The organism is Rhodococcus sp. UFZ-B548, from assembly GCF_903819475.1.
GTDB lineage: Bacteria > Actinomycetota > Actinomycetes > Mycobacteriales > Mycobacteriaceae > Rhodococcus_F > Rhodococcus_F erythropolis.
In genome coordinates, this window is the sequence record NZ_CAIJDS010000030.1 from 1 (window position 1) to 81,472 (window position 81,472).

The window sequence follows — 81,472 nt, forward strand, 5'->3', positions numbered from 1 at the left end:
CTTTACCTGCAGCGATATCTGCTACTGCGCGCTCGATACTGTCGAACCTGGTCACGTGCTCGCACTCCAAAGTCTTGACTTTTAACATCATCGAATACAACAAGTGCATCCGACGGATGCACTGACAACCCTACGACCAATCGGACGGGTCCGATCAGCCTGGTCCTACCGACCGGCAGAGTGAAGCCGCTCGACGTACTTGGCGATCACGTCCACCTCGAGGTTGACCGGCGTACCGACCACAGCGGTTCCGAGCGTCGTCAACTCGAGCGTTGTCGGGATCAGCGAGATCTCGAAGTACTCGAACCCGCGGTCGCCACCCAGCGCGGAGACCGTCAGCGAGACTCCGTCGACAGTGATCGAACCCTTCTCCACCACGTATCGGGAAATGGAGTCCGGCAGTGCGATCCGCACTACCTCCCAGTTCTCGGAAGGCGAGCGGGAAATGACGTGGCCAGTTCCGTCGACGTGCCCTTGAACCAAGTGGCCGCCGAGTCGACTGTTCAGCGCCGCGGCGCGCTCGAGGTTGACGCGAGAGCCGACATCCAACTTCGCCAGGCTCGAGCGGTTCAGCGTTTCCTGCATGACGTCTGCGGTGAACGAACCGTCGGCAAGCACATCGACGACCGTCAGGCACACGCCGTTGACCGCGATCGAATCGCCGTGACCGGCGTCGGAGGTGACCAGTGGCCCGCGCACCGTGAAGCGTGCAGCATCGACCAGTTCTTCCTTGGCGACAATTTCGCCGAGTTCTTCCACAATTCCTGTGAACACGCGCCCTACTCCTCGTTCCCCGGAGCAGAACTCTCCGGAACCAGACTCAACAAAATATCGGGGCCGATCGTTACCGCGGACTCCAAACGGAATCGGTGGGCGTCGGTGATGGTGTGCACTCCGGCATCGACGAGCGCGGAAGCGCCCGCGCCGAGCAGTATCGGAGCGATGTACGCCTCGATGACGTCGACATATCCGGCGGCGAGGAATGCTCCGGCCAGACGGGGCCCACCCTCGAGAAGTACGTCTGTGTACTCCCCCAACGCCTCGACTACTTCGTCGATATTGTCGGTGTTGAGCACCAAAGTCGGTGCGGTGTCATCGAGAACGCTTGCCGTCGAAGGTATTTCACGCTTTCCGACGACGACGCGTACGGGCTGATGCGCCGCGAGCTCACCGGTGGGCTGACGCGCCGTCAGCCACGGATCGTCGGCGAACACGGTGCCGGTGCCGACCACGATCGCATCGATCTGCGCCCGCTGAGCATGCACGCGCGCCCTCGCCTGCGGACCGGTGATCCACTGACTCGTTCCGTCCTCGGCGGCGCTACGTCCGTCCAGACTGGCCGCGTACTTCCACGTGATGTGCGGGCGACCGGTGCGCTGTTTGTGCAGCCAGGCTCGCAGTGGACCAGCTTCCACCTCGGGTGCCCGGAGTCCGGCCGTGACGCTGATTCCAGCGCGCATGAGCGTCGCTGCGCCGCCGGAAGCCTCGGGATTGGGATCACCGACTGCGTAGACGACCGCCGAGACTCCGGCATCGATCAATGCCTGCGAGCAGGGCCCGGTTCGCCCCTGGTGATTGCACGGTTCCAGTGTCACCACGGCCGTACCGCCACGCGCTGCATCGCCGGCCTCGTCGAGAGCCACGACCTCCGCGTGCGGTCCACCGGGCGGTTGCGTCATACCGACGCCAGCGATGGTGCCGTCGGCGGCGAGGATGACAGCGCCGACCGGCGGGTTGGGGCTGGTGAATCCGCGCGCAGAATCCGCTGCGGCCAGCGCGATCTGCATCGCGGCGTCAAGATCAGCCGTCGACGCCTGTCCACCCTTTGCCATCGAGCGGCTCAGACCGACAGCGTCAGGTGCGGCGACGCCGAGGCGGCCTGCGCGCGGAGCTTGCGCACCGCCTCACCGGGATCACTCGCTCCGTACACCGCCGAACCGGCGACGAAGCAGTCGATCCCTGCTTCAGCGGCCTGCTCGATCGTGGAAGCGTTGATGCCGCCGTCGATTTCGACGAGGAGCGTCAGCTCACCCGAGTCGACGAGCTTGCGAACTGCGCGTGCCTTGTCGAGCACCTGAGGCATGAAGGACTGACCACCGAATCCGGGTTCGACGCTCATGATCAAGAGGGTGTCGAAGTCCTTGAGGATTTCCAGGTAGTCGTCGATCGGGGTTCCAGGCTTGATGCTCAGCCCCGCCTTGGCACCAGCTGCACGAATATCGCGGGCAACCGAACGCGGGTCGTCGGTGGCCTCGGCGTGGAACGTGACGTTGTACGCACCGGCCTCGGCGTACGGCGGCGCCCAGCGCTCCGGATTCTCGATCATGAGATGGCAGTCGAGAGGAATGTCCGTCGCCTTCAGCAGACTCTCGACCACCGGCAGACCCAGCGTGAGATTGGGAACAAAATGCGCGTCCATCACGTCGACGTGAAGCCAGTCGGAGCCGGACACGGCAGTCGCTTCATCGGCGAGTCGAGCAAAATCTGCGGACAAAATGGACGGTGCAATCATCGGGGAAGCCACGCCGCCGAGTTTAGCTGTGACTCATCGCCGACCGTGCATGCACATCGGCTGTGCTTCATCGCCGACCGTGCATGCACATCGGAGCCGGTGAAATCCGATCAGTTCTTGACGACGGTGCGGAGCTTTCGCACCTTGGCGGGCGCCTTGATCCGCCACGCATCTTCGAGCATCTCGCCCAACTGCACCTCGTCGATCAGTTCGAGGTGCACGAGGATCGATCCGTGCCCGTGATAGTGATCTGTGGTGAAGAAAGCCGCCTCGCCACTGGCGAGTAGCGCCTCCTTCTCGTCCAGACCGCACATCACGACCAAAGCGCCCTCCGCTTCGGTGCGGAGCCGCGCAAAAGTTTTACCTGCCACCTTGAGTGCCGGGGTGTTGTACGAGGTCGACTCTTCCACGGAGGGAAGAGCCGAACCCAGTACTACAACCTGTTCCCACGTAACCATGTAGGCACCATACGACTACCGATGCCCAGAAGTCATCCGATCAGGCCAGCGGCTTGCGCAAAGCGGCCATGAACATAGCGTCCGTGCCGTGTCGATGCGGCCACAACTGAACCGACGATCCGTCGCCGACGTCCGGGACACCTGGCACCAATTCCTTGGTGTCGAGTTCCACGACGCCATGACGCCGCACCGCATCGGCGACCACTGCCAGCGTTTCCGACAAGTGCGGCGAGCACGTGGAGTACAGCACCACTCCGCCGGGGCGAACCAGTTCGATTGCGGCAGCAAGCAATTCACGCTGCAACTTCACGAGCGGAGCCACATCGGACGGCTGGCGACGCCAACGTGCCTCCGGGCGCCGACGCAGCGCACCCAACCCGGTGCAGGGAGCGTCGACGAGGATGCGGTCGTATCCGGGTTCGAGCCCGGATTCGCGGCCGTCCGCCACGTGTACGTCCACGGGAAGCTCGCGAGTGGTCTTGCGAATCAACTCGGCACGGTGTTCGACCGGCTCGACGGCGTCGAGTCGACCACCTTCGATGCCGGCAAGAGCACCGAGAAGTGCCGCTTTTCCTCCTGGACCTGCACAGAGGTCGAGCCAGCGTCCGGAGTCTTCACCTTCGAGAGGAGCAATGCTGAGGGCGCGGGCAACCAGCTGACTGCCCTCGTCCTGCACTCCCGCCAGGCCTTGGCGGACCGCCTCGAGTTGTCCGGGGTCACCGCCGTCGAGATGCACGGCGTACGGCGAGTACGGCCCGATCTCGCCGCCGGTCACCAGTGCGAGCTCCTCGGCGGAGATCTCACCGGGGCGGGCGACGAGGTGCACGGCGGGGCGGGCGTCGTCGGCGATCAGAACGTCTTCGAGCTCTCCGGCTGCGGCGCCGAGCGAGTCGGCAAATACCTGCGCGATCCACAGGGGATGCGCGTGCTCGAAGGCGAGTCGGCCGACCGGGTCCTTCGGGGCTAGCAGCTCGACCCACTCGTCCTGGGTGCGTTCGGAGACACGGCGCAGGACCGCGTTGACGAATCCTGCTCGGCCCTGGCCGTTTTCGGCGCGGACGAGGTCGACCGAGGTGGCAACAGCAGCGTGCGGTGCGACACGAGTACGCAGCAGTTGGTACGAGCCGAGTCGAAGAACATCGAGCAGGGTTCCGTCGATCTCTTCGATCGGCCGACCCGCTGCGTGGGCGATCACCGCATCCAGGAGGCCCTGAGCACGTGCCGCGCCGTACGCGAGTTCGGTTGCCAGCGCCGCATCGCGTGCGTCGAGTTTGCGGTCGCGCAGGAGCCCTGGCAGAACCAGGTTCGCGTATGCGTCACGTTCACGGACCGCGCGCAGGACGTCGCGCGCAGCCAGTCGCGGCTGATCGAGCCCGGCGGTTGCCGGATCCGGCCGCTTGGCCTGCTTCGGCTTGGTGTTCTTGCCGCCGGTTGCATTCTTGGCTCCGGGACCCTGTGTCCGCCGTGCCGGTCGTCGTGATTCGGTCACTGTGCTCGTACCTCCGCGTCGAGTCGGGCACCGCGTGCCCAGTCCCCTGCCGACATCAATTTCTTGCCCGGGGGCTGAATCTGCCCGAGTCGTACCGCGGTGGTCGCGGTACCGATGTACAGACCATCCTTGCGTACCGAGATCTCACCGACTGCCAGGGTCTCGTCCGTAACGGTGACCGGGCCGACCTTGACTCGAAGATCACCGATCATCGTCCATGCCCCAGGCGCGGGTGTGACTGCTCGGATGTGCCGGTCCACCGTGCGAGCGGGCAATTCCCACCGCACGCGGGCCGCGTCCACAGTCACCTTGGGGGCGTACGAGACGCCGTCGGCAGACTGCGGAACCGCGTTGATCTCTCCGGCCTCCAGGCCGTCGAGTACCGATTCGAGCAGGGCAGCGCCGTTTTCCACCAGACGCCCGAGCAGGTCGCCTGCCGTATCGGTGTCGCGAATCCGCTCGGTCATCACTCCGTACACGGGGCCGGTATCCATGCCGGCTTCCAAACGGAACGCACTGGCGCCCGTCACCTCGTCACCGGCACTGATCGCAGCCTGCACCGGCGCGGCGCCGCGCCACGCCGGAAGCAGCGAGAAATGCAGATTGACCCAACCGTATTTCGGAATGTCGAGGACGTTCTGCGGCAACAGGTTTCCGTAGGCGACGACGGGTGCGCAGTCCGGTTCCAGGCGGGCGAGTTCGGCTGCGAAGTCGGGATCGGACGCCTTGACCGGGGTCAGGACCGGGATGCCGTGCTCGTCGGCAAGCAGACCGATCGGCGAGCGGGTGACTTTGCGACCGCGGCCCGCCACAGCGTCCGGACGCGTGACGACGGCTACCACTTCGTGGTTGGCGGACTCGATGAGACGCCGCAGCGAAGGAACCGCGGGTTCGGGCGTTCCGGCGAACACGACGCGCATGTCAGCTCTCCCGTTTCGTTGGGCTCTTCGGACTCTGATCAGCCGATCGGCCTGTCGAACGCGGTGGACTGCAACTCACGAAAATGCTCCCGGATGTGTCGGTGGGTGGAACTGTCAGTCTAAGGACTGCGGGAGCTACGACCTACCTCGCGCCACACCGAACCACTTTCTCAGCAATTTCTTTGATCAGAACCCTGCAGATTCACCGGTCCTCGGTATTGACTGTCTCTGTCGTCGCCACTCGGCGGAGGCTGATACGGGATACACCGATCACACGGAGGAACTTAGATGGCAGGCATCGACAGTAAGTTCGACAAGGCCTACGCAGGAAAGTCCGTCGAAGAATTGGCGGACGCCCCGGTCGCGGCACTCAACGGCGTAAGCGATTCGGACGCAGAACATTTGAAGGCAGCGTTCAACATCAAGACCGTCCGCGACCTCGGAACGAACAAGTTCTTCCTGTGGGCGCAGGCCACTGCCAAGCTCGCCGAGTAAACATCCCGACCCACGTGATCTCGGTGCTCACGAGTTAGCAGCTCACGAATTTGCAGCTCACGAATTTGCATCGATGACCACTTGCGGAATATCCGTGCCGAGCGGCACCGCGCTGCACGAAGCGTGCCGCTCGGCATCGGGGTCGAGGACCGTCCGGATGACGTCGATCACGTAGGGGTCGTACGGCATGCGGAAGTGGCCGGTCAGGTTCGACGGGCACAGATCCTGGAGGACGATGTTTTCTGCACCGGCGTCGCGGAGCGCGATGTTCGAGGACGGCTGGATCATCTCGTCGACAGTGGACCCGATAGTCGTGTAGCGCACTCCGGGTACGGTGTCGCCGCCGTCGTTGAGGGCGTTCAACGTATCCGACCCCTGCATCTGCTCGCGGACAGCTCGCGAAAAGACATCTTCGACAAAGTCTTCTCCGCCGGGGATCGCACGGACGATGGGAACCAACCCGAACATCACCCCGCCGTAGGTCGGCGAAGCCAAGCCGACCCAATGATCGACGTAGGCGTCGCCGCCCATTTTGTTGACGTAGTACCGCGTCACCGTCGCGCCTTGGGAGTAGCCGATCACGTCGACCTTGTCCGCTCCGGTCGCGGTCAGCACCTGATCGACGAAAGAACCGAATGCGGTCGCACTACCGACTATGTCGCCGACGCCGTAAGTCTCGTGTGCGACGTCCCCGTCTTCGTCTTCGATCGCACCGCCGTAATTGAGGGCGAAGACGCAGTAGCCGTCAGCTGCCAGTGCCGGCGACAGGGCCGCCCAATCCGCGTACGCCTCGGTGTCGGTTCCGTGGGCGAGTACAACCGGTCGGGGATGCGTGGCGGAAGGCTCACAGCCGAAATCGTTCGACCCGGCAGGCGCGGATCCTGGATGAGCATGCGCATATGCCGTGGCAACGGAACGAGTCGCCTGACCCGGACCGATGTCGAGAGGAACGTCCATCGCGTCGGCACTCGCAGACGGGAGCGTCGGTGCGGCAGCCGATATCGCCGGCGGTGCTCCGATCAGCAGCGCCACTGCTACCGAAAATGTCAGTCCCACAGACCGTTTGACGCCAGCCATTGTTCCTGCTCCTGCTCTGATCCTACGAGGGAGCTGACCGTAACACCAGAAACTTCGGGGCGCATACCCTACCGAACAGTAGGTATCCGACGTCTCAATTGCCGCCTTCATCGGCGTCATCACCGGCAAGCACTCGGTAGAGCGACTTGCGCGCCTCGACAAGCACGTCGGCTGCGGCCTTGACCTGCGCTGGTGTGCCTACAGCAGCCACTTGGCCGGCCGCGCCCATCAGCTGGCCGATCAGTTCACGAAGGTCCTGCTCCGGCTCCCCTACGCTGAGACGAACGTCATCCCACGGTGCCCCGAGATCGGCGCGATGCTCCTCGACGTATGCGACGCCTTCCTCGGTCAGCTTGGCGGTCTTGCGGCCGGCAACCTTTTCGATGATGACCAGTCCCTCGTCCTCGAGTTGGGACAGCGCGGGATAAATGGAACCCGGACTCGGCTTCCAGACGCCGCCGCTGCGCTCGACGATCTGCTGAATCAATTCGTAGCCGTGCATCGGCTCTTCCGCGATCAACAACAGAATCGCAGCGCGCACATCTCCACGACGACCTCGTCCGCCACGTCCTCGCCCGCGACCGAACTGAGCGCCCGGACCGAAGCCGGGGCCGGGTCCGCCGTCTGGACCGAAACGCCCCCGCCGATGGCCTCTGCGTGGCATGTCACCGAAGCCCGGCCGCTCGTGCGGTCGACCGCGTCGTCCACCGTCTCGATCGCCGGGACCATCGCCCGGCGCGCCGTCGTCCGTCGGCACCCACATCACAAATGGTGGCCGTTGCTCACGGCCGAAACCGCCGAAGAAACCGCGTCGGCCGAACATCCCCTCGTTCGGGAAACTTGCATCCATCGTCGAACCTCCATCACTATCGTTGATAGTTCGACGATATATCGCCATATCGGGTTGCGCAACATTTTCGCTGCACACAACCAGGCCTTGGAGAACTCGAAAATCAGCCGATGCGGCGTGGGTCGATCTGAATGCGGACCGGACCCGATGACTTCCGCGCACTGCGCGCGGCCCTCGCATGTGCCAGAGCGTCCGCAAGGCCGCGACCGTCCTTGCGTGGAACGCGGACCAGCATTCGCTCCGGCGCGACACCGCTCTCGTCCTCACCGGAATACGGAAGCCTCTCCCCCGCAGGCAATTCCACTGGTCCGAGTAGTACAGCACTTGCCGGCAGATCAGCTGAGTCCACCAACTCCGCAATCGCTGCGGATCCACCGTCGATCGCAGCCATGTGAACGGCCGGAGGAAAGCCGACCTCGTCCCGTTCCTCGAATTGAGACTGTGCGTGCCCCACCGGATCCCATCGGACCAACGCCTGCACCGTCGGGATACCCGAGTCTGCGACAACCACAACTTCACCGCCTTCGGACAGCGGAATCACCATGGCAGCAGCCGACATCCAGCGTCTGAGTGTTTCCTCGGCGGCGCGCAGATCGGGCCGGCCGAGCAGTGCCCAACCGTCGAGCAAGAGCGCGGCGCCGTAGCCGCCGGTCATCACCGGCTCCGCACCCACTGTCGAGACCACCAACGCGGGCCCGTGTGGCAGTTCCTTGACCACATCACCGCCCCCGGACAGAACAACTTTCACACCGGGAAACGCCCGCCCGAGTTCTTCGGCGGTCCGGCCGGCACCGACCACCACCGCGCGCAACGCTTTCGCCCCGCACGCGTGACATCGGTAGGCGGCATCGGCAACCCCGCACCAGCGGCACGCCGGTGTCCCGGCGCCGTCGGGACCTGCCGCAGCGGGAAGAGCCAGTGGGCCGTTGCACCGACGGCACCGTGCCGGGGCACGGCACTTTCCACAGGCCAGGGTCGGTACGTACCCCCGCCGAGGCACCTGCACCAGGACTCCGTTGCCCTCACCCAGAGCGCGCCGGGCGGCCGCGAATGCAATAGCGGGCAAACGAGCCGCTCTGGCTCCCGGATCGCGAGCCAAGGCTTGATCGCTGTCGGCAAGCGCGGTGATCTTGGGTGCGTGAGCACGAACGACGTCCCGCGTAGCGACCAGATCGTGCGCCCATCCCGAGTCGACGAGTACCTGCGATTCTGCCGTACGGGAGAACCCACCGATCACGACGGCGCACCCGGCGACGTAGCCACGCAGGACGGCAACTTCGCGGGCATGTGGATACGGCGACCGCGGCTCGGACAAGTTGTCGTCGCCGTCGTCCCAGACGACGACAAGACCGGTCTCGGGCGTCGGCGCAAAAACAGCACTCCGCGTGCCGACGACGATCCGGGCGGTCCCGCGCAGTGCAGCGAGCCACCTTCGGTATCGCATGGCCGGCCCCAGGCCTGCGGACAGACCCACCACTGCATCCGCTCCGGAGAGTTCGGTACATGCGGCGACGACGCGGTCCAGGTCGCGTTGATCGGGCACAACCAGAATCGCGGATTTACCACTTGCCGCTACAGCCCCGGCCAATTCGGCCAGGCGCAGTGGCCAGTTTTCACCAGGCAACGCCTGCCAGACCGCACGCGGGCTTTTCGACTCGCGAATCGCGGACAGAAAGGCGTCACCGAATCTGTAGAGATGCCAACCATTTTCGATCGGTTCAGGAGCGGACGGCGGCTCGGCGGGCTCCCACGGTTCCGCCTCGACCTTCGCGTGGCGCGGCGGTACCGCCAAACGGAGAACATCGGCGCGGGTTCCGGCATAACGCTCCGCCACACGATCGACGACTTGCGCGATTTCGGCCGTCAGGACCCGCTCGGACGAGATGACGCGTTCGAGCCAGCCGAACTTCCCCTGATGGTCACTGGTGGCCTCGCGCGAGACGATGAAACCGTCCACCAGACGACCAGCGAAGCGGATGCGCACCCGGACTCCGGGCTGCGCATCCGCTTCGAGTTCACGAGGAACGAGGTAGTCGAATTCACGGTCGAGGTGAGCGAGCGGGAGCATCGGCAGCACCCGGGCGACCGGATCGACTTCTGCCGCTACTCTTTCCGCGCCCACCCGCGCCCCGTCTGTACGTCAGTGATCAGAGACCAGCTGCGCTACGCAGCTTGTCGGCACGATCGGTGCTCTCCCACGGGAGGTCGATGTCGGTGCGACCGAAGTGACCGTATGCCGCCGTCTGCGCGTAGATCGGACGCAGCAGGTCGAGGTCGCGGATGATCGCTCCCGGACGCAGGTCGAAGATCTCGGTGATCGCCTTCTGGATCCGTGCCGGATCGGTCTTCTCGGTGCCGAAGGTTTCGACGAAGAGTCCGACCGGAGCTGCCTTGCCGATGGCGTAGGCGACCTGAACCTCGATGCGGTCGGCCAGACCTGCGGCAACAGCGTTCTTGGCCACCCAACGCATGGCGTAGGCAGCGCTTCGGTCGACCTTTGACGGGTCCTTGCCGGAGAACGCGCCGCCGCCGTGGCGAGCCATTCCGCCGTAGGTGTCGACGATGATCTTGCGGCCGGTCAAACCGGCGTCACCCATCGGGCCACCGAGGACGAACTTGCCCGTCGGGTTCACCAGCAGACGAACATCGGAGGTGTCGAGATCGGTGAGGTTCACGTCGGTCAGCACCGAGTGAAGCACCTTCTCGCGAAGATCGGGCGTCAACAGGTTGTCGAGGTCGATGTCAGCGGCATGCTGGGTGGAGATGACCACGGTGTCGAGACGGACAGCCTTGTCACCGTCGTACTCGATGGTGACCTGGGTCTTGCCGTCCGGGCGCAGGTACGGCAGCACGCCGGACTTACGGACCTCGGTCAACCGGCGAGAGAGACGATGAGCCAACGCGATGGGCAGCGGCATCAGTTCCGGCGTGTCGGTGGTGGCGTAGCCGAACATCAGGCCCTGGTCGCCCGCACCCTGACGGTCGATCTCGTCGTCGCTGATTCCGTCGACGCGAGCCTCGTGCGAGTGATCGACACCCTGCGCGATCTCGGGCGACTGAGCGCCGATCGCGACGTTGACGCCACAGGAGTTACCGTCGAAGCCCTTTGCCGAGCTGTCGTAGCCGATCTCGAGGACCGTGTCGCGCACGATCTTCGGAATGTCTGCGTACGCAGTGGTCGTGACCTCGCCGGCTACGTGAACCTGGCCGGTGGTGACCAGAGTTTCGACGGCCACGCGGGCGCGCGGGTCCTGGGTGAGCAGCGCGTCGAGGATCGAGTCGCTGATCGCGTCACAGATCTTGTCCGGGTGCCCCTCGGTGACGGACTCGCTGGTGAATAGCCGACTGCCGGACTTGCTCACAGATCTCCCTCTCGACGACTGAGTTCTTGACTACAGCTTATTGAAGTATCCGAATCACCGTTCGGTGACCGTTTTGTCATGCTTTGTTAGCTGGGGGCTGAGCCGACGATAACGGTTGGACCGCCTGCGCAACACCCTTGTGCTCACCCGATTATCGTGGGGTAACTCTCACCACCGGGCGCGTGTCGCTACTCGGGGAAGAGCTTGACCAGGGCGTCGAGTACTCGACTGGCCATCAAAGCCTTGGATCCGTGCTCGAGCGCGGACTCCGAGCCGTCGGAACCGAGCAGCCAACCGTCGTTGTGATCGACCTCGAACGCCTTGCCCTCGCCGACCGCATTGACCACGAGGAGGTCGCAACCTTTGCGGGCAAGCTTGGAGCGGGCGTAACTGAGAACGTCACCATGGGCGTCACCGGTCTCTGCGGCGAATCCGACGATCACCGTTCGAGCGTCCAGATCGCCGTCACGACGCGCTTCGACGAGACCGGCGAGGATGTCGGCGTTTCTGGTGAGGCTGATCGAGTCGGGTTCGTTTGCGCCCTTCTTGATCTTGCTGCCTTCGACGGTGGTGGGGCGGAAGTCCGCGACAGCTGCAGCCATGACGACTCCGTCGTGTCCCGGTGCGTGCTTCTCCACTGCCAACCGGAGATCTTCGGCCGTCTTGATGTGCACGACGTCGACAGCGGCGGGGTCGGCAAGATCGGCCGTGTAACCGGCGATCAGCGTGACGTGAGCGCCGCGTTGGGCGGCCAGACGGGCGAGCGCGTAGCCCTGTTTGCCGGAGCTGCGATTACCGAGAAAGCGCACCGGATCGAGCGGCTCGCGAGTACCGCCGGCGGTGACCAGAATGCGGCGACCTTCCAGGTCGCGCGGCAACGCGTCCGAGCGCTCGAGGAGCAACGATGCCAACCCGACGATCTCGTCGGGTTCGGGAAGTCGACCGGCCCCGGTGTCTTTTCCGGTCAAACGCCCGGAGGCAGGTTCGATCACGTGGACGCCGCGCGAGCGCAGTGTCGCCACGTTGGACACCGTTGCGGGGTGCTCCCACATCTCGGTGTGCATTGCGGGGGCGAAGACGACCGGACAGCGTGCGGTCAACAAGGTGGCTGTCAACAGGTCGTCTGCGCGGCCCATGACAGCTCGCGCCATCAGATCAGCGGTTGCCGGCGCGATGACAACGAGATCGGCTTCCTGTCCGAGGCGGACATGCGGAACCTGCGGGACGTCGTTGAAGACGCCGGTGTGAACCGGGTTGCCGGAGAGTGCTTCGAACGTGGCGCGGCCGACGAACTCCAGAGCGGATTCGGTCGGAATCACGCGGACGTGATGACCGCTCTCGGTGAAGCTGCGGATGATCGAGCACGCTTTGTACGCGGCGATACCCCCACCGACACCGACGACAATGCGCTTACGTATCGATGTGGGCGCGTCGGACACTCCCCCGACACCCGAACGAGGTTCGGGTGCGGCAGACGTGGTGCTCACTCGCCTTCGGTGTGCTCGAGGAGATCAGCGTGGATTTCACGCAACGCGATGGACAGCGGCTTTTCCTGCAGACCGGGCTCGACCAGAGGTCCGACGTATTCGAGGATGCCGTCACCGAGCTGGTTGTAGTAGTCGTTGATCTGGCGCGCACGCTTGGCCGAGTAGATGACCAGGGCGTACTTGGAAGAGGTGCGTTCGAGCAACTCGTCGATCGGCGGGTTGGTGATGCCGAGCGGGGTGTCGTAGGCAGGCAGAGCGCCCTGACCTGCTGCGGACGCGGCTGAAGTGCTGCTCACTCTTGTGTCTCCTGAATTAGATCTTCATTGAAGAACTAGTTTTATCGATCCGGATATCTGAGAAACGGGGTGGAAATCGGTTCCCGAAGGGTGCGGAATCAGTTCCCAACCAACAAGGATACCAACTCATCGCAAGCACGGCTTACATCCTCGTTCACGATGACCGTGTCGAACTCGTCCTGTGCGGCCAATTCCACTCGGGCCGTCTCGAGTCGGCGTGCCACGACGTCTTCCGTTTCGGTTCCCCGTCCGGTCAGCCGTTGCACCAGAACGTCCCAGCTCGGTGGAGCCATGAACACCAACAGAGCTTCGGGCATCGCCTGGCGGACAGCTCGTGCTCCGGCGAGATCGACCTCGACGAGTACGGGCTTTCCAGCTTCGAGCGCTTCTTCGATCGGAGCTGCGGGGGTGCCGGAGCGCTGTAGACCGCCGTGGATTTCCGCCCATTCGAGAAGTTCACCGGAGTCGATCATCCGTTGAAATTCTTCACGGGAAGTGAATCGGTAGTCTTTGCCGTCCACTTCACCGGGACGGGGATCGCGAGTGGTCGCCGAAACGCTGAAAACGAGTTCAGGCAACCGAGTTCTCAGCTCGCGAACGACGCTGGACTTACCGACAGCCGAAGGGCCGGCCAGTACAACCAGCCGACCCCTCCGCACTGCGGTCTTGCTCTCTGACACTGTTGCGTCAGCAATCATCAGACACTGCCGCGTCAGCAATCATCACTTGTCGGCTCAGGCCTCGAAGTCAAACTTGGTGAGCAGAGCCTTGCGCTGCCGATCACCGAGGCCACGAAGGCGACGGGTCGGTGCAATCTCCAGCTCGGTCATGATCTCCTGAGCCTTGACCTTGCCCACCTTGGGCAGCGCCTCGAGCAGTGCCGAAACCTTCATCTTGCCCAAGATTTCGTTGTCTTCGGCGTCCTTGAGGACCTGCTTGAGGTCGGTGCCGCCACGCTTCAGGCGCTCCTTGAGCTCAGCCCTGGCCTTGCGGGCAGCAGCTGCCTTCTCCAAAGCAGCAGCGCGCTGCTCATCAGTCAACTGGGGAAGGGCCACGGTTCCTCCGTCTCGTCGTGTGCAAATTTTGTCTATTCCGCTGATAACCAGCAGCGATAGCGACCGTACTCACGCCTGGCGCGAATTGCTAACCCACCCCCCCGCGGTCCGATGCAGATCGCGGTGGGTTATGCGCGTCGAATCGATGTCACACATCATCGCCGTTTTCGGCTGGATCGAGACGGATTCGACGCAACACGAACGTGCGTACAGTACCGAAATAGACTGTAACACAAAGCATTTCGATACATCAGATGCGACGTCCCCATGCGTGTCTGCGAAATCGTTACCTGCGGGAATGAACGTGGTCGCCGACACATCCAAAAATTTCGAGCATTTTCGACGCCCATGCGCGTGTCGCGGCCTGTTTTCAGGTCGGCAGCGACGATTTCGGATCGTCGGCATCGACCGTGTCCGGTTCGGTGCGGCTCGCGCCGGGGGTGGCAAGAGCGAGTACTACCGCGAGGCTCGCCCAGAGCAATGAATTCTCCAGGACGAAGCCGACGACCGGGATATCCATGTCCGCGCCGACCCGAGGAAGCCGAAACAGCACGACCGCAGCGGTGAGGCCGATCGCGATCCAGGACCACGCGGGTACCGATCGGGTGTCCTCCCCCACGCCCGACTTGATCGGAACGAGGAGCACACCCACCGCCGGCACCAACCACACGAAGTGGTGGGTCCAGGCAATGGGAGTCACGATTGCCGCCAGCAGAGCAACCACCGTGAAACCGGCAAGATCACCTCGCAGGCGCTGAGCGCGCCGCGTCGCGACAATTCCGAGGACACCCAACACTGCACAGGCGACGAGCCATGCCGGACCCACCAGGCCCTCGGGGAGTAGCCGTAAGGCCATTCCACGCACGGACTGGTTACCGAACACGGACGGGTCACCGACCGCGACGCGCCCCGAGAGTGAGGCGATGTCACCGAAGTAGTCGATCGTCTGTCGCGGGAGAACGGCAAAGCCGAGTGCCGTGGCGCCGAGGAAGCCGGCGAGGCCGCCCGCAACTGCTTTCCAACGCCCGGTGATCACGTAGTAACCGATGTAGACGAGAGGCACCAGTTTGACGGCCCCGGCGATCCCCACCAGCACACCCTCGGGAATCCACCGTGGTCGAGCCAGCACGTCGATCAGGCACAGGAGTGTCAGGAACAAACCGACCTGCCCGTACCCGAGGTGATCGGAGATCGGCGATGCCGCCGTCCACAGGACCAGGAAACCTACGTAGACGACGACGGGCCGCCTACGTGTGAACGGGACTTCGCGATAGCTGAGCACGATGATCGCGGCCAGCATCAGGAGGCTGACGAAACTCCATCCCCACTGGACCGCACCCCAGGAACCCAAGGCGACCGGAACGGCGACGAGCGCAGCGAAGGGCGGATAAGTGAACGGCAGTCTCGCGTTGAACGACTCGTCGTACAGGTTCGAGCCGTCGAAGACGGCTTGACCTGCCGTCCGGTACACGGCGAGATCGTCGCCGTGTACGCCGGTGACGGATTGGAACCCGGTGGCGAGCAGCGCGCACGCCGCGACGAGAAGTCCGATCTGCCACCAACGATTCACCGACGGACGGTACCACCGGGTTCCACCGCTCGAACGAGCCTCGAGGTCACTCACGGATCAGTGCGCCAATGCGGCTTCGATCTCGTCTCGGTCACGCATTGCTGCCTCCCGAAGTGCCGATACCGAAGGACCATGCTTGAGCACCCCACGGGAAGTGTTCGGCAGCAGGAGCTCGGTCGATCCCGCGAAGATGTCTGCGAGATCCGCTGCCGTCGCACCCTGCGCGCCGAGCCCCGGAGCGAGAATCGGGCCGTTGAACTGCGACAGGTCCAGACCGTGGTCCCGAGTTGCACCGACCACCAGTCCGACGGTGTCGCGTCCGTCGGCGTTCGCGTCGACCGCAGCGTTGACGATCGACTGAGCCACGCTCACACCGTCGGCCGACGACTGTTGAAGTACGCCGCCTTCCGGATTGGAGGTTCGTGCCAGCACGAAGATCCCGCGTGCGTTCTGCCTTGCCAGTTCGAGTGTCGGAGCCAACGCCCCGAATCCCAGGTACGGCGAAACGGTGACCGAGTCGGAGGCCAACGGCGAATCACCCAACCAGGCTTGCGCGTACGCGTCCATCGTCGAACCGATGTCACCGCGCTTGGCGTCCGCGACGACAAGCGTTCCAGCATCGCGAAGAACCGAGATGGTCCGCTCCAACACGGCGAAGCCGGCGCTTCCGTACGCCTCGAAGAACGCAACCTGAGGTTTGACGAGTCCAACCTCACCGGTGAAGGCCTCGACGCAGATCTCGGCGAAAGTCTCCAGACCTTCGGCGGTACGTGGCAGTCCCCACGCGTCGAGAAGCGCGGGATGCGGGTCGATACCGACGCACAGCCGCCCCCGGTCCGCGATCGCGGACCGGAGACGATGCCCCCAACTGTGACTCACGACTGCTGTGCCGGCTGACGAAGACCTGCGTGCAGTTCCTGCAGGGAGTGAACCCCGATGTCGCCGCGGATGGCCGCTTCGATGCCCTGCACGGCGGCCGAGGCGCCCTGGACCGTCGTGATGCACGGGATGTTCGACGCGACTGCTGCGCTTCGGATCTCGTAGCCGTCGACACGCGGACCGTTGTTGCCGTACGGGGTGTTGATGACCATGGCGACCTCGCCGCTGCGGATCTGGTCGACGATGGTCTCGGCACCGGCCGGAACATCCTCACCCGACTGCTTGTACACCTGCTTGCACTCGATACCGTTGCGCCGCAACACATCTGCGGTTCCTTCGGTGGCAAGGATGGTGAATCCGAGATCTGCCAGGCGCTTGACCGGGAAGATCAGCGAACGCTTGTCCTTGTTGGCGACCGAGACGAACACCGCGCCTGTGGTGGGCAACGACCCGTAGGCGGCCGTCTGCGACTTGGCGAAAGCCGTACCGAAGTCGAAGTCGATTCCCATGACTTCACCGGTGGACTTCATTTCCGGGCTGAGCAAGGTATCCACGCCGGTACCGTCGGCGCGGCGGAAGCGGTTGAACGGCAACACAGCTTCCTTGACCGCGATCGGTGCACCGGCCGGGGTGTTTCCACCGTCGCCGGTCGCCGGCAGGATGCCGCTTGCGCGCAGGTCGGCGATGGATTCGCCGAGCATGACGCGGGCGCATGCCTTGGCCAGCTGGACGGCCGTCGCCTTGGAGACGAACGGAACCGTACGGCTGGCGCGGGGATTTGCTTCCAGCACGTAGAGGATGTCGTCCTTGAGTGCGTACTGGACGTTGAGCAGGCCCTTGACGCCGATGCCCTTTGCGAGAGCCTCGGTGGAACGGCGGACGTTCTCGAGATCCGCCCGGCCCAGAGTGATGGGCGGGAGCGCACACGCCGAGTCACCGGAGTGAATGCCGGCTTCCTCGATGTGCTCCATGACGCCGCCGAGGTACACCTCGGTGCCGTCGCACAGAGCGTCGACGTCGATCTCGACCGCGTCTTCGAGGAAGCGGTCGACCAGGACCGGGCGGTCGTCGGAGATCTCCGTGGCACGCGAGATGTAGTCGGCAAGTGAAGCCTCGTCGTAGACGATCTCCATGCCGCGTCCACCGAGCACGTACGACGGACGCACCAGCACCGGGTAGCCGATGCCTGCTGCGATCTCGCGGGCGCCGTCGAACGTGGTGGCGGTACCGAACTTCGGGGCAGGCAGACCGGCTTCGGTGAGCACGCGACCGAATTCGCCGCGGTCCTCCGCCAGGTCGATGGCTGCGGGGCTGGTTCCCACGATGGGAACGCCGGCAGCTTCGAGGCGCTTCGCCAATCCGAGCGGGGTCTGGCCGCCGAGCTGGACGATGACGCCGGCAACGGTGCCCGACTGCGCCTCCGCGCGGTAGACCTCGAAGACGTCCTCGAATGTCAGCGGCTCGAAGTACAGGCGATCAGCGGTGTCGTAGTCCGTGGAGACGGTCTCGGGGTTGCAGTTGACCATGACGGTCTCGTACCCGGCCTCGGACAGCGTCTGGGCAGCGTGGACACACGAGTAGTCGAACTCGATGCCCTGGCCGATGCGGTTGGGGCCGGATCCGAGGATCAGAACCTTGGGTCGCTCGGTCTGCGGAGCAACTTCGGACTCGGCCTCGGGATCAAGCTCGTAGGTCGAGTAGTGGTACGGCGTCTTGGCCTCGAACTCTGCGGCGCAGGTGTCGACGGTCTTGTAGACGGGGCGCACGCCCAGCTGATCACGCAGAGCGCGAACGGCGTCCTCACCTGCGTGCGTGTCACCACCGAGTTCGGGGCGCAGAGCCGCGATCTGGCGGTCCGAGATGCCGTGGTACTTGGCCTGACGCAGGGCAGCCTCGTCGAAAGACTCTGCAGCGCGAAGCTTTTCACCGAGCTCGTGAATCTGCTGGAACTGGTCGAGGAACCACGGATCGATCTTGGTGGCGTCGAAGAGCTGCTCGACAGTTGCGCCGAGGGCGAATGCCTTCTCGATGCCGTACATGCGGCCGTCCTGCGGAACGCTCAGATCGGCGAGCAGGGCGTCCAGGCTCTCCGTCTCGATGTCGGCGCCGGTCCAGTAACCCGCACGCTTGGTCTCGAGTGAACGCATGACCTTGCCGAAAGCCTCGGTGAAGTTGCGGCCGATGCTCATGGCCTCGCCTACCGACTTCATCGTGGTGGTCAGGGTTCCGTCGGCACCGGGGAACTTCTCGAAAGCGAACCGCGGAGCCTTGACGACGACGTAGTCGAGTGTCGGCTCGAAGCAAGCCGGGGTTTCCTTGGTGATGTCGTTGACGATCTCGTCGAGCGTGTAGCCGATGGCAAGCTTGGCGGCCATCTTCGCGATCGGGTAACCGGTCGCCTTCGACGCCAGCGCCGACGAGCGGGAAACGCGCGGGTTCATCTCGATGACAACCAGGCGGCCGTCCTTCGGGTCCATCGCGAACTGGATGTTGCAGCCGCCGGTGTCGACGCCCACCTCACGCAGAATATCGATGGAGAGGTCGCGCATCGCCTGGTACTCGCGGTCGGTCAGCGTCATCGCGGGAGCGACGGTGACCGAGTCTCCGGTGTGGACACCCACCGGGTCGACGTTCTCGATGGAGCAGACGATCACGACGTTGTCGCGACTGTCGCGCATGAGCTCGAGTTCGTATTCCTTCCAGCCGAGGATGGATTCCTCGATCAGGACGTTCGCCGTCGGCGACGCGGCCAGACCGCCACCGGCGATGCGGTTGAGATCGTCGACGTCGTACGCCATGCCGGAACCGAGGCCGCCCATGGTGAAGGACGGACGCACGACAACCGGGTAACCGAGTTCGGCGACCGTGGCGTGTACTTCGTCCATCGTGTAGCAAACTGCGGACTTCGCAGATTCGCCACCGACCTTGGCGACGATGTCCTTGAACTTCTGGCGATCCTCGCCGCGCTGGATGGCGTCGAAGTCGGCGCCGATCAGCTCGACGTCGTACTTCTCGAGGATGCCCTGCTCGTGCAGCGCCACAGCGGCGTTGAGAGCGGTCTGACCGCCGAGCGTCGCGAGGACGGCGTCGATCTTGTTGCCCTGCAACGCTTCCTTGGCGATGACCTTTTCGAGGAACTCGGCCGTGATCGGCTCGACGTACGTGGCGTCGGCGAACTCGGGGTCCGTCATGATGGTGGCCGGGTTGGAGTTGACCAGGCTGACGCGCAGGCCCTCCTCCTGGAGGACGCGGCAAGCCTGGGTGCCCGAGTAGTCGAACTCACAGGCCTGACCGATGACGATCGGACCGGAGCCGATTACCAGGATGTGCTTGAGATCTGTACGGCGTGGCATTAGTTCTTGACTCCGGTTTCTTTCCGTGCGGAGAGCAGGCTGGTGAAGCGGTCGAAGAGGTACGCAGCGTCGTGCGGGCCGGCTGCCGCCTCCGGGTGGTACTGCACCGAGAAGGCCGAATCGTCGAGCAGGCGAACACCTTCGACGGCTCCGTCATTGGCGCAGGTGTGGCTTACCACGGCGCGACCGAACGGGGTGTCGAATTCCTGGCCGGCTTCACCTTCGAGTGCGAAGCCGTGGTTCTGCGCGGTGATCGCGATGCGACCCGTCTGATGCTCGATCACCGGGATGTTGATGCCGCGGTGGCCGAACTTCATCTTGTACGTGCTCAGGCCGAGGGCGCGGCCCAGGATCTGGTTACCGAAGCAGATACCGAACAGCGGCAAGCCCTGTCCGATGACCTCTTTTGTCAGGTGCACTGCGCCGTCGGCGGTGGCCGGGTCACCGGGACCGTTGGAGAGGAACACTCCGTCGGCCTTCAGGTCGAGGATCTGTTCGAGACTCGCATTGGACGGCAACACGTGGACGCGGATACCGCGCTCGGCGAACATGCGCGGGGTGTTGGTCTTGATACCGAGGTCGATCGCGGCAACCGTGTACAGCGCCTCCCCGCCCTTCGGCTCGACGACGTAGCCGCTGGTGGTGCTGACTTCACCGGCAAGATCGGCGCCGAGCATGGTCGGCTGATCCTGAACCCGTCGGACCAGTTCGTCATCGGCGGCGATGGCTTCACCGGAGAAGACGCCTGCCTTCATCGAACCGCGAGTACGCAGGTGGCGAACCAGGGCACGAGTGTCGATCCCGGCGATTCCGACGATGCCCTGCTCTTCGAGCTTGGCCTGCAGCGAACCGGTTGCACGCCAGCTCGAGGTGACGCGCGAGGGGTCACGAACGACGTACCCGGCAACCCAGATCTTGGCGCCGGCACTCTCGCCGGTCGGTCCGACCGACTCGTCGTCTTCGTCGTTCCAGCCGGTGTTGCCGATCTGCGGCGCGGTGGAGACCACGATCTGGCGGTGGTAGCTGGGATCGGTGAGCGTTTCCTGGTAGCCGGTCATGCCGGTGCTGAACACCGCTTCGCCCAGGGTCTGTCCAACCGCACCGAAGGTGGTTCCGCGGAACACCCGTCCGTCTTCGAGGACCAGTACTGCGGGGCTGTTGCCAAAGCCGCTCATGCGTTCTTTCCGTTCTGCTCGATGTCGCCAGAGCTTGCGTCTTCGTTGTCATTCGTCTTGTTCGAGGCAGTCTTGTTCGAAGCAGTCTTGTTCGAAGCAGTTACCGGCTTGACCCAGTCCGGATAAACCGTCTTGTCGTCACCGCGCACGCCCGTGTCGATCTCGGTTCCGCTCGGCAATTCCCAGCGAATCACCAGGACGCCGTCCTTGCTCATGACCTTGCCGGCAAGACCGTTCTCCGTGCGGATCGCGCGGATCGACTTCTCCGGAATCCAGATGGCCGACGCACCGTCACGCTCGACCAGAATTCCGCCGCTGTAGCGGCTGATCTCGCAGGTGGCGCGGAAACCGAGGTCGCCGACGGCGATGCGGTCCTGCCAACTGGGTGCGATGGTGCTACCGACGTACAGGCCGGTGGTCGGCAGGACGAGCAGTTCACCCAGGGTTGCCGGTACCGTCGGCAGTTCGCCGATCTTGTCTTTCTGGCGTCGAGCGCGTCCACGCCAACCGACGTACATCAGGCCGATCATTGCGACCCAGAAGATCGCCAGACCGATGATCCACAGTGCTCTGTCCATGACGCGCTACTCCTCGCTACTCCGCAGCCGCACATTCCCGTCGTGTGCGGTGATGCGGCCACGTAACAGTGTGGTCGTGACCCGTGCGGGCAATGTCATCGACTCGTACGGAGTGTTATGCGCGACACTCGCCAGGTCTGGGCCGTGGACCGTCCACTCGGCCGACGGATCGACCAATGTCAGGTTGGCGGGCTCCCCCACCTCGATGGGACGGCCTTGATCGTCGAGTCCGACGATCGCCGCCGGGCGCTCGCTCATGACCCGCGCAACACCGCGCCAGTCCAACAGGCCGGGCTGGACCATCGTCTGCACGATGATCGAGAGCGCGGTCTCGAGGCCGAGCATTCCGGGGCGGGCGGCCGCGAATTCGCAGCACTTGTCCTGCTCGGCGTGCGGAGCGTGGTCGGTGGCCACGCAGTCGATGATGCCCTCGGCCAGACCCTTGCGCAGGGCAGCAACATCGCTGGCCTCACGAAGTGGCGGGTTGACCTTGTTGATGGCGTCGTACGTCTCGAGACGTGAATCATCGAGGAGCAGGTGATGCGGGGTGACCTCGGCGGTGATCGAAATCCCTTGGCTGCGAGCCCACTTCACGAGTTCGACGGTTCCGGCGGTGGATGCGTGGCAGATGTGAACGCGGGCGCCGGCGTCACGCGCGAGCAGTGCGTCACGGGCCACGATCGATTCTTCGGCTGCTCGCGGCCATCCGGCCAGTCCGAGACGCGCGGCCGTGGGGCCCTCGTGGGCGACCGCACCGACCGTCAAACGCGGTTCTTCCGCGTGCTGCGCGATCAGGACGCCCAGTGAGCTGGAGTATTCGAGCGCGCGACGCATGATCAGTGGGTCGTAGACGCAGTGACCGTCGTCGGAGAACATCTTGACCTTGCCGACGCCTGCGGCCATGGTCGCCATCTCGGCGAGCTGCTTGCCTTCCAGGCCTGCGGTGACTGCGCCGACGGGGTGGACGTCGACGAGGCCGACTTCCTGTCCGCGTCGCCAGACGTGATCGGTGATGACCACCGAATCGGCGACGGGGCTCGTGTTCGCCATCGCGAAGACCGCGGTGTATCCACCCAGAGCGGCCGCGGAGCTTCCGGTTTCGATGGTCTCGGTGTCTTCGCGACCAGGCTCACGTAGATGGGTGTGCAGGTCCACGAAGCCGGGAAGCAGGATCTGCCCGCCGGCATCGATCACCTCGGATGCCGTGGCCGGATCGAGGTCCACGCCGATCTCGAGGATCGTGCCGTCGCCGACGAGTACGTCGGTGGGCTCACCTTCTCCGTAGATCAGGACTCCGCGGAGCAGGACACTCACGGGTGATTCTCCGTTCTCGTTTCTGGTCACAGCGCACCGTCCTCCGACCCGACCAGCAGTCGGAACAAGACAGCCATGCGCATGTGTACGCCGTTGGTAACCTGTTGCAGTACAGCAGTTTTCGAGGAATCAGCGACGGCGGATGCGATCTCCATGCCGCGCAGCATCGGACCGGGGTGCAAGACCACCGCGTGATCGGCCAGCATCGCCAGTCGCTTCTCGGACAGGCCGTAGTTGATCGAGTACTCGCGCTGCGAAGGGAAGAAGCCGCCGTTCATGCGTTCGGCCTGAACCCGCAGCATCAGCACCGCGTCGAGTCCGGGCAGTTCGGCGTCGAGCGAATGCGAGACCGTGACCGGCCACGTGTGCGCGCCGACCGGCAGCAGTGTCGGAGGCGCCACCAAGACGACCTCTGCGCCGAGCATCGACAGAAGCAGCGCGTTGGACCGGGCCACACGGCTGTGCAGAATGTCGCCGACGATCGCGATCCGCTTGCCCTCGATGTCGCCGAGGCGCTGGCGAAGGGTCAAAGCGTCGAGAAGCGCCTGAGTGGGATGCTCATGCGTGCCGTCACCTGCGTTGATGACTGCCGGGCCACCGTCGTCGGCCGCTCCGGTCCACTTGGCGATCTGATGGGCGGCACCCGAAGCCGGATGCCGCACGATGAGAGCGTCGGCACCGGCCGCGCGCAGGGTCATCGCGGTATCGCGCAGGGATTCGCCCTTGGACACCGAGGAACTCGATGCGCTGACGTTGATGACGTCCGCGCTCATCCACTTACCGGCCACCTCGAAGGACACCCGGGTGCGCGTCGAGTTCTCGAAGAACACCGTCATGACCGTGCGTCCGCGCAGCGTCGGGAGTTTGCGTACTTCGCGGCCCAGCAGCGCCTGCTCGAAGCGTTCTGCCTCGTCGAGAAGTTCTACCGCGGACTCACGATCGAGGTCCGCGATGGAAAGAAGGTGCTTCACGCGCTCTTACCTCCGGAGATGACTACCGCTTCCCTGCCGTCGTGTTCCTGGAGGAGAACCTTGACGTCTTCTGACCTCGCGGTCGGGACGTTCTTGCCGACGTAGTCGGCGCGCAGCGGCAGTTCGCGATGACCGCGATCGACCAGCACTGCGAGTTGGACGGCCCGGGGGCGACCGAGATCGCGCAACGCATCGAGGGCGGAGCGCACGGTGCGACCGGAGAAGAGGACATCGTCCACCAGGACGACCAGAGCATTGTCGACGCCACCTTCGGGGACGGACGTGCGCTCGAGCGGGCGATGCGGCTTGGTGCGGAGATCATCACGGTAGAGCGTGATGTCGAGAGATCCGATGGGAAGACGCACACCGGAGAATTCTTCGATCTTGGCGCGCAGTCGCGTGGCGAGTGTGGTTCCGCGCGTCGGGATGCCGATCAGGACCACACGAGGGGCTGTTCCCTCGGGTCCGTCGAGTGCGGTTTTCTCGATGATCTCGTGAGCGATCCGCGCGATGGTCCGGCCCACATCCTGGGCGGACAACAATTCACGGGTCTCACTACTTGCCTCGGCACCAGCGGATGCCTTGGCGCTGCCTGGACCTGCAAGATCGGATGGGCGAGACCCTTCGGGCACGCTCATACAGCGACCTCCTTCTCCGCCTCACTGGACGGATCGTTAAAGGATGTCTGACGGTCCCCACCCTATCAGCCGACAGACCTGATCCCGCCGTGCGAGCAGCGACTTCGACCGGTTGTGTGCAGACACACAACGCGCACGGTGACACTCGCACGGCGGTGGTGGAACAGAACTTGCTACTCGGTACCCGAATCCGATTCCTGCGCGCGCTGCGAGGTCGCAGCTGCAGCCGATCGAACCTGCGGCGCAACGAGAACGACCTGACCGAGGATTCCGTTGACGAATCCCGGAGAGTCGTCCGTCGAGAGCTGCTTCGCGAGTTCGACGGCCTCGTCCACGGCGACAACCGGCGGAACGTCCGTCGCATGGAAGAGCTCCCACACGGCGATACGCAGAATCGCACGGTCGACGGCGGGCAGACGCTCGAGCGTCCAATCCTGCAGATGCGAGGAGATGACCTGATCGATCCGGTCCAGATTCTCCGCAACGCCGGACACCAACGTGACGGTGTAGGCCGCGACGGGTGCTACCGCGTCGTCCTTGACGGACAGATCGGAACGCTCCGATGCGAGCGCGACCGGATCGAGGTCACGTGCCTCGGCTTCGAAGAGGAAGTCGACGGCACGCTTGCGCGCCTTGTGGCGTGCACCGAGTTTCTTATGTGTGCCGGACACTCAGGAATTCACACGCCCGAGGTAGTTGCCGTCACGGGAATCGACCTTGAGCTTGTCACCGGTGTTGATGAAGAGCGGCACGTTGATCTCGGCACCGGTCTCGAGGGTGGCAGGCTTGGTGCCGCCGGTGGAGCGGTCGCCCTGCAGGCCCGGATCGGTGTGCTTGACGACGAGCTCGACCGTGACCGGAAGCTCGACGAAGAGGGGAACGTCTTCGTGGGTCGCGACCTGGACGGCCATGTTCTCGAGCAGGAAACGCGACTGGTCGCCGACGGTGGATTCACTGATCGACACCTGGTCGTAGGTGTCGCCGTCCATGAAGATGTAGTCGCTGCCGTCGTGGTACAGGTAGGTCATGTCACGACGGTCGACCGTGGCGGTCTCGACCTTCACACCGGCGTTGAACGTCTTGTCCACTACCTTGCCCGAGAGCACGTTCTTGAGCTTGGTGCGCACGAAGGCAGGGCCCTTGCCGGGCTTGACATGCTGGAACTCGATGATCGTCCACAGCTGGCCTTCGATCTGCAGAACCAGACCATTCTTGAAATCACTGGTGGAAGCCACTTGCTTCGCGTCTCCTAGGGGTCGGGAAACCGTCTCAGACGACGGTAAGGTCTTTTGCGGTCAGTGTGAGCAGCTCTGGCCCCTGCTCACGAACAACGAGCGTGTCCTCGATCCGTACACCTCCGCGCCCGGAGAAGTACACGCCCGGCTCGACGGTCACCGCCGCGCCGGAAAGAAGTGTACCGGTGCCGAGCTTGCCGATTCCCGGTGCTTCGTGGATTTCGAGGCCGACACCGTGGCCGAGGCCGTGCAGGAACAACTCGCCGTAGCCTGCATCGTCGATCACCGAACGGGCGGCGGCGTCCACGGCCGCACATTCGACACCCGGAGCGAGGGCATCGCAACCGGCAGCTTGTGACCGCGCGACGAGTTCGTAAATCTCCCGTTGCCAATCGGAAACGGACTCGAGCACGTACGTCCGGGTCATGTCCGAGTGGTACCCACCGACCTGTGCGCCGAAGTCGAGTTTCACGAAGTCACCCGACGCCAGGATCGCGTCGGTCGGTCGGTGATGCGGAATCGCCGAGTTGACGCCTGCCGCCACGATCGTCTCGAAGGAAATACCGTCTGCGCCGTTGTCGAGCATCAGGTTTTCCAGTTCACGACCGACCTCTCGTTCGGTTCGGCCAGGTCGCAGACCGCCGCGAGCGATCAACTGCGCCAACGCGACATCAGCTGAAGTGCATGCGGCGCGCAACAACTCCACCTCGTGCTCGTCCTTGACCATGCGCAACTGTTCGACGAGTCCACTCACCGGTTCGAACCGGATCTTCGGTGCTGCCTCGGTCCATGCGCGATGTTCGGCGAACGTCGCGACGTGTGACTCGAACGCGAGAACGGGCATCGTCGACTTCTCGATCAAGTGCGCAGCACTCGAACGGGCGATTTCAGCGCGCAGGTCCGGAACCTGCTCCGCCACCTGCGTCACGTAACGACCGTCGGTGCAGATCACCGTCGCGCGTTCGTCGGACGCCGAATCGGACGCACTGACGACGAGCGCAGCATTGGAACCGGTGAAACCGGTGAGGTACCTGATGTTGAGGAGATCTGTGACGAGAATCGCGTCGAGTTCGCGCTCCGCGAGGAGGCGTCTGAGGGATTCACGGCGTGTTCTGAAGTCGACCGGCATCCCTCGAACCTACCGCCCTCGCAGACCTGCCGATCAACTCGAAACTCACGGTTACAGCAATAAGTGTGGGTTAGGCCACAAGGTGTAATGGGTTCTAGTTAGGCTGTACCCATGAATGCGTGGTTGGTACGTGGCCTCGGCATGGCCCTGATACATGTTGTGTTTCGTGCATTGCTCGGTGCAGCAATCGCACAGTGGCCGCTTCAGGGGTCCACCCTGCGCTGGCTGTCCCTGTTGATCGTCATCGTCTTCGCCGCGATCTGGGGTGGTATCGACGGCATTCGCGACCGCCGAAACTTCCCGGAACCCGAGGACGGCGCCGATCTGACCATGCTGTGGCTCAAAGCTGCTTTGGTCGGCGGATTCGTCGCCGGCGCTGCCAGCTGGGCACTCAGCCTGGTCCCCTCCCTCGAACTCACTCAGCAGGGCTTGTTCTTCGAGGTGACCTCCGGTGCGGCGTTCACGATCCTTCTCATCTTCGTCCCCGCCATGATCGCCATCACCGTCGGACGTTTCTTCGTCAGTCGTGAACAGCGCAAGAACGGAACCGCTCCGCAGACCCCGTCCCACGAGCGTCACCACGAACCGGTGCCCGTCAGCGAGGGCTACGACTCCCCCACCAAGCAGCACGCATACAGCGGAGCCGCCATGTCCGTCGAGGAATCCGACGCCGATACCGCGGTCTTCCCAGCGATCGATCTGGGCAAGCGCGAGCAGTAACGCCCGCCGTCCACACACACAAATGCGGCCCCGAGGAAATTTTCCTCGGGGCCGCATTTGTGTGGTCGGCTTTTCGACTTCCCTCGTTCAGCCTCGCTCGGCGAGGAACCTGATCGCCAGCGGATACGCGGCGACGCCGAGTCCGACGATCACGGCGGTCGCAATCGGACTCAGGTAGGAATGGTGCCGAAACTTTTCTCGCGCATGAACGTTCGAGATGTGCACCTCGACGAGACCTGCGGTCAGTTCGGCGCATGCATCTCGCAGGACCACCGACGTGTGCGTCAAGCCGCCGGCATTGAGGATCACCGGTTCCCCCGCGTCCGCCGCGTCGTGGATCCAACCGAGCAGATCGCCTTCGTGATCGCTCTGACGGACGATCACCTCGACGCCGAGCTCCTTACCTGCCGCGACGCACAATTCGATCAGATCGTCGTGTGTGGTCGCGCCGTAGACCTCGGGCTGACGCTTACCCAGACGCCCCAGATTGGGTCCGTTGACGACGTTGATCCTCACAGCAGGACCGTTCCGCCGGCCGGCCTGGGATCACGGGCGATCGCGGAGTACGCCGCGACCAGCAGGCTCGGATCCGGCCCTTCGAGGCGGCCCGGCTTGGCGAGGCCGTCGAGGACCACGAAACGGAGTAACCCGGCACGGTTCTTCTTGTCGGTCTGCATTCCCTTCATCAGATCGCCGAACGCATCACCGTCGTACGACGTCGGCAGCCCGACGAGATCGAGGATCGACTTGTGACGATCGGCGGTGGCGTCGTCGAGTCGGCCCGCGAGCCGTCCGAGTTCGGCAGCGAAGACCAGGCCGACGGAGACAGCGGCACCGTGGCGCCACTTGTAGCGCTCACGACGTTCGATCGCGTGGCCGAGGGTGTGGCCGTAGTTGAGGATTTCGCGCAGATCCGACTCGCGCAGATCCGCGGCCACGACCTTGGCCTTGACCTCGACGGAGCGCCGAATCAGCTCGGGCAGAACAGTTCCCGACGGATCGAGAGCAGCCTTGGGATCGGCTTCGATGAGGTCCAGGATCACCGGGTCGGCGATGAATCCGGTCTTGATGACCTCGGCCATGCCTGCAACGATCTCGTTGTGCGGCACAGTCTCGAGCGTCGCGAGATCGATGAACACCGCTCCCGGTTCGTGGAACGAACCGACGAGGTTCTTGCCCGCTTCGGTGTTGATACCGGTCTTGCCGCCCACTGCTGCGTCGACCATCGCGAGCAAAGTGGTGGGGACGTGAACAACCTTGACACCACGCATCCACGTAGCCGCTACGAAGCCGGTGAGGTCGGTCGCCGCTCCCCCGCCCAAGCTCATGATCGCGTCGCTGCGAGTCAGGCCGATCCGGCCGAGCACGTCCCAGCAGAAGCCCGCGACGGCAAGATCCTTACCGTCCTCGGCGTCGGGGATTTCGATGCGGTGAGCGTCGATTCCCTTCTCCGCCAATGCAGCCCGTACAGCCTCCGCGGTCTCCGCCAGCGGCGGCTGATGGAAGATCGCGACAGTGCGCGCGCCGTCGAACTCGGCGACAAGGTCACCGAGCAGGCCGCGGCCGATCACGACCGGGTAGGGACTTGCGGTCTTCACCTCTACACGTACGGGTTCGGTCACTGCTCCACTACTCCGCTCCGGTTGTTCATTTGTCTTGAAGTTTCGACACCAATTGCCCGACGACACGCGCCGGGCTTCGGCCGTCGGTCCGAATCCGAATCGTGGCCGAACGCCGGTACAGCGGACGACGACGCCTCATCAGCTCCTGGTACTTGACCTTGGGATCTCCGCCGGCCAGCAGCGGACGATGATTGTTCGCCCCCGTGCGACGAAGCCCTTCGGCGACACTGATCTCCAGGTAGATGACCGTGTGGCCCTGGAGCAGTTCGCGCGTGCGATCGGACAGGATCGCACCACCGCCGAGCGAGACGATTCCGTCGGTGGCCTGCAACGCGTCGCGAACCACCGATTCCTCGATCTCACGAAACCGAGGCTCTCCGTCGTGGGTGAAGATCTCCGGGATCGTTCTACCCGTGGTCCGTTCGATCTCGGCGTCGGTATCGACCAATTCGAGTTCGAGTGCCTGCGCGAGACGTCGACCGATGGTCGATTTGCCGGCGCCGGGCGGACCGATGAGTACAGCCTTCGGCTTCATCGATACGTGAGTCCTATCGAGGCGGTCGGGCTGCGATGCCCTCGGCGTAACGACGGTAGTTGGCAGTGGTTTCAGCAATGGAATCACCACCGAACTTTTCGAGTGCGGCCTGAGCGACGACAAGTGCAACCATCGATTCGGCGACGACGCCGGCGGCCGGAACCGCGCACACGTCGCTGCGCTGGTGGATGGCCACGGCCTCTTCGCCGCTCTCCATGTCGACCGTCGCCAGAGCACGCGGAACGGTCGAGATCGGCTTCATCGCGGCGCGAACTCGAAGAGCCTCACCGTTGGTCATGCCACCTTCGATACCGCCTGCGCGGTTCGTGGAACGCACGATGCCGTCCGGGCCCGGACGGATTTCGTCGTGAGCCTCGCTGCCACGACGGCGCGCGGTCTCGAAGCCGTCACCGACCTCGACGCCCTTGATGGCCTGAATTCCCATGAGGGCAGCGGCAAGTCGTGAATCGAGACGCTCGGCGCCACTGACGAAGGTGCCGAGTCCGACCGGCAGCCCGTGGATGACGACCTCGACGACGCCACCGAGGGTGTCGCCGTCCTTCTTGGCCGATTCGATTTCGGCGATCATCGACTCTTCGGCAGCCTTGTCGAATGCGCGGACCGGGCTCGCGTCGATCGCGTCCAGGTCCTTGCCCTCCGGCACGGGCCCGACGTAAGGCTCGGAAGCACCGATGGAAATAACGTGTGAAACGACCTCGGCACCGAATACCTGACGCAGGAACGACCGTGCGACTGTTCCGGCGGCTACACGGGCTGCGGTCTCGCGAGCGCTGGCGCGCTCGAGGACGGGACGCGCGTCGTTGAAGCCGTACTTGAGCATGCCGCTGTAATCGGCGTGACCGGGACGCGGGCGCGTCAGCGGGGCATTGCGAGCCTGATCGGCGAGCAGGTCCGGGTCGACCGGGTCGGCGGACATGATGGTTTCCCACTTGGGCCACTCAGTGTTGCCGATTTCGATGGCCACGGGGCCACCGAGCGTAAATCCGTGGCGGACACCACCGATGATGGTGACCTTGTCGGCCTCGAACTTCATCCGCGCGCCACGGCCGTAACCGAGTCGACGACGGGCAAGTTCGGACGAGATGGCCTCAGAGGTCACTTCGACCCCCGCGACCATGCCCTCGAGCATCGCGACGAGGGCGGGACCATGGGATTCTCCGGCAGTTATCCAACGCAGCACGCCGACCATCTTTCCACGTCGCAGACCTCAGTTGTCACAGTGGCCCTCCGGGTGAACGCAGATGGCCCACACGCACGATGCGTGTGGGCCATCTCAGAGGTTCCTGCGGGTCTAGAACAGGCGGAATCCTCCACCGTTGGCATTGATGTCAGCCAAACCGATGTTGATGTCCGCCGAGTTGTCGGGAGCATGGAACGGCGGCGGGAGCGGCTCGAAGCAGTACGGTTCGAAGCCGTTGCTGATCAAGCCCACCAGGCGATCGCCGACGACGAGTGGTCCACCGGAGTCTCCGGGAATCGAGCACGTGTGCTCGACAATTTCACCGTAGACGGAGTCGTAGCCCCAGGTGATACCGCACGTGTTGCCGGTCGAACGGCCTTCCTTGCACACGATCGTGCCCGGTGCCGGCGGAGCGCCGATTCCGTTGATCGTCGTGCCGCCGACGGTACGTAGCGGGGCTACCTTCGCGTCGTCGAGATCGATCACCGCGATATCCGAGACCGGACTCGAGTAGGAGAACCGACCGATGGGGCCCGCTTCGGGCAGGTATTCGGCGAACACCCGGTCCCCGACAACTCCGCAGTGTCCGGCGGTGAGTGCCACGAGCGAGCCGGCGTTGTCGTATCCGACCGCGGTCAACGTGCAGGCAGCAACTTGCTCCGGATCGGAATGATCCACGTCCGGCAGCAGGATTCCTGAGCCCCCGCCCAGTGCCACCGACGAAGGTGCAGGCGCGGCGCCGGCGACGCCCGCCCCTGCAGCCACAGCCGCCAAACAGGCTGCCGCAGCGACGAAAAGCCTTGTGCGCATAGGTTCCCCCGATAATCGAGTGCGAAACGAGATTCGTTTTGTCCCATTTCCGAAGCCTCAGTCAACGTCAGGGAGTGGACATGCGGCAAGTCCGACTCGCCGCATGCTGGGACTGCGCGCCTGCGATACCCGCCTTTATGAAACCGACGGTTACGTCTTTCCTGCAGATCACGGTCCGTCGTTGAATAGTCAATAACGCAAGGTTTTCCGCGGATGTTGCACTCGTCACGTCAACCAGGCAAACGCCGTCGAACCGCAGGCTGCCAGGCACATCGAGGGACCGTGCGCGATGGGCGAATTGTGGGCTACCAGCCCCGACTGTCGCCGGCCCAGTTTTCGCAGTTCGATCACGACACCCAGGGTTGCGGTGAGCACCGATGCAGACACCAACGACCACAGCCAGGCGTCAGCGCCCACCAATCCGGTAAGAGCGCCCAACGGAAGAGAGAGCTTCACATCGCCGAGACCCATGGAACCAGGCGACATCACGTGCGCCAGGAGGTGGATTCCGGCGAGCAGTGCCGATCCCACCGCAGCAACCCACACCGTTCCCGACGCCGCCGCGTAGACCATCACGACGACGTAACCCGGCAGCGTGAAACTGTTGGGCAGCCGGCGCACAGCCAGGTCGACAGTCGAGATTGCGACGCACCACCACACCACGGCAAGACCTGAGATCAGTTGCACCACCGAGGTATTCAGTGCGCCGACAACCACCCAACCTGTGGCGACAGCGCACTGCGGCGCACAACAGCGAGTCACGGATGGTCGATAACCGTGTCGCCGCAACCAACTGTCAACGATCGCCCGAGCACCGACACCAGCGACTACCCCAGCGCCTGCCAAGACCACCAACGTCCACATGGTTTCGAGCTTGGTGTCTAGCGTTCACCAGCGGCACACTACGAATCGTCTTGTGGACTACCTCGACACTGTGAACAGAGCTAAGCGATAGCGGCTGCCATCGCCTCTCGCGGAGCGGGCTTGCCCGTGAACTGCTCTACCTGCCCGAAGGCCTGATTGAGCAACATCTCGAGGCCACCGATCACCGTGCCACCAGCCGCCTCGACAACCGAAGCGAGTGGCGTCGGCCAAGGGTTGTAGATCGCGTCGAGGACAAATCGCGCCCTCCCCAGTTGCTGGGCAAAGGGCGCTGCCGCATCCGCGGGAACGGTACTGACCAAGACCGAGGATTCGGCACAGATCCCACCGAGTCGTGCGTCGTCGAAAGAGACCAGATCAATGTCCAACCCGACAGCACTGCCGCATTCGATGGCACCGGACGCACGTCCCGGATCACGCGCGACCACGGTGACTGTCCGAACTCCCATGTCGGCCAACGCGACCAATGCCGGCCGCGCGGTGCCGCCCGCGCCGACGACTACCGCCGAAGTGCCGCTGAGATCGCCGACGCCGCCGGCGATCAACGCACCGCTGACTCCGTCGACGTCCGTGCAGTCGGCACGCCAACCGCCCTCGATGCGAACCAAGGTGTTGGCCGAGCCGATGGTCACCGCTCGCGGTGTGCGTTCGGTGGCATAGTCGAGTGCTGCGATCTTGCCCGGCATCGTCACGGAGAGGCCGACCCATTCGGGGCCGAGTGAGTCAACGAGGGCAGGCAACTGCTCGCCGGTGCATTCGATCCGCTCGTAGGTCCAATCGCTCAGACCCAAAGCCTCGTACGCAGCAAGGTGCAGCAACGGCGACTTCGAGTGAGCGATCGGGCTTCCGAGAACTGCCGCCTTACGCGGCGTCGCGAGCGAAGTCGCGGTACTACCGTCCACTGTCGAGAATCCCACTTTGCTGTGCCAGTTCGATGTTGGCCAGATGCTCCTCGTAACTCTTGGTGAAGAGCGTCTGGCCTTCCTTGTTGATCGTGACGAAGTACAACCAGTCACCGGCCGCCGGAGATTCCACGGCCTTGAGAGCATCGATGCTCGGTGAAGCAATAGGCGTCGCAGGCAGACCGGGCATTGCGTACGTGTTCCAGGGCGTGACGCGCTCACGGTCCGCATCGGTCGTGGCGACCTCGGTGGTGTCGAGTGAGTAGTTGACCGTGGAGTCGAACTGCAAAGGCTGATCGACTGCGAGTCGGTTGACGATCACCCGCGCGACCTTGGCCATGTCGCCAGGCAATGCCTCACGCTCGACCAGCGACGCTGCCACCAACAACTGGTACGGCGACATTCCGACTCCGCTGCCCGCTGTCAGGATCCCGGTGGCCTCGTACTTGGCGGCGCTGCCCTCGACCAACGAACGCAGGATCTCGGTGGGCGTCGCAGTGGGATCGAAATCCCAACTGCTGGCGGCGATCAAACCTTCGAGCTGACGATCCTTGTCCGGAACACTTTTGACCGACGACATCGCCCAGTCCGGCACACCGAGCGAAGCCAGATCGGAAGATGCTCCCGCAGTGTTCAATTCGTCTGTCGAGACACATTTCTGAGCAGAAACCGGGCCGACACAACTCGCCTCGGAAATCAGGTTGTATATGCCCTTCTTGAGCGAGCCGGTCTGCGCGTCCGAACTGTCGTGCAGCTGACGCCCTTCGGCGATGACAACACTGCCGACACGGGAGTCCGGGGCAACCAAACTGTCGAGTGCGCTCGCGGCACTACTCTGCACCGGCACCTGGTAGAAGCCGGGTTGTACCTTCTGGATCTCCGACGGATTGGCGATCGCAGCGTTGTAGAAAGCAGCCGAACTCGCGACGACGTTCTTCGCCTCCAGCGTCGCACCGATCTCCGATGCGGTTTCTCCACTGTTGATCTGGATGACCACGGGTGCGCCGCCCGGGCCGGCGAAGTCCTCCGCGGCCTTGTTGCGATCCATGTACCAGAGGGCACCGTAGGCACCGACACCGAGAACCGCGATCACCAACACCAGGAGAGCGAGAACACCAACCTTCTTACCTCGCTTGGCGCGCTTGTTGCGCGCTTCGCGTTGCTTGCGTGCCTCCGCTCGCGACATATGCGGCGGATCGATATTCTGCGGCAACGCACGCATGACCATGGTCTCGTCGTTGTCGAAGTCGAACGAACTGGTGGGCCGGCTTCCGCCGCCCTCATCCCACCGCGCGTTCACAGATCGCCCTCCAGTGCAGCGTCCTTCGACGACTCCCCTGGTTTCACAGCTCTACTCCGCTCGTCCAGCCAGCCTTGCAGGATTTCCACCGCCGCAGCCTGATCGATCATCGGCCGCTGGCCGCGTGCCTTGACTCCACTTTCGCGGAGGTTGCGCGCAGCCGTGACGGTCGTCAGTCGTTCGTCGGACAATCTCACCGGGATCGGTTCGACGGCCCGCTGCAGTCGTTTGGCGAATGCAGTCGCGATACCGGCGGCTTTACCTTGCTCACCGCGCAGCGTCTGTGGCAGTCCGACGATAACCTCAACGGCCTCGTATTCGGACACGATGGCGATAATGCGCCGGATATCCGGCGCGTCGGGCCCACGCTCCTTCGAGCGTGCAACCGTTTCCACCGGTGTCGCGAGGATGCCGTCGGGGTCGCTTGACGCGACGCCGATGCGAACACTGCCGACGTCGATGGCGATGCGCCGCCCGCGACCAGGGTCGTCGATGCCGGGGCGATCGGGACCCTGCTGCGTAGCCACCACCGTCAGCTGCCGCCCGCCAGCTCTCCGACTCTGTCCCGGATCGCATCGAGCGCCGCCGGGATTCCGGCGGAGTCCGAACCCGAGCCCTGGGCCATGTCGGGCTTTCCGCCGCCGCGGCCACCGATCTTGGGACCGAAGGACGCGACAAGCTCGCCGGCCTTCACACCGAGACCCTGGGCCGCCTTGCTGGATGCGACCACGAACGGGACCTTGCCGTCGACGTCACCGAGGAGAGCTACGACGGCGGGTTCGGAGCCGAGTCGGCCCTTGATGTCCGTGACGAGGCTGCGCAGATCGTTGCCGCCGACTCCCGCGGGAGCAGGCTCGGCAATGACCAGGACGCTACCGATGCGCTTGGCCTTGGCGACGTACTCGCCTGCCGACGCCAGCACAGCCTTGGCCTTGGTCTGCTCGAGTTCCTTCTCGGCCACCTTGAGTCGCTCGACGAGCGCCTCGACGCGGGCGGGTACCTCTTCCGAAGGAACCTTCAGTGAGGAGGAGAGTCCGGCGAGGAGAGCGCGTTCCTTGGCGAGGTAGCGGTAGGAGTCCAAACCGACGTACGCCTCGACGCGTCGGATTCCGGAGCCGACCGACTGCTCACCGAGCAGCGTGACCTGACCGATCTGGGCGGAGCTTCCGACGTGAGTACCGCCGCACAGTTCCATCGAGAACGGACCGCCGATTTCGACAACACGAACCTCGTCGCCGTAGTTCTCACCGAAGAGTGCCATCGCACCCATCGCCTTGGCCTTGTCGAGATCCGTGACAAATGTGTTGACCGCGTAGTTGGACGCCACGGCTTCGTTGGTGAGTGCCTCGATGTCCTGCTTCTGGGAGTCGGACAGCGCACCCTGCCAGGAGAAATCGAAGCGGAGGTAGCCCGGCTTGTTGAGCGAGCCCGCCTGCACCGCGTTGGGGCCGAGCACCTGACGCAGCGCCGCGTGCACCATGTGGGTACCGGAGTGCCCCTGGGTTGCACCCTTGCGCCACTCGGCGTCGACGTGCGCGAGCACGACGTCGCCCTCGGTGATCTCGCCCTTCTGCACCGTGACCTTGTGCGTCCAGACCTTCTTGGCGATCTTCTGCACGTCGTTGACCTTGGCTTCGAGGCCCGGCGCGGTGAGCGAACCGATGTCGGCGATCTGTCCACCGGACTCGGCGTAGAGCGGGCTGCGGTCGAGGATTACCTCGACGTCCTGACCGGCCTTCGCAACCGGCACGCGGACACCGTCGACGATCAGTGCGAGGACGTGAGCCTCGGAGACGAGCTCGTCGAAACCGGTGAACTCGGTGGCACCTCGATCGAGCAGTTCCTTGTAGACCGTGAGGTCCGCATGCGCGTGCTTGCGCGCTTGAGCGTCGTCCTTGGCGCGCTTGCGCTGCTCGGCCATGAGCGTGCGGAAGCCGTCTTCGTCGACGGTGAGACCGGCCTCGGATGCCATTTCGAGCGTGAGGTCGATCGGGAAGCCGTAGGTGTCGTGCAGTGCAAACGCCTGATCGCCGGCGATGACCGACTTTCCGGACGACTTGACCGTCTCGGCAGCATTCTCGAACAGGGCCGAACCCGACGCCAGCGTCTTGAGGAACGCGGTCTCCTCACCGACGGCAACGTTCTCGATGCGCGTGAAGTCGGTTTCCAGAACCGGGTACGACGGCGCCATCGTGTCGCGGACGACGATCATGAACTCGCGCATGGTGGGCTGCTCGCTGCCGAGCAGTTTGGCCGAGCGCACGATACGACGCAGCAACCGGCGCAGGACGTATCCGCGGCCGTAGTTGCCGGGGTTCACACCGTCGGCGATCAACATCGCGGCGGTGCGTGCGTGGTCGGCGATGACGCGGAAACGGACGTCAGAAGTGTGATCGGTCCCGTACACGCTGCCGGTCAGTTCGGCGGCCTTGTCGATGACGGGGCGGAGAAGGTCTGTCTCGTAGACGTTTTCGACGCCCTGCAGGAGGAACGCAACGCGCTCGACGCCCATGCCGGTGTCGATGTTCTTCTTCGGCAGCGGTCCGAGGATCGGGTAGTCGCCCTTGTTGGTGCCCTCGCCGCGCTCGTTCTGCATGAACACGAGGTTCCAGATCTCGATGTAGCGATCCTCGTCGGCTTCCGGGCCACCCTCGACGCCGTACTCGGCGCCGCGGTCGTAGAAGATCTCCGAGCAGGGGCCGCACGGTCCGGGAATGCCCATGGACCAGTAGTTGTCCTTCATGCCGCGGCGCTGGATGCGCTCTTCGGGCACACCGACCTCGTCGCGCCAGATCGAGAACGCTTCGTCGTCGTCGAGATAGACGGTTGCCCACAAGCGCGTGGGATCGATGCCGTATCCGCCGTCCTCGACCGAACCTGTCAGCAACTGCCAGGCGTGGGAGATGGCTTCCTTCTTGAAGTAGTCACCGAAGGAGAAGTTGCCCGCCATCTGGAAGAAGGTGTTGTGGCGGGTGGTGATGCCGACCTCTTCGATGTCCAGGGTGCGGACACACTTCTGCACAGACGTCGCGCGCGAGTAGGACGGCGTCTGCTGCCCGAGGAAGAACGGCACGAACGGAACCATGCCCGCGTTGACGAACAGAAGGTTCGGGTCGTCGAGAATCAGCGAGGCGCTGGGCACCTCGGTGTGGCCGGCCTTGACGAAGTGGTCGAGGAATCGCCTGCGGATCTCGTGGGTTTGCACTAACCGGTCCTTACCTTCAAGAGCGTCGAGCTATGGGTGTCCAGACTAACGCGTCGACCGGTGGAACCTGGCAGGCGTCAGCCACGAACGATTCGGCGGAGTTTGCTCACCCGATCGGCGATCTCTCGCTCGTTGCCGTGTGCGGTGGGCTGGTAATAGTCGACACCCACCAGATCGTCCGGTGGATACTGTTGCCGCAGAACACCATCACGTGTGTCGTGCGGGTACTTGTATCCGACTGCGTTGCCCAATTGCTCGGCGCCCTTGTAGTGCCCGTCACGCAGATGCGGCGGTACCAGTCCGGATTTTCCGGCGGCCACGTCGGCCATGGCTGCACCGAGAGCGGCGATCACCGCACCCGATTTGGGAGCCGTCGCCAGATGAATGGTGGCCTGTGCCAGCGCCAGACGAGCCTCCGGCATACCGATCAGCTGCACTGCCTGGGCAGCGGCGGTGGCAGTCTGCAGCGCCATCGGGTCCGCCATGCCGATGTCCTCGCTGGCATGAACCACCAGACGCCTCGCGATGAAACGAGGGTCTTCGCCCGCGGTCAGCATCCGAGCGAGGTAGTGCAGGGCGGCATCGACGTCGGAGCCGCGAATGCTCTTGATGAAGGCGCTGATGACGTCGTAGTGCTGATCTCCGGCACGGTCGTACCGAACCGCGGCCTTGTCGACACTGGCCTCGACGGTCGCGAGGTCGAGCACCACCGGGCCCGAAGAGTCACCGGCCGTGTCCAGTGCAGCTCCGGCAGCGGCCTCGAGTGCCGTCAGGGCTCGGCGTGCGTCACCGGCCGCCAGACGAACGAGGTGTTCCATCGCGTCGTCGTCGATCGCGATCGCTCCCCCGAACCCGCGCTCGTCGGTGACCGCACGCTCGAGCAGTTCCTGGACATCCGCAGCGGTGAGCGATTGCAGTTGCAGGACCAACGAGCGCGACAACAGCGCGGAGACGACCGAGAAGGACGGGTTCTCGGTGGTCGCGCCGACCAGGAGCACGATCCGGTTCTCGACCGCGGCGAGCAAGGCGTCCTGCTGGGTTTTGGAGAAACGATGGACCTCGTCGATGAACAAGACGGTCTGTTCGCCGTTCAGCAGACGGCGGCGGGCAAGTTCGATGACACCGCGGACTTCCTTGACGCCGGCGGACAGGGCAGACAAAGCCTCGAACCGGCGGCCGGTAGCGCCCGAGATCAACGACGCGAGCGTGGTCTTGCCGGTGCCGGGAGGTCCGTACAGGAGAACCGATGCGGCGCCGGACCCCTCGACCATTCTGCGCAGCGGAGCACCAGGGCCGAGCAGGTGCTGTTGACCGACAACTTCACCGAGAGTGAGGGGGCGCATGCGGACAGCCAGAGGAGCACCGGGCGGCACCGAGGACAATGCACGCTCGGCGACAGACACGACATCGGGTTCGTCGACGATCGCGGATTCCTCCGGAGTTGCCTCGAACAGGCCGTCTTCCGCCACCACGCCGTCTTCCGCCACCACGCCGTCTTTCGCCCCCACACTGTCTTCCGCTTGCCAATCGCTCACGAATCGACGCTACTAGAGACCACCGACGCTTGACACAACCCGCAGTTCCGCCAGCCCTCACGTCCTCGGCGAAGGCGCTGTAATAGCGTTGTCGCCATGAGCACCTCCGAGATCGCCACCGTCCTCGCGTGGCACGATGCACTCAACTCCCAAGACATCGACACACTTCTGCAGTTGTCGAGTGACGACATCGAGGTAGGCGGCCCCAAGGGCGCGAGCCAGGGACTCGCTGCCCTGCGCGAGTGGGCCACCAACGCCGGCATCACGCTCGTCCCCGGGAAGATGTACGTCCACCACGGCGTGGTCGTCGTCGAACAGACCGCAACGTGGGCGGCCGAACCGGACAAGTCCGCGACCCTGGCCTCGGCTTTCCGAGTCGTGGCCGACCAGGTGACGTCGACGTTCCGCCATCCTGATCTGGCGACCGCGCTCGCGGCGACGGACCTGTCCGAGAACGATCTGGTCTCCGACAACTGAGCGGACTCGACCGAAAAAGGGCGCTCGTGCTGCATGCACGGGCGCCCTTCTGCGTGTGATCAGTCAGAAACTCAACTGAACTCGGTGCGCAGCGCCGCCACGACGTCGCGGGCGTGTGCCTCGACGGCGTCGTTGCCGGCGAGCTTCGCCGAACGCGCGAGCCTTGCCCAGCGTCCCACCAGTGCGTCGGCCCGTGGAATCGAGAGATAGTGCTCGCGGACAGCGGCGATACGTGAATGATCCTCGGGCAGGTACAGATAGGTGCTGAGCCAGACCCAGATGAGTTGGGCCTCGACGATCCTGCGCCCCAATTCGGCCTCGTCGGCCAGGGCCGGCCACATCCCGACGACCTCGGCCCGCCAGGCATCGACCATCGCCGACGCCCGCTCTTCGGTCAGGTCGATGTTGCACAGGCAACCGGGGAACGACACCAACGCGTAGGTGATGTCGAGGAGGGCGTCCCGGTAGCCACCCCACTCGTAGTCGAGGAACTGCACGCCGTCGTCGTTGACGATGATGTTGTCTGGGCACAGGTCCGACGGACTGAAGGCGCGGAATCGACCGCCACTGAACAGTGTCTGCGCGTGCCGAACCTGCTCGAGAATGTCCGAGCTCACATCGATGCCGAGACTTTCCACCAACATCGCGGGAACACCGGCCACTGCGCGTCCCACTTGATCCGCCACTTCATCGGAGCAATGGGCGACCTCGGCTCGACGCAGCAGTGCGGTGAAGTCGTCCTCACGGCCGACGGTCGCGGCGTGCATGCGCCCCATGGCCTGCGCCATGGCCATCAGCGTGTGAGTGACGGTGTCCGGGTCGGAGTCTTCGAGTCGGACGCTGATGGCGGTGGCGTCGCCGAGATCACTCAGGATCAAGAGGCGAGCATCGAGGTCGGACGCCAACAGTTCGGCGCCGGGGCGTGCGTCCTTGGCAAGCGCGTTGGCGAACTGATACGACACCGCTTCACGAAGGAAAGCGGTCTCGACGTCGAAGTCACCTTCGGACGCGGCGGGGAGCGCAATCGCGGTTTTGGTAGCTCCCTGGAAGTTGTCGCGGACCTGCTTGATCACCAGCGTTCGAGGCAGGGAGAACGGGTTCTCGGCGACACGTACGCGCAGCACGACGGTGCGGCCACTCCCCCCGAGATCGACTGGATCCACCAGGGTTACGGGTGCCCCTGTGCGGCGTGTCAGCAACTGCTCAGCAGCTGCGACGACTTCGGAAACGGGGTCTGCCAGTAATGCGGTCATCACCGACCAACTTACCCGTTAGTGACTCCGATCATGCCCAGCTCATCCACTCACAGCGGAGAATTCAAGCCCTCACAGCGACAGAAATTGCCGTCTACCTGCGGCGATGACAAAAGTCCCTAATCGCCACACCGGCACACAGTTCTCGCGAGAATTCTGCTGTCGGTGAGCAGAACTCCGAACCGGCGATGTCATGGAGTTTTGTCCTCGTCGACAAATCGAGAAATGCCTTTCAACGCTGCTTCGAATTCCTCGTCGGCCCGGGTCCTGACCCAGAGAACGAGCACGCAGGCAGTGACGATCCCGACCAGGTTGACAGCCAGTTGCAGCGACGACAACCCGGCGATCCGCCATTCTCCGTTTGCTGCCGCAACCACCGCGAAACCGGCGGCAGGAACCGTGGTGACGGAGATGAACACTCCGACCAAGGCAGCGGACTTCGACGAGACGAGTGCCAGCATTCCAGCCGCACCGGCAAGAAGCGCGACGACAAACGAGATGGGCCCGACCTTGTAGACGAAATCGACCTCGTGGAGCGATTCGAGACTCACGACGTCCATCCACCCGAAGAACTTCACCACGAACGTTGCGGCGAGAGTCACGCCCATCGCGATGGGGAATCCGACGGCGAGCGCGAGAATCGAACGTCGACGCAACCGTCGATCCCGCCGTACGAGTGCCACAGCCAGCGCGGCCAGCGGCCCGAACTCCGGGCCGACGACCATGGCGCCCACGATCGTGATCTGAGAGTCGGTGACAACGCCGATTGCCGCGAGCAGACATGCGATCGTCAGGAACGCGACGAACAATCCGTTGAGAGTTGATTCTTCCCGAGTGCGGGACAGCAATTCCTCCCACACGACGGAATCCGCGGGATCACCCGGCACGTCGCGCTCAGCTTTGCGCGCCGCCGCCGACAACACCGTCTCGACTGGTACGAGCGTCATTCCGCCGTCCTCGGCGACGCCGAGAGCGGTCAGAGCATCGACGACGTCGTTGGCCGCCTCACGGGCGACGTCGGCCTCCACCATGTCGCCGGCGGGATGAACCGCGACATCACGTAATACGACGATGTGTGTCGCGCCCCGCTGCGACGCGAGCGCACCGAGAACTTGCTCGGTGCGCTCGGTCGGGCAGATCACCCGCAAATGCAGCATGGCGATCCGGTGTCGGCTCTACTTGGCTTCGACGGTGTCGCCTTCGGACTTCTTGTCCTCTGACTTCTTCTCGGGCTTCGCATCAATACCCGATTCCTTGCGCTGCTGCGCAGAAATCGGTGCCGGAGCATCCGTCAGCGGGTCGACGCCGCCACCGGACTTCGGGAACGCGATGACCTCACGGATGGAATCCATGCCGGCGAGGAGTGCGGTGATGCGGTCCCAGCCGAAAGCAATTCCGCCGTGCGGAGGCGCGCCGAAGGCGAAGGCGTCGAGAAGGAAGCCGAACTGCTCCTGCGCCTCTTCCTCGGAGATACCCATCACCTTGAACACTCGTTCCTGAATGTCCTTGCGGTGGATACGAATACTGCCGCCGCCGATCTCGTTGCCGTTGCAGACGATGTCGTAGGCGTAGGCGAGAGCGGAATCCGGATCGGTGTCGAACGTGTCGAAGAACTCCGGCTTCGGCGACGTGAACGCATGGTGCACGGCGGTCCAGGCGGAGTGGCCGAGAGCAACGTCACCGGATGCAGTGGCGTCGGCGGTCGGCTCGAACATCGGAGCGTCGACGATCCACACGAAGGCCCACGCGTCGGGATCGATGAGATCCTTCTTGCGGGCGATCTCACCACGGGCAGCGCCGAGGAGAGCGCGCGTCGACTTGGTCGCGCCCGCTCCGAAGAAGATGCAGTCGCCCGGCTGGGCTCCGACGTGAGCGGCCAGGCCCTCACGCTCGGCGTCGGTCAGGTTCTTGGCAACGGGACCACCGAGAGTGCCGTCTTCGCCGACCAACACGTACGCCAGGCCCTTGGAGCCGCGCTGCTTCGCCCACTCCTGCCAGGCATCGAGCTGCTTGCGCGGCTGGCTTGCACCACCGGGCATCACGACGGCGCCAACGTATTCGGCTTGGAAGACGCGGAAGGTCGTGTCCTTGAAGAACTCCGCGCACTCGACGAGTTCGATACCGAAACGCAGGTCCGGCTTGTCGCTGCCGTAACGACGCATTGCCTCGTTGTAGGTCATGCGATCGATCGGCGTCTTGATCTCGTGGCCGACGAGCTTCCAGAGCGCCGTCAGGATTTCCTCGGCAAGCAGGATGATGTCGTCCTGGTTGACGAAAGCCATCTCGATGTCGAGCTGAGTGAACTCGGGCTGACGATCGGCGCGGAAATCCTCGTCGCGGTAGCAACGCGCGATCTGGTAGTAGCGCTCGATGCCGCCGACCATGAGTAGCTGCTTGAACAGCTGCGGGCTCTGCGGCAGTGCGTAGAAGCTACCGGGCTGCAGGCGTGACGGTACGAGAAAGTCACGGGCACCCTCTGGCGTCGAACGCGTGAGCGTCGGAGTCTCGACCTCGACGAACTCGTGGTGCGCGAGAACGCCGCGCGCTGCAGCACTTACCTTGGAACGCAAGCGAATTGCGGATCCGGGCCCTTCACGACGCAAGTCGAGGTATCGGTACTTGAGCCGAGCTTCTTCGCCGACCTGATCGTCGAGCTGGAACGGCAGCGGTGCGCTTTCGTTGAGAACCTCGAGTTCGGTGGCGTTGACCTCGATTGCTCCGGTGGGGATCTCGAAGTTCTGGTTGCCCTCGGGGCGAACCTCGACCGTTCCGGTTACGCGAACGCAGTATTCCGCGCGCAGACGGTGCGCCTGCTCGGCCACGTCACCTGCCCGGAAAACTACCTGCGCAACTCCGGATGCATCACGGAGATCGATGAAGATCACTCCGCCGTGATCACGACGCCTGGCTACCCAACCGGTGAGCGTTACGGTCTGCTCTGCCTGCTCGGGTCGCAATGAACCGGCGAGATGTGTGCGCAGCACGGGATTCCTTTCGAACTACTTCCAATAACCGACGACCGACTACTTTGCCTGCGATCCTACGGAGCGAACTGCGCAGAGCGGAAACGCGGACCCGCATCGCATGCGAAGCTATCTCCAGAAGTGACGGCAAGCACTTGTTCACGACAGCAGAAAGCGGACATAGATGACCTTCAACGAGGGGGCCCGCGGCGAAGCGGGACGCGTTCAGGTTCAAGGCGGCGGGGGCGGCGGTGGCCGCGGCGGCAAGATCGCGATCGGCGGTGGCGCGGGCGGCATCATCGTTCTGATCCTGGCGCTGTTGTTCGGCGGTGACCCCGGCTCACTACTGGGCACGTCCACCGAAACTTCGAGTTCGTCGACCGGACTGTCGTCGGTCGACGAGTGCACCGGCGCTCAGGCAAACGCCGATGTGAACTGCCGCGTCACACTGACCGTCGGAAGCCTCGACGACGTTTGGGAACAGCAGTTGGTCAAGCAGACCGGCACGGCGTACGTGCGACCTGAAGTCATTCTGTTCAGCGGTTCGGTCAACACCGGTTGCGGCCAGGCGTCGAGTGATGTCGGTCCGTTCTACTGCCCGGCGGACCAAACGGCGTACTTCGATACGAGCTTTTTCCAATTGCTCGTCGACCGTTTCGGTTCCAGTGCCGGACCGCTCGCACAGGAGTACGTGGTCGCTCACGAGTTCGGACATCACATCCAGAATCAACTCGGCGACATCGGCCGCGCGCAGGCCGACCCGCAGGGTGAGCAGTCGGGTGCGGTTCGCACCGAACTCCAGGCCGATTGCTACGCCGGCGTCTGGGCGCATTTTGCCGACACGATTCCCGATCAGGCGACCGGTCAACCGTTCCTGAAGCCCTTGTCAAAAGACGACATTCGCGACGCGTTGTCCGCCGCCTCGTCGGTGGGCGACGACCGTATCCAGAAGTCCACGACCGGTCGGGTCAACCCTGAAGGCTGGACACACGGTTCGTCGGCACAGCGTCAGGCGTGGTTCATGACCGGATACCAGACGGGCCAGATCTCGTCGTGTGACACGTACTCGGCGCGGGATCTGAACAATCCGCCCGATCTGAAGCGGTAGAGAACCTCCGAAATACCATCCCGCCGACAATTTTTTCTGTCTTGACAGATTTGGTTGTCGGTGGGATGGTTTTCTCATGTTGGAAGTTGCAGTCATCGATCGTCCCGCAGCTGCCGAGGCCTCGCTCGATCCGATCCGCCAACGGATTCTGGCTGAACTGGCAGTCCCGGCATCAGCATCCTCGCTGGCACCCCGAGTGGGCTTGACGCGCCAGAAGATCAATTACCACTTGCGCACTCTCGAGGAACACGGACTCGTCGAACTCGTCGAGGAGCGCAAGCGGGGAAACATGACGGAGCGGATCATGCAGGCCAGCGCCGCGTCGTACGTCATCTCCCCCGCTGCAATGTCCGCGCTCGCGCCGGACCCGAGCCGGTTCCCGGATCAGCTCTCGGCGCGCTGGCTCGTCACTCTCGCGGCGCGGATCGTCCGAGAGGTCGGCGAACTGATCGCCGGCGCAACTGCGGCCGGAAAACCGTTGGCGTCCTTTGCCATCGACAGCGACATCACCTTTGCCACGGCGGCCGACCGCGCCGCCTTCGCCGGCGAACTCGGCGAGTCGGTCAACTCACTCGTGGCCAAATACCACGACGGCAATTCCGAAGCCGGGCGCAAACACCGCTTGGTTGTCGCCCTGCATCCCGGTCTCACCACACCCCACGTCACCACACCCGAAACGGAGCAGTAGCGATGTCCGAGAAATTCGAAATCCGCCGCGAGGTGGTCGTCCCCGGAACTCCCGAGCAGATCTGGGCCGCAATCTCGGCAGAGACGGCCGGCTGGATGTTCCCGTCCCCGCTCGAAATCCCTGCGGACGGCAGTAGTCCGGACAGCCCGATCATCGCGACGTGGGAGCCGCCCCGCGAGCTAGCCATCCACATGCAAGGCCCCGACGGCTGGTTCAACAACCTCGAGTACGTCGTCGAGGCCCGCGACGAGAGCACCGCCGTTGTCCGCTACGTCCACGCCGGAGTGTTTGCCGAGGACTGGGACAACCAGTACGACGGCGCGAGTAAGCACACGGACTTCTACCTGCACAGTCTCGGCCAATACGTGCGGTACTTCGCCGGCAAACCCGTCACCTATGTCTCGGCCGAAGGCCCGGAATCCTCGTCCTCGCCGCAAGCGATGGGAACGCTTCGCAGCGCCCTCGGAATCACCTCGGGCACCGCTGTCGGTGACGCCACGTCGGTGGAAGGCCCCGGAATCGGAACCGTCGACGCGATTGTCGACTACATCAACGACTGGTTCATCGGCTTGCGTACCGAGGACGCATTGCTGCGGTTCTACGGACGAAACGCCTTCGGCGGCACCGTCGACGCGGCCCATCACCTCTTCGCAGAGGGCGCTGACGGTGGATCAGCAACGACAGCGTGGCAGGCCTGGCTCGACGGCGTGTTCGCCTGAGTCGTCACACTCCCCGCTCTGCTGACACGCGACCGTCGTCGATCGCGGTCAGCAAAGCGGCATGATCGCGTGCGTTGCGTTTGGCGTAGGCAGCCGCGAACTCCCCGATCGCGAAATCGAATTCGGTTCCGTCACCGAGATATTCGGCGATCGCAATCCGATCGGACGAGCGAGCATGCGCATAGGCCAGGACCCTCGCGCATAGTCGCCCGTAGAGTTCCATCCCTTCAGGTTTCATGGTTTCGATGACCGCTGATCCCTTGCCGTCCCGAAGTTGGCGGATGTAGAAGTCGTGCTCATCCTCGTCGAGTCCCGGTCCGCGCTCCCACCCCAGGAAGATGTCACTGGTGGCCTGCATCAGGCGCTGCCCGTTCACTACTCGTTCGCCCTCGTTGGAGAAGGTGGGGCCATCGACGTACGCCGAGAGAACGGACGGCTGCGCCTCCTTGACCTGCAGGATCAACGGATCGTCGTCGTCGACGCCTTTCATCAGGATCATCCACGCGCGCGTTCCGACGCTCCCGACACCGACAACTTTCCGCGCGATGTGCGCCATCTCGAAGCTTTCGAGCAACACCCGACGGTCCCACTGCAACGTGCTTCGATAGGAACGAACGCGCTGACGTAGCAACTCCTCGATCTGAGTGAGGTCGGTGCCCGCGAACAATTCCTCTGCCGGCACGATCAGCGGCGGGTCACTGATGAACCGCCTTCTCCCGTCGACGATTTCGGTGAATTTGCCGGCTGCCTGAGCGCTGTCTCGGCGACGAGCCTTGTCCAACGTCGCCTGGGTCCGCTCGAGCATTCGCTTCTTCAAATCGACGCGAAGTTCTTCCAGTCCGTCTTCGGGTGCGATGTGCGCGTACCAAACTGCGAGGTTCCCCAATCCTGCCTGAGCGATCAGGGTTTCGCGATACTCGGCCGCACACCCGCGAACGATCTTCTTACGCTCTTTGCCGGAGTATCCGTTGTCCTTCGCTGCGATCGCCAAACTGGCGGCCAGCCGTTTCACGTCCCATTCGAACGGCCCCGGGTACGTTTCGTCGAAGTCGTTGATGTCGAACGCGAGCTTTCGCTCGGGCGTCGCATAGATACCGAAGTTGCTCAGGTGTGCGTCGCCGCAGAGTTGGCTGTTCAGGCCGGAATCAGGGCTTCGGGACAAGTCGTCCGTCATCACCAGGGCAGCACCACGGAAGAACGAGAACCGGGACGCCGACATGCGCCCGTATCGGATGGGCACCAGGTCCTGTACCCGCGACTTCGCCTGCAATTCCAGCAGTGATATCGGATCGCGGTCACTCTCTGTCAGATCCGCGAGCGCGGCCAATGGCGTATCTCTACGCGCCTGGCGGCCGCGCGCCCGCCTCTCGTCGACAGTGGGATGCTCGGTACGCACTGCTGTCATCTGCCCGACCTTTCACTCGCAACGGCTATCGCTACGAACTCGACGCGTCGGGCGTCGTTCGGCCTCCTGATCCGCGCGCTGCGCGTACCAGGAGTTCCGGACTTGACACCAACGCCTTGCGCCACGGAAGTACCCCGTCGATCTCGATCTGAATCGACAGGCTCAACACGGTCCGAATCAGAACGATCATGCCCAGAACTGCGGCGTCGGTCAGCGACGGTGAAGACGTCACAGTCTTCACCAGATCAGCGGCGACAAGGATCTCGAGCCCGAGAAGGATGACCGCACCCATCGTCTCGCGCAGAGTGCGAAACGCTGAACTACCGTCGCGCGTTCGACTCCAGGCGCGCCCCGCGATCACGAATGCGAACACGAACCCGAGGACCATGGCGACAACACCGAGTACTTCGAACCATTCGGTGACAAGCTCGAAGAACCTGATTTTGTCCATGATCATGATTCTCGAGGTAATGCACCGATAAGTCGAGGTGACACGACGGAGTCAGCTGAAGATCCGCTCGATGTCGTCGAGTCGCAGCTCGGTCGCGCGAGGAGAATAGCCCGAGCCCCACAGGCTGTCGTCGACGTAATGGACGTTCCCCGAGCGGACAGCGGGAAGACGCTCCCAGAGCGGGTTCATTGCCAACTGCGCGCGGACGTCCTGCTGGTCCTGGAATGCACCCACGATGATCACGTCGCTGGTCACCTGATCGAGTTGCTCCGCTGTGAGTGTGCGGGTGAACTCCTCCGATGTAGCTCGATCGCCCGGGAAACCGAGAGCATCGAGAAGAGCGTCGACCTGGTTGTAGACGACACCGTTTTCGCCGGTACGCAGCAGCGTCACCGACGGTAGCGAGCCGAGGGCCGAGAGCCGATCCTTGATTGTGAGGAGGCGCTCTTCCGTTCTCGCGTTCAATTCCGCAGCAGCTTCTTCCTGTCGGACCGCGACGCCCATCGAGGTGACCAACTTCTTCATCTCGTCCCACGTGAGGTACCCGTTGAAGCCGGCGAACACTGGAACACCGGTCGCAGAGAGTTCGTCGTAGGACTTTGCCGCATAAGCATTTCCGGCGGTCAGGAGCATGACGATCAGATCCGGCGACGCGCCGATGATCGCTTCCTTGTTCCACGTTCCCGCCGTGCCGAGGTTCGGGATGTTCGCCGCCTCCGGCATCGTGCGCAACACCGCGTCGCCGCCCACCCCTTCGAGACCGAAGAAGCCGCCGACGATCTTCTCCGGCGGCACACCGAGGTCGAGGACCGTCGCCATGGCGCTGACGTGGGCGATGACCATTCGCTGCGGATCCGACGGAATCTCGACACTGCCCGTCTCATCCTGCACTGTGACGAGACCACTTGGCGCCGAGCCGTTTTCGTCGCTGCTGCACGCTGCCAGCAATGTCGCAGCCGCGACACCGAGCCCGGCGCCGAGGAATCCCCTGCGTGTCAGCGCATCGACGATGCGTTCCCACTGCTCGTCTGTATCGAGTGTGGTGTTATCGAGTGCGGGCGCCAGGCAGATCGAGTTCGGCACAGTTCGGTCCATTCGTTCGAGCGGTCGAAGATCTCCTCGATTGTGGCTATCGAACCGTCGAAACTGAACAGGATTTCGAGCCGACATCTATCGCTGTCCGGTCACACCTTCTTGACGACGCTCGACTTCAATTGCATCGGTCCGATGCCGTCGACCTTGCAGTCGATGTCGTGGTCGCCAACGCCCTGGACAAGGCGGATGTTGCGCACTTTCGTACCTGACTTGATGCCGGTCGGACTGCCCTTCACCTTGAGCGTCTTGACGACCGTCACCGTGTCTCCGTCCGCAAGGATGTTGCCTACGGCATCTTTCACCACACCCAGTTTCACCACACCCGAGTCCTCGCCGGCACTATCGGTCGGCGCCCACTCGTGCGCGCAGGACGGGCAGACCATCAACGCGCCCATCTCGTAGGTGTATTCGCCGGCGCATTCGGGGCAAGGGGGCAAGGTGTCTTCCACGCGGTTCATCCTATCCACCAGGCACCCGATCCCCATTTTTGCATTTCATGAGGCATTCTTGGGCGAAATATTGCATTCGATGAAACTTTGCACTCTGTGCAATTATGGATGAAATGGGAACCGAAACTCTCGGATTGCGCGAACGAAAACGAATTGCGACGAGGCAGCTGATCGAGCACACTGCCGTCGAACTCGTCCTCGACCTGGGCTATGACGAAGTGACCGTCGAGAAGATCTGCGAGGCCTGCAATCTGTCGACCCGCACGTTCTTCAACTACTTCCCCACCAAGGACGCGGCGATCGGTGGGCTCATGCTCGTCGTGCCAAGTGAGGCAACCATGCTCACGCTCATCGGCGAGCACCCGGACGATCCGCTGCGCGGCGCCCTCGCGGTCTTCGAGGCGGCGATGCAGATCGTCGACGAGCGACCCGATCTGCTCGCGCATCGACGCGAATTGTTCGAACGTCATCCCACGCTGTTGCAACAACATCTGGCCACCTTCCACGATCTTGAAGACACGCTCACCCGGATCCTCACGCGGGAGTTGTCGCACAGAACCGAGTATCGCCGCCTGCACTCGGATACAGCCGCTGCCGACGAAGCCACGGCAACGGTCATCACCGCAGGCGCCGCGATGCGTTACGTCTTCCGAAAATGGCAGAACAGTGAACGGGCAAGCCCCAGAACCGACTTGCTTGATCCGGCACTACTCCTGATGGCTCGAATACTCAGGTCCGAGAGCTGATCCACACTCTCTCGCACCAGCTGTCACTCAACTAAGGAACTACATGTCCACTCGAGAAGCTGCGACCGTCGAGCCCGACGGCACGCATACCGATACCGAGGCCGCGCCGGACAAACGGTCGATCATCCTCGTTTTTGTCGGGCTTATGATCACGATGCTTCTGGCATCGCTCGACCAGATGATCTTCAGCACCGCGCTCCCGACCATCGTGGGTGAATTGAACGGCGTCAACCACATGGTCTGGGTGACGACGGCATACATCCTCGCCTCGACCGTCATGATGCCGGTGTACGGAAAACTCGGTGACCTGATCGGGCGCAAGGGCCTCTTCATCGGCGCCATCAGCATTTTCATCGTCGGTTCGGTGATCGGCGGTCTGTCCCACGACATGACCACACTCATCGCTGGTCGAGCCGTGCAAGGACTCGGCGGCGGCGGATTGATCCTGCTGTCCCAGGCGATCATCGCCGACGTCGTCCCTGCCAGGCAACGCGGCCGGTACATGGGTGCGATGGGCGGCGTGTTCGCACTGGCTTCGGTTGCCGGCCCCCTTCTCGGTGGATGGTTCACCGAGGGCATCGGCTGGCGCTGGGCATTCTGGATCAACATCCCCCTCGGGCTCCTCGCAATCGCGAGCGCAATGGCATTCCTTCACCTGCGGAAGCCGAACCTCGGCAAACCTCGCATCGACTATCTGGGAATGGTCCTCGTCGCAACGGCCGCAACCTGTCTGATCCTGTTCACCACCTGGGGCGGCAACACCTACGCCTGGGGGTCAGGCGTCATCATCGGGTTGATCATCGGCTGCATCGTGACCGCAGTGGCGTTTGTCTTCGTCGAGAAGCGTGCTGACGAACCGGTCATTCCGATGCACCTGTTCGCTCAACGAAACTTCGTGTTGACCACGGTCGCGGGTCTGATCATCGGCATCGCGATGTTCGGTGCGCTCGCCTACCTGCCGACCTACATCCAGATGGTGACCGGTAAGAACGCCACCGAAGCAGGACTGATGATGATTCCGATGATGGCAGGCCTGCTGGTCGCCTCCATCGGATCCGGTCAGCTGGTCAGCAAGACCGGCCGCTACAAGATCTTCCCCATCGTCGGAACATCCATCGTCGCAGTCGCTCTTGTCCTGCTCTCACGTCTGACGCCGTCGACCTCACTGCTGGTCTTCGGTTGCTACATCGCACTCATGGGTATCGGCCTCGGCCTCGTCATGCAGATCTTGATCTTGATCGTGCAGAACACCTTCCCCGCGGCCGAAGTGGGAACGGCCACCGCGTCGAACAACTTCTTCCGTCAGATCGGTGCGTCGTTGGGCAGCGCGATCGTGGGCAGCCTGTTCGCCTCGCGTCTGACCAATCTCCTGGCCGAGCGACTCCCCGCGAATGGCGGCGCGGTCGGTGGTGACGAGAACTCCTTGACCCCGGGAATCCTCTGGAAGTTGCCCAGCCAGGTTCGCGAGATCATCGTCGGTGCGTACAACGACGCGCTGGCGCCGATCTTCCTGTACCTCGTCCCCTTGGTCATCGCGGCGGTTGTCCTGTTGCTCTTCGTCAAGGAGAAGCCACTCGCGACGACGATCGATCGCTCGGCACCCCCGCTCGAGTAATTGACTATCGTGGCGTGATGTCGCACGCACCGAATACGCCCAGACGCACTCTCGCTGTTCTGGGCGTATTCGGCGTTGTGGTGGTCGTAGTTGTCGCCGGCGCACTGTGGTGGTTCGCGAGCGGCGACGACGCTCTTGCCGGCGAGAATCTCGATTCGTTCCCGGCCGTCGACCACGGCATTCTCAGCGCTCAGCAGAGTGCGCTGCTGGGCGTCCTCGAGCAGGAGTGGGAGTCAGGGAGCCCCGGCACCAAATACGCCGAGGGTGTCGAAGAATCGTGGTGTGCCGATTTCGTGAGCTGGTCGATGAACCAGATCGGCACGCCGTTCTCGAACCCCAACTCAGGGTCGTGGCGCATCCCCGGGGTGTACACGCTGCAGGAGTATTACGAGTCGGTCGACGCGTTTGTCCCCTACGGTCAGGACTACCAGCCCAAGGTCGGCGACACGATCCTGTACGGCGACTCGAGCCCCTTCGGCCAACACGTCAACGTCGTTCTGGTCAACGACGGCGGCACTCTGACGACCGTCGGCGGCAACGAGAACAACAAGGTCATGCTCCATCGCATCGTCCCGTCGGAAGTCCCGGGGATCGTCGGGTTCGGCGTCATCTGAGCCACCCCGCCGTCTTTGCGTGATGAAACTTGATTGTTGCGAGCGGTGAGATTTCCGAATTGGTTCAACCGTTGATTGGTGCAAACTGATCGACATTGTTCGGATAATTCAGTGTTTCCGTCGTCGACAGATATCTATATCGAACGAAGGATCAGACCTGGCAACTAGATTCATATCCAGCTGCCCCCTACCTCAGACAGGAATTCGATGCGCCCTGGTGAGCTGACCACCCTCGAGCAGATACAGCTCATGGCCCGCGCGGCTGCTGCGCAGGCCATGAGCACGCCGTCGATGCTCCGGCTGCGGCTCGGCCGCTACCCCACTCGCACACCCGAGCTGCGCAAACGCCCACTCCCGGACACCAAGCTGTGCAGCGAAGCGCTCGATCACGCCAGAGGAACCCTCTCCCCCGCGATCTTGAACCACAGCCTGCGCTGCTGGATCTGGGCCGACGCCTTCGCGCAGATCGATGCGATCGAGTACGACCCCGAAGATCTCTTCACTGCGTGCACCCTTCACGATGTCGGACTGGGCGCAGAAGGATCGGCCGAGCACGGGTGTTTCACCTACATCAGTGCCGCAGACGCAGAAGAACTCGCGACCCGAGTGGGAACTTCGGAGAGGTCGGTACGGCGAATCGGCGAAGCGATCCGTCTACACATGGATCTGACCGTCGACCGCGGCACGGGCGCTGACGCCTATCTACTGCATGCCGCAGCGCATTTCGACGTTGCCGGTCGGCGTGCGCCCGAAATTCCGCGAGCAACTGTTGATGCAACAATCGCGGAGTACCCGCGAACAGGGTTCACCGACGAGTTCGCGCAATCGATGCGGCGCGAGGTCGAGCTCCGTCCGCACTCTCGCGCGGCGACGCTCTGGAGATCGGGAATGGCCCTGCCGTTGCGTACCAATCCCCTGGATTGGAAGAGCCGGTAACTACGAAAAGTCCTCGAGCACTGCAGTTCGCGGCCCTCCGACGTTCCCGGTATTCACCACGCCGACGGGTTCGATCAACATCAATTCCGCTTCTTCCTCGGCGATCGGGCAATGTTCGACTCCGCGAGGTACCACGAACAGTTCACCGGGCCCCAGTGGAACATCTCCGTTTCGGAGTTGGATTCGAATCTGCCCCTTCGTCACCAGGAACATTTCGTCGGTGTCGGTGTGGGAGTGCCAGACGAATTCACCTTTGATCTTGACGATCTTGATCTCGTAATCATTGAGGACCGCAATCTTCTTGGGCGACCAGTGCTCGGTGAACTGACCGAACTTCTCGCGGAGCGATACCGCTGTTGCCGAACTGTTCATGTTGTTCCTCCCTCGGGCGCGCCACCACCGCGATGACGACCCCGCCACTCTTCGTCACCCGCGGCAGCTGCGTCTTGTACGTTTCTGACATGGATCCCCGCGGCGCACAGATCACCGCGTGGGCACCGGGCCTCGCGGGAATCACCGAGGTCTTCCATGCCGATTTCGTCGGACACGCCTATCCCAAACACACGCACGATCAGTGGTCTCTGATGCTCGTCGACCGGGGCACGATTGCATACGACCTCGATCATCGCGCTCATGGCGCAGCACCCGAGATCGTGACTCTGTTGCCGCCAGGCATCGCACACGACGGAGTTCCGGTCACCGAGGCCGGATTTCGTCAACGAATCCTTTACCTCGACACGTCAGTTCTCGGTGAGGTCCTCATAGGCCCGGCGGTGGACAGCCCCGAGATTCGAGACCCTCTGCTGCGCCACCGCATCGATCAACTGCACTCTGCACTCGGCCCACACGGCGAATCACTCGAAGCCGAAAGTCGCCTGGGGTTCCTCGCTGAAAGATTGAACGAGGTCCTCACACCGGCCACAGGTCGATCCCGTCACATGCCGACCGTTGACGAACGCGTTGCCGATCAACTTCGGGACCTGCTCGATGCGCGACTCACAACGGGAATCACGATGCGGGAAGCGTCGAACATCCTGCAACGGAACCCCACGTATCTGATCAAGAACTTCGCGAAGCATTTCGGGCTTCCGCCTCACAAGTACGTGACGGGACGTCGAATCGATCTGGCGCGACGCGCAATCCTCGCCGGGCGCGAATTGGCGGACGTGGCCGTCGACGTCGGATTCCACGATCAATCCCACCTGTCGCGGCACTTCGTCAAGCATGTCGGGGCGCCGCCCGGTAAATACGCACTGAACGTGGTCGGCAGAGCGCGCTAGTCGAAGCACCTGGCACCGGTTTCGTCGAGCAGACACTGGTTCCGATCAGCTGGAGTCTGTGTCCACTGAATGAAAACGGTGTCAGGTCCCAACGATCAAGCAGCCGTCTCGAGGTCGACCAGGAGGAAGTCCTCGCGCCGCGGCCCGTATTCACGATCGGTCAGCTGATACGAGCGCAACGCGCGAGGCGCGCGGGCCAACTCGTAGAACCGCTCGGACCCGGACACGAACTGCCTCGATGCCCAACCCCAGTTCGGGCCGTGCGGAAACTTCGGGTCGGGCAGCATGTCGGACTCCATCGACATCACCCGTAGACGGCGAACCACTCCGGTAGTTGAGGCATTCTCGTCGAAATCGGTCCACGCCTGACGGGCATTTGTGTCGTCACGAGGAGTTCCGGCGCGTAGTTGCAAAGCGCCCGCGGCTTCGATCCGAGACGGCAACGGTGGTTCGGCGTCGAACATGAATTGCAGTGCACCGACGCGACCGACCGCCGGCTGGACCGGCTCCCGGATGTCTGACCCGTCGCGAGGCAGTCTCCACATCAATGGTTTCGAACTCGTTCGCACTTCCGCCGTCAAGAGCCACGCCGGCTCGACTACCGCCCACCTGCTCGGGCTGTCGACATTCCAGGAGAGTCCCCACCGGACGGTCTCCCCCAATTCAGGAGGAACGAACCACCGAAGACGCAGAGCGTCGACCACTACCGGCGTGATCATCGTGTCGAAGTTCGCCGACGCACCGACCACTCGACCGGCTCCACCGCATCGTCCAGCCCGAGAACCACGCGAGCTGCATTGCGCCCTTGATCGAACAGGGACTGGCGAACTGTGGTCAAGCCCGCGTCCGATGCGGCTGTTGTGTCGTCCCATCCGACGACTGCGACATCGTCGGGCAGCGCGAGGCCGAGTTCACGGATCGCGTCCAGAACCCCCAGAGCCAGTTCGTCACTCATCGTCAAGATGACATCGGGCCTTCGGCCCTCGGGAACGTCGAGAAGGGACCGAGCCATCCGCGCACCCTCGCTCCGCTCGTTGACGGTGACGACCCCCACCCGCACCGAGGGCCAATCGAGGCCCGCGTCGCGGACGGCGCGCTCGTAGCCCTCGAGCCGATGCCGGGACACCGGAAAGAAGGCTTCACTTGAAACCACGTCCATCCGAATCTCGGACCGACGCTCACGATCCCACGGAAGGCTGATCACCGCGGGCCGCTGCGCCCCCGACAACCCGACTGCCGCGATCGCAACGGCGCCGGCAACATCGTCCATCCCGACGAGATCCACACCCTCGTGCAACGGCCCACCCTGGATGCATGCGGGTTTTCCGGTGCCGACAATCGCGTCGAGGATGGGATCGTCGAAGACGGTGGTCCAGACGACAAAACCGTCTACTGCCGCGTCGCGAACTCTGTCGACGTCTCCCGGTTTCCCCGAGTTCGGCAGCATCATCAGCCCGGCGTTCGCATCCAGGCACGCTTCGGCGACTCCCGAGAGGAATCGCCGAGCTACTGCGTCTTCGAAGGCGTACGTCAGCTTCTCGCTGAAGACGACCGCGATGTTGTTGAATTTCCCGCTCCGCAAGGACTGCGCCGCCCGGTTAGGGCCCGCGTACTCGAGCTCTTCGGCGGCGGCGAACACCTTGGCTCGCGTTGATTCAGACACGCGCTCGGGCTGAGCGAAGGAGTACGACACCGACATCACCGACACGCCTGCGGCCTTGGCGACGTCGGCCATCGTCGGTCGCCTCGAACGCTGCGCACGTATGGCCATGAGCATCAGCATAGCGAGTGCAGAATATCCATTGCGCAGGTGTGTATCGATACATGTATCGTTACACAACATGACTGTTCGACTGCCGAAGGCAACCACGCTACGGCTGATGACACTGGCCGGAGCAGCCTTCGCCTACGTGACGGCCGAAATGCTCCCCGTCGGACTGCTCAGCGAAATCTCGACGGACCTCGACGTCACCGAAGGGCGTGTCGGCCTACTGCTGACCTTCTACGCATACGGTGTCGCGGCCTTGACGCTTCCGCTGATCGGAGCGGTCAAAACCTGGCAGCGCCGACGTGTTGTCGTTCTGACGGTGGCCACCCTCGCGGTGTCGCAACTGGTCGCAGCATTGGCCGTCAACTATCCGATGCTGGTGATCGGACGATTGCTCCGCGCTGCGACGCACGGAGTGTTCTGGGCTGTCGTTGCCCCGGTCGCAGCCACCCTGGTTCCGCGCGGACAACAGGGCAAGGCAATCGCGATGGTGTATGCCGGTACGTCTCTCGCATTTGTTCTCGGAGGTCCACTGTCTTCGGCGATCGGCCAGTCCTGGGGTTGGCGGACTGCGTCGGCGGCAATCGGCGCGGTGGCAGTGGTCATCGCTTTCTCACTGCATCGTGCGTTGCCCGAAATGTCGGTCGATCAACACCATCGGAGCAAGCGAGACAAGCCGAAGCCGACACCGGAGATGAAACGGGCACTCGCCGTCATCTGCGCGGCAACGCTGTTTGCCGCCCTGGGGCAGTTCGCTTCGTACACGTTCTTCACACTTCTGGTGGAGGAAAGCCTCGGCTCGTCCGGTGGCATCCGTACCGCGATGCTTCTGGTCTACGGCGCCGCCGGCGCAGTCGGAGTGTGGGTCGCCGGCAAGTACTACGACCGCCGACCGCGTCTCTTCACGCTCATCTCGATCGCGACGGTGGCAGGCGCGCTGGCCATCTTCTGGCTCTTGGCGCCGTCGATGGGAGCGTTCGCCGTCGTCGCCACGATCTTGTGGGGTGCGGCGTTCACCACCGTTCCGATCTGCCTCCAATCCTCGGTTCTGCGCGCCGTTCCGATCGGGACCGACCGAGCCTCCGCCGTCTACGTCGTCGTGTTCCAGATCGCGATTGCAACGGGCGCTCTGCTCGGCTCTGCCGTCGTCGACGGTGGCGGGCTCTCACATCTGGCGGGCATCGGGGCCACTCTGATGATCGGTTCGTTGGTGATAGTCGGGTTCGGCCGACGCGCATTTCCCCGCGAACCGCAGCGGTCTACTCACTCCCCCACCGACGCGGCAGCGACGGTCGCGTCGTAGATCAGGGTGTATCGCCAGAACAGTCGTCTCCTGATCCGGCTACCTGGCAAATACAACGCGGCCGCGCGTCGGACGTCAGCCATCGACTCACTCGATTCCGCGGTGGGAACCGTCATCGCCTTCAGTGGCTCGGAGGCAACCCGTCGATGCTTGACGACGCCGACGACGGGATTGCACACGGTCGCCAACACCGACAGGAGTGCGTCGGTTGCTGTGGTCGATCGATAACACCCGACCACGACGAGCCGCCCACCCGATTCGAGCAGGCCGCTCAGCCGCTTCATCGACTCTTCGAGTGGAAGATGATGCAACGCCGCGACGACTGTGATCGCGTCGTACTTCGCCTCGTATGCAAAGTCCTCGATCCGCCGTGCTTCGATGATCACGTTCTCGTCGTCGACAAACCTTGCGCGCACGGCGGCCGACGTTGTCAGGTCGGGTTCCACACCGACCACCACGTCGAACCGCCGCCGCAAGAGGTCGATCAGATTGCCGGTCCCGCTCCCCACGTCGAGAGCGCGACCGGACCTGACCCCGCGCAGATTACGTAGAACCCACCGGCCGTAGTGATCGTTGTGACTCCACGGATGGCGTCGGTTGAAACCGTCCAAGCGCGCAATCACACCCATACCCGACGGTATCAATCCGAGCCCGGGCACCGGCCGTCACAACCGCGGGTCGACCGGCTCCGATTCGAGAGCCAACACTGCGAACACGGCCTGGTGCGCTCGCCACAAAGGTTCACGGTCGACGAGCCTGGATACCGCCTCCATGCCGAGCGCGTACTCGCGCAGCGCCATCGACTGCTTGTGTCCGAGGTTGCGGTTACGCAATCTCGCAAGAGTCGACGGTTCGAGGTAGTCGGCACCGTAGATCAATCGCAGGTACTCCCGGCCGCGGACCTTGATCCCCGGCTGAACCTTCGCGTTGTACCCCCGCGGTCCGTGAATCTGATTCGCCAGCGGTTTGACGACCATCCCCTCACCACCGTCACCGGTGAGCGACTCCCACCACGTCGTCGCTTCGGACACCGAGTCCTCGGAACCGAGATCGACGACCAGGCGACGTGTGGTGGTAAATCGACTCGGGTCGGCCGCTGCCAGGCGGTCCGAAACACCGAGGTGCCATTCGTGATCCCGTTCCCCGTACGACTTGCCCTCGGCCGCCAGAATCTGGAACGGCGCGATGGTGACGCCGTCCAGTCCGTTCGTCGGCCACACGTACCGTCGGTACGCCTCGCCGAAGCGCTCGATACTGGCGGCCCGAACAGTTGTCTGTTCCAACATCTCCGCCACGTCCAGGCCCCGCGACCCGGCCTGCGCCAACACGGCCTCGCGGGCTGTGAGGTCTGATCGCCCGGCCGCCGCGACCGACGCGTACTGCGAGCGCAGCAGACCTTCCGCTTTGACGTTCCACGGCAACAATTCGCAGTCGAGGAGCAGCCAGTCGGTGCCCAACTCTTCCCACAACGCAGCGGAGGTGACTGCGGCGGCGATGTCGTCGATCAACTGCTGAGTCAGGTCGTCGTCGAAGAACTGGCGGCCGGTGCGGGTGTGCACCATCCCGCTGAGCGCATCCGGTGCGTCGAAGCGGGACTGAGCAACCGATCGATCACGGCACACGAGCACCACTGCCCGCGAACCCATGTGCTTCTCTTCGCAGATCACTGTTCCGATTCCGCCGGCCCGGTATGCGTCGAACGCGGTCGACGGGTGTTCCAGATAATCATCGGATTGGGCGCTCGCGCAGGGCGCCATGGTCGGCGGTAGGTACCGCAGCCATTGCGGCGCGACGGCGAATCGGCTCATCACTTCCAAGGCACCGGCAGCGTTGTCGGTGCGAACGGACACTCGACCGCGCAGTTCGGTGTCGACGCCTGTTGTTTCGAGGACGTCGGCGAGATCGAGCACGTCCGGATCGCGAGTCGGCGGTGCCAGCGGTACCACCGGCTCGTACCAAACCTGCTCCGCCGGAACCGACACGATCTCTCGTTCCGGGTATCGAAGGGCGGTGAGGGATCCACCGAACACACAGCCGGTGTCGAGGCACGCGGTGTTGTTGATCCATTCCACCTCGTGCACCGGCGTGTGACCGTAGAGGACCATGGCTGATCCTCGGTAGTCCTGCGCCCACGGGTATCGAACGGGCAAGCCGAATTCGTCCGTCTCACCGGTGGTTTCACCGTAGAGCGCAAAGCTTCGCACTCGGCCGGACGCCCTGTTGTGGTAGTCCTCCTTGAGACCGGCGTGCGCGACAACGAGTTTGCCGTCGTCCAGGACGAGGTGCGCGACGAGACCGTCACAGAAGTCGACGACGCTTTCGCGGAACTCCGCCGACTCGGTGGCCATCTGCTCGAGGGTCTCGGCGAGTCCGTGACTCGGCGTGACCTTCTTACCGCGCAGCGCCTTGACGAGTTTGTTCTCGTGGTTGCCCGGAACCGCTATCGCATGTCCCGCCGCGACCATCCCCATGACCAGACGCAGCACACCGACCGAATCCGGACCTCGATCCACGTAGTCACCGAGGAAGACGGCAGTTCGCCCGTCCGGCGGCACCGCATCGACAGCTCTGCCATCCGTCCCGAAGTCGACGGTGTAGCCGAGTTTCACGAGGAGCGTCTCGAGCTCACTTCGACATCCGTGGATGTCACCGATGACGTCGAACGGACCACGCTCGACACGCAGATCGCTGCGGAGCGGGTGGCGCAAGAATGTGGCTTCGGAAACCGCGTCCTCACCTCTGAGGATGTGAACCGAACGGAAGCCTTCCTTACCCAACCCGCGGAGCGAGCGAGTCAACTGTTGGTGCTGGCGGCGAATCACGTCGCGTCCGAACGTCCGATCAGAGCGAGCGTCGTTTCGTGCAGAACAGACCGATTCCGGAACATCGAGCACGACTGCCACCGGCAGTATGTCGTGCTCGCGAGCCAACGCAACGAGTCGCTTGCGCGCAGCGGGCTGCACGTTGGTCGCGTCGACCACCGTGAGGCGTCCGCGTCGCAAACGCTTGGCCGCGACGAACTCCAGCACTTCGAAAGCATCGGACGTCGACTCCTGTGAGTTCGGATCGTCACTGACCCACCCTCTGAATGTGTCACTCGAGAGGGTTTCGTAGTCACCGAAGTGGCGCGCCGCAAAGGTCGACTTTCCCGAGCCACTGACGCCGATGAGTACTACCAAGGCGAGATCTGGAATCTCGTACACCGTCATGACGTTCGTGCCTCCTTCGTGAAGATTGCCATCTGTGTCGGCCCGCCGAGGACCGGATCAATTGCTCCGATAAATTCGAACTCCACGCAATAGCCGTGGACTCGGGCCGTTTCGGTTGCCCAGTCGTCGAATTGGGTCCGGGAGAACTCGAACCTGTGATCGGGGTGCCTGAACTCTCCCGCGGCCAACGCCGGATACAGCACGTTGTAGTCGGCATTCGGAGTAGTCAGCAGCACATACTGCGGTGCTGCGTCCACGAAGACCGATCTGACCAGCGCCGGCAGGCGCGCCGTGTCGACGTGCTCGACCACCTCCATCAGCACGGCTGCGTCGAAGCCTTTCAAGCGTGCGTCGCGGTACGTCGCGGACGACTGCATCAAAGACACACGTTCACGCTGGACGTCGGACATTTCGGTGAACTTCAATCTGCGTTGCGCCCGTGTCAGTTCGCGCGCGCTCACATCGACGCCGACAAGTTTGTCGAATCGAGCGTGCGGCATCAGCGCCTCGAGCAATTTACCTTCGCCACAACCGATGTCGACAATTGTTCTCACGTGCAGTCGCTGAAGCGTCGCCAAAACTGCGTCGACGCGAAGGCGTGCCAGCGGCGGATCCGGTCTCGGTGCTTCGATCTGCGCCTCAGCTTGTTCGGGAATCAGTCGATCGACCACCGATTCGACCAGGTCGCGTCGACGAGCCAGGTAGCGGGACATGATCAGCGCGGAATCCGGATGCGACGCCAACCACTCTCCAGCGACGCGGATCAATTTGTCTGCCTCGTCAGGTCCCACCCAGTAGTGCTTCACATCGTCGAGGACGGGCAACAGCACGTAGAGGTGCCGTAGGGCACTCTGCACCGTGTGTTCCCCGGTCAGTGTCAGCGACACGAAGTCGGAGTTTCCCCACGTCGGTAGGTGCGGATCAAGCTGCACCGGTATCGCGGTCACGTCCCAGCCCAGCGGCTCGAACAGCCGACGAGGCAATTCCGCATCGCCGCCACACGGAACCACCGGAATCGAGACGGTCAACGCGAGTTCGGCTCCGACGAGTTCCGGGTGCGACTTGCACGTTCCCGTCAACGCGGTGCGAAACAGCTTCGACAGAGCAACCGAGAGTATGGACGACGCCGCATACGGCCGATCGTTGACGTACTCCCCCAGCGAAAAGTTGTCGCCACTCTTGCCTCGTCGATACCTACTCTGCACAAGTTCGATGGGGTCGACGTCCACAATCACTGCCACCGTGGTCTTTTCGGCCGAGGCCTCCGGGTACAGGACCGTGGCGGTGCCGATCGCCAAGTCGAAGCTTTGCACGCGGTCGGGATGTTTGTGCAGCAGGTAGCTCAACGCGGTCGCATCAGGAGTCTGCGGGGTCGGGGTGGACGTCAGTGTGAGTAGCACCAGGCGAATGTAGCCCGGCAAACGTCCGGGGCGCCTCCGATTTGCGCGCCCGCGGCCGTCAGAACAAGGTGAGAGCTGCTCCCGCACCCACCAGTTCCCGAGGCGCCTCACGCGGTTCACTGCCAGCCGCACTGACGTCTCGATGCTCCGAACGACCACCCAACCCATGACGCTCGACCAATGGCTCGACACGGCTTGCGAGCCAACGCTTGTATTCGGGAGTGACATACGCACCCCGCCCGTACAGCTCGCGGTAGCGACGGATGAGTGCCGGATGTTCCTGAGCAAGCCAATTCATGAACCAACCCCGAGTACTCCCCCGCAGGTGCATCGGGAAGACCGTCACACTCGTCGCACCGGCTTCGGACAGTGCCTCGAACAGACCGTCGAGGTGACTGGTGGAATCGGTGAGGAACGGAATGACCGGCGCCACCATGACATTGCACGAGAATCCCGCGTCGGTGATGGCCCGGATCATCTCGAGACGCGCCCGCGGTGACGGGGTACCAGGCTCGATCTGCTTCTGAAGTGCAGCGTCGTTGATCGCCAACGACACTCCGATTCCGACGTCGACCTGCGCCGCCGCCATTTTCAACAGCGGCAGGTCCCGTCGGAGCAGAGTTCCCTTCGTCAAGATCGAGAAGGGAGTTCCCGATTCGGTCAACGCGCGAATAATGCCGGGCATCAAGCGGTATCGGCCCTCCGCTCGCTGATAAGGATCAGTGTTGGTACCCAGTGCCACTGCCTCCCGTTTCCAGGACTTTCGCGCCAATTCCTTGCGGAGCACCGCGGCAATGTTCGTCTTCACGACCACTTGGGAATCGAAATCCGCGCCGGCGTCGAGGTCGAGGTACTCGTGACTCGGTCTCGCGAAGCAATATCGGCATGCGTGCGAGCAACCACGAAAAGCGTTGACGGTGAAGCTGAACGGCAACGTCGACTCTTCGGGCATCTTGTTGAGCGCGCTCTTGCAGAGCACCTCGTGAAACGTGATTCCCTCGAACTCGGGAGTCTGCACGGAGCGAACCAACCCGGCTCGTTCGAGTCCGGGTAGCGCTCCGTCATCTGCATCCAATGCCTGACCCGACCACCTCATGGCCCCAAGTCGAACACTTGTTCTAAGGTATGTCAAGATGGAGCGAATACCCGACCGTGCCTCACCACGGCCGGGAAGTTGTTGGCAGAATTCGGGCCATGTCGAACACAAGCACGCCGAACAGAATCAATATTTCGTCCGGTTCCGAATGGGAACCCAAGATCGGTTACTCCCGTGCCGTGCGCATCGGTAACCAGGTCGCAGTCTCTGGTACTACCGCTCCTGGTGAGACCCTCACAGATCAGACCCGCGCAGCGCTCGAAACAATCAAGGCAGCACTTGCCGAGGCCGGCGCCTCGCTCGACGACGTCATCCGCACTCGCATGTACCTGCGCGACATGACGCAGTGGGAGCAGGCTGCTCTGGCGCACGGTGAAGTGTTCGGCGAGATTCGTCCCGCCACGACCATCCTCGAGGTCAGCTCGCTGATCGACCCCGCTCTGCTCATCGAGATCGAGGCCGACGCGGTTCTCAGCTGATCGCCAATCCGGACAATTGTGAAAATGGACGCCTAGTCTGAGCCGATGAATCCGATGCGGCTGTATCCGTTGACGCTCGCGCTCGGCATCACCGCCGCTTTCCTCTCGCCCGGTTCTGCACTCGCAGATCCGGGCGAGAGTCTTTCGACGGCTTGCGGTAGCCCTCTGAGCAATGCCGAGGTGGGCCGGATTGTCGAACTCAGCGACGTCACGACGCTGACCGGTGCCGGACTGCCTCGGCTCGAGACCGCTGTCGAACGTCATCGTGAGATCACGTCGATCCTCGTCTCACACCACGATTGGCGAGGCTTGTTCTCCATCGGCCTCGACGCTGTCGAACACGAGGCGGTGATGCCGCTGCAGCGAGACCCTGCGGCCTTCGCCGATGACGAGTGGGCCCATTCCGTCAGCTTCGAATTGCTGCGCAGGTACCTGGTGAACGTCCATGCGGAGTTCACCGGTACTCCCACCGATCCGGCGTGGACCAACTACTTCGCCCTGACACGTCAGTGCGATGCCAGTCCAGCACGGGTTGCCATGGCCGGCTACAACGCGCATCTCACCGTCGACCTCGCTCACGCCGTCGCCACGTCCGGAACCACTGCGCAGGATGTCACGGATTTCTACAAGATCGTCGATTCCATTGCCGTCAAGGGTGGTTCGATCGTGACCCTCACCAAGGCCGAGTACGACGCCGATCTGGGGCCGCTCTGGCGGTTCTACTTCGTCGGCGAAGGACTCGACCGATTGGCCGGAAACTCGCAGCCCTCGGAACTGCTGCTCCGCGCCGCCGACAGCGGATACAACACCATCACACTGGCCAACGGATTCGCCCTCCAGAATCCGCAGACACGTCCCGGCGCAGAACAGGAGATCGACGCACTCTGGCGTACTACGGATTCCGCTCTCGACGTACTCTCGCGACTCGGCGGTCTCTGACATCTCACCCTCCGCTGCCTGAAACGGACACACCTGCGACAATGACCCCATGACGGGGCACTCGGCGGGGCAAGGCATCCAGAGTCCCGCCATGCGCCGGGTGCGAGACCTGTTGCGCGGGCCCGCAATTGTCTGCGACGGCCAGGCAACCATCCGCGAGGCCGCGAAGTTGATGACCGATGCGGGCCGCCGTGCTGTTGTGATCCCGACGGAGACAAGCGGTTTCGGAATCTTCACCGAAGGTGACCTACGCGCTCGCGTGGTAGTCGGTGGTATCGACAGCAATCAGCCGGTATCAACAGTGATGACGCCGTCAGCAGTGACAGTCGATCCGGATCGATTGGGCGCCGACGCCGTGACCGACATGCTCGAGTACGGATTGCGCCATCTCCCGGTCGTGACCGAGGCAGGCGCACTGATGGGTGTGCTCGAACTCAGCGACCTCCTGACTTCGGCCACCAATCAGGGTTTCGAACTGCGCGCAGCGCTCGCCACAGCACAGGACGACGCCCACCTCGTCGAAACAGCCCGCGCGGTCCCTGTTCTGGTGACGGAATTGGTGGCCTCACGGGTCTCACCGCTCGACATCGGCGCGACGCTGGCCGTGCTGATCGACGTGACGGTCAGGCGAGCCATCGAATTGGTGGTGGGCGGAGACGAGCGACCGGATTTCGCGTGGCTGTCGCTCGGCAGCGTCGCCAGGCGTGAAGCGCTCCCCTCTTCGGATATCGACAGTGCGCTGGTGTGGGGCGGCGAATCTCATCACGAGGGAGCCGACGCCGCGAAGACCATCCACGACATCCTCGATCTCTGCGGGTTCCCTCGCGACACCAAGAACGCCGTCGCGACCCAGGCCAGGTTTGCTCGGACGCTCCCACAATGGCGCACTGCGCTGCGGAAATGGGTATCCAATCCGTACCAGGACCAAGCCCTGGTCATGTTGTCGATGCTGGCGGATGCCCGCGTCGTCGCAGGCGATCCGGCGTTGGATCCTCGCCCTGCGGCGTTGGATCAACTGCGACTGCACCCGGCCGTCATGCGACTGCTCCTTCGCGAAGCGGTCGGAGACAAGGCAAAGCTCCATTCGTTCAAGGACGTGATGACGCGTCGGACCGGAACCGTCGACCTCAAAGCCAGCGCCGTCCAACCGATCGTGAACATCGCTCGATGGGCGGGGATTTCCGTGGGCGCCCGCACGAGTTCGACACTCGAACGTCTCAAGGCTGCAGCGGGAAGCGGTTTCCTACTCGACAACGACGCCCAGGTACTGATCGAATCTTTCGAGGTGTTGCAGCAGATTCGTGTCCGCCACCAGACCGATCAGTTCGCGGCAGGTCGGCCACCGACCGACGAAGTCGTGATCTCCGAACTCACTCCGCTCTCGCGGAGCTTGCTGAGCAATGCAGTGCGCGAGGTCGCAGGTGTGCAACGACGACTCGAATATGCCGCGTCCGCGTCGGCGCTACCCGACATCGACCCGTGAATCGCACTGCGCTCGAACAGGTTCTGGCGGCGGAGCGCCTCGAAGGCTGGGATCCGAGTAACGAGCAGATCGCGGAACTCGAGGCCGTCATGATCGGGATACTCTCTCGGCGTGAGTATTTCGAGCAGGAATTGGCGCGAGCCGTCGGCCTGTCGTCACCAATTCCCCCGCGGATCCGCTGGCGAAGATCAGCGCCGTACGTCTATCGCGGTACATCGGTGCTCGAGAACAATTTCGACGTGCGAGATCCCGCCGCACTGCAATCACTCGAGTTCGCGGCGACCGCGCTTCGTCTGGGTGAGGCGCATCTCGGCGGCAACCTCGTACCGCACACGCGAGACACAGCCGAACTTCTCCTACTTCACCAGCACGTTTTCCAAGATCTGTACCAGTGGGCCGGACACATCAGAACCGTCGACATCAGGAAAGGTGCGGCAATGTTTGCTCCGGTCTCGGCGATTCGGAACTACCTGTCCGAGGTGGAAGAGATCATCGCCGCCGTCGATTGGGTAGCGCTCGATCACGGCGCTGCGTCGTTCGCGCTCGCATCGGTGTACTCGACGCTCAATCATGCCCACCCGTTTCGGGAAGGAAACGGGCGAACCGGAACACTCTTCCTGCACCGACTCGCCGCCGACACCCGATATCAGCTCGACTTGTCGCGGGTGAGCAGAACCGAGTGGGTATCCGCGTCGAGGGATTCTGCGCCTTTCCGGCCCACCGAGACCCCGTCGCCTCGCCCGTTCATCGATCTGTTCAATCGCGCTCTGACTCGCTGACGCAAACATCTGCTGCCCGTTCCAGGCGGACTGAACACCGTTACTGCTGAGTGAGCACCGCTTCCGACACTCTGGAAGCGGTGCTCACTCGAAGACCACTGTGCTCACTCGACCATCAACCGGGCAGCGCGAACTCTCCCGCGTCGGACCAGCGCTGACGCTCGGCTCCGAATGCGACGGACTGCATCGCGCGGAACTCCTCGATCGAGCGCGAGTTCGACGCGAGAAACTCCTGATGCTCGGCCAGCGAGAAGCTGCCGTCCTCGATCTCGACTCCCCCGCCGCGGCCGGCCGCAGTGTCCGCGCGCAGATCCATCAGCTCTTCCGGCTCGACGGGGTACCAGGAGATCCGGTCGAAGAATCGCAGCAACCAGGGGGTGCCCTCCTCGAACGGGCCCGACTTCGCGGGGTGGCGGTGATTCCACACCTGCGTCGTACGTCCAACGAACTGGTACCCACCTGGGCCTTCCATGCCGTAGATGCAGAGGTAAGCCCCACCGATCCCGACGGCGTTTTCGGGGGTCCAGGTGCGGGCGGGGTTGTACTTGGTCGTGACAAGGCGATGACGTGGGTCGAGCGGCGTCGCGACCGGAGCTCCGAGGTAGACGTCGCCGAGCCCGAGCACCATGTATTCGGCGCCGAAAACGGTGTCGAACACGTCGTTCACGGATTCGAGACCGTTCATCCGGCGGATGAACTCGATGTTCCACGGGCACCACGGCGCGTCCGCGCGCACTCCGTGCATGTACCGCTGGATCGCTTCGCGCGTAGCCGGGTCGTCCCACGACAGTGGCATCCGCACAGTGCGACTGGGCACAACGAGTTCGTTGGCCGCAGGCAAGGTGTCCTCCGCCTCGGCGAGCATTCCCATCAGTTTGCCGACGGGCAGCACGTCTGGGTCGACGCGGACCTGCAGGCTGCGGATTCCCGGGGTGAGATCGAGTAGTCCAGCCGGCTTCTCGGCTTCGAGTCGCTGATGCAGTGCATGTGCACGCGCACGTAGCGACAGGTCGAGATTCATGTCGCCGTATTCGACCAACACGTTGTCATCGCCTGAGCGCCGGTACGTGACCGCGGTGTCGCCGTCACGGCGGGCTATGACGCCGTCGTCGCCGTCACCACCGGAAGAATGAACAACCGAATTGGACGCTCGACGCGATACTCCGAGGTCACGGCGGGAGGCTGCCCGTTCGGCGCGGACCGGCACGAAGCGAATCTTGTTCCCGGGAGCCAACTGTCCGAGCTTCCAGCGATCAGCAGACACCACCGTGATCGGGCAGACGAAGCCGCCGAGGCTCGGTCCGTCGGGCCCGAGGAGGATGGGCGTGTCGCCGGTGAAGTCGAGTGCACCGATCGAATACGCGTTGTCGTGGATGTTCGAAGGGTGAAGTCCCGCTTCGCCGCCGGCGGTTCTGGCCCAGTCAGGTTTCGGACCGATCAACCGGACTCCGGTGCGGTCGGAGTTGAAGTGGACCTCGTACTCGGTCGCGTACAGCGTGTCGATGTCGGAGCGGGTGAAGAACTCCGGCGCCCCGTGCGGGCCCTCGGTCACCGCAAGTTCCCAGCACGTGTGTATCGCCGGAACATGCTCGGCGGGAACACCTCCCGCTGCGCCGGTCGCCTGTCCGAGTTTGAGAACGTCCCCCGCCCGCAAAGTCCTACCTTCGTGTCCACCGAACCGGCCCAGGGTAAAGGTCGACGCACTGCCGAGATAGTCGTCGGTCTCGATTCCGCCCTGGACGAGTACGTAGATGCGCAGTCCTGGGCCGCTGAGCGTCCCGACGTCGAGCACCGCTCCAGCGGGGACGAAAACGGGACGCCACTGACCGTGGGCGATGCCGTCGACGGTCACAGACACCGGAGCGCCCGTGACGCACACCGTGGTGTCCTCGTCGAACGTCATCGCAGGTCCGGCCATCGCGCATTCGATGCCGGGTGCGCCTTCGGGATTTCCGAGTGCGGTGTTTCCCAACCGAAACGACAGGTCGTCCATCGGGCCCGACGGTGGGACACCGATCTGCCAGTACCCGACGCGCCCTGGATAGTCCTGAACCGTCGTCAACATTCCGGGACGCACGATGGTCAGTTTTGCGTTCATTCGTCTGCCTCCGGCCGTGTGACGATCATGCGGACGGCCGTCGGATCGAAGCCGTTGCACGGGTTGTTGATCTGCGGGCAGTTGGACACGAGGACGAGCGCGTCGCGTTCGGCACGCAACGCGAGCCGCTTGCCTGGCGCAGACAGTCCGTCGACGATTCCGAGTGTGCCGTCGGGGTCGACCGGGACGTTCATGAAGAAGTTGATGTTGGACACCAGGTCCCGCTTGCCGAGCCCCCATTTTGCGCCCTCGACGAGGAAGTTCTCTACGCACGCGTGCTGATGCTTGGTGTGGTGGCCGTATCGCAGGGTGTTCGATTCCTGTGAGCACGCTCCGCCGACGGTGTCGTGGTTTCCGACCTCGTCCGCGACCAGGGTCATGAGTGGAGTTCCGTCGTCACTTCGGAGCACGGATCCTGTGGTCAGAAACAGATTCTGCTGCGCTGTGACCGTCGCTGCTGCCGAGTACCGAACGCTGTGATCGTCACCGGCAAAGACGAGTGTGTCGACGGCTTGATTTCCGTGCAGATCGACGATTGTCAGGACGTCGCCGGCGCGGACAACTGCGGACCACGGCCCGAACGCGTCAGCAATCTCGTCGAGGATCACCGTTCCGGGAACGAGGGCGGGGACATCCAAGGTGGTGGTCATGCGATCTCCTCCAGGTTCGAAGCCGTCCAGGCGTCTTCGGTATTGAGCACTGCGCGTTGGTATTCCGGCCCGAGATCGTCAAGGCTGCCGAGTTCGTCGGCCGCGTTCCACGCGAGCACTTCGAGGGACGTGGTGGGAAACTCCAGCGCCGGATCGAGTGGGTGCGCGGTGTTGGCGATCATCACGATGACCGGCAGGTGGATCAGAAGGTCGACCGTCGCGCCGGCGCCGGCGGAACCCGTACTGGTCAGAGCGCCGTCGGCCTCGACGCGGACACCATGGAAGAAGGACAACGGTGGCGCTATGTCCTGCGGCCCGAGTCCGTTCTTCGCGGCAGCGACGGTGAACAGTTCACGACCGGCGGGTGAGGCACTGTGCAGCGAACCCCGCCCGTACTTCGCCTCGTTGGTAGCGCGTGACGTCGTTCCGCAGAACGCGTCGTGGTGACCCGACGTGTCGGCGACCACCGTCGCGAGTACTCGCCCCTGATCGGAGAGCAACGGGTGCCCGACACCGAGATAGGCCTGCCATGGCACCTTGACGGTATCGGCGACGTTGAGACGCTCCCAGGGGGCGTCGGCGCGGTAGAGCACGATGTTTGCACAGGCGCTGCCGACGATGTCGCGAAGTCGCAATCGGGTTCCACGGGCGAGAACCTTGGTCGTGTATCGCCCACCTGGCACTGTTTCAGCCCAGGTCAGACGTTCGGGAGCGACGTCGTCGGGCGGGTTCGGCCAGCGGGTGGCCGGCAACACCGGCATGGAGTCTGTGATTGTTCCGGCCTGGGACCGGGCATGCTCGCGCGCTCCGGCGGTGGTCTGAGTACTCATGGTCAGGCTCCGATCGTGACGGGATTCGGGGTGGCGCGGCCACGTGGGAAGCAAGCGACTCCCAGCCCCACGACCAGCGCTACCGTGATGGGCGCGGCCCACTGCAGAATGGGGTACTCCCCGGTGGGGTTGAAGATCTCGGCTCGTGGCCATGACAGGTTGATCACCATCAGCGCGCCGTACACAACCGCGGCGATGTTGACCGGAACTCCCCAGATGCCCAGGGAGAAAAGCTTTTTGCCTTCGGCGTCGAACTTGGGGCCGACTGCCGTGCGAGGCCATCCCTTGAGACGCTGAACTAGCAGCGGCACGGTCACCATGAGGTAGGCCAAGTAGATCAAGATGATGCATACGCTGGACAGGGTTGCGAAAATTGCCGAGTTGCCCACGTTGACGGCCAGGACGGCAATGCAGACCAGACCGATGAGGACGGACGGCGCGATAGGTGTTCCAGTGCGGGGGTTGACCTTTGCCAGTACCTGCGAGGCAGGAAGCCGCCCGTCGCGGGCCATGGAGAACATCAGCCGTGAAGCAGCAGTCTGAATGGCCAAGGTGCACACGAACACTGCGATCGAGACGTCGATCAACAAGACCGTGCCCCACGGCGAACTCAGAATAGAGGTCAGTACGTACGGCAAACCTTCCGTGGCCAGGCGTCCGTCGGTCAGTGAGGGCGCTGCCATCAACGCGCCGAGGATCATCAAGCCGCCGCCGAGTGCGGAAGCGGAGAGTGCAAGGCGGATCGTACGAGGTGCGACGCGTCGGGGGTTGCGGGTCTCCTCGGCCAGTTCGCCTGCCGAACCGAAGCCGACCATGACGTAGGCAGCCATCAGTCCGGACATGATCCACGCCCAGGCGTATCCGGGCTGACCGCCGGCACTGCCGGTGTCGAAGACGACGTCCGGTCCGCGCTGAGCGTGGGTGAAGAACATCCCGATCACCGCGATGACACCGACGATTTCGCAGGTCACGCCGATGTTGTTGATACGCGACATCCAGTTGACGCCGATGCAGTTGATGAAGGTGGTCAGAACCAGAAGTACCGAACCGAGCAGCACGGCATTGGCAGCACCGCTCGAGGAGGTGAGTGCACTGTCCTCACCGATGATCTGGAACCCGCTCCACACATTGGGGAGCACGACCTGCAAGGCGATCGCGGCGGCGGACGCGGTGACGATCTGAGCGAGAATCATGAACCAACCGGCGAACCAGCCGACGATTTCGCCACCCATCCGCCGCGACCACTGGTAGATGGCGCCCGAAATCGGATATCTGGCAGCAAGTTCCGCGAAGTTGAGAGCAACCATGAACTGACCGATGAAGACGACGGGCCAGGTCCAGAAGAACGCCGGACCCGCGAAACCGAAACCGAGGCCGAACAATTGGAAGATCGTGGTCAGGATGGAAACGAAGGAGAAGCCCGCGGCGAACGACGCGAACTTTCCCAGCGATCGATGCAGCTGCTGCTCGTAGCCGAACTCCGCGAGGTCACCGTCGTCGTGAGGCGAAGAGGCGAGTGCGGATGCGGTGGTGGGCTGCGCAGCCGGGGTGGTTGCACTCAACGGCGTACTCCTTCGGCGAAGCGATTCAGAGGCGAATAACTGTCGATTGATAGTTTTCGCGAAATCCACTCGCCGCAGGTGACGCCCGCGTATACGATTCGCCTGATTCTGTAACAGGCTCGTTGAGTACGTTTCGAGCACGTGACCGAATGCTCACAGCGACGGCCACCCCGCATGTAAGGCCAGAGCCTGCCACTATGGAAGGCGTGACCAACGCCGGCCCCGGACGACCCCGCCTGACCGCTCGCCGACGCCCGGGTGGGACTGCCCGGGCGGAGATCTTGGATGCAGCCGCTGAACTGTTCACCACCCGAGGCTTCGCCGCGACGTCGACACGCCACATCGCCGAAGCAGTCGGAATGCGTCAGGCGTCGCTGTACAACCATTTCGCCACCAAGGACGACATCCTGGTTGCACTGCTCGCCGACACCGTGACTCCGGCGCTGGACTTCGCGGAGAATCTCAGGCCACTCGGCACCTCACCCGAGGTGAAGCTGTACGCGCTTTCGTACATCGACGCGGCCCAACTGATCACCGGACGGTGGAACCTCGGCGTCCTCTATCTCTTGCCGGAACTGAGAAGCGACAGGTTCATGTCGTTCCGAGCCGATCGCGATCGGCTTCGCGAGCAATACCGGGCCCTCGCCCAGGCAGTGCTCGACGCGATTGACGATCCAGCATCAACTCACCTGGCCGAGCTTCCGTTTCGCCTGGTGGAAAGCGTGATCAGCGCGCGAGCCGACGCACTCGAAGGCACCCCGATCCCCGACGCCGCCGTCATCGCCGGGTCGGCACTGCACATTCTGGGGTGGCGCCAGGATCTTGATCCCATCCACACGGAAGCGGCAGAGCTCATTGCGAACGCAGAAACGCCGAAATTGTCCGGGGCTGCATCAGCTCCGGACAATTTCGACGCAATGAGGACCTAAACGGCCACGAGACTAGACCGAGAGGGACTGTCCCGGGAAGATCAGGTTGATGTTCGGGACCTGGCTGGCGAGGTTCTCGAGCGAGATGCCGTGTGCAGCAGCGATCTTCGACAGGGTGTCGCCTGCCTTGACCACGTAGTTGCCGCTTCCGGTGCTTGCTGCCGGAGCCGACTCGACGGAAGCCTCAGCGGTGACGGGGGCTGCTGCGGCCTCGTAGTTGCCTGCGGTGGCGCCGGTGGTCAGGTACTGACCGCAGACGGGCCACGCGCCGACGCCCTGGCCTGCAAGAACGTTCTCGGCGACACGGATCTGCTCAGACTGGCTGGCGTTGGCAGCGTTGCCCGATCCACCGAATGCGTTCCAGGTGCTCTGCGTGAACTGCAGTCCGCCGTAGAAGCCGTTTCCGGTGTTGGCGGCCCAGTTACCGGAGGACTCGCAGTTTGCGACTCCGGACCAGTCGTGGCCGGCTGCCGAAGCAGTGCCGGTGCTCATGGCGAGCGGGATTGCGACGACTGCGCCTGCGGTTGCAACTGCGCCGAGGGCGCGCTTGAAGGTGATGCTGGTCATTGGGTAAATCCTCTCCGCTACCGCGGACGAGGTCGGCCCGGACGCTTTCACGTCTCGTCGATCGACTCGTCTGTTTCACTCCTGCCCCGCGAAGGTTTCGGGAGTACCGGACCCGCGGGGCAGAAGCACGCAGTTGCGGGTCGGTGTTTGCCCGGTAGTTTCGGGCTGTCAACGACCGTAGGCGATGGTCACGGATTGGTCACGGGGCAGTTTTCCGGCACTGCCGTACCAGATTCAGTCGAGATTCAAGAAATAACCACAGGTCAACTAGTTGATTCGAGCTTCAACCATACCGATCGTTATCCGTCCGTTATGTGGCAACCGTCACTGCGATTTTGTGACCCACCGCACCGAAACAGGCCGTGTCGGAACGCGAAACAGCCCCATTCAGATGTTAAGAGAGTCCTGGCAACGAGCAAAAACCAACCGCCCCAATCATTATGGAGAATGAACTGGTGATCGTCGCAGTAGAAGGACCCAGCGCCGCCGGCAAGACCACCTGGTGCCGAACCCAACTCGGTGGACAAACGGCAGCGGAAGGATTCGTCGCCGAGTATCAGCCCACGGGGCGCGAGCCGGACGGCACGGATCTCGACGTCCAGGCAAGTTACTGGGCAACGGTCAATTCGAAGCGATGGTCGCAAGCGGAAGAACTCGAATCGAGAACCGGGATCGCGCTCTGCGACAGCGACCCGCTGAAACTGCACTACAGCTGGTGTCTCGCCGCGGTGGGCGCCGCACCTCGGGAGCGATTCGAGTACGAGCTCGAGGCAGTCGAGACGGCTTTTGCGCGCCTCGAACTGGGTCTCGCGGATCTGACCGTCATCTCGATACCGTCACCGAAGCAACTTCGACTGCAGCGCGAAGGAGACCCCAGCCGCCGACGACGGCATTTCGAGCTTCACGCGGCGCTCGCCGAGCCGCTCACCCACTGGTACTCGGCGGTGGACAGGGTGGATCCAGGTCGCGTTCTGTGGGGCTTCCCGACACTGCTCGATCTTTCGCGCTGTCCCCCACCTCGATCGGATCGCAGCGATCCGGGCCTCCTGCGCGCGATGATCAACGAGTTGCCGCCACTCCCCAGGTAGCAAGCGGCTGCTCGATCTCAGCGCGCTCGTTCGACCCTGGCCTCGTCCCACACCGGAGACTCGCTCTCGTACACGTTCCCGTCCGATCCGAAGACGAGGAACCTGTCGAACCCGCGCGCGAACCAACGATCGTGGGTTACCGAGATGACGGTGCCGGCAAACTGAGCGATGCCCTGTTCGAGCGCGTCAGCCGAATGAAGGTCGAGGTTGTCGGTCGGCTCGTCGAGCAGCAACATCGTGGCGCCGGAAAGCTCGAGGAGCAGAATCTGCAGGCGCGCCTGCTGTCCGCCGGACAGGTCGTCGTACTTCTGTTCGGCTGCTTGGGACAATCCGTAACGGTCGAGCGCGCGGCTCGCCGCTTCACGCCCCATTCCGTTTCGGTGTTCGTCGCCCATGTGCAGGATCTCGAGCAGCGTGTTCCCGGTCAGATCAGGCCTGGAATGGGTCTGCGCAAACAATCCGGGACGTACCCGGGCACCCAGCGTCGCAGTACCCCCGTGCTCGACCGGCGCGATGTCGAGCGCCTCGACGGGCAGATGCTCAGTCCCCGGATCGGTCCCACCACCCGCCAAGAGACGAAGGAAATGTGACTTCCCGGATCCATTGGAGCCCAGCACGGCAACCCGATCTCCGTACCAGATCTCGGTGTCGAAAGGCTTCATCAATCCGGTCAGCTCGAGATCCTGACATACCAACGCGCGCTTGGCGGTTCGCCCGCCCGCCAGCCGAACTGTCACCTTCTGCTGAAGTGGAATCGCTTCGGGTGGCCCTGCCTCCTCGAACTTCGCCAACCTGGTTTGCGAGGCGTGATACCGCGCAGCGACGCCGTCGTTGAACTTGGCCTTTTCACGCAATCGCAGAACCAGAGCACGCAGTTTCGCGTGCTCCTCGTCCCAGCGTCGACGCAGTTCTTCGAATCGAGCGTTGCGATCCTCGCGGGCCTGGTGGTAGCTGGCCAGCCCAGCGCCGTGGGTCCACGACGTTGCGCCGCTGATTCCGGGCTCGAGCGTCACGATGTGGGTGGCCGCGTTGGCGATCAGTTCGCGGTCGTGGCTGACGAACAAAACCACTTTCGACGATTCCGAGATCGTCTTTTCCAGCCATCGCTTGCCCGGAACATCGAGGTAGTTGTCCGGCTCGTCCAGCAGGAGTGCGTCGTCGGGCCCAGCGAACAGTGCTTCGAGAACCAACCGTTTCTGCTCGCCACCGCTGAGCGAGTTGGCCGCGCGCCACTTCGCACGGTCATAAGGAACACCGAGAGCCGCGGTAGTGACCTTGTCCCAGAAGTCTTCGGTCTCGTAGCCGCCCGCATCGGCCCAATCGGCCAGCGCGTGCGAATACTTCATTTGAGTTGATTCCTCGTCGCGCTCGATCATCGCGTTTTCTGCCGTATCGAGCGCCAGTGCTGCATCCCGGATCCGCGCCGGAGAGACGGACAACAGAAGATCGCGCACGGTGGACTCGTCGCGAACCTGGCCGACGAATTGCCGCATCACGCCCAGTGTTCCGGATCGAGTGACAGCTCCCTCGTCAGCGACGGCGTCTCCGGCGACAATGCGAAGCAATGTCGTCTTACCAGTCCCGTTGGGCCCGATCAGTGCAGTTTTTGCACCGTTTCCGACCCGAAAGCTGACACCGCTGAGCAGTTGTCGACCATCAGGAAGGAAGTAGTCGACGTCGGCGATGTTGAGGTGGGTCACGCTCTCAAGGGAACCCTACCCACGGCGATCTGCCAAACCATTATTCCTGCCTTCGGTGTCGAGTTCACGACCGTCATGGGATCGTCCGACCGCATCGAGCGCGGCCAGATATCCGAAAACCATTGCGGGACCGATAGTTGCACCTGGACCGGCATAGGTATGACCCATGACCGGCGAGCTGGTATTACCTGCTGCGTAGAGCCCGTCGATGACCGAACCGTCGGCGCGCAACGCTCGCGCGCGAGCGTCCGTGTTGATGCCGCCTTTGGTCCCCAGGTCTCCGGGCACCATCTTCGCGGCATAGAACGGCCCCTTCGTGAGTTCTCCGAGGCTGGGGTTGGGCTTGTTGGTGCAGTCGCCGTAGTAGTGGTCGTATCTGCTTGTCCCACGGCCGAAGTCGCGATCGACTCCGTCGCGCGCGTGACTGTTGAATCGTGTGATGGTGGCGGACAGCGCATCGCCCGGCACTCCGATCTCGGCAGCGAGTTCGGCAATCGATCCAGCTCGCACGATCGCACCCGATTCGATCCACGACCGAGGTATCGGCCTGCGCGCCGGCACTCCCGCGAACAGATAACGGTCACGGTACGTCTGATCGAAGATCAGCCAAGCGGGGATGTTTTCAGCGGGCCCTTCACCTCTGCCGTACTTTCCGCCGAACATGGCGTGCGCGGCTTCGACGTAGGGAAGCGACTCGTTCATGAAGCGCTGACCGCTGGCGTTGACCATCAGGCTTCGAGGCAACGAGCGTTCCGCCAAGGCGAACCACGGGCCTTTGGGTAGCGGAATCGACGGGGCCCACCACGCGTCGTCCATGTACGAAATTGCCGCGTCGACGCGTAGAGCTGCACGGATACCGTCTCCGGTATTGGTCGGTGCCCCGAGAGTCCACTGCGCACTACTCGGCCGGCGCTGATACTCGCCTCGCATGTCGTCGTTGTTGTCGAACCCGCCGCACGCGAGGATGACACCGCATCGAGCGTGCATGGTTCTCTGCACTCCCCCGGACTCGAGTCGCGCACCCACGACACGATCATTGTCGGTAACCAAATCCACAAGCCTCGTCCCGAGCTCGACCGTCACTCCGGCGTCCCGAACTCCGAGCATCAGTTCCGCCATGAGCGCCGGCCCGAGCCCGATCAGCTTCTTCTTCCGAGCTTTTGCGACCAGGGATCTCATTCCCACCCGAAGCATTCGCACCGGCCCCCGCCAATGCCGAACCCCCGTGCTCAGCCAACGGTAATCAGATTGTTGGACAACCATGTTGAGCGGCACCTTCATGTACGGCGGATGAAGGGTCGCGAGATCGTCGCCCAGAGCTCGCGCGTCGAACGGGCGCGGCTCGCACGAGCGGCCGCTTGCAAGTCCGCCGGGTGCCTCGGGAAAGTAGTCGGAGTAACCCTTCACCCATTCGAGCTCGAGTGCAGAGTGCCGAATCAGGAAATCGAGGGCTTCCGGGCCTCGATCGATATACGTGTCGATGCGGTCGGTGTCTGCATCCTCTCCGACAATGCTCTTCAGATATGTTCGCGCAGAGTCGATATCATCCGCCGGCGCCTCGTGGCGAAGTATCGAGTTTCCCGGAATCCACACTCCGCCCCCGGACCGGGACGACGAACCGCCCCAGTACTCCGACTTCTCCACGAGAATTGTCGAGAGTCCGTTGCGGGCTGCAGTGATGGCTGCGGACATGCCGGCAGCCCCCGATCCCACAACGATCACATCCACCACTGGCACATCCACTACCGAGCGCTCGGAGTTTCGAGAGTTCTCGTTCATCACTGATCACGACCTTTCATGTCATCGTCATCCTGCGTGCGCCACCGGGATCCCTGAACCGCGTCGAGTGCCCCCTCGACGCACACGGGAAGTGATGCCCCACGCTTCTGGGGGTTACGTATCCATTGCCGATAGCCGAACTCCGCCGCCGCCAACATCAAGTGAACGAGTAGTCCTGGTCGGCTGTCATTTTCAGGATCGAGTTGCATTCGTTGTGCCACCAACTCCACCAACCGATCACGATGCTCGGGCGCGATCAGCGCGACTCGATCCATCAGGTGCGGCGCGGTGCGGAACGCTGCTCGCCACTGATCGATCTCCGCGGACTCGAAAGCATTGGAACGCTCGAGGATTGCCCGCGAGATCGCAAGATCAGCCGACTCAGCTGCCGGGCGATCCTCGAGCAGTGTCACGATCCCGGCACCGCCCTGCCTGACCGGGTCCAACAGCAGATCCTCTTTGTTACGAACGTGCCGGAAGTACGTACTCGCCGACACCCCCGCTGCTGCCGCAATCTGCTCGGTGGTCACATCCTCGAAACCGTCACGCGCGAACAGATCGAATGCCGCACGTTGAATGTCTGCTCGCACCTGCAACCGTTGTCTCTCCCGTAGTGACATCAGCAACGTCCTCCCGCCTCGGCCGAGATCCGGCCATTCTCGATAGTGCGAGTCTCACCTATTGTGACAGTCACTGTCAATATTCAATTCTCTGTCAGATATCAGCAGACCCCGGCATTTCGTTGACAGGGCATTCGATGCCACGACAAGCTTCGAAGATGAAACGATGGTTCGCGGCGGGCTTCGGAACGGCGATCGTCTCGCGATCACTTCTGCGCAAAGCACTCATCTTCAAGTTCCGACGCGACGTCCGTGCACTCAACTCCGGCAACTACCGGCCGCTGTTGAATTCCTATCACCACCACGCGGTGCTCAGATTCGCCGAGGGTGATCATCGGTGGGCAGGAGTGCATGCCGGACGGGACCAAATCGAGACGTTTCTCCAGGAATTTGTCGACGCGGGGCTTCAAGGCGCGGTCACCGAAGCGTATTTCGGTGGTCCGCTCTGGCGCATGACACTGCTCGTCCGATTCGACGACCGAGCCCTAGGCCCGGACGGCGCCGTCATCTATCAAAATCGAACAGTGCTTCTCGTTCGAACCAAGTGGGGAAGAATCGTCGAGCAGGAGGACTACTACGAGGACACCGCCAGAATCGGTGACTTCGACAGACGGCTCCGCGAAATCGAAGCCGGACGGGCCTGTGGCACAGTCGCGGAATGACGGACGTCAGGATTGACCGCCACCGGAAACTATCAGCATTCCTGTCTTCCCAGAACGATGTCGAACTGGCCCGACTGGTCGACACCGCTCGAGTCTCGAGCGTAGGCGTGGGCGGCGCCGCAGGACTCGTCGGTGTCTGCGAAAACGGGTTCGACAGCGTTCAGGTATTCACCAAACACATCCCACTGACCGAACAGGAACTCGCCGACGTGGGCTCTACTTCCAACCATTTCGACTTGCCGACGTTCTGCCAGTACGGCATTGGGGGCCCGAGCTTCAACGCCTGGCGAGAGCTGGCCGCGAACGTCATGGTCACCGAGGCCGTTCTGGCCGGCGAAACACAGTCGTTCCCAATGCTTTACCACTGGCGGGTGCTGCCCGGTCGATCGCCGGTTGCACCCGAACACGCCGACATCGCTTCCGTTCCCACCGCCTGCGCCAGTAGTGAAGCGCGGGTCCGCCTCGAAGCACTCGCCACTGCGCCGTGCAGCCTCGTACTGTTCTGCGAGTACGTCGCACACCCGATCTCGGATTGGCTGCATGACAACCCGGCCGCCAAAGCTGCCGAAGTCGAGCGACAGTTTTCGGAGATCGTGGCGTTCTTACGCGATCGACAGTTGCTGCACATGGACGGACATTTCGGCAACATGCGCACCGATATGGAGCGGATCTATCTCACCGACTTCGGACTGGCCACATCCCCACACTTCGACCTGTCGACTACCGAACATGACTTCGTCCGGCGCCATGCCACCCATGACGCCGACTACGCCGCCATGCTTCTGGTCAACTGGCTGGTCACCGAGGTCTGCGGAGTGCCGAGACCGAAATACGGCGGACCAGTCGCCCGCAACCAGTACGTACGACGATGCGCCACAGGTCATGTCCCAGGTGATGAGGCGCCGGAGGTGGCCGCGATCTTGATCCGGCACGCGCCCGCCGCTGCGAGAATGAACGACTTCTACTGGCGATTGTTCGACGGCGACTTCGACGCGCCCTACCCTCATGCCGCGGCAGTTCCGACTTCCGGTCGAGGACAGGGTTTTCCCTGAACTGCCGTCTCCACATCTCAGGGTCCATGTCATCCTCCGGACCGATGTGCTGGTCAGCGCCGTAAGGCACAGTTCTCCTCATGATTGAACTGAGGGGATTGACCAAGGTTTACGGACCGACGAAA

The 81,472-nt window shown here is 63.4% G+C and carries 78 protein-coding genes; 20 read left to right on the forward strand and 58 right to left on the reverse strand.

The window, feature by feature from the left end:
- Positions 1-165 precede the first annotated feature (165 nt).
- The 6 genes from H7C86_RS22840 to fmt all read right to left on the reverse strand — a co-directional run bounded on the left by H7C86_RS22840 (position 166) and on the right by fmt (position 5,379).
- Positions 166-774, reverse strand: a complete 609-nt coding sequence (locus H7C86_RS22840) for a riboflavin synthase (protein WP_003944892.1) — start codon at positions 772-774, stop codon at positions 166-168.
- A 5-nt stretch (positions 775-779) separates the two neighbouring features.
- Entirely contained in the window at positions 780-1,832 is a 1,053-nt protein-coding gene (gene ribD / locus H7C86_RS22845) for a bifunctional diaminohydroxyphosphoribosylaminopyrimidine deaminase/5-amino-6-(5-phosphoribosylamino)uracil reductase RibD (RefSeq protein ID WP_019748385.1), read from the reverse strand.
- Positions 1,833-1,840: 8 nt separating this feature from the next.
- Complete coding sequence (gene rpe / locus H7C86_RS22850) at positions 1,841-2,524, reverse strand: ribulose-phosphate 3-epimerase (RefSeq protein ID WP_019748384.1); 684 nt, start codon at positions 2,522-2,524, stop codon at positions 1,841-1,843.
- 98 nt (positions 2,525-2,622) lie between these two features.
- The gene (locus tag H7C86_RS22855; protein ID WP_019748383.1) at positions 2,623-2,970 is read right to left on the reverse strand and encodes an MmcQ/YjbR family DNA-binding protein; all 348 of its coding nucleotides are present in this window, start codon (positions 2,968-2,970) and stop codon (positions 2,623-2,625) included.
- Between the two features lie 40 nt (positions 2,971-3,010).
- Positions 3,011-4,459: an RsmB/NOP family class I SAM-dependent RNA methyltransferase gene (locus tag H7C86_RS22860; protein WP_019748382.1), complete on the reverse strand. Its 1,449-nt coding sequence runs from the start codon at positions 4,457-4,459 to the stop codon at positions 3,011-3,013.
- A complete protein-coding gene (fmt, locus tag H7C86_RS22865; RefSeq protein ID WP_182262291.1) occupies positions 4,456-5,379 on the reverse strand; it encodes a methionyl-tRNA formyltransferase in 924 nt (307 codons plus the stop codon). Before fmt ends, H7C86_RS22860 begins: the two co-directional genes overlap by 4 nt.
- A 288-nt stretch (positions 5,380-5,667) precedes the next feature.
- Between fmt and H7C86_RS22870 the strand changes: the two genes are divergently transcribed.
- Positions 5,668-5,874, forward strand: a complete 207-nt coding sequence (locus tag H7C86_RS22870; RefSeq protein WP_003944900.1) for a hypothetical protein — start codon at positions 5,668-5,670, stop codon at positions 5,872-5,874.
- A gap of 57 nt (positions 5,875-5,931) precedes the next feature.
- Here the strand turns inward: H7C86_RS22870 and H7C86_RS22875 are convergent, their stop codons facing one another.
- The 19 genes from H7C86_RS22875 to H7C86_RS22965 form a co-directional block, all read right to left on the reverse strand.
- Positions 5,932-6,951 carry a triacylglycerol lipase gene (locus tag H7C86_RS22875; RefSeq protein WP_019748380.1) on the reverse strand — a complete coding sequence of 340 codons (1,020 nt, stop codon included), beginning with the start codon at positions 6,949-6,951 and terminating at the stop codon, positions 5,932-5,934.
- A gap of 94 nt (positions 6,952-7,045) precedes the next feature.
- Positions 7,046-7,714 (reverse strand): PadR family transcriptional regulator, encoded by a 669-nt coding sequence (locus H7C86_RS37350; protein ID WP_370627685.1) that lies wholly within the window; start codon positions 7,712-7,714, stop codon positions 7,046-7,048.
- 190 nt (positions 7,715-7,904) lie between these two features.
- Positions 7,905-9,923 (reverse strand): primosomal protein N', encoded by a 2,019-nt coding sequence (locus H7C86_RS22885; protein ID WP_019748377.1) that lies wholly within the window; start codon positions 9,921-9,923, stop codon positions 7,905-7,907.
- Positions 9,924-9,948: 25 nt separating this feature from the next.
- Positions 9,949-11,163, reverse strand: coding sequence for a methionine adenosyltransferase (gene metK, locus H7C86_RS22890; protein WP_003944827.1), 1,215 nt, complete (start codon positions 11,161-11,163; stop codon positions 9,949-9,951).
- A gap of 188 nt (positions 11,164-11,351) precedes the next feature.
- Positions 11,352-12,650: a bifunctional phosphopantothenoylcysteine decarboxylase/phosphopantothenate--cysteine ligase CoaBC gene (gene coaBC / locus H7C86_RS22895; protein ID WP_020969581.1), complete on the reverse strand. Its 1,299-nt coding sequence runs from the start codon at positions 12,648-12,650 to the stop codon at positions 11,352-11,354.
- Positions 12,647-12,946: a DNA-directed RNA polymerase subunit omega gene (gene rpoZ / locus H7C86_RS22900; protein ID WP_003944996.1), complete on the reverse strand. Its 300-nt coding sequence runs from the start codon at positions 12,944-12,946 to the stop codon at positions 12,647-12,649. The genes coaBC and rpoZ overlap by 4 nt, the downstream gene beginning before the upstream one ends.
- Positions 12,947-13,044: 98 nt before the next feature.
- A complete protein-coding gene (gene gmk, locus H7C86_RS22905; RefSeq protein WP_029255329.1) occupies positions 13,045-13,644 on the reverse strand; it encodes a guanylate kinase in 600 nt (199 codons plus the stop codon).
- Between the two features lie 36 nt (positions 13,645-13,680).
- The gene (gene mihF / locus H7C86_RS22910) at positions 13,681-14,001 is read right to left on the reverse strand and encodes an integration host factor, actinobacterial type (protein WP_003944825.1); all 321 of its coding nucleotides are present in this window, start codon (positions 13,999-14,001) and stop codon (positions 13,681-13,683) included.
- 370 nt (positions 14,002-14,371) lie between these two features.
- Complete coding sequence (locus H7C86_RS22915; RefSeq protein ID WP_259349278.1) at positions 14,372-15,571, reverse strand: glycosyltransferase 87 family protein; 1,200 nt, start codon at positions 15,569-15,571, stop codon at positions 14,372-14,374.
- Between the two features lie 57 nt (positions 15,572-15,628).
- Positions 15,629-16,450 carry an orotidine-5'-phosphate decarboxylase gene (gene pyrF / locus H7C86_RS22920; RefSeq protein ID WP_021332968.1) on the reverse strand — a complete coding sequence of 274 codons (822 nt, stop codon included), beginning with the start codon at positions 16,448-16,450 and terminating at the stop codon, positions 15,629-15,631.
- Positions 16,447-19,803 carry a carbamoyl-phosphate synthase large subunit gene (gene carB / locus H7C86_RS22925; RefSeq protein WP_019748372.1) on the reverse strand — a complete coding sequence of 1,119 codons (3,357 nt, stop codon included), beginning with the start codon at positions 19,801-19,803 and terminating at the stop codon, positions 16,447-16,449. Before carB ends, pyrF begins: the two co-directional genes overlap by 4 nt.
- The gene (gene carA, locus H7C86_RS22930) at positions 19,803-20,978 is read right to left on the reverse strand and encodes a glutamine-hydrolyzing carbamoyl-phosphate synthase small subunit (protein WP_003944927.1); all 1,176 of its coding nucleotides are present in this window, start codon (positions 20,976-20,978) and stop codon (positions 19,803-19,805) included. Before carA ends, carB begins: the two co-directional genes overlap by 1 nt.
- Positions 20,975-21,556, reverse strand: a complete 582-nt coding sequence (locus H7C86_RS22935; RefSeq protein ID WP_020907699.1) for a hypothetical protein — start codon at positions 21,554-21,556, stop codon at positions 20,975-20,977. The genes carA and H7C86_RS22935 overlap by 4 nt, the downstream gene beginning before the upstream one ends.
- 6 nt (positions 21,557-21,562) lie before the next feature.
- Entirely contained in the window at positions 21,563-22,870 is a 1,308-nt protein-coding gene (locus tag H7C86_RS22940) for a dihydroorotase (protein ID WP_003944990.1), read from the reverse strand.
- Positions 22,871-22,896: 26 nt separating this feature from the next.
- Entirely contained in the window at positions 22,897-23,841 is a 945-nt protein-coding gene (locus H7C86_RS22945) for an aspartate carbamoyltransferase catalytic subunit (RefSeq protein WP_003944883.1), read from the reverse strand.
- Complete coding sequence (pyrR, locus tag H7C86_RS22950; protein ID WP_020907698.1) at positions 23,838-24,479, reverse strand: bifunctional pyr operon transcriptional regulator/uracil phosphoribosyltransferase PyrR; 642 nt, start codon at positions 24,477-24,479, stop codon at positions 23,838-23,840. Before pyrR ends, H7C86_RS22945 begins: the two co-directional genes overlap by 4 nt.
- Positions 24,480-24,652: 173 nt before the next feature.
- A complete protein-coding gene (gene nusB / locus H7C86_RS22955) occupies positions 24,653-25,150 on the reverse strand; it encodes a transcription antitermination factor NusB (protein ID WP_007728014.1) in 498 nt (165 codons plus the stop codon).
- Entirely contained in the window at positions 25,151-25,714 is a 564-nt protein-coding gene (gene efp / locus H7C86_RS22960) for an elongation factor P (protein WP_003944958.1), read from the reverse strand. It lies immediately after the preceding gene.
- Between the two features lie 34 nt (positions 25,715-25,748).
- Positions 25,749-26,843 (reverse strand): Xaa-Pro peptidase family protein, encoded by a 1,095-nt coding sequence (locus tag H7C86_RS22965; protein ID WP_020907697.1) that lies wholly within the window; start codon positions 26,841-26,843, stop codon positions 25,749-25,751.
- Between the two features lie 111 nt (positions 26,844-26,954).
- Between H7C86_RS22965 and H7C86_RS22970 the strand changes: the two genes are divergently transcribed.
- Positions 26,955-27,563 carry a B-4DMT family transporter gene (locus tag H7C86_RS22970; RefSeq protein ID WP_182262293.1) on the forward strand — a complete coding sequence of 203 codons (609 nt, stop codon included), beginning with the start codon at positions 26,955-26,957 and terminating at the stop codon, positions 27,561-27,563.
- Between the two features lie 87 nt (positions 27,564-27,650).
- Here the strand turns inward: H7C86_RS22970 and aroQ are convergent, their stop codons facing one another.
- The 11 genes from aroQ to H7C86_RS23025 form a co-directional block, all read right to left on the reverse strand.
- Entirely contained in the window at positions 27,651-28,079 is a 429-nt protein-coding gene (aroQ, locus tag H7C86_RS22975) for a type II 3-dehydroquinate dehydratase (protein WP_182262294.1), read from the reverse strand.
- On the reverse strand, positions 28,076-29,185 hold the full coding sequence (gene aroB, locus H7C86_RS22980; RefSeq protein ID WP_020907694.1) for a 3-dehydroquinate synthase: 1,110 nt from the start codon (positions 29,183-29,185) through the stop codon (positions 28,076-28,078). Before aroB ends, aroQ begins: the two co-directional genes overlap by 4 nt.
- Before the next feature lie 25 nt (positions 29,186-29,210).
- A complete protein-coding gene (locus H7C86_RS22985; RefSeq protein WP_020907693.1) occupies positions 29,211-29,720 on the reverse strand; it encodes a shikimate kinase in 510 nt (169 codons plus the stop codon).
- Between the two features lie 13 nt (positions 29,721-29,733).
- Positions 29,734-30,921, reverse strand: coding sequence for a chorismate synthase (gene aroC, locus H7C86_RS22990; protein ID WP_003944974.1), 1,188 nt, complete (start codon positions 30,919-30,921; stop codon positions 29,734-29,736).
- A 111-nt stretch (positions 30,922-31,032) separates the two neighbouring features.
- Complete coding sequence (locus H7C86_RS22995; RefSeq protein ID WP_020907692.1) at positions 31,033-31,731, reverse strand: S1 family peptidase; 699 nt, start codon at positions 31,729-31,731, stop codon at positions 31,033-31,035.
- Between the two features lie 225 nt (positions 31,732-31,956).
- Positions 31,957-32,595 (reverse strand): A24 family peptidase, encoded by a 639-nt coding sequence (locus tag H7C86_RS23000; protein WP_182262295.1) that lies wholly within the window; start codon positions 32,593-32,595, stop codon positions 31,957-31,959.
- A gap of 80 nt (positions 32,596-32,675) precedes the next feature.
- The gene (locus H7C86_RS23005) at positions 32,676-33,515 is read right to left on the reverse strand and encodes a shikimate dehydrogenase (protein ID WP_182262296.1); all 840 of its coding nucleotides are present in this window, start codon (positions 33,513-33,515) and stop codon (positions 32,676-32,678) included.
- Positions 33,505-34,815 (reverse strand): endolytic transglycosylase MltG, encoded by a 1,311-nt coding sequence (mltG, locus tag H7C86_RS23010; protein ID WP_019748362.1) that lies wholly within the window; start codon positions 34,813-34,815, stop codon positions 33,505-33,507. Before mltG ends, H7C86_RS23005 begins: the two co-directional genes overlap by 11 nt.
- A complete protein-coding gene (gene ruvX / locus H7C86_RS23015; protein ID WP_151532193.1) occupies positions 34,812-35,345 on the reverse strand; it encodes a Holliday junction resolvase RuvX in 534 nt (177 codons plus the stop codon). Before ruvX ends, mltG begins: the two co-directional genes overlap by 4 nt.
- 2 nt (positions 35,346-35,347) lie before the next feature.
- Positions 35,348-38,020: an alanine--tRNA ligase gene (gene alaS / locus H7C86_RS23020; RefSeq protein ID WP_019748361.1), complete on the reverse strand. Its 2,673-nt coding sequence runs from the start codon at positions 38,018-38,020 to the stop codon at positions 35,348-35,350.
- Between the two features lie 77 nt (positions 38,021-38,097).
- Positions 38,098-39,444, reverse strand: coding sequence for a replication-associated recombination protein A (locus tag H7C86_RS23025; protein WP_370627684.1), 1,347 nt, complete (start codon positions 39,442-39,444; stop codon positions 38,098-38,100).
- Between the two features lie 207 nt (positions 39,445-39,651).
- Here H7C86_RS23025 and H7C86_RS23030 point away from each other — a divergent pair, with 207 nt between their 5' ends.
- Positions 39,652-40,032: a nuclear transport factor 2 family protein gene (locus H7C86_RS23030; RefSeq protein WP_019748359.1), complete on the forward strand. Its 381-nt coding sequence runs from the start codon at positions 39,652-39,654 to the stop codon at positions 40,030-40,032.
- 71 nt (positions 40,033-40,103) lie between these two features.
- Here the strand turns inward: H7C86_RS23030 and H7C86_RS23035 are convergent, their stop codons facing one another.
- The 3 genes from H7C86_RS23035 to aspS all read right to left on the reverse strand — a co-directional run bounded on the left by H7C86_RS23035 (position 40,104) and on the right by aspS (position 44,269).
- On the reverse strand, positions 40,104-41,285 hold the full coding sequence (locus H7C86_RS23035; RefSeq protein ID WP_021344212.1) for a Kae1-associated kinase: 1,182 nt from the start codon (positions 41,283-41,285) through the stop codon (positions 40,104-40,106).
- Positions 41,286-41,476: 191 nt separating this feature from the next.
- Entirely contained in the window at positions 41,477-42,442 is a 966-nt protein-coding gene (locus tag H7C86_RS23040; RefSeq protein WP_019748357.1) for a DUF389 domain-containing protein, read from the reverse strand.
- Positions 42,443-42,460: 18 nt separating this feature from the next.
- The gene (aspS, locus tag H7C86_RS23045) at positions 42,461-44,269 is read right to left on the reverse strand and encodes an aspartate--tRNA ligase (RefSeq protein WP_019748356.1); all 1,809 of its coding nucleotides are present in this window, start codon (positions 44,267-44,269) and stop codon (positions 42,461-42,463) included.
- A gap of 163 nt (positions 44,270-44,432) precedes the next feature.
- Between aspS and H7C86_RS23050 the strand changes: the two genes are divergently transcribed.
- The 3 genes from H7C86_RS23050 (at position 44,433) to H7C86_RS23060 (ending at position 46,763) form a co-directional block, all read left to right on the forward strand.
- Entirely contained in the window at positions 44,433-45,356 is a 924-nt protein-coding gene (locus tag H7C86_RS23050) for a neutral zinc metallopeptidase (RefSeq protein ID WP_003945028.1), read from the forward strand.
- A 76-nt stretch (positions 45,357-45,432) separates the two neighbouring features.
- Positions 45,433-46,044, forward strand: a complete 612-nt coding sequence (locus H7C86_RS23055; protein WP_134999230.1) for a helix-turn-helix domain-containing protein — start codon at positions 45,433-45,435, stop codon at positions 46,042-46,044.
- A gap of 2 nt (positions 46,045-46,046) precedes the next feature.
- Entirely contained in the window at positions 46,047-46,763 is a 717-nt protein-coding gene (locus H7C86_RS23060) for an SRPBCC domain-containing protein (RefSeq protein ID WP_134999229.1), read from the forward strand.
- A gap of 4 nt (positions 46,764-46,767) precedes the next feature.
- Here H7C86_RS23060 and H7C86_RS23065 read toward each other — a convergent pair whose 3' ends face one another.
- From H7C86_RS23065 to H7C86_RS23080, 4 genes are all read right to left on the reverse strand, one after another.
- A complete protein-coding gene (locus tag H7C86_RS23065; RefSeq protein WP_080910429.1) occupies positions 46,768-48,168 on the reverse strand; it encodes a DUF2252 domain-containing protein in 1,401 nt (466 codons plus the stop codon).
- Positions 48,169-48,199: 31 nt separating this feature from the next.
- Complete coding sequence (locus tag H7C86_RS23070) at positions 48,200-48,619, reverse strand: DUF1622 domain-containing protein (RefSeq protein WP_007728052.1); 420 nt, start codon at positions 48,617-48,619, stop codon at positions 48,200-48,202.
- 51 nt (positions 48,620-48,670) lie between these two features.
- On the reverse strand, positions 48,671-49,702 hold the full coding sequence (locus tag H7C86_RS23075) for an ABC transporter substrate-binding protein (protein ID WP_259349279.1): 1,032 nt from the start codon (positions 49,700-49,702) through the stop codon (positions 48,671-48,673).
- A gap of 101 nt (positions 49,703-49,803) precedes the next feature.
- Complete coding sequence (locus H7C86_RS23080) at positions 49,804-50,172, reverse strand: zinc ribbon domain-containing protein YjdM (protein WP_019748349.1); 369 nt, start codon at positions 50,170-50,172, stop codon at positions 49,804-49,806.
- A gap of 104 nt (positions 50,173-50,276) precedes the next feature.
- Between H7C86_RS23080 and H7C86_RS23085 the strand changes: the two genes are divergently transcribed.
- From H7C86_RS23085 to H7C86_RS23100, 4 genes are all read left to right on the forward strand, one after another.
- Positions 50,277-50,909 (forward strand): TetR/AcrR family transcriptional regulator, encoded by a 633-nt coding sequence (locus tag H7C86_RS23085; protein ID WP_024487257.1) that lies wholly within the window; start codon positions 50,277-50,279, stop codon positions 50,907-50,909.
- 43 nt (positions 50,910-50,952) lie between these two features.
- Entirely contained in the window at positions 50,953-52,524 is a 1,572-nt protein-coding gene (locus tag H7C86_RS23090) for an MDR family MFS transporter (protein ID WP_020969565.1), read from the forward strand.
- 14 nt (positions 52,525-52,538) lie between these two features.
- A complete protein-coding gene (locus H7C86_RS23095) occupies positions 52,539-53,138 on the forward strand; it encodes a CHAP domain-containing protein (RefSeq protein ID WP_372461235.1) in 600 nt (199 codons plus the stop codon).
- A gap of 207 nt (positions 53,139-53,345) precedes the next feature.
- Positions 53,346-54,074 carry an HD domain-containing protein gene (locus tag H7C86_RS23100; protein WP_182262298.1) on the forward strand — a complete coding sequence of 243 codons (729 nt, stop codon included), beginning with the start codon at positions 53,346-53,348 and terminating at the stop codon, positions 54,072-54,074.
- Here H7C86_RS23100 and H7C86_RS23105 read toward each other — a convergent pair whose 3' ends face one another.
- Positions 54,075-54,446: a cupin domain-containing protein gene (locus H7C86_RS23105; protein WP_182262299.1), complete on the reverse strand. Its 372-nt coding sequence runs from the start codon at positions 54,444-54,446 to the stop codon at positions 54,075-54,077.
- A gap of 89 nt (positions 54,447-54,535) precedes the next feature.
- Between H7C86_RS23105 and H7C86_RS23110 the strand changes: the two genes are divergently transcribed.
- On the forward strand, positions 54,536-55,354 hold the full coding sequence (locus H7C86_RS23110) for an AraC family transcriptional regulator (RefSeq protein ID WP_084325968.1): 819 nt from the start codon (positions 54,536-54,538) through the stop codon (positions 55,352-55,354).
- Positions 55,355-55,449: 95 nt separating this feature from the next.
- On the opposite strand, the gene H7C86_RS23115 is transcribed toward H7C86_RS23110, so the two are convergent.
- Together H7C86_RS23115 and H7C86_RS23120 are read right to left on the reverse strand one after the other, a co-directional pair.
- A complete protein-coding gene (locus H7C86_RS23115) occupies positions 55,450-56,073 on the reverse strand; it encodes a hypothetical protein (protein WP_232253455.1) in 624 nt (207 codons plus the stop codon).
- Positions 56,070-57,125 carry a LacI family DNA-binding transcriptional regulator gene (locus tag H7C86_RS23120; RefSeq protein ID WP_259349280.1) on the reverse strand — a complete coding sequence of 352 codons (1,056 nt, stop codon included), beginning with the start codon at positions 57,123-57,125 and terminating at the stop codon, positions 56,070-56,072. Before H7C86_RS23120 ends, H7C86_RS23115 begins: the two co-directional genes overlap by 4 nt.
- A gap of 70 nt (positions 57,126-57,195) precedes the next feature.
- On the opposite strand from H7C86_RS23120, the gene H7C86_RS23125 reads away from it, so the two are divergent.
- Positions 57,196-58,425 (forward strand): MFS transporter, encoded by a 1,230-nt coding sequence (locus H7C86_RS23125; RefSeq protein WP_182262301.1) that lies wholly within the window; start codon positions 57,196-57,198, stop codon positions 58,423-58,425.
- On the opposite strand, the gene H7C86_RS23130 is transcribed toward H7C86_RS23125, so the two are convergent.
- The 4 genes from H7C86_RS23130 to H7C86_RS23145 are packed head-to-tail and all read right to left on the reverse strand — an operon-like array spanning position 58,386 to position 64,130.
- On the reverse strand, positions 58,386-59,054 hold the full coding sequence (locus tag H7C86_RS23130) for a bifunctional 2-polyprenyl-6-hydroxyphenol methylase/3-demethylubiquinol 3-O-methyltransferase UbiG (protein WP_182262302.1): 669 nt from the start codon (positions 59,052-59,054) through the stop codon (positions 58,386-58,388). The genes H7C86_RS23125 and H7C86_RS23130 overlap by 40 nt on opposite strands.
- 36 nt (positions 59,055-59,090) lie before the next feature.
- The gene (locus H7C86_RS23135; RefSeq protein WP_182262303.1) at positions 59,091-61,634 is read right to left on the reverse strand and encodes a polynucleotide kinase-phosphatase; all 2,544 of its coding nucleotides are present in this window, start codon (positions 61,632-61,634) and stop codon (positions 59,091-59,093) included.
- Positions 61,631-63,055, reverse strand: a complete 1,425-nt coding sequence (locus H7C86_RS23140; RefSeq protein ID WP_153211192.1) for a 3' terminal RNA ribose 2'-O-methyltransferase Hen1 — start codon at positions 63,053-63,055, stop codon at positions 61,631-61,633. Before H7C86_RS23140 ends, H7C86_RS23135 begins: the two co-directional genes overlap by 4 nt.
- A gap of 37 nt (positions 63,056-63,092) precedes the next feature.
- Positions 63,093-64,130, reverse strand: coding sequence for an Rv2578c family radical SAM protein (locus H7C86_RS23145; RefSeq protein WP_003944842.1), 1,038 nt, complete (start codon positions 64,128-64,130; stop codon positions 63,093-63,095).
- Between the two features lie 98 nt (positions 64,131-64,228).
- Here H7C86_RS23145 and H7C86_RS23150 point away from each other — a divergent pair, with 98 nt between their 5' ends.
- The 4 genes from H7C86_RS23150 to H7C86_RS23165 are packed head-to-tail and all read left to right on the forward strand — an operon-like array spanning position 64,229 to position 67,810.
- The gene (locus H7C86_RS23150) at positions 64,229-64,609 is read left to right on the forward strand and encodes a RidA family protein (RefSeq protein ID WP_020907668.1); all 381 of its coding nucleotides are present in this window, start codon (positions 64,229-64,231) and stop codon (positions 64,607-64,609) included.
- A 54-nt stretch (positions 64,610-64,663) separates the two neighbouring features.
- Positions 64,664-65,548: a DUF5995 family protein gene (locus tag H7C86_RS23155; protein WP_182262310.1), complete on the forward strand. Its 885-nt coding sequence runs from the start codon at positions 64,664-64,666 to the stop codon at positions 65,546-65,548.
- A gap of 49 nt (positions 65,549-65,597) precedes the next feature.
- Positions 65,598-67,031 (forward strand): putative nucleotidyltransferase substrate binding domain-containing protein, encoded by a 1,434-nt coding sequence (locus H7C86_RS23160; protein WP_259349281.1) that lies wholly within the window; start codon positions 65,598-65,600, stop codon positions 67,029-67,031.
- Positions 67,028-67,810: a Fic family protein gene (locus H7C86_RS23165; protein ID WP_182262304.1), complete on the forward strand. Its 783-nt coding sequence runs from the start codon at positions 67,028-67,030 to the stop codon at positions 67,808-67,810. Before H7C86_RS23160 ends, H7C86_RS23165 begins: the two co-directional genes overlap by 4 nt.
- 115 nt (positions 67,811-67,925) lie before the next feature.
- On the opposite strand, the gene H7C86_RS23170 is transcribed toward H7C86_RS23165, so the two are convergent.
- From H7C86_RS23170 to H7C86_RS23185, 4 genes are read right to left on the reverse strand one after another with little or no spacing between them, the layout of a single operon-like run.
- On the reverse strand, positions 67,926-69,908 hold the full coding sequence (locus tag H7C86_RS23170; RefSeq protein WP_182262305.1) for a 5-oxoprolinase/urea amidolyase family protein: 1,983 nt from the start codon (positions 69,906-69,908) through the stop codon (positions 67,926-67,928).
- On the reverse strand, positions 69,905-70,558 hold the full coding sequence (locus H7C86_RS23175) for an urea amidolyase associated protein UAAP2 (RefSeq protein ID WP_021332947.1): 654 nt from the start codon (positions 70,556-70,558) through the stop codon (positions 69,905-69,907). Before H7C86_RS23175 ends, H7C86_RS23170 begins: the two co-directional genes overlap by 4 nt.
- Positions 70,555-71,388 carry an urea amidolyase associated protein UAAP1 gene (locus H7C86_RS23180; RefSeq protein WP_092764048.1) on the reverse strand — a complete coding sequence of 278 codons (834 nt, stop codon included), beginning with the start codon at positions 71,386-71,388 and terminating at the stop codon, positions 70,555-70,557. Before H7C86_RS23180 ends, H7C86_RS23175 begins: the two co-directional genes overlap by 4 nt.
- A gap of 2 nt (positions 71,389-71,390) precedes the next feature.
- Positions 71,391-72,950: an amino acid permease gene (locus H7C86_RS23185; RefSeq protein WP_042951823.1), complete on the reverse strand. Its 1,560-nt coding sequence runs from the start codon at positions 72,948-72,950 to the stop codon at positions 71,391-71,393.
- Between the two features lie 197 nt (positions 72,951-73,147).
- Between H7C86_RS23185 and H7C86_RS23190 the strand changes: the two genes are divergently transcribed.
- On the forward strand, positions 73,148-73,879 hold the full coding sequence (locus tag H7C86_RS23190) for a TetR/AcrR family transcriptional regulator (RefSeq protein WP_182262306.1): 732 nt from the start codon (positions 73,148-73,150) through the stop codon (positions 73,877-73,879).
- Between the two features lie 12 nt (positions 73,880-73,891).
- On the opposite strand, the gene H7C86_RS23195 is transcribed toward H7C86_RS23190, so the two are convergent.
- Positions 73,892-74,446 (reverse strand): LysM peptidoglycan-binding domain-containing protein, encoded by a 555-nt coding sequence (locus tag H7C86_RS23195; RefSeq protein WP_259349282.1) that lies wholly within the window; start codon positions 74,444-74,446, stop codon positions 73,892-73,894.
- Between the two features lie 440 nt (positions 74,447-74,886).
- Here H7C86_RS23195 and H7C86_RS23200 point away from each other — a divergent pair, with 440 nt between their 5' ends.
- Positions 74,887-75,534, forward strand: a complete 648-nt coding sequence (locus H7C86_RS23200) for a hypothetical protein (RefSeq protein ID WP_182262307.1) — start codon at positions 74,887-74,889, stop codon at positions 75,532-75,534.
- Positions 75,535-75,551: 17 nt separating this feature from the next.
- Here H7C86_RS23200 and H7C86_RS23205 read toward each other — a convergent pair whose 3' ends face one another.
- From H7C86_RS23205 to H7C86_RS23215, 3 genes are read right to left on the reverse strand one after another with little or no spacing between them, the layout of a single operon-like run.
- Positions 75,552-77,234: an ATP-binding cassette domain-containing protein gene (locus H7C86_RS23205; protein ID WP_113683596.1), complete on the reverse strand. Its 1,683-nt coding sequence runs from the start codon at positions 77,232-77,234 to the stop codon at positions 75,552-75,554.
- 15 nt (positions 77,235-77,249) lie between these two features.
- Positions 77,250-79,013, reverse strand: a complete 1,764-nt coding sequence (gene kstD, locus H7C86_RS23210; RefSeq protein WP_182262308.1) for a 3-oxosteroid 1-dehydrogenase — start codon at positions 79,011-79,013, stop codon at positions 77,250-77,252.
- Entirely contained in the window at positions 79,013-79,633 is a 621-nt protein-coding gene (locus tag H7C86_RS23215) for a TetR/AcrR family transcriptional regulator (protein WP_232253453.1), read from the reverse strand. Before H7C86_RS23215 ends, kstD begins: the two co-directional genes overlap by 1 nt.
- A 158-nt stretch (positions 79,634-79,791) precedes the next feature.
- Between H7C86_RS23215 and H7C86_RS37355 the strand changes: the two genes are divergently transcribed.
- Entirely contained in the window at positions 79,792-80,295 is a 504-nt protein-coding gene (locus H7C86_RS37355) for a hypothetical protein (protein WP_223257837.1), read from the forward strand.
- Entirely contained in the window at positions 80,292-81,347 is a 1,056-nt protein-coding gene (locus H7C86_RS23225) for a serine/threonine protein phosphatase (RefSeq protein WP_182262309.1), read from the forward strand. The genes H7C86_RS37355 and H7C86_RS23225 overlap by 4 nt, the downstream gene beginning before the upstream one ends.
- The last annotated feature ends 125 nt before the right edge of the window (positions 81,348-81,472 follow it).

Coding starts and splice junctions, on each gene's coding strand:
- H7C86_RS23050 (WP_003945028.1), top strand. CDS start 44,433: ATGACCTTCAACGAGGGGGCCCGCGGCGAAGCGGGACGCGTTCAGGTT.
- H7C86_RS23225 (WP_182262309.1), top strand. CDS start 80,292: ATGACGGACGTCAGGATTGACCGCCACCGGAAACTATCAGCATTCCTG.
- H7C86_RS37355 (WP_223257837.1), top strand. CDS start 79,792: ATGAAACGATGGTTCGCGGCGGGCTTCGGAACGGCGATCGTCTCGCGA.
- H7C86_RS23215 (WP_232253453.1), bottom strand. CDS start 79,633: ATGTCACTACGGGAGAGACAACGGTTGCAGGTGCGAGCAGACATTCAA.
- H7C86_RS23090 (WP_020969565.1), top strand. CDS start 50,953: ATGTCCACTCGAGAAGCTGCGACCGTCGAGCCCGACGGCACGCATACC.
- H7C86_RS23055 (WP_134999230.1), top strand. CDS start 45,433: ATGTTGGAAGTTGCAGTCATCGATCGTCCCGCAGCTGCCGAGGCCTCG.
- H7C86_RS23120 (WP_259349280.1), bottom strand. CDS start 57,125: ATGGCCATACGTGCGCAGCGTTCGAGGCGACCGACGATGGCCGACGTC.
- H7C86_RS23100 (WP_182262298.1), top strand. CDS start 53,346: ATGCGCCCTGGTGAGCTGACCACCCTCGAGCAGATACAGCTCATGGCC.
- H7C86_RS22970 (WP_182262293.1), top strand. CDS start 26,955: ATGAATGCGTGGTTGGTACGTGGCCTCGGCATGGCCCTGATACATGTT.
- H7C86_RS23085 (WP_024487257.1), top strand. CDS start 50,277: ATGGGAACCGAAACTCTCGGATTGCGCGAACGAAAACGAATTGCGACG.
- gmk (WP_029255329.1), bottom strand. CDS start 13,644: ATGATTGCTGACGCAACAGTGTCAGAGAGCAAGACCGCAGTGCGGAGG.
- H7C86_RS23110 (WP_084325968.1), top strand. CDS start 54,536: ATGGATCCCCGCGGCGCACAGATCACCGCGTGGGCACCGGGCCTCGCG.
- H7C86_RS23190 (WP_182262306.1), top strand. CDS start 73,148: ATGGAAGGCGTGACCAACGCCGGCCCCGGACGACCCCGCCTGACCGCT.
- H7C86_RS23080 (WP_019748349.1), bottom strand. CDS start 50,172: ATGAACCGCGTGGAAGACACCTTGCCCCCTTGCCCCGAATGCGCCGGC.
- H7C86_RS22965 (WP_020907697.1), bottom strand. CDS start 26,843: ATGCCGGTCGACTTCAGAACACGCCGTGAATCCCTCAGACGCCTCCTC.
- H7C86_RS22985 (WP_020907693.1), bottom strand. CDS start 29,720: ATGAAGCCGAAGGCTGTACTCATCGGTCCGCCCGGCGCCGGCAAATCG.
- H7C86_RS23030 (WP_019748359.1), top strand. CDS start 39,652: ATGAGCACCTCCGAGATCGCCACCGTCCTCGCGTGGCACGATGCACTC.
- H7C86_RS23195 (WP_259349282.1), bottom strand. CDS start 74,446: ATGACCAGCATCACCTTCAAGCGCGCCCTCGGCGCAGTTGCAACCGCA.
- carA (WP_003944927.1), bottom strand. CDS start 20,978: ATGAGCGGCTTTGGCAACAGCCCCGCAGTACTGGTCCTCGAAGACGGA.
- H7C86_RS23180 (WP_092764048.1), bottom strand. CDS start 71,388: ATGAGTACTCAGACCACCGCCGGAGCGCGCGAGCATGCCCGGTCCCAG.
- carB (WP_019748372.1), bottom strand. CDS start 19,803: ATGCCACGCCGTACAGATCTCAAGCACATCCTGGTAATCGGCTCCGGT.
- H7C86_RS23035 (WP_021344212.1), bottom strand. CDS start 41,285: ATGACCGCATTACTGGCAGACCCCGTTTCCGAAGTCGTCGCAGCTGCT.
- H7C86_RS23200 (WP_182262307.1), top strand. CDS start 74,887: ATGGAGAATGAACTGGTGATCGTCGCAGTAGAAGGACCCAGCGCCGCC.
- H7C86_RS23150 (WP_020907668.1), top strand. CDS start 64,229: ATGTCGAACACAAGCACGCCGAACAGAATCAATATTTCGTCCGGTTCC.
- H7C86_RS23070 (WP_007728052.1), bottom strand. CDS start 48,619: ATGGACAAAATCAGGTTCTTCGAGCTTGTCACCGAATGGTTCGAAGTA.
- H7C86_RS23170 (WP_182262305.1), bottom strand. CDS start 69,908: ATGAACGCAAAACTGACCATCGTGCGTCCCGGAATGTTGACGACGGTT.
- H7C86_RS23115 (WP_232253455.1), bottom strand. CDS start 56,073: ATGATCACGCCGGTAGTGGTCGACGCTCTGCGTCTTCGGTGGTTCGTT.
- H7C86_RS37350 (WP_370627685.1), bottom strand. CDS start 7,714: ATGTGGGTGCCGACGGACGACGGCGCGCCGGGCGATGGTCCCGGCGAT.
- H7C86_RS22855 (WP_019748383.1), bottom strand. CDS start 2,970: ATGGTTACGTGGGAACAGGTTGTAGTACTGGGTTCGGCTCTTCCCTCC.
- H7C86_RS22935 (WP_020907699.1), bottom strand. CDS start 21,556: ATGGACAGAGCACTGTGGATCATCGGTCTGGCGATCTTCTGGGTCGCA.
- H7C86_RS23125 (WP_182262301.1), top strand. CDS start 57,196: ATGACTGTTCGACTGCCGAAGGCAACCACGCTACGGCTGATGACACTG.
- pyrR (WP_020907698.1), bottom strand. CDS start 24,479: ATGAGCGTGCCCGAAGGGTCTCGCCCATCCGATCTTGCAGGTCCAGGC.
- H7C86_RS23130 (WP_182262302.1), bottom strand. CDS start 59,054: ATGGGTGTGATTGCGCGCTTGGACGGTTTCAACCGACGCCATCCGTGG.
- H7C86_RS23155 (WP_182262310.1), top strand. CDS start 64,664: ATGCGGCTGTATCCGTTGACGCTCGCGCTCGGCATCACCGCCGCTTTC.
- H7C86_RS23105 (WP_182262299.1), bottom strand. CDS start 54,446: ATGAACAGTTCGGCAACAGCGGTATCGCTCCGCGAGAAGTTCGGTCAG.
- H7C86_RS23040 (WP_019748357.1), bottom strand. CDS start 42,442: ATGCTGCATTTGCGGGTGATCTGCCCGACCGAGCGCACCGAGCAAGTT.
- H7C86_RS22875 (WP_019748380.1), bottom strand. CDS start 6,951: ATGGCTGGCGTCAAACGGTCTGTGGGACTGACATTTTCGGTAGCAGTG.
- H7C86_RS23175 (WP_021332947.1), bottom strand. CDS start 70,558: ATGACCACCACCTTGGATGTCCCCGCCCTCGTTCCCGGAACGGTGATC.
- H7C86_RS23065 (WP_080910429.1), bottom strand. CDS start 48,168: ATGACAGCAGTGCGTACCGAGCATCCCACTGTCGACGAGAGGCGGGCG.
- H7C86_RS22870 (WP_003944900.1), top strand. CDS start 5,668: ATGGCAGGCATCGACAGTAAGTTCGACAAGGCCTACGCAGGAAAGTCC.
- H7C86_RS23145 (WP_003944842.1), bottom strand. CDS start 64,130: ATGAGGTGGTCGGGTCAGGCATTGGATGCAGATGACGGAGCGCTACCC.
- H7C86_RS23160 (WP_259349281.1), top strand. CDS start 65,598: ATGACGGGGCACTCGGCGGGGCAAGGCATCCAGAGTCCCGCCATGCGC.
- H7C86_RS23000 (WP_182262295.1), bottom strand. CDS start 32,595: ATGTGGACGTTGGTGGTCTTGGCAGGCGCTGGGGTAGTCGCTGGTGTC.
- H7C86_RS23135 (WP_182262303.1), bottom strand. CDS start 61,634: ATGACGGTGTACGAGATTCCAGATCTCGCCTTGGTAGTACTCATCGGC.
- H7C86_RS22995 (WP_020907692.1), bottom strand. CDS start 31,731: ATGCGCACAAGGCTTTTCGTCGCTGCGGCAGCCTGTTTGGCGGCTGTG.
- ribD (WP_019748385.1), bottom strand. CDS start 1,832: ATGGCAAAGGGTGGACAGGCGTCGACGGCTGATCTTGACGCCGCGATG.
- fmt (WP_182262291.1), bottom strand. CDS start 5,379: ATGCGCGTCGTGTTCGCCGGAACGCCCGAACCCGCGGTTCCTTCGCTG.
- H7C86_RS23060 (WP_134999229.1), top strand. CDS start 46,047: ATGTCCGAGAAATTCGAAATCCGCCGCGAGGTGGTCGTCCCCGGAACT.
- kstD (WP_182262308.1), bottom strand. CDS start 79,013: ATGAACGAGAACTCTCGAAACTCCGAGCGCTCGGTAGTGGATGTGCCA.